The following is a 115,343-nucleotide window of genomic DNA, read 5'->3' as shown; positions in this document are numbered from 1 at the left end:
GAATGAAGGAGCTGTTCCTCCCCATATTTTAGCATCGTAGCCTAAATCTAAACCTGAGCTAGAATTCGTGTTGAAATAAAAATCAGTGTTATAACTTTGATTAGTCGTACTTGCTTTAAGTTTTAAATAGGTCAATTCATTAGTAGCATTACGACCCGCAATAAAATCATCTGAGCTACCCGTAGTTCTCATTTCTGTTGTAAAATACAAGTCCGCGCTAGCTGCATCAGAGGCTACAAAGAAGCCTTGACCAGGTGCAATTAATTCTCCAGTGGCATTCGAAAGCGTATAGGTTGTCCAACCACTAGTAGTGCCATCGTAGCCGTAAATACCTGTAGCATCACCAATAACATCAATATTTCGTTGCTCTGGAACATTTGCATACGCTAAAAAGGCTTCCATATCTAAATAGGATGGATAAGGATTCCCAATAAGATTCCATGATGCATAACTCGAACCTGAATTCTCAATAGTTATAGTTACGTTGGCGTCAGCTGCAGTACCAGTAAAGGTTAAGTTAGCTCCAGAATCAGTTGCAACTCTATAGCCTGTTCCTGTATTTAAGGTAGCAGATGTTGCATCGGTATAGTTAACGTACGCACTTGCTGTTTTATCAAAAGGTGCAAAAGCATAGGTTGTTGGTGAGGTTGCTCCATTATCCAATAAATCCGTACTATTAGTAGCTGTAGTTAAAAAGTCTGACCAAGATTGCCCTGAAAGTGGAGGCGCTATAAGGTCATTGCCTCCGCCAGCGCCATTGTTGTAGCCATTAGCAAAACGCTCATAAGTAGTTGTCCCCGTAATTGTACCATCTAAAATTAAACTAGAGAAACTAGAAGATGTCGATTCTAAGACTAAACCATTGCTAACAGTAAGTGTCGCAAGCTCATCTACTGTGATTGCGGCTCCTGGGTTAACCGTTACGGAATTTGCAGTTGTATTTGTTGAAATGATAGCATCTCCTGAGGCTATTATAATGTCATCATTAGCAGTTGCGGTACCGTTAGGATCGCTTGGAGACCATGTGCCGTTGTAGGTGTAGGTTATAGGGCGACCAAAGCCTGGTGTGCCACCAGCTACTTCTGAAGCTTCCCAGTTTGCTCCTAAAGAATTGTCACTAGTTAAATCTGGTAATTCTAAAGAAGGACCATTGCCATCTGGTGTGGTTGGCCATGGTGAACCATCATCATAAGTGACAGTATCTATAGTGATATCGGCACCGTTTGGATCATAGACTATTGATATTGTTTCGCTACTATTCCCAACGTTATTTGTGTTGTCAATATTTGCAATAGTAGCAGGTGTGGCAAATGTCGTTACATCTGGCGTAAAAGGGTTATCATTATTAAAGGTGCCATCACCATTACTACCAAAGGCAATAGTTAAGTAACTTCCAGCTGTAATAACAGTGCCATTAAAATCGTAGCTGTTAAAGTCATAATTAAATTCCCAATCAGAATCTAGTGTAATATCACTACCTGAGGCATTATAGATTTCAATCCACTCATCATCAGTTCCCGAACTGTTGTACATGATTTCAGAGATGACAATATCACCTTCAAGTGGTGTAACTGAATCACTAGCCAAAATAGTTAATTCAAATGAATCAACTAAGCCTACCGCAGCAGCATCTCCTCCAGCTACATTTTGAATTTCAAAGATTAAGGTTTCATCACCTTCATCTAATGCATCATCTGTTACAGTTATGGTAACCGTTTGGTTAGCCGTTGTGCCACCAACAAAGGTAACGGTTTGCGTAGTGTAACTATCTATATCTGCAGCACTTCCTGTACCACCTGTTAGCACAACATCAAATGTCGTGTCATTTACAGCATCTTCATTGGTGATAGCAAATTCTAAATCGTAAGTCCCAATAGCTTCTCCTACAGTAGCACTAGCACTAACAAACTCAACAGTAGTCGATGATGATACTTCATAAATATCAATATTTTGTATGTGCCAGTCTTCGGCACCTCCACCAAAATTCATGTCATATTTAAAAGCTAAATAAGCCGTACCTGTAATACTTGATGCATCTACAGAAGTGACAGAAACTGGAGATAGAGAGCCATAACTAGATGTGTTATTTGGGTCAAATGAAAGCGCTGTCCAAGTCGCTGTGGTTGGATCGCCACCTGTGTAATCTGTAGAATATAATAATTCAAACTCACCTGGTGTATTAGTTGTGTCTCCGTACTGTTCTTGAGTGGTGACATCAATATTTACTGTTGCATACGCATCAAAATCTATAGAGAAATCTGAGATTAACCAATCTGTATCATCTGTACCCGAATAACCGTTTATTGCATATTCACCTCCAGAACAAATCCATTCATCATTTCCTGCTTCGTCAAAAGCAGTCCACTCTGCAGTACCACAGTCAGAAAAATCTTCACTATAAGGTAATGTAATTGGAGGTGCTACATCATTATTTGTAATGGTAAGACTAAATGTAGTATTTATACCCACAATAGCATTATTACCTCCTGTTACATTTTGTATTTCGAAGGTTAGGGTTTCATCAACTTCTAAATCACTGTCATCCGTTATAGTAAGTGTAATGGTTTGATTAGCACTTGTCCCTCCTGGAAATATAACGGTTTGCGTGGTGTAACTATTTATATCTGATGCATCACCAGTACCACCAGTTAAAACAACATCAAAACTAGTGGCTGCAGCATCTTCATTAGCTATGGTCAATTCTAAATCATAAGTACCATCACCTTCAGAGGCAGTATCTGAACTTGATACGAATTCTACAGTTGTAGGGAAATCATTATTAGTTATCGTTAAATCGAAAGTGTTGTTTGTACCAACAGCAGCATTATTGCCTCCAGCGACATTTTGAATTTCAAATGTAAGCACTTCATCAGTTTCAATAATAGCATCATCAGTTATTGTAATAGTAACCGTTATATCTGTAGTGGAACTTCCTGGGAATGTTTCAGATTGTGTGGTATAAGAATCAATATCAGCAGCATCTCCAGAAGTTAAAACTACATCAAATGTGGTTGCTGCAACATCTTCATTAGCAATCTCTATAACTAAATCATAAGAGCCTGCACTTTCATCAACAGTAGCAGATGTTGCGCTAAATTGTATTTTAGTACTAGCAAGTGTATCGAAATCACCAGTTAAAGCTGTGCCCATATAACAAGTTTCTGTATCATTATATTCGTAAACAGCAACATGATACGTTTCGTTTTGAGTTAATCCTGTAACGTCTACTGAAGTTCCAGAACCATTATAAACCACATAGTTTCCTGTTTCTAATTCTGTGCTAGATCCAAACGCTGCTTCATCATTATAATCAGTTCCACTTATCGGGGTAAAATCAACAGCGGCACCTTCTTTCATAAGAACTATAACATTGTCTCCATCACCTCCTGTCCATGATAAAGTTGCTGAGTTTGTTGTAACACTAGATTCAGTAAAAGCTGTTGCAGCTGTTGTTGGTGCTGTGCAGCTAGGAGGTAATGTTGGCGAAATTCCAAAACCCTCACCTCCATTAGTTCCTGAAGGATTAGAATTTAATGTACTAAACCTTGTGCTTGGGTCTGTCCAACCATCAGTATCACCGGTTGTAATACCTGAATTTAATTCGATATTACTGTTCTTAGTATCTACTCCTCCTCCAGTCCAACTCGACCCAGGATCAGAACCAGCTACACCAAACATATCAGTTATAGATCCACCGTATTTTACTACTAGAGCATCATCTCCATTAAATGTAAAGCTTTTTTCATGAAAGACACCTCCGTTGGCTAAAGTAACCGTTTCCATATCAGATGTACCAATTACGATAACATCTCCAGAAGCTAATGTACCTGTAGATAAAGTGAAATCTGTACTTGGAGAACCTCCGTTGGTACCTTTTTCAATCACTAGACTATTTGATGAGAAGTCTAGAGTAGCTCCAGTATTATTCCAAATTTCAATTCCTTTTGGAGTGGTGCCAGAATTGGTTTCGACATACTGGCTAATAATTTGTGAGTATCCCAAACTTCCAATAAAAAGGGTAATAAATAATAAGTAAATGTGTTTCATGTGTTAATTTGTTTCTGATTTTTAGGGTGAAATGCAAGTTGTAAAGCGAAATTTTTAAGAAAAAACTTACAAATTATAACTATACAACTATATAAAACGCAATTAAAAGTTAAAATACCAAAACAAGCCATAAGTACTGTAGATGTGGGGGTTGCAAATATAAGGAAAGATTTTTTTAACGCTGCAAGTTTAAGTATTACGAAACGATTAACCTTACATTAAGGGTTGGGTGTATTTGCTTTAAATATTAGTAAATGAACAACGTATTTGGTTTTGCTTCGGGTAAGTCATTTTTTTATTATAAAGTTGAAGTGGCTATTCTGAAGATGATTGTTTAGGCGCTTAAATGTAAGTTGTTTACGTGTTGATAAGGGTGGTTGCTAAGAGGTTTGTTTTAAGGTTACGCCTTTTTAAAAGCAACTTAAATTTTGATGGTAGTACTGATTTTAAAAAATATAAATCGAAATAGAGAAGTTTATGGACTAAAACGAGGATAAAATGTTGAGTAGGTTGAATCTGACATAATTTTGGTGCGATTATAATTTAATTTTTTTTATTCTCATTTCCATTGACATAGTCTTAGATTTTATTTTAGATTTGCAAATTAAAATCATATACTCTATAAAGTCAGTAGAGTAATCGGTTTCAAGGACTGTCTATAAATTAATTGCAATCCAGACTAATGAAATTTAGTAAACGACATGTAGCCAAAACCATTACTTGGCGTATTTTAGGTACCTTAGATACCTTTTTGTTATCATGGTTAATCTCTAGTGATATGTCGGTTGGTCTTAAAATGGGAGCGTTTGAGTTGGTGACCAAAATGGTTTTGTATTATGTTCACGAAAGAGTTTGGTTTCGGTCCACAATAAAATCATCCAACAAGCGTCATATTTTAAAAACGTTTTCATGGCGTGGTGTTGGTACTTTAGATACTATTATTTTGGGCTGGATAATAACAGGAAGCCCGTTTGTAGGTCTGAAAATTGGAGGTGCTGAAGTCGTAACAAAAATGTTGTTGTACTTTGGTCACGAAAAACTTTGGTACCGCATTGATTATGGCTTAGATAGAAGACGAAAAAGAAAGCAATTAGAAAAATTAAATAATTCTAGAAAATCATGAGTCTAAATACTGTTAGGCACGACTATAAAATCACAAAAGCTAATCGTGAAGAACTCCGTGGTCACAAATCCTTGTTGTTGTGGTTTACGGGCTTGTCGGGATCTGGCAAATCTACATTAGCTAATTTGGTGGAAACGGCGCTTTATAAAGAGGGCATTTCAACATTTAGCTTAGATGGAGATAATATTAGAAAAGGCATCAATAAAGATCTTAGTTTTGCTCCAAACGACCGTACCGAAAATATAAGACGTATTGCCGAGATCGCTAATTTAATGGTGGACGCTGGCGTTGTTACTTTAGCAGCTTTTGTATCCCCTTATATTAAGGATAGAGAGGATATAAAAACAATTGTTGGTGCTGATAATTTTATCGAAATCTATGTCAATACATCACTAGAGGAATGCGAACGAAGAGATGTAAAAGGCTTGTATAAAAAAGCAAGAGCCGGAGAAATTAAAAATATGACAGGCATTTCAGCACCATATGAAGCGCCAATTAATCCGGATGTAGAAATTAAAACAGATGACCAGTCAATTGAAGTGTCTGTTCAAACTATTTTAGACTTTATTATTCAAAAATTAAAATAAAAAACATGAGTAATTACGTAATTAATCATTTAAAAGAATTAGAATCAGAAGCGATTTTTGTCATCCGAGAAATAGCAGCGCAATTTGAAAACCCTGTGTTGCTATTTTCAGGAGGTAAGGACTCTATATTGTTGACACATTTAGCAAAAAAAGCATTCTTTCCTGCAAAAATACCATTTCCACTAATCCATATTGATACAGGGCACAATTTCCCGGAAACCATAGCTTTTAGAGATGACTTGGTTGAAAAACTAGGTGTAAAGCTTATCGTAGGTTCCGTACAAGAAGCGATTGATAAAGGACGTGCTAAAGAAGAAACCGGTGCTGATGCGTCGCGTAATTCACTTCAAATTGTATCGTTATTAGATACTTTAGAAGACCATAAGGTTGATGCTGCTATGGGTGGGGCAAGACGCGACGAAGAAAAAGCAAGAGCTAAAGAGCGTTTCTTCTCACACCGAGATGAATTTGGACAATGGGATCCTAAAAATCAAAGACCAGAACTTTGGAATTTATTTAATGGTCGTAAAAATTATGGCGAGCACTTTAGAGTTTTTCCTATTTCTAACTGGACGGAAATGGATGTATGGGAATATATTAAATTAGAAAATATTGATTTACCATCGCTGTACTTTTCTCATAAGAGAGATTGTGTGGTGAGAGATGGGGTGATTTTGGCGAATTCAGAATTCATCAAACTAAAAGAAGGCGAAGAAGTGGTGAATATGACCATTCGATACCGTACTTGTGGTGATATGCCAATTACTGGAGCCGTAGAATCTGAAGCAGATAATTTAGATAAGATTATTGAGGAAATTGCAACAACTAGAACGACAGAGCGTGGTGGGCGTGCAGATGATAAACGTGCAGAGACAGCCATGGAAGATCGAAAAAAACAAGGGTACTTTTAATAGAAAATAGGTTTTAGTTGTGGGTATTGTCCTCTTGAGGATTACTGAGAAACAAAATGTGTTTTTGTTTTGAAAGTACCGAGCCTAGCTCTTAGGGGTGTTTTAAAAAAGAAAAAACGGACTATAAATATTCACAGCCAGCAGAAAATAATAAAGAGAACAAAAACATGGATTATCAAAATATAGAATTATTACGTTTTACAACAGCAGGAAGTGTAGATGACGGAAAAAGCACACTCATTGGGCGTTTATTGTACGATAGTAAATCAATTTTTCAAGATCAATTAGATGCTGTAGAAGAGTCAAGCAAATCAAAAGGATTTGATTATGTAGATTTGTCTTTACTTACAGATGGCTTAAAATCAGAACGCGAGCAAGGGATTACCATTGATGTGGCGTATCGTTATTTTGCCACTCCAAAACGTAAGTTTATCATTGCAGATACCCCTGGCCATATCCAATACACACGTAATATGGTAACAGGCGCATCTACTGCTAACTTAGCCATTATACTTATAGATGCCAGAAAAGGGATGCTAGAGCAAACGCATCGTCATGCTTTTATTGCGTCGTTGTTACGTATTCCACATGCCATTGTTTGTGTAAATAAAATGGATTTAGTCGATTACAGTGAAGAGGTTTATAACACTATTGTTTCAGATTTTAAAGCATTTTCATCTAAGTTGGGGATTAAGGATATTCAATTTATTCCTATTTCAGCATTAAACGGAGATAATGTGGTTAACCGATCTGAAAATATGGCTTGGTATCAAGGCAGTACTTTAATGTATCACCTAGAAACGGTACATATCTCTAGCGATCATAATTTGGTAGATTGTCGTTTTCCTATTCAATCTGTAATTCGTCCACATACCCTAGAAAATCAAGATTATAGAGGGTTTGCAGGAAGAATTGATGGTGGTGTGTTTAAGCCAGGTGACAAAGTAAAGTCTTTACCTTCAGGATTTGTATCAACTATAAAAACCATTGAATTAAATGGTGAGCAAATAGAAGAAGCTTTTGCACCGATGTCTGTAACCATGACCTTAGAAGACGAAATAGATAACAGTCGTGGAGATATGATTGTGCGCGAAAACAATGTACCTGAAATCAGTCAAGATTTAGAGGTGTTGGTGACATGGATGAGCACAAAACCAATTCAGGCGCGTACCAAAGTGGTGATTAAACACACCACTAATGAATCTATTGGTATGGTTAAGGAATTAAAATATAAAATAGATATTAATACATTACATAGAATAGAAGGTATTGATAAGGTTGAGATGAATGATATAGCAAGGATGTCTATTAGAACAGCGAAACCGATATTTTATGATGCCTATAAAAGAAATCGTCAAACCGGAAGTATTATTATTATAGATGAACAAACCAATGAAACCATTGGTGCTGGGATGATTATTTAACAATTACATTTTGTAGTGGAGTATTGTCCCCTTGAGGGGACTTTAGGGGTGTTTTTCAATCAAGAGAATCTTATACTTACGTTTTAATATATGAACAATAATCTAAAAATTGCAATCGAAGCAGCCCTAGAAGCCGGAAAAGCAATTCTAGACATCTACCATTCTGATGATTTTCAAGTAGAGCTTAAAGGAGATGATTCTCCATTAACCAAAGCAGATATCGCTTCACACAATGTGATTATGTCGCATCTTAGCGCTACAGACATTCCTGTGTTATCTGAAGAAGGGAAGTCAATACCTTACGAAGAACGAAAGGGCTGGAGTCAACTTTGGATTGTAGATCCTATAGATGGAACCAAAGAATTTATTAAGCGTAATGGTGAATTTACGGTGAATATTGCACTTATAGAAAATCAGAAAACCGTACTGGGTATTATTTATGTTCCTGTTTTAAATGATTTATATTTTTCAACTTCAGAAATGGGAGCTTTTAAAGTCAAAGTAAACCTTAAAGATTATAACGTAGAGACACTACTAGAACAAGGACGTAAATTACCTTTGGAGCGAAAAGATAAAAGCTTCACCATTGTAGCGAGTCGTTCGCACATGTCGCCAGAAACAGAAACTTATGTTAGCGATATGCGCCAAAAGCACGGAGACGTAAATCTAATTTCCAAAGGCAGTTCATTAAAATTGTGTATGGTCGCCGAAGGACAGGCCGATTGCTATCCAAGATTTGCACCTACGATGGAGTGGGATACGGCTGCAGGACAAGCCATTTGTGAGCATGCTGGATTTGAGGTTATGGATTGGAGTACAAAAGTACCCATGTTGTATAATAGAGAGGAATTGTTGAATGGGTGGTTTTTGGTAAAAAAACAATTCAACACATAATAAGTGTGCCTTCTTAATATTATTTGTAGCTTTGCAAACTTTAAAAACGCTTTTTTAGCGTTTTTTATATTTAGTGTAAATGATTGTTTTTTATTAAGTTAATCAATTTAATGTGCTTTGTAATGATAAAATCATAATCTAATGTAGGCTGATGCTTTGCATCCTGGATAAAGTGTGGGCTTTAAATAAAAAGTATAAAATATAATTATGAATACTATTGATTCAAATTCCAAAATTGCTGTCATAGGTCTTGGATATGTTGGCCTGCCTTTAGCGCGCTTATTTGCTACGAAATATCCAGTTGTTGGCTTCGATATTAATCAAGGAAGAATAGATGGTTTAAATTCTGGAACAGATGCCACATTAGAAGTGTCTGATGCGGTTTTACAAGGTGTATTAGTAGATAAAGCTTCAAGCCAGAAAGGGTTATATTGCTCTTCTAATTTAGAAGATATCAAAGATTGCAACATTTATATTGTTACTGTTCCTACACCTGTAGATAAAAACAACCGACCAGACTTAACACCGCTTTATAAATCTAGCGAAACCGTTGCCAAGGTATTAAAGAAAGAGGATATTGTCATTTATGAATCTACCGTGTACCCTGGAGTAACGGAAGATGAATGCGTGCCAGTTTTAGAACGCATATCAGGCTTGAAATTCAATGCAGACTTCTTTGCAGGCTACTCACCAGAACGTATCAATCCAGGTGATAAGGAACATACTGTTGAAAAAATTTTAAAAGTAACCGCAGGATCAACCCCTGAAATTGGTCAAAAAGTAGATCAATTATACAAATCAGTAATTACCGCAGGCACGCATTTAGCGCCAACCATTAAAGTAGCAGAAGCTGCTAAGGTGATTGAAAACTCACAAAGAGATATTAATATCGCTTTTGTCAATGAGCTAGCTAAGATTTTTAATATTTTAGATATTGATACACACGCGGTTTTAGAAGCCGCAGGCACCAAATGGAACTTCTTGCCGTTCAAACCAGGTTTGGTAGGTGGCCATTGTATTGGCGTTGATCCATATTACCTCGCTCAAAAAGCACAAGAGCATGGGTATCATCCTGAGATCATTTTAGCAGGACGTCGATTGAATGACTCTATGGGAAGTTACGTGGCATCGGAAGTAGTAAAGTGCATGATTAAAAAGAAGATCAATGTTAGTGAAGCTAAGTTGTTAATGCTTGGAATCACTTTCAAGGAAAACTGTCCGGATGTACGGAATACAAAAATTGTAGATGTTATTAGTGCATTAGAAGAATATGGTATAGAGGTAAGTATTTATGATCCTTGGGCAAATCCCAAAGAAGTAAAAAGAGAATACAACATACAAATGACTGACGTTTTACCAAATGATCGTTTTGATGGGGTGGTTTTAGGTGTAGCGCATAAAGAGTTTTTAGAATTAGATTTAGCCAACCTCAAAAAGGAAAAGGCAATTGTTTATGATGTTAAAAGAGTTTTGAGTGCTGAGAATTGTGATGGGAAACTATAGTGGTTGAACGTTAGCTGATCTCATAAATGGTTCATTAAAAATGCATTCATTAAAATGTTTTAAACACAATATAATTGGAGAAAACAAATAATACCCAACAAGCTTCTTGGATAGCTATAGGTAGCTTATTTTCTTTTGGTTTTGGAATTGTTAGTTCTATGATTCTCAGTCGGTATTTTCTTAAGGAAGATTACGGAACTTATAAGCAGGTTATCTATGTATATACCACTATGCTTACGGTGTTTACTCTAGGGTTACCTAAGGCATTCTCTTATTTTTTGCCTCGTGTCGATGAGAATCAAGCAAAAAGTCTGATTAAAAAAATAACAAATTTATTCTTTTTATTAGGGGGAATATTTTCTGTCATTCTGTTTTTTGGATCAGATTATATAGCTGTGTTTCTTAGAAACCCAGATTTAGCCTACGCGTTAAAGGTTTTTTCTCCTGTACCTTTTTTAATGTTGCCTACAATGGGTTTAGAAGGTGTATTAGCCACGTTTAGAAAGACCAAATTCATGGCGCTTTATACAGTAACTACTAGGGTTATGATGTTGTTTTGCGTGGCGATCCCTGTTATGCTTTTCGGAGGTGGGTATATTGAAGCGATTATTGGTTTTTCAATAGCTTCTTTTGTTTCTTTTTTATTGGCACTTTATTTAAAATATTACCCGGTAAAAGACAAAGGAAATGATCCTACAGAGACTTCATATAAAGAAATATTTAAGTTTTCATTGCCATTATTAACGGCTAGTGTTTGGGGTATTCTAATTAGTTCTGCTGATCAGTTTTTTATCAGTCGGTATTTTGGGAGTGAAGTCTTTGCTGAATTCTCAAATGGAGCATTAAAACTGCCTTTCGTCGCTATGATAATGGGAGCAACCTCCACAGTGCTTTCTCCTGTGTTTTCCAAAATGAGTCATGAAAAGCTAGACCCTCAGACAGAAGTACTACCCTTATGGAAAAGTGTTTTTGAGAAATCTGCGATGCTAATTTATCCCTTATTAATTTATACATGGGTGTTCGCAGATGTTATTATGATTCTTTTGTATGGTCAACAATATAAAATTTCATCCGTTTATTTTAGAATATTTAACACGATTAATTTTTTCGATATTATAGTATTTGCACCATTGTTAATTAATACAGGAAAGGTTAGATATTACGCGAATGTCCATATGTTAATTGCTGTAATAGTGATTATATTGGAATATCTAAGTGTACTGATTTTTAATTCACCTTTTGCAATAAGCGCAGTATCCTTATTTTGTCAACTTGTTAAGATTTATTTACTATTGAGAGTAGTAGCTAAATATTTTAATGTTACGATGATTCAATTATTCCCTTTAAAACTTATTTCAAAAATTTTACTCCCGTCTATTTTGTTGTTAGGTATAGAGTATCATATATTTACAAAACTATTAGAATTAAATCCATTTCTTACTCTAATATTGAGTTTCTTAATATATATAATTCTTTTTTATTTTTATTCCTTAAGAATAGAGCTTGATTATAAAAGTATAGTCAGACCTTTAACTTCAAAACTTAAAAATAAATAATAATATTGTTAGAGCATTGCGATGCGAGCCCATGAGTTAGACAAGTGCGAAGTTGTTAAATTGCATTTAAACAAGAGTTTATCCGTTATGAACTCTGAGGAGGTTGATTTGGAACACTAATGATACCTATATAAAAGTTGTGAAAAAAGAGTTAGATTGAAATATATAGTGTTACTAAGAAATAAAAGTCTTTTCTGTAAATTTAATAATAACTAAAACCAAGTAAGGACGAAGCCGAGTATTACTCAGGTATTCATAAAGTAGAATTTGAGAAGAAATATCCAGAAACAGTAATTAAATTAAATACCAATATTAATGACAATTTTAATTGTAGCAAAATCATATAATCAACAAAGCGCTCGAGCCATACAAATGAGGCGTGTGGTAGATGCGTTAAATACATATATCGATGCTAATATTATTCTAATCACACAAGGGGATAATTCCGAAGACTTTGAATCTAATAACTTTAAAAAAATAAATATAAACTCTGCTTTTAACCCAAAAACGAGCCGAATTAAACAAAGATTTTTTAGCGGATTATCAAATTTTGATCAAAACTTTATAGAAGAATCAGTTAAAGTTATTGACGGAATAGTAAAGAGTCAGCAAGTAGATGTGTTGTTAACGGTTTCCACACCCATAGAATGTCATAATATTGGGTTAATTATTAAAACACGTAACCCAAAAATTAAATGGATATCTTTCTTTAGTGATTTATGGCCGTCACATATAGTGCCTAAGCCATTGTATAGGAAAAAAATGGGAAGTAAAAAGGATATTGACTTTATGAGCCAGGTTGCTGAGTACAGTGATGTAATAGTAACTCCTAGTAAATATACTTTAGAGGTTTTAAAAGAAAACATATCTTCTATTAAAGCAAAATTAGAAACTATCAATCATTGTGGTAGGGATTTGCAGCACTATGAATCCAAAAATGAATTATCGGGCTATTTAGTTCATTCTGGTTTTCTTCAAAAAGAAAGAATTAGTGAAGATTTGATTTTAGCAATAAAGAAATTTGAGAATGACCCAACATTTAAAGGTTTTATTCATATCGGTAAATACCATTCTAATTTAACAAAGCTTATTAAAAAGCATAATTGTAAAAAAATATTGTTAATAGGTTCTGTCCCAGAAGAATTAGCTGGTTCACTTCAGGAAATGTGTCATGTCTCAATGGTAATTGAAGCTCCTATGAAAAAAAGAAGTCCTTTTTTACCAAGTAAAATAACTGATGCACTATTGTTCTCAGATAAAGTAGTTTGTATATCTCCAGAGCAAAGTGCACTTTCAGATATGTCTAGAAAATGGTCGGGAGTGTTTGCCGCTACATACGATAAGGATAAAATTTATAATGTTATTAAAACGGCATTGGCTTCAGACGAAACTATACCTATGGAGTTACTACGAGAGATTTCTCCAAAGACAATTGCAGCAAAATATCTTAAGATACTCCAAACTCAATGAAAAAAGGTCTTTTGTTTTTAGTCATCTTTATAAGTGCTGCCACGTCATTTTTTCCAGAGCAGTTCTATACATCGATTATTGGTGGGCTTTCACTTTCGCATTTATTTATTGGTGGTTTTTTATTATTTTTTTTTAATTATAATATAAGGAATTTTGCAAGTAGTGACTGGAAAATTATAAATTCACTTTTGTTTCTTTGCCTTTTTGGCTTACTCTCTGCGATTTGGAGTCCTTACCCATTAATAGCAGCAATTTTCGGAATAAAGCTCTTCTTTATTTCGAATGTTTTTATTACTGTTATTATCCTACTTAAAAAACAAAAATTAGAGCTTAAGGATATTATTAAGATGGCGAAAATTGTAATTGTTCTTACAATTGTGGGACAAATTGTAGGCCTTATTTTAGGCGTGAATGTATATGGTGAAGAAAACACAAGTGCCGGTTTATCTGATAATGTCTCCGCAATTGCTGGCCAATTATTATTTGTAACACCACTAATTTTACTTTCTAAAAATAATAAGTTCCAAAAACTTTTTCTTTTCCTTATTTTTATCGCAATACTATTGACGCTTCGAAGATCTTCTTTGATATCTTTCTTTCTAATAATTATCATTATATTTTTATACAATTTCTTTTCTAAAAAAACCAATATAAAAGCAAAATTTAAAAGTCTATTTAGTATTGTTGGTGCTGGGATACTTATCAGTGTCATTTTTATATCAACAAATATTGGGAGCTCTTTTTTGAACAGAGTTGATGAATTGGATCCATCACAAGAAGGAACAGCATCAGGGCGTTATAACTTTCAAGGAGGTGGGATTGATTACGTTTTAGACAGAGATTTTATTCCTAATATTATGGGTGAGGGTATGGGATATTCACTTATTGTAAATATTGAGAATGGTTTTATTCCCATAGGCATGCATAGTGACTTTTTGGATATTATAATTGGTTTAGGTTTTTTAGGATTAATTGGTTTTTTATTGTTTTATTATCGAGTTTTTAAAATTTCAAAAAGATACACTCCTGGTACACCAAACTTTAATTCTGGTATTGCCTTGTTGGTAGCTTTAGGAAGTATTTCTCTCTTTTCAGGAGGCTTCTTCAATATAAATACTATTCCAGGCTATATAGCACTTGCCTATATTTATGCCGATGCAAAATATAATTTAAAAAATTCAACCTTAAGAAAGATTAATGTTAGCAAATAAATCATTTATATTATTTACAGGAAACGATCCTTGGGCAGCACCGATTGGTGGTCAGTCTACGTTTGCAAAACATATGTTAAACTCATATGGTAACGAAATTGTAATTACTAGCTATTGTAATGATAATTCAATTGAAGTAGGTAAATGGATTAAAAGAAAATATGGTGCTAATGAAATTTGGTTTTTGAGTAGAGGTGCTAACGAGTATAGAAAAGATAAAAAACCAGTTATACCTAAGCGAATAAAAGCGTATTTTAATGCTAAATATTTTCTGAAAGTAATAAGGGGGTCAGGTATTCGAAATGTATTTATAGATTCTCCAGACGTTTTGTTTGCTGTATCTGGTACTAACTGGGAAAGTGTGTGTTATCGTTTTGCAGGAGTAAACAATCCTATTTCTTATTCAAGATATGCTTGGGCTAAAAAATTTGGAAAACTTTACGAAACTTTGTTGGTAAGGGCTTTGAAAAAAATAAATCCTGAAACTATTCTTGCTTCGGCTGACAAAGAGGCTATTGTAGAATTTCATAAAAGAACAAATAATGTGCTAAAGTCTGATAATTTTCATCAATTTCCAACTAGAGTAAATACAGATTTTTTTATTCCAGAAGATAAATTAATCGAAAGAGAAAAACTTAATTTGCCATTAAACTATAAAATATTCGTTGCCACAGGTAGGATTAGTTTTATTAAAGGTTGGAATTTGCTTATCGATGCATTTAATATTTATATGCAAATTCATGACTCAAATGCTTTACTTATTTTTGTTGGTGATGGAGAAGATAAGCTTAAATTATTAGAAAAGGCTAAAGATATTGGAATTGAAAAAAACATTATGTTAACAGGGTTTCTGAAACAGACTACAGTTTTATCTTATATGAATGCTGCAGATGTCTGTTTAGTAGGTTCACTAAAAGAAGGTTGGTCTTTAGCAATGTGCGAAATGATTTCTTGTGGTAAAGCAGTCGTTACAACAGACGTAAGCGGAGCCAAGGACATGATTAAAGATGGTAAAAATGGTTATGTTGTAAAAGAAAGAATAGCAGAGCGTTTTGCGGAGTATATGTTTTTAACAACTCAATTGAGAGATACTCAAAAATATTCACTAGAAATTTCAAAGCAATATGCAGTAAAATATTTAAGCGAAGATTTAGCAAGGTATTGGTCACCGGCTAAAATAAAATCAGTTTAACTCCTTTAATAAATGTGAACTAATTATCTTAATTTTAAAAAAAAGGCATTTTTATTGCTAACGGGATTTAGGTCAATTTTGAAGAGAGAAAGATGACAATAACTTTAGCTGGCAAAGACAGTGCTTTGTTAAAATTATCAGAAAAGCACCTAGTTTAAAATTAAAAAATTGATTAAAGAAAAGAATGGAAAAAAATAAAGCAAGATTAAAAATATTAATTATACATAATTATACAGAAGGTTTTGCAACAGGGGGAGAAGCTAATGTTTTTCAAGATGAATCAAATCTTTTAGAATCGAACGGCCACAAAGTAAGAAAACTATTTGTAACAAATTCAGAAGGAATTGATTCATCTTTTTTAGAAAAAATTAAGTTTTTCATTTCTTCTCCATGGTCAAACTATGGGTATTCGATAGTAAAAAAAGAACTTAAGCAATTTAAGCCCGACATTGTTCATGTCCATAATTTCTTTTTTATACTTTCTCCTAAAATATTTTTGGCAATTTGGAAAGAAAAAATTCCTGTTGTAGTAACATTACACAATTATAGACTGGTAGTTCCATGTTCACAAATGATATATAAAGGTAAACCATGTGACATTTGTTTGGGGAAAAACCCATGGAGAATTCTTATTAGGCGCTGTTATAGGAATAGTTTTTTTGCCTCTCTTTTTAGATATAGATTTTACTTTTTAAGCCAAAAAAAACATAATTGGTGGAAATATATTGATAGGTTTATCGCGTTAACGGAAAATGGAAAATCAATTTTGATAAAAGGAGGTCTTCCTTCCAGTAAAATTATTGTGAAACAAAACTTTATAGAAGATCCCAAGCCCCAAAATATAAAAATAGGTCATGGAGCTCTTTATATCGGTACTCTTACAGTTGAAAAAGGTATTAAAGAACTAATCCATGAATGGCAGTCAATTAATTATCCTTTAAAAGTAATAGGGGCAGGTGAATTAAGGAGGGAATTAACAGAATTAAATAAAAATGAAAACATTTCATTTTTGGGAGTTGTGCCGCGTGAACAAGTTATCAAGGAATTAGAAGACTGTGCTTTTATTGTTATGCCCTCAATCTGTCAGGAATCATTTGGTTTAGTTAATATTGAAGCTTTATCAATGGGGAAACCGGTTCTAGCCTCATGGAACGGTGGTATGAGAGATATTATTCAAGATGGAGAAAATGGATATTTTATTGATATAAATCAATTTGGCGATTTGAAAAAGAAAATAAATCATTTGATTAAAAATCCAACATTATTAAAAGAAATGGGCCAAAATGCAAGAAGTTCATATCTGTTGAAGTATACCTCACAAATAAACTATGAGTTGTTAATTAATATATATACGCAAACAATTGATACATATGAAAATAATTAAATTAAGTAAATACTTTTTTGCTGAAAGAATAAGAATTTTTCGATTATTCATTTTAAAATCACAAGGTGTAAAGGTTGGTGAAAATACTATGATTAGTTTAGGCGCTAAAATAGATGTTCATCGTGGGAGTGTAATAATAGGGGATAATTGCTTAATAACCTCTGGTGTAAAAATATTATCACATGATGGAGCAAGTAGAATGTTAAATATAGATGATTTTGGAAATGGTGGAGTTGTTATTGGAAATAACGTCTTTGTAGGTGTAAACGCAGTTATTTTAAAAGATGTACACATTGGTGATAACTCGGTTATAGGAGCTGGAGCTATAGTATCAAAAGATGTTCCTCCAAAATCATTGGTTGTTGGAAATCCGGGAAAAGTTATTAGAACATTAGAAGGTCCTTTTCCAATTTTAAATGATCATAAAAGATATTAATTTAAATATTAAGAAAAAGTAAATGCAACAACTCACACAAAAACTAGGTTCTGGAGATATGATTATTCAAGACGTGCCTTATCCACAATTAGGTAAAGGCATGGTTATCGTTAAAAATCACTATTCCATAATAAGCGCTGGTACAGAAGGTTCTACAGTGGTAGCAGCGCGTAAAAGCTTAATTGGTAAAGCAAAAGAGCGCCCACAGCAAGTAAAACAGGTCATTGATACCCTAAAAAAACAAGGGCCAATTCAGACCTATAGAGCGGTAATGAAAAAGCTAGATGCATACTCTCCTTTAGGATACAGTTGTGCAGGAGAAGTCATTGAAGTTGGTGAAGGTGTAACGGAATTTGAAGTGGGAGATAAAGTCGCTTGTGCTGGTGCAGGTTATGCCAATCATGCAGAGATTGTTTCAGTACCAATTAATCTTTGTGTAAAATTGGAAAACGAAGCTAACCTAAAAGACGCCGCATACAATACCTTAGGTGCTATATCAATGCAAGGCGTGCGTCAGGCAGATATGCGTTTAGGAGAATCTTGTGTGGTTATTGGTTTAGGTTTATTAGGTCAATTAGCCGCTTTAATATTAAAAGCTTCTGGTGTTACAGTGATCGGTATCGATGTCTCTGAAGCAGCAGTAAAAAAAGCAGTAAATAATAATGTGGTCGATTTAGGGTTAACCAGAAATGCAGCTGGAGTAGAAGAACAAATTCAAAACGCCACCAATGGTTATGGCGCAGATGCCGTAATTATTGCAGCAGCTACACCGAGTCTCGATCCAATCAATTTTGCAGGAGCTATTACACGTAAAAAAGGAAAAGTGATTGTTTTAGGTGCTGTACCAACTGGTTTTGAGCGAGATCCATTTTGGTATCGTAAGGAGTTGGAACTAAAAATGGCCTGTTCTTATGGTCCTGGGCGTTACGATTTAAATTACGAAGAAAAAGGAATCGACTATCCTTTGCCTTATGTACGTTGGACAGAAAAACGAAACATGGAAGCGTTTCAAAATTTAATCGTGACCAAAAAAATAGATATCGATTATTTAACAACGCACGAGTTTGCCTTTGATAATGCGAAGGATGCCTTCGATTTAGTAGTGTCTAAAGCAGAACCATTTACAGGTATCGCCTTAAAATACAATACTGAAAAAACAGCCAATAAAACTAAAATTCCTACTGGTGAAACAGAACAATTAGGAAAAATAAACATCTCATTTATTGGTGCCGGTAGTTACGCACAAGGAAATTTACTACCAAATATTCCAGAAACCAATGATGTGGCTAGAGTAGGCGTTTTGACTAATACAGGAACAACCTCGAAACGTGTGGCTGAAAAATTTAAGTTTCAATTCTGTGCAACAGAAGAAGCAGATGTGTTAGACGATAAAACCAATACGGTTTTTGTAGCGACACGTCACGATTCTCATGGTCCTTACGTTTTAAAAAGTCTAAAGGCAAAGAAAAATGTGTTTGTTGAAAAACCAATATGCTTATTAGAGTCTGAATTACAAGACATCATAGAAGCCCAATCAGAATCTAAAAAAGCGGTGATGATTGGTTTTAATAGACGTTTTTCGCCTTTAACACAAAAACTTAAAAAGGCGATTGGCAATAACCCTATGACTATGTTATATAGAATTAATGCGGGTGCCATTCCTGGTGACACATGGATTCAAGATTTAGAAATTGGAGGTGGCCGTGTTTTAGGTGAAGTATGTCATTTTATTGATTATTTAACCTATCTTAATGGAAGTTTGCCAACTAAAGTATCAGCATCAGCCTTACCAGATGCGAATAAATTAAATGATACCTTAAATATTTTAATTCAATTTGAAAATGGCTCTTCAGGAGTTGTAGCCTATTATGCTAATGGTTCTAAATCGATGACAAAGGAGTATGTTGAGGTGTTTTCTGCCGGACTTTCAGCAACCTTAAATGACTTTAAAGAACTAAAGATTTACGGTAAAGGCAAACCTAAAAAAGATAAGATTTTTAATCAAAATAAAGGTCAGAAAGAAATGGTTGAAGCCTTTGTTAATGGATTATTAACCGATGGCAAAGCTCCAATTTCTTTTGAAGACATCGTAGCGGTGACCAAAGCGTCATTTAAAGTTTTAGAATCTGTAAAACGTGGAGGTGAGCAAGTTGAAATCTAATATAGCATCCAGTTTTAAAAAGCTAAAAAGCTATTGTGAAGCCGAAGATTTCAAAGGTTGGGATCCTTATGATGGAATGAACTCTAAGGTTTTTCAGGCCTTACCATTAAAGCATTGGGATTTAGCACGATTAGCTTGGATACAAGGATTTAAACGAAGTCCTATTAATTTTAGAAAGCTGCTTTTGGTGCCTAAAGAGCATAATACAAAAGGTTTGGCTTTATTTCTTTTAGGGTATTGTCGCTTGTATAAGTTAGCTGAAACTGGTAACGAAGATTTCGGAACTAAAGACCAAATTTTAACGCGTATAAATGAACTTTCGGACTTATTATTAAGTCTGAGATCCAAAGGCTATTCAGGTTCGGCTTGGGGGTATAATTTCGATTGGCAAGCCAGACGATTGTTTTTGTTTAAAAAATATACACCAACCGTTGTAGCGACTTGTTTTTGTGTAGAAGCGTTGTTAGAAGCTTATGAAATTACTAAAAATGAAACCGTTTTAAAAGAAACGTTAACAGCTGCAGATTTTGTGGTTAACGATTTATCGAGAACAAAACACGGTAACGGAATTATTTTTTCTTACAGTGTACGCGATGGTAATAATACCGTGATTAACGCGTCCTTATTAGGGGCTAAGATTTTAAGCTATTCGTACAAATACACAAAAAATCAAGAACATGCAGATTTAGCTAAGAAAGCAGTTATTGCGGCTTGCGAATTACAAAGTGAAGATGGTTCCTGGATTTATGGCTTATTGCCTGTACAATCTTGGATCGATTCTTTTCACACAGGATTCAATTTAGATGCTATTAAAACCTATCAGCAAAATACTGGAGATAAAAGTTTCCAATCCAATTTGGATAAAGGTTTAAAATACTATTTAGAAAATTTCTTTGGAGACAATGGGATGCCAAAATATTACCACGATAAAACATTTCCAATAGATATCCATTGTCCAGCGCAAGTCATTGTCACCTTATCTAAGATGAAAGCGTTTCAACCTAATAAAGCTTTACTTTCTAAAGTGTTACATTGGACGATTGATAATATGCAACATAAAAAAGGCTACTTTTATTATCAATATAGGCAAGGCATGAGTTCTAAAATATCCTATATGCGGTGGTCTAATGCCTTTATGTTTAATGCTATGGCGCATTATTTACTAGAAACAAAACCTAAATAATATGGAGGCTAAGTCCTTAAACGGAGTCGTAACGTTTGCTCCAACATCCAGAAAAGAATTAATGCAATATGCCTTTGATAACCATAAAATTATGGTGGCTGTTAATGCTGAGAAAATTTTGCATGCTACAGACGAAAGTAGAGCACTAATCAATAGAAATATGGGCTATCCAGATGGTATTGGTGCAGTTTGGGCTTTACAGAAAAAAGGGGCAGGAAAAGTAGTCAAAATTCCAGGTTGTGAATTGTGGCTAGATGTTGTTCAGAATTATTACAAAACAAAATCGTTCTACTTAGTGGGTGGAAAACAAGCGGTTATTGAAGAGACGGTTTCTAAACTGAAATCCGAATATGAAGACATCAATATTTGCAATTATAGAAATGGCTATATTAAAACCGAAGCTGAGGAATTAGCCTTAATCGAAGATATTAAAAAGCACAATCCAGATGTGATCTTCGTGGCTATGGGTTCGCCAAAGCAAGAGTTATTAATGGAGCGCATCCAAAAAGAACATCAAGCCGTATATCAAGGCCTCGGTGGTAGTTTCGATGTGTTTACAGGCAATGTAAAACGCGCGCCAAAATGGTGGGTGAAAAACAATATGGAATGGACGTACAGATTAATTAGTCAACCATCAAGAATAAAAAGACAGATTCATTTGGTTCGTTTTTTTGTTAATTTGCATTTAAATCGTTATTAAAACAATGCATTTTGGTATATAAAATTCATAATATATATAATCGTCTAAAAAATAAAATTTTAATCGATTAAATTGTCCCCTTGAGGATTGGTGAGAAACGAAATATACTTTGTTTAGAAGCTACTGAGCGAAGCGCATTAGGGGTGTTTTTGGTTTCTTGATTGAAAGAGTCTTTTAAGGGGGAGTTTTGAGAAGTGAGTGATGGACAGTTAACAGTAATCACCTTTGCACCTTAGCATCTTTGCGTGAAAAAAAAGAGAAGTGGTATAAGTGATGAGTTATTAGAGAGGAGTCATAAAAGCCAAGCAGATAAATAATAACACCTATATAAGAAAACCTATAATGTTAGTTTTAATGTTAGCTTTGTGCTTAGCTAAGAAAAATAAATAAAAGACCTAAAATACGAGGCTATAGATACTCCGTGCTAACTCCGTAGGTAGTGTAGAGTTCATAAATCAATTTAAAATAAGAGCTTTTAATTGAAGTTAAGTCGAGATTCTAGACTCTAAAAGCAGATCAATCTAGCATTAAAATAAAAAAATAAAAACATAAAAACATGTACAACATCACAATAATAGCCGGTGCCAGACCAAATTTCATGAAGATTGCTCCAATCATTCATGCCATTCAAAAAGCAAAACAAGACCATGGAGATATGGATTATCGTTTAGTGCATACCGGTCAGCATTACGATAAAAATATGTCAGGCAGCTTTTTCGAGCAATTAGAAATTCCTGAGCCACATGTTAATCTAGAGTGCAGTGGTGGTACACAAGCAGAACAAACGGCGGCAATTATGATGAGTTTTGAAAAGGAATTAATGGCAAACCCTGCTGATTTGGTTTTGGTGGTTGGTGATGTAACCTCTACTATGGCGTGTGCGTTAGTCGCTCAAAAATTACACACTAAAGTGGCGCATGTCGAAGGAGGGATTCGTTCAGATGATTGGTCTATGCCTGAAGAAATAAACAGGCTAGTAACCGATAGCATTACGAACTACTTTTTTACAACTTCAGAAACAGCGAATACCAATTTAAAGCAAAGTGGAGTAAAAGACGATCAGATATTTTTCGTAGGAAACACCATGATTGATACCTTGTTAAAACAGCGCCCTAATTTTGCACAACCTAAAGTTTGGAATGAATTAGGATTAGACGAAGGGAATTATATCGTAATGACACTTCATAGGCCAGCTAATGTAGATGAGGAATCGCAGTTGAAAGATATGATTGATGAAATTATTGCGAATACCCAAGATTTGCCATTAGTTTTTCCTGTACATCCACGAACTGCTAAAATTTTAGAACGTCTTCATATTAGCCATTCAAGATTACATACGGTTGAGCCTTTAAGCTATTTAGAATTTAATTATTTAGTTGAAAGAGCCAAGGCAGTGATTACAGATTCAGGAGGTATTACAGAGGAAGCTTCCGTAATGCGCGTACCATGTTTAACCTTGCGAGATAACACGGAACGCCCAGAAACCATAACTCTAGGAACTAATGAATTAGTAGGTACAAATCCTGATAATTTAAAACCTTATTTAAACCGATTATTCTCGGGTGATTGGAAAAAAGGACAAGATATCCCGCTTTGGGATGGTAAAACTGCCGAGCGTATCATAGCTGTTCTAAATCAAATAAATCTTTAATGTTAACTTATAACCATTTTTTGTTTGCGCAAGCTGATATAATTATTTGCTCTTGATTATAAATTGTATCTTGCACCCACTTTAATCGATATAAATAGCTTTATATCTATAACCTATGATAAAAACATTAGTAGATAGTTTTAGTCCTGAAGATAATATTGTTCTTTGGTTAATAGCAGCCCTCGTATTGGCTTTTATTATTGCCTATAGAACATTTCCTACAATCTTATATGTTTCAAACGAAAAACATCTTATGGATGAGCCCGATAGTAGAAGTCTGCACGCTAACAGAACGCCGACCTTAGGAGGTATCGGAATTTTTTTAGGAGTTATTGTTGTGATGACAATTGTCGGTGCCTTTTTAAATACTAAAGTGTTGCTTTTGGTTATGGGCGGCTTAACGGTTTTATTTTTTTTAGGCTTAAAAGATGATCTTACTGTTTTGTCACCAGGCAAAAAATTAATCGGCCAATTATTTGTAGCAACCTTACTTATCGTGTTTACGGATACACGTATTATTGGTTTTTCAAGTATTTTAGATGTATACACACTTCCGTACTGGGTGTCTGCAGCGTTTACTCTATTTGTGTATATATTAATTATTAATGCCTATAATCTTATCGATGGTGTGGATGGATTAGCCGGAACCATTGCATTAACCGTTAGTGCTATTTTTGTATATCTTTTTGTCAGTGGGCAAAATTTGAGCTTAGCGACTATTGCTATCGCACTTTGCGGCTCGTTGTTGGCATTTCTACGGTTCAATTTTTCGAGAAGTAAGAAAATATTTATGGGAGATACAGGGTCTATGATAATCGGCTTTTTATTAGCGTTCTTTACAATTAGTTTTATCAATATGGCACAAATAGATGAAACATCAGAGTACTATAAGGCGTCGCCGGCATTAGCTTTTGCCTTATTGTTTTATCCACTTATAGATACCTTGCGTATTTTCTTTATTAGAATAGTAATTCATAAAACAAGCCCTTTTAAGGCCGATAAGAATCATATCCATCATTGGTTTATTAGAATTGGCTATAGTCATTTAATGACCACTATTATAATATCTAGCTTTAATTTTATCATTGTATGTATCGCTTTTAATTTGGTGCATTTAGACCTAAACACACAGATTATTTGTCTCTTATTTTATGGGATAGTCCTCTATCTTATGCCTTTTGGATTACATAAAATTAAAAATAGCACTAAGAATATTGAGGATGGTGCGGGTTAATTAGACTCAAGGTTTTGTTGGTACCTTAAATGCAGTTATATTTGCCGACTACTAAAATATATTTCAATGAAATTTAAAACATTAGGCCTATTATGTCTTTTCATATTAGCATCTTGTGCGTCTAAAAAAGAAGTCCTTTATTTACAAGATATAGACACGAAAGGAGTAGGTGAGGTTGTGTATCAATCACCAAATATTCAGCCCAATGATATTTTAAAAATAACAATTCAGAGTTTAGAACCAGAAGCAGCATTACCTTATAATAAAAGTATTGTTCAAGGGGTACAGGCTCAGAACTTAGATATTATGAAGTTAGACGGTTATGTCGTTAATTTAGACCGTACGATTGTATTGCCTGTCTTAGGACAAATATCGACTCAAAATAAGACAACTCAAGAGCTAGCATCATTTATTAGTAACAAATTAATAACAGAAGGCCATTTATCAGATGCTAGAGTTAATGTGCGTTTGATTAATGCTAAAGTTACAATATTAGGTGAAGTAAATCATCCTGGAACAATTAATTATACCGAGCCCAATATGACACTGTTACAAGCTTTGGGTTATGCTGGTGACTTAACTATTAATGGAAAACGAGATGATATATTGATAACTAGAGAGGTCGATGGAGTGCGTAAAATATCACATGTCGATTTAACATCTGCTGAGTTTATGAATAGTGAATTCTATTTTATTAAACCCAATGACCACATTATTGTTAATCCTAATAATCCTAAAGTGAAAAGTGCAGGTTTTGTAAAAGATATAGGAACGGTATTAACCATTGCCTCTTTAGCATTGAGTATAACTATTTTATTGACGAGATAACTGTATGGATAATTCTTTTAACACTATGAATGCGTTTGATACAGAAGACAACATAGACTTAAAACAAGAGCTTAGACGCTATTTACGTTATTGGCCATGGTTTGTATTTACTGTAATGTTGCTTTTAATAGGAGCTTATTTATACTTAAGATATGCTCCACGCATTTATGAAACCTATGCAAAAGTAAAAATATTAGATGAATCGGAGGGTTTAGAGCTGCCAACATCTGCCTTTATATTTAAAAGAAGTAATATAAATTTAGAGAATGAAAAAGAAATTTTAACGTCTTATCTCATCATGGATCGTGTCGTTAGGGAGCTTAATTTAAACACGAGTTTTTATGAGGAAGGAACTATACAAACCTCACAAATAGAAACTTTACCACTTACGTTTAAGCAAATAATAGAGCCCGATAGTATTTCAAAAACTATATCTTATAAAATCAATGTTAAAGCTAACGGACTTGAAATTATAGATGTTGATACAGAAGAAGTCTTTTCTTTTTCGGAGCACTCTACACTAAATAGTGATACCAATTTACCTTTTGAAATAAGTTTACGTTCCGAGGCTTCGGAAAAGGATATTATTGGAAAAACATTTCTTATAAATTTTAAATCCATTAAAAATGTGGCTCTAGGCTTAAAAGCTAAAATTGGGGTTGAAGCTATTGGAGAGCAGAGTGATTTACTTAAATTAGTCATTACAGGTGAGAGTAAGGAGTTGTCTGAAAAAATATTAAACACCCTAATGGATGAGTTTAATAGAGACGGAATTTATGACCGACAGTTAGTCTCTAAACGCACCTTAGATTTTATAGATGAACGATTTGTGTTTCTAGAACAAGAATTAGATTCTATTGAAGTGAATCGTCAAGACTTTAAGCAAAGCAATAATATTGTTGATATCATTGCTGATGCGCAGCTTGGACTTGAACAACGAGCGCAATCCGATGAGGAATTGTTCCGTATTGAACACCAGTTAACATTGTCTGACCTCTTAGAAAATTCATTAAAAAATAATACTGAATCCGATTTATTACCGGCAAATATTGGTATTGAGAATTCTAGTATTAATGTGCTTATAACGGATTACAATAGTGCCGTAATTAATAGAGATAGATATTTAAGTAGTGGTGGGGCAAATAACCCTATAGTGCAGAAAGCCGTAACCCAAGTAGAGAACTTAAAAGCTAATCTCAATAGATCCTTAGAAACCTATTCCAATCAGCTTGAAGCGTCACGACAACAACTGAGCTCAAGAAACCGAAGATTTAGTGGTACGGTATCGCAAATCCCTGAAAAGGAGAAACTGTTAAGAGCCATTAACAGGCAACAAAAAATTAAAGAAAGTCTCTATCTTTTATTACTACAGAAAAGAGAAGAGGCTGCTATCAATTTGGCAATTACGGAGCCTTCTATAAAAGTTGTAGAATATGCTTTGACAGGGGGGAATCCTATTTCGCCAAAATCCCATATCATTTACGCAGGAGCACTTTTAGGAGGACTATTGATTCCATTTGGAATTCTATATCTTATGTTTATGTTAGATACGAAATTGCATGGCAAAGATGATATCACGAAGGTCAGTTCTAAGATCCCTGTAATTGGTGAAATTCCATTTAAGAAAAATAAAGAAGATGTTGTGTTTGATGATCCTGATTCGCGTTCGGCATTAGCAGAGTCCTTTAGAATATTAAGTTCTAATGTAGATTATATTTTACCAGTGAAGGATGATCATAAGGCGAAAGTTATATATTGTACATCAACAATAAAAGGGGAAGGCAAAACCTATGTAAGTATTAATTTGTCTTTAGCTTTATCTAGTATCAATAAAAAAGTGCTTTTAATTGGTGCCGATTTAAGAAACCCACAAATTCATACACATATTAAGCAAGATAAACACAATCCTGGTTTGTCTAATTACCTCCATGATGGCAACTTTAATTGGAGAGACGGTTTAAGAAAAGGTTTCGATAAACATCCGAACCATGACATACTGTTGTCTGGCGACATTCCGCCTAATCCAGCACATTTATTAACGAATGGTCGTTTTACAAAACTCATAGAGGAGGCTAAAGATGAATACGACTATATAATTGTGGATACAGCACCTACAATACTTGTTACTGACACCTTATTGATCTCTCAGTTAGCGGATGCAACCATTTACCTAGTTCGTGCTGATTACACGGAAAAAAACCTGTTGAAATATTCGGTAGACTTGTCTGAAACCGGCAAGTTGAAAAATGTGGCTTATGTGGTTAACAGTGTGGGAGCAAGTAAATCTTACGGCTATGGGTATAACTATGGTTATAATTATGGCTACGGCAGTAACGTTTAATGCCAAATTAGGTTTTGTTCGTGTTATGTGATATTTATCATGTTCTTTTACAGCTTTATAAAGTACTTTTAATAGTGAATTATAAAACATAGAAGTCATGAGAAATACTGAACCAGTTTCTACAATAATGTCCACCAATATCATCGCTCTCAATAGAACAGATGAACTTGAGACCGCAGAACTTTTATTTAAAAGACATAACATTAGACATATTCCGGTAGTTAAGGAAGGTGTTGTTATCGGTATGTTAAGCTATACGGATTTACTAAGAATTAGCTTTGCAGATGCGGTAGACGAAACCGAAACCGAAATTGAAGCCTTGGTCTACAATATGTTTACTATCGATCAGGTGATGGCTAAAAATGTAGTCACCGTGAACTCTAATGCAACCATAAAAGAGGTAGCTCAAATATTAGCTCAAAAGGAATTTCACGCATTACCAGTAGTGGATAATGGTAGTATTGTGGGAATTGTAACAACAACAGATTTAATTAACTACTTATTAAAACAATTGTAAAATAAAGTTGTTAAAACCGTCCATTTGAGCGCAGTCTTATCAGTAGTCTAAAGATTTTGGTATAGTCCTACGTAATAGATAAGTTTTCTTACCACTGAGAGGTTGCGGTTATTTCTGCTCTTAAGAATTAGCTAAATCCTTTAATGTTTTAATGGTTGTAGTTGGGTTGTTACTCTTAAAAACGTGGCTACCAGCAACAAAAGTATCAGCTCCAGCATCAACTAATGCTTTGATATTTTTATCTGTAACACCACCGTCAATTTCGATACGTGTATCTAGACCTTGTTCGTTAATCATTTTGCGAAGATTTTTCACACGTTTATAAGTGATGTCTTCAAACTGTTGTCCACCAAACCCAGGATTTATAGACATTAATAATATCATATAACACTCCGGAAGAATGTCTTCTAAAACCGTAAGAGGAGTAGTAATATTAAGAACAATACCAGCTTTACAACCGGCATCTTTTATTTGTCTTAATGTTCTATGTAAATGAACCGTAGATTCGTAATGAACCGTAATTATATCTGCACCAACTTTAGCAAATTCTTCAATATACCGTTCAGGTTTTTCAATCATGAGGTGAACGTCTAATGGTTTCGTTGCATGCTTTTTTATCGCTGCAATAACTGGCATTCCATAAGATATATTAGGCACAAAATGTCCGTCCATAACATCAATATGAAACCAATCTGCATCACTGTTATTAACCATTTCGGTATCGCGTTGAAGATTGCCAAAATCGGCAGCTAACATGGAAGGAGCAATTAATTTTGTAGCCATTGTATAAGGTTTATTTAAGGTTTGTGCAAAGGTAATTAAAATGTGAGGTTATTTTGTCATTGAAGTAAAAAACAAAAAGAGATTGTGCTCTTAAGCCCAATTAGTTTAGCTGTTTGGTTTTTAACAAAACCAAAGTTGTACTAAAAAGTGAACCCACGGTAATCAGCCGTGGGTTCTTTCATCAATCAAAAAACGAACAGTTATGTTTGTAACTGTTGTTACTATTATTAGGTTGGTCGTTAAATATACGTTTTCCTAACCTAAATATGTTTTTAATATTTTACTCCTAGACGTATGTTTTAATCGTCTAATTGCTTTTTCTTTTATTTGTCTTACACGCTCACGTGTTAAATCGAATGTTTCTCCAATTTCTTCAAGAGTCATTGGATGTTGGCTTGCTAATCCAAAATACAAACGAATAACATCAGCTTCACGAGGTGTTAATGTTTCTAATGCACGTTCAATCTCAGTTCGTAAAGATTCGTGTAATAAATCTTTATCCGGATTTGGTGATTCACCACTTCGTAAGACGTCATATAAGTTTGAATCTTCACCTTCTACTAAAGGTGCATCCATACTAACGTGACGGCCAGAATTTTTCATAGACTCTTTAACATCGTTAATAGTCATGTCTAATTCTTTTGCAATTTCTTCCGCTGATGGCGGGCGCTCATGGCTTTGCTCTAAAAAAGCAAAGGTCTTATTGATTTTATTAATAGAACCAATTTTGTTTAATGGTAAACGTACAATACGAGACTGTTCAGCTAAGGCTTGAAGTATCGATTGACGAATCCACCAAACAGCATAAGATATAAATTTAAAACCACGTGTTTCATCAAAACGTTGTGCGGCCTTTATTAAACCTAAATTACCTTCATTAATTAAATCTGGTAATGTTAATCCTTGATTTTGATACTGTTTTGCAACAGATACCACAAAACGTAGGTTAGCTTTCGTTAACTTTTCTAAAGCAATTTGATCGCCAGCTTTTATACGTTGAGCTAATTCTACCTCTTCGTCTGCTGTAATAAGATCTACCTTACCAATTTCTTGTAAGTATTTGTCTAACGATGCAGTTTCCCTATTGGTAACCTGCTTGGTAATTTTAAGCTGTCTCATTTATTTTTAAGATTTGTGCAATGTCACAACACCATGTTGCTTTTATTATACGTAATAAAGCATCGAAATGTTACACAATACTAATAAAAAAAATTAAATCTTTAAGAGTTTAACGGTATCTAGGTTTATTGCGTCTACAGTTTCATTGGTAAACTTATAATGGCCTCGCATGGTTATTAACCTAAAGCGGTACGATTTAATTTGGCTTAAGGTGTTTAAAAATAACCATTTGGATTTTAATAATCTCGGTTTTTCAGATTTCAAGCTTAAATCAAATATGTGCTTGCGGCCTTCCTTTTCTGCAACTATATCTGGAGTAACGTCAATGTCACTCCCTTTTTTACGATATGATTTAGGTGACTCGTAGCCATCAAAATCGGCTTTAATATTAGAGTATCCTAATTTTTCAAGGTACGATATTGAGTTGCTTAATTCTTCCGCGTATTTAATTTTGTCTTGTGTGATCATAACCTTTATTATAAGGAATTTTCATCTAAAATCCTAATTTATTAATCTGAATTTTAGAATTCACAAGCATCTTGGTCATTTAGATGTCTAAACTCTAATCTGACCGTCACCGTAAACATAATATTTATTGGTTACCAATTGGTTTAAGCCTAAAGGCCCACGATGATGCAATTTGTCTGTACTAATAGCTAACTCTGCGCCAACTCCCATTTGACCTCCATCAGTGAATCTAGTAGATGCATTATGATACACGGCTGCGCTATCTACATTATGCATAAAGGTCATTGCCTCAGATTTATCTTCTGTTATAATTGAAGCCGAATGTTTTCCTGAGTGTGTATTGATCATATCAATGGCTTCGTCTAAATTCGCTACTTCTCCTATAAGCACTTTTAATGCTAAAAATTCTTCATCCCAAATCTCTTGATTAGAAATGACTTCTTTTTGAGATAAAATTTTAGAGACCTTATGGTCCACTACAATTTCAACCTTGTGTTGTTCTAATTTTTCTTGAAGCATTTTTAGTTTGGTATCGTACTGTGGTAAATTCTTATTGATAAGAACCTTGTCTAAAGCATTACAGCCCGAAATTTTATCTGTTTTAGCATTAATTATCACATTTACTGCTTTGCTCCAATCCGCATGTTCAGATACATATAAAAAGTTGTTTCCACGACCACTAATTAAGACAGCACATGTAGCATGAGTTTTTACAAAGTTAATTAAACGCTCACCTCCACGTGGTACAATTAAGTCTAAGGGTTCCGTAGGATTTCTAAGAAATTCTTGGGTTTCTTCGCGTTTTAAATGTAGAAGTCTAATCCAATCTTTAGATAATCCGTTTTCCTCTAAGGCTTCGTGCCAACATTTTTCTAAAATAAGATTACTGTTTAAAGCTTCTTTTCCTCCTTTTAATAAAATCTTATTATTGGCTTTAAAAGCTAAAACTGCCGCTTCAATTGTAACATCTGGTCGCGATTCGTATATGATTAAAATAGTACCAAACGGCGCTGTGGTATTAACGATGTTTAATTTATTCTTTAAAGTTTTGTTGGTTATTTCACGTCCAACAGGATCTTCTTGAAGCATTACATCGTTTACAGCAGCTATCATCTCATCAACCTTTTTGTCATTCACAATCAGGCGATCGTATAAGGCTTGATCTTCTTTTTGAAAGGCATTTAAATCCTTTTTGTTCGCTTCAATAATAGTCTGTCGTTCGCGATCTAAAATCTGAAGCATTGATTTTAAGACTTTATTTTTTATTTCTGTATTTAAAAGTTTCATGTTTTTTATTTTAATTAGAAGTTACTTAGGCACTAATAAATTTAGTTCCTACTTCTTTATTATTTAGAATATCTACAATGACATTTTCTCGTTTACCATTGGCGATATACGTTGGAATATCTTTATTAGCCGTTCCTTTCGCTATTTTTAATTTTGAAGCCATTCCTCCTCGGCCTTCGCCTTCTTTTTTATCTGACTTTTGAACGTATTTCTCTACATTTTCATTCGTCTTAACTTCATTTAATCGAACAGAATTGTCGTCGTCTGGATGACCTGTATAAAGACCATCGGTATCTGATAGGATAATTAGTCTATCTGCATCAATTAATTCGGCAATTAAACTGGCTAACTCATCATTATCTGAAAACATAGACATAGTAAGTGAAACAGCATCATCTTCATTTGCGATTGGAGTTACACCTTCAGCTAGTAAGCCTTCATAACAATTAATCATGTTTTCGCGGTGTTTCCCTATGTCAAAATCTCGCTTTGTCGCCAGTACTTGTGCACATCTCATACCATAATCGTGAAATATACTGTAGTAATGTCTCATCATTCTAGGCTGACCTACAGAAGAATAAACCTGTCGTCTTATAGACTTGTCTTTAATGTTTGTTTCTCCTAAGACTTCCATTCCTGCCATTGCAGAGCCAGATGATACTAGGATAACCATAATATCTTCTTCATACAGAACGGCAATTTGCCTTACCAATTCACGAAGAACTGGACCTAAAATTCTATTATCTTTATTTGTTAATACGTTGGTTCCTACTTTTACGACCACACGTTTTATTTCGTCACTCATAATTATTTGTCTTTACCCAATTCTACAGCACGATCAAAAGCAGCATAAGCGGCATCTTGAATAAGCTGTTTTACATTATTATCTTCCATAGAATCAATGGCGGCTTGGGTTGTGCCTCCTTTTGATGCTACTTTATCTATCCATGATTTTGGTGAAATATTATTTTGGTTGAATAGCTCAATTGCACCTTCAAAAGTGCTACTCACTAATACCTTGGAATCGTAATCTGAAAATCCCATTTCTTGTGCAGCTTCTAGCATAGACTGCATAAAATAGAATACGTACGCTGGACCACTACCAGAAATTCCGGTGGAAGCATCAATAAACTTTTCTGTGTTTACATGTATTGATGTACCTGTGGTATCTAAAAGGTTTCTAATCATTAGAAGCTCTACTCTAGAGACTGCTTTAGATTCTGTATAAGAGGTAACACCTTTACCTACTTGTGCAGGTAAGTTGGGCATCGTCCTAATGACTTTGTTGGCGTCTAATTTTTGTTTTATTGTGTCTATTGTTACACCTGCCATTAAAGATACAAAAACTTGATTGGTGTTTAGCATTGGTTTCATTTCTTCAAATAAACCATCGCTATGATATGGTTTTACCGCAATAAATACGATATCTGCCTTTGGTAGACAATCGTTTAAATCATCATAAACAATAAAGCGAGCATCTTTGCTCAGGCTTTCTATTTTTTTTGGATCGGTATCATAGATTTTTAATTTATGTTTGCTAAGTAGTGGCGATTCTGCCATACCTTCAGCATAAGTTAAGCCCATATTTCCGGCTCCAATTACTAATACTTTCATAATTTTATTTAGTTAATAAGTTAACTGTCAGTTGCCTTTATTACCACAACATCTATGCGACAGTGCCAAAAAGAAATTATGATTTAGAGAATTTTGATATCCTAAAGATTTTGTTATTAAAGTTGAGATATTAGAATTTTATTGCGGAATTAAGTTGAAATATGATAATTTCATAAAATACGATCTTGCCTAATTGTGACAGTTTGTCGGTGACAAAATGGTAAATATGTAAGAAAAAGCCTATAAAAATAGAATTTTATAGGCTTATAAGTTTTTGTCTGAAGTTGTTATGCGGTTTCAACCAACTCACGAGTCAGCCATCCTCTTCTACTTGCCGTTGCAATCGCATAAGGTGTAATCCAAAATAAAGCGAATGTAAACAAGATACTATACGAGTAGGCCCAAAATCCTTGAGTGTTCTTATATTGACTAGTGAAAAATATCACCGAAAAAGTTGAAGCGATCAAAATACTAACCAATGTAGAGCCTAAAAATAATAATGGGTGTACTAAGACAAAGAACAACATTGAAAATAATAAAGGATAACTCATCAATATTTTTAAGAACTGGCTTATAAATAAGATTCTAGTTCCAGATTTGCCTTTGGCTCTAAAATTAGTGAATACATATTTTGCCATTTCTAAATTCTCTCTCACATTGCTTCTTCCCCAACGAATAAACATTTTGTATAATCCCATATATTGTTCTGGTACATTGGTAAAAGCCACAGCATTCTTTTGAAATAATACGTGCTTACCTTGTTTTAAGATCATGTTCGTCATGGCTCTGTCTTCACCTATATCAGACGGTTTTCCCATAAAGGTTTGGTTAATCCATTCTGGTAAGCAATCATGAACTGCAGTACTTCTATATGCAGCCAAGGCTCCTGGTGTACACAATACAGAATTCAAATTACTTTCGGCAGAACGTACAAACTCAAAACTCAACACAAAGCTTACATCGAGCATTTTCGGAAGCATTTCTTTTTTGTTATTTAAAACTCTAATGTTTCCGGCAACAGCACCACAATTTTCGTCTTTAATAAATGGACTTACTAAGTTTCTAAGGGTATCTTCAGTGACGATAGAATCACTATCTACTGTAACATAAATATCTCCTGTTCCTAAATTAAACCCACGGTAAAGGGCATGACGTTTTCCTTGGTTTTCTGGCTGTTGATAGATTTCTAATCGATCGCCAAGTATCTTTTTGGCGTCAAGCATCCAGTCCCAAGTATCATCCTTACTACCATCATCTATGGATATAATTTGTAATTTTTGTTTTGGATAGTTGCTATTGTCTAAACTTACTAAGGTATCATAAACTTGTTTGCCCTCGTTATAAGCAGGAACAATAACTGTAACTGTTGGTAATTCTTTATCTGAAACAGAAGCTATTGGCTTATATTTAAAATAATTGTAAGCTTTATAAAAAAAGAATAACACCTTAAAAGCAAAAAGGGTTGTTGCTAAAACTATAAAGGCATATCCAATAGACGAGCTCGTTTTATAGGCGTTGAATTGTTCAAAATCACCATAAAAAACATACAGGAAATAAATACCCATGCTAAGAAGTAAAAATGTACTTAAAAGTACAATTTTATTGTTTGGGTTTTCCGTTTTAGATTTACTATTGAGAAATAAATTGAAGGAGTTTGATAGTTTTTTTGTTTTAGAAATAAGTGTCTTTGATTGTGTTTTTTTTGAGGCCATAGAAGTTGTTTGTGGTTTTTTGTGGTTTAATTAAGTTTAATATATCTACGTGCGATTTTTCTGTTTAGACTGTTTTTAGATTTTATTTAACATTATGAAATTTGAACAAAAAAAAGGAACCCTAAATAGAAGTTTGTATTTAGGGTTCCTTTTTTTTTGTAATAAATTCAACTATTGTGTCTGTTAAATAAAAATTTTTAAAGATTAATTAAATATGAATTCTTGTGAAAATCTAGTAAATACATTACCAGAAATAACGGTCTTAAAATCACTTAAAATTATGTTATTGACATCATCTGTAGTGTTTAAAATTTCAAAATCTGCAAAAGAATTTCCAAAACTACTCTCAAAAGTCATCAATGCATTTTTAGAAATATTTTTTGCATTAATGTTATTTACAGCATTAGGTTGAAGATGATACAATAGCATTAAATTTCTCCTAGTAAAAGTAGCTTCATTAATTCGGTTAAAAAGATTTTCTGAAGAGGTGCTTGTATAATTATTTTCAAAACTAAGGACATCATTGCCATTATCTAAACGCATATATTTTGATTCATTAATAATGCTAGAGTTAGCATTGTAAGTGCTGATTTCAAATTTTATTTCATCATTAAAATAATCGTATGCTTCAAAATAAGTTCTATTATCATTGCCATCTATCACAATTTTAAAATCTGAAACATTGATGTCAAAATTTACACCATCATCACTTTGCGTCCAACTAGAAAAAATGGTGTCAGTGGTATGCGTGAATACATGTTTTTGAAAACTAGAAGATTGTCCTTGAGAATTAATTGATTCTGATAGATATTCAACAAGATCTCCATCATTATAAGTAAATGATTGAATACGAGTTAACAAACCATTGCTAAAGGATTGAATCTCATTAATTCTGTTATTTGCATAATTGTAGTTTGAAGTTAGTTGTGTTAGAGTCTCTAAATTTAAACCAGAACTACTTGTGATTCTATCGTTGTCAATTTGATAATTCGTTGAATCTATAACCGTATTTGGTGTATTTGAAACATTATATGTTTTGTAAATATAATTTGTTAATTCATTTTCAGGCATTTCAGGTTCATTGATACTTTCATTAGAACAAGAAAAACTGATTAAGGCAAAAAGGATGATGATAAGTACTGATTTTTTCATAATAATTTGTTTTTTGAGAGAATAAATTTAATTAACAACTAATAGCAGAAAGCGATATAGGGACATAATACTGAAGATTATTCTCAATATCATTGATTCTCAGGTATAGGGTTTGATTAGCTTCAGTAATTGTGTATGTCTCCTCAGGAACTATTGGGTTAACTATTGAGATGGCATCTTCTTCAGTTTCGTGATAAGATATTTCGTAATTCTCATTGTCGTTATCAAACTCTAGGGTGTCAAATATGCAGTAAGTATAATCATCTAAAATAAATTCGGCAATGCCACTTTCTAATTCAGTTTCACAAGCTTCGAAGTTGAAATTTCCGCAGTCAGTAAAATTGGCATCGCAACGTTGATTTAATATAATTTCTTGATCTTGATGTCTTAATTGTAGTGAATTAGCATCTAAATATTTTACTTTCCAATCAAAATTAAAATGGTCACCAATAGCTGTATCATCAATAATATTAATATTGATGTGTAATTCATTTTCTATAACAAATGGTGTCCATGAACCAACAACAACAACATCATCAGTAGTGCTTAAAACTAAAAACCCATCAGATTCTTGCATAAAGCTCCCTAAATAAGGATTGTCATCTACAAAACTAAAACCTAGTTTAAAGATGCACGCTTTCATTAGATCTCCAGATTCTCTAACCATTTCAATATCTAAGCAATTGTCAATAGATGTCTTAAGTTCTTCTTTGTCTTCTATGATGAGTTCTTCTCCAGAATCTAACATAGTTGTTATGGGAAAGCTTATACTAATATAATACGTTTCATCAATAGTGTTTAAAAAGTTACTAAATTCATCGTCATCGTATAATCTAGATAGGTAGAGATACTCATTATTATCATCGAACACAAAAAGCGTAATAGGGTATATAAAGTTTATACACGCTATACTTTTGTCTGGTCGCTCATTATCTGTGGTAATATCTTTTAAATTATCAAATAAATCTGAATCTGCAGCAATAGCTTCTTGTGCTCCAAAAACAGGAATTGCTGTTAAGTTATCATCTAAATCTTTTGAGCAAGATGAAAGAATAATTAAAATAAATAATACTAAAAATTTTGAGAGTTTCATAAAGGTTGGTTTCCCTATAGACTCAAAATCTGTAAAAAGGTTGCGTTAAAATTCTATTTATTTTAAATAAAAAAAACCCTCGTTATAAAATAACAAGGGTCTAATACTGTGGTTTAAAAGAAATTAATCTTCTTTCTTCTCTTGTCTAGGTTTACGATCATCACGTCTGTTATCACGTCCGCGATTATCTCTTCCTCTGTTGTTATCACGTCCACCACGACTATTGTTGTCTCTTGGTGGTCTTTCCTTAAAACCTTCTGGTTTTGGTAATAACGCTTTACGAGACACTTTTTCTTTACGTGTTCTAGAATCTATTCCGAAATATTTTACATCAAAAACATCTCCCATGTTTACCACATCAGATACATTTTCTGTACGTTCCCAAGCTAATTCAGATACGTGTAATAACACTTCGTTTCCTGGTGCATCCATATACTCAACAACAGCACCAAAATCTAACATTTTGATTACTTTTACTTCGTAAACGCTACCAACTTCTGGCTTAAATAAAATAGCATCAATTTTTGCCAATACAGCATTGATTCCTGTTTTACCAACACCCATAATTTCAACAATACCTTCTTCAGTCACTGGATCTTCGTTAATAACGATAGTGGTCTCAGTTTCTTTTTGCATTTCTTGAATCACTTTTCCACCAGGTCCAATTAAGGCTCCGATGAATTCGTTTGGTACACGTCTTGTTACCATTGTAGGCGCATGATCTTTAACATCTACATTTGGCTCAGCAATAGTAGACGTTAATTTTTCTAAGATATGTAAACGACCAGCACGTGCTTGTTGTAAAGCATTCACAAGGATTTCGTATGATAATCCTTTTACTTTAATATCCATCTGGCAAGCGGTGATACCATCTGCAGTACCTGTAACTTTAAAATCCATATCACCTAAGTGATCTTCATCACCTAAAATATCAGATAATACAGCGTATTTTCCAGAATCTGCATCAGAAATTAATCCCATTGCAATACCAGAAACTGGTTTTTTCATTTGAACACCAGCATCCATAAGCGCCATTGTACCAGAACAAACTGTTGCCATAGAAGACGAACCGTTAGATTCTAATACTTCAGATACAACTCTTACGGTGTAAGGACAATCTTCCGGAATCATACCTTTTAAAGCACGTTGTGCTAAGTTACCATGACCAACTTCTCTACGAGATGTTCCACGGATTGGTCTTGCTTCACCTGTACAAAACGGTGGGAAGTTATAGTGTAAATAGAAACGCTCTTCTCCTTCTTGAGATGGCATATCTATTTGGTTAGCATCTCTAGATGTTCCTAAAGTTACTGTTGCTAAAGCTTGCGTTTCTCCACGTGTAAAGATTGAAGAGCCATGTGTTGATGGTAAGTAATCTACTTCACACCAGATTGGTCTAATTTCGTCAGTCTTACGACCATCTAAACGTAAACCTTCATCTAAGGTTAAATCTCTAATCGCAGCTTTTTCAGCTTTACGGTAATAGTCAGAAACTAAACCTCCGTAATCTGCTAATTCTTCTTCAGAAAACGTCGCTTTAATATCTTCTTTTATTTGTTGAAAAGCAGCACTTCTTTCATGCTTAGAAGATCCAGCTTTTGCAATAGCATACACTTTATCGTAAGCCATGTCATGTACTTTCTTCTCTAAGTCTTCGTCTTTTCTTTCTGGTTGGTATTCACGAGTCGGTTTTTTACCAAATGCTTCTGCTAATCTAAGTTGCGCAGCACATTGTATTTTAATATGCTCGTGAGCAAACTTGATAGCTTCTGCCATTTCTTCTTCAGAAATCTCATCCATTTCACCTTCTACCATCATCACAGAATCCGCAGAAGCACCAATCATCATATCAATGTCAGACGTTTCTAATTGCGCTAATGTTGGGTTGATAATGAATTCACCATTAACACGTCCAACTCTAGCTTCAGAAATTGCACATTCAAAAGGGAAATCTGATAATTGAATCGCTGCTGAAGCGGCTAATCCTGCCATTGCATCTGGCATAACTTCTGGGTCATGAGACATTAACTGAATCATTACCTGAGTTTCAGAATGGTAATCTTTTGGGAATAGTGGACGTAAAACACGGTCTACTAAACGCATTGTTAATACTTCACCATCACTTGGTCTTGCTTCTCTTTTGAAGAAACCACCTGGATAACGACCTGCAGCTGCAAATTTTTCTCTGTAGTCTACAGTTAGTGGAAGGAAGTCCACATCTTTTTGTTCGTAGTTAGAAACAACGGTACATAATAACATACATTTTCCTGACTGAACAACAACAGAACCATGAGCCTGTTTTGCTAATTTTCCGGTTTCGATAGAAATTTCTCTACCATCACCTAGGTCTATGACCTCTTTGAAAGTTTTTGGAATCATAAATTTTTAATTCTAGTAATGCTGAACATTAAGTTTACCTGTACTGAGCGCAGTAAAAGCATAGAAATGTGCAGCATAAATGTTAAACAATGGTCTCCGCCTAAACTGGACGGACAGAGTTGTGTTGTTGTGTGTAGTTGTTATATGACCAATGAAAAACCGCGAATCCTAATATCACTTTAGGATTTTTATGCTATTTTTTTTTACGATTGTTTTACTCTTACGTTTGAGCTATATAAAAACAAAAAGCCACGCTAAATGCGTGGCCTTAATATTGAGATTATTTTCTTAATCCTAATTCTTTAACTATCGCACGATATCTTAAGATATCTTTCTTAGTTAAGTAATCTAGTAAAGCACGACGCTTACCTACTAATTTCACTAATGAACGCTCAGTGTTAAAATCTTTACGATTGTTTTTTAAGTGTTCTGTTAAGTGATTAATTCTTACTGTAAATAATGCAATCTGTCCTTCTGCAGAACCAGTGTCTTTTGCGTCTTTACCGTGTTTTTTGAAAAGTTCTTCTTTTCCTTTTTGATCTAAATACATGCTAATATTATTGTAAATGATTTTTATGTACACGAAAGCCTATCTTTCGAGCGGCAAATATACTACTTTTTTGTGATTTGGGATTTTTTTCGTAACTTTTTGATATCCTAAAGAGTATAATTATGTCCTAACTAAGATTTTCCCTAATAGTAAAGTAGCTTTCAGTTGATTAATCCTTATTAAACGATATGTATGAAAGTTTCAAATCATTTGCGGAATTTCTCTAACGCATACGATGTTTTAGAGCGCACATTTAACAATACCTATAATGGTATTGCTATTGTAAATTTAGATGGAAATTGGTTAAAAGTTAACGAGAGTGTCTGCGATATTTTTGGATATACCAGATGGGAACTTTTTAACATGGACATAAATAACATTGTTTATGCTCAAGATCTTGGTATTCACGAAGAAAAATTTGAAAATCTTATTAATGGTAATATTGATAAATACCGTGTAAAGCAGCGATATTTTCATAAAAATGGTTCCATTATTTGGGTGTTAGTTTCTGTATCATTAGTTTATTTTAAAGGGGGAAGGCCTCATATGATTTGGCAGTTTACAGATGTTACCAACCGTAAGAAAAGTGAAGACAAATTAAAAACGATGCTTAGAGTTGCTAAGGAGCAAAATGAAAGACTAACATCGTTTGCTAATATTGTGACGCATAACTTAAGATCACACTCTGGTAATTTATCATCTTTAACTGGTTTTTTAGAGGAAGATTATACTTATTTGACAGCAAATGAGAATTATCAATTACTAAAAAAAGCAATTGATAACCTTCAAGAAACCGTATCGCATTTAACTGAGGTCGCAAAAATTAGAGAGATTGAAGACTCTAAAATGGAAGCCCTTAACTTATATGATTATTCTCAAAAAGCCACATATAATATTATTGCTTTAGCGCAAAATGCAGAAGCTATAATCTATAATCACATAGATGAAGACGTTTGTGTAAAAGGAATACCAGCCTATTTAGATAGTATAATATTGAATTTTATTACCAATGCCATTAAATATAAATCCCCAAAAAGAAAGCCTATTATTGAATTGAGTTCGCGAGTAGACGACGATTATGTGATACTTAAAATTAAGGATAATGGATTGGGAATTGATTTAGAAAAGTTTGGAGATCAACTATTTCAGATGTACAATACCTTTCATTGTAATGAAGATGCCATTGGTATTGGGTTATTTATCACTAAAAATCACATTGAATCGTTAGGTGGAAAAGTAGAGGTGATTAGTAAAGTGGATGAAGGTTCTGAATTTTCAGTGTTTTTTAAGAAAGCAGAACTATAAGGTATTGTAATTTTTTAGGTTGAAGCAAAAAAAAAAAGAGGCTTTTTAAACCTCTTTTGTTCTGTTATTATGCTCGTACGGGTTGATTTTTAATTAAATCGATATACAAGTTAACTTTTGATTTTAAGTCTTTACGGTGTGTAATAAAATCTAAGAAGCCGTGCTCTAATAAAAACTCTGAAGTTTGAAAACCTTCAGGCAGTTCTTTACCAGTCGTGTCTCTTACAATTCTAGGACCAGCAAAACCGATTAATGCACCTGGTTCTGCGATATTAATATCTCCAAGCATTGCAAAAGATGCCGTTGTACCTCCGGTTGTAGGATCGGTACATAAAGAAATATACGGAATACCAGCATCTGCCATTTGCGCTAACTTAACAGAAGTTTTAGCTAATTGCATTAATGATAATGCCGCTTCCATCATTCGTGCACCACCAGATTTACTAATGATCATTAATGGTGTTTTCTTTTTAATGGCATAATCTGCTGCTCGTGCTATTTTTTCACCTACAACAGATCCCATTGAGCCTCCAATAAAACTGAAATCCATACAGGCAATAACCAAATCTTGACCGTTAGATTTGCCAACTGCAGTACGAACTGCATCTTTGAGTTTTGTTTTTGCTTGTGCCGCTTTTAAACGGTCTGGGTATTTTTTAGTGTCTTCAAATTTAAGAGGGTCTTTAGACGTTAAATTAGGGTCTAATTCGGTATATTTATTATCATCAAATAGAATTTGAAAATACTCGTTACTTCCTATTCTTACGTGGTAACCATCTTCTGGACTTACATAAAAATTTTGTTCAAGTTCTTTAGTATCTATAATCTTACCTGTTGGAGATTTGTACCAAAGTCCTTTAGGTGTGTCTTTTTTTTCTTCTGTTGAGGTATGAATACCTTTCTCTTTTCTTTTAAACCAAGCCATGTCGATATACGATTTTATGATTTGCGATTTTGGGTTTTTACAGACCTCAAAACCGTTTTTTTAGTTAGTTGTAGTTTGTAGTTATACTGGGTACAAACTTACTGTTTTATTAAATATAACTCAAAAATAGAGAAAAGTATCTCAATAATTGCGTTTTATTAATCAAATAAAAACCCATTAAAACTCTGATATTTAGTTCTAATGGGTTCAAAAATATTTAAAGAAATAAACTTATAATGTATCTACATTGTTTAAATCTTCGAATGCTTTTTTAAGTCTTTCTACAAATGCATCTTCACCTTTACGCAACCAAACACGAGGATCGTAGTATTTTTTGTTAGGTACATCGTCTCCTTCTGGATTACCTATTTGAGTTTGTAGGTAATCTTTATTGTCTTGTACATAATCTCTAACACCACTTAAAAATGCATACTGCATATCTGTATCGATGTTCATTTTAATAACTCCGTAGCTAATGCCTTCTCTGATTTCTTCAACAGTTGAACCAGATCCACCATGGAAAACAAAATCGATATGATTGTGTTCAACACCGTATTTCTCCGAAATATGATCTTGAGAGTTTTTCAAGATTTTTGGGGTTAACTTTACGTTTCCTGGTCTGTAAACACCATGAACATTACCAAATGCCGCAGCAATTGTGAATTGATCACTTACTTTGCTTAACTCTTCATAAGCGTAAGCAACTTCTTCTGGTTGTGTGTATAATTTAGAATCATCGACATCTGTATTGTCTACACCATCTTCTTCACCACCAGTAATACCTAATTCAATCTCTAATGTCATACCAATTTTGCTCATACGCTCAAGGTAGTTTTTACAGATTTCAATGTTTTCTTCTATTGGTTCTTCAGATAAATCAATCATGTGAGAACTGTAAAGTGATTTTCCAGTTTCTTTATAATGTTGCTCACTCGCATCTAATAAACCATCGATCCAAGGCAATAATTTTTTTGCACAGTGGTCTGTATGTAAAATTACGGGTACACCATAGGCTTCTGCCATTAAGTGAACATGTTTAGCGCCTGCAATTGAACCTGCTATGGCTGCTTTCTGATTCTCATTACTTAAACCTTTACCTGCATTAAATTGTGCGCCACCATTAGAAAATTGAATAATAACTGGGGCATTTAATGATTTTGCGGTTTCTAAAACAGCATTAATAGAGTTAGAGCCAATGACATTTACTGCTGGTAATGCATAGCCTTTTTCTTTAGCATGTTTAAAAATATTCTGAACTTCTTTTCCTGTGGCAACGCCAGGTTTAATATTATGACTCATAATTTTTTAGATTGAAAATTTAGTTATCAAAAATACGTAATTTTTGAGTATTTATAACCTCTAATCTGTTATAAAATGCCGAAAACGTTGTAGTTTTTGAAGTGAAATAATATGAACAACTGCAGTTTAGAAGCGTACCAATCGAAAATTTAAAATGGATAGTTGATTCCTATATTATAAACGGCATTTCTAAAATTGTAATCTCTAAACCATCTGTTATTTTCATTCTGCGACGGATCGTAGGTCTTAAATCCAATGTCGAAACGCAGTACAAAGAAATCAAAATCATAACGAAGTCCAAAGCCAGAACCAACAGCAATATCCTTTAAAGAATTAAAGCTGGTTAGTGTTGCTGCGTCTTCGGTGACGTTATCTAGGACATTCCAGATATTACCAGCGTCGACAAATACAGCGCCTTGAAGAGCTCCAAACAAACTAAAACGTTGTTCTGCACTTAGGTGAATTTTAAAGTTAGCTTCATTAAATTCGTTGGTTGTTTTAGAGCTGCCTGGTCCAAGGTTAAACGCAGTCCAAGCTCTATTGTCGTTAGGTCCACCTGCAAAGAAACTTTCTGCAAAAGGAATACTGTTAGAATTGCCGTACGGAATTGCGATACCAGCATAGCTACGAAAGGCAAATACGTTTTTTCTACCTAGATCAACATATTTTACATAATCAATTTCAGTTTTAAAATATTGCGAGAAAGTCACACCAAAAACGTCATAGTTGCCTGCGTCATTTTTAGGAACACCTGCAATGCTAGAGATACTTGTAAGTAAATTTCCGGCTAGTTCAATTCTCCACTTAAAAACAGAGAAGTCGTTGTCAAATATGTTTTTTCTTTTATCCTTTTTGTAATCAAAGCTTGTTGAAAATATAAGGTTATTTTCGGTTAGTCGTTCTTTTCGTTCTTCAATAGTATTAACGGTTGAAAAATCGTTGTCACTAGACGTTAAAGGTGTGTTGCCGGCTAAAACGTCATTGATAAAAACATCGGCAGGAGCATAGGCGTTTGATAAACTAGAATCAAATAAACTCTCATCATTCCCTATATAATTTATATCTCTTGCAATAGAATTTAAGCTAGAAAAAGAGTTGGTATAAACACCAAAGTAGTTGCTAGTGTTTAAGTTTTTTACAAAATTAATATTAAACAACTCTAAGGTGTTGGTCACTGTATTTGACGGGTACCAATTGTAACTATAGACACCAGAGATAGCTTGTTTGTCTAGCCCTATATTTTGTTGGCTAGTTGCAGACAAGTTCATTATTGTACTAGGTGACATGTATTTGGGAATAATTTTATCGGTATTAAAAGGACTAAATAACCGAGGAATAGTTAAGCGAATATTACCTCCAAACTCGTTGATGTCGAAAAAAGCAGCATCAGGATCATTGCGGTTTTCAGAGGCACCAATAGCTGCAATTCCAGATATTTCTAAAGTTTCTGCACCTCTAAATACATTTCTTATTTTAAGTCCTGTACCAAATGAAAATCCAATAGTTTGTATATTACTTGTGTTAATTTCAGGATCAAAACTTAAGCTGTATTTCTTTTTGGGCTCTAAGAATATATTCGCCGTAAGCGTGGTGTCTTCTTCATTTTCAACAAAGTCGATGTTTGGATAACGAAACATTTGTAAATCATTAAGATAGCGCGATGTTCTGCTTCGTGCTAAGTCGCTATAATTATCACCTTTAGCAATAAACACGGCATCTGTAAGTGCTTTTGGTCTATACTTTAGCTTTTCTTTACTGTAAAGATTAATATCCTTATAAGTGGCAGTGTCGGTAATAGCCTTAAATCGATTTTCAAAATTATCGTCCGTATAAATATTAACGTCCTTAATTTTATAGATTTTAAAAGGTGTTGTTGTCGTAGAATCGTCACCTCTAATAGTTCTATTGGCAATAATTAAATCTGTATGTACTTTGTAATTTGTGTCAATTGTATCCATTTCAAAACGGATATAATCTTGTCCAAAATGATAAAAACCAGTATTCCTTAGATAGGTGTTAATGCGTTCGCGTTCGTTTTCATAATTCTGTTCATCAAACTGTTCTCCTTTTTTAAGTAAGGTAGCGCTGATAAATTTCGGATAAAGAGTATCTATGGCTTTACTACTAATTATAGGTCTTAAGGAGTCTAGAGTATAAGGTTTCTTTTTGGTGACATGGTAGGTTACTTTAGCAAGTTTACTACTATCTTTTTCTACATGGTATGAGACTTCATTGTTAAACCAACCTTTGCTATAGTAATACTTTCTAAGGTTTTTTGCTGTTTTTATAGATTGGTCTTCATCGAAAATTACAGGTGCTTCTCCAGTACGTTTTAACCATGCGTTAAAATTCCGTCGCGATTCTATTTGCCTATCAAATTGCTTTTTAGATAGTAATGCTATGCGTCGTTTTACTTTGGTAGAGTCGCTTAAAACGTTAGCATATATAATTGAATCTATATTTGGTCTGGCAAGATTATATATATGGAGTTTTAAAGGTGTGCTAAAATACCTTCGGATACCAGAATTCACCTTTTGCGAGATTATATTATTGATACGCTCATCTGATACATGTACGCTATCTGCAATAATTGAGTTACTAATTATAAGGTGGTCGCCATTTTTAACACGTTTTGCTACATTACAAGAACTTAACATCACCATGCAAAAGAGTAGCAATATATAGCGATACAAAAGCTTGTAATTAATAAAAGATGTTAAAGTGGTCTGTTGCAAAGTTAAATTTGGTAAATTATTTTATTACGATTAAGAAACAAAAATAATACCATTTCTCCTATAGAAATAGTATAGTCACTTTAATTTCGAAACGTTATTAAATGAAAAAAGGTTTACTTTGTGTCCTTAAGGGTTTCGTCAAACAAATGTAAAGACATTTTAATGTTATCAAAGAATCAAATAAAGTTAATTAAAAGTTTAAGTCAAAAAAAAGCACGGCAACAAAATGGCTGGTTTATAGTTGAAGGTATAAAAGGGATTTCAGAATTTCTTAAGTCAGACTATATCTTAAAAAACCTCTATACAACAAAACCGATATTTGATGCTCCGCAAGATTTAATTTCAGAAATTTCGGAATTAGAATTAAAAAAAATATCAGGATTAAAAAACCCAAATACAGCATTAGCAATTTTTGAAATTCCGCAGCAAACAGCAGTTCAAAACACAGGTTTAATTGTCGCTTTAGATGATGTAAGAGATCCTGGGAATTTAGGAACTATTATTAGACTTTGCGATTGGTATGGTATTAAAAGCTTAGTCTGCAGTTTAAATACAGTAGATTGCTACAACCCTAAAGTAGTACAAGCAACAATGGGGTCTTTAACACGTGTCAATATTCAATATGTAGATTTAAAACACTATTTAGAGTCTAGTAATACCGAAACATTTGGCACATTGTTAGAAGGCGAAAATATCTATACAGCAACGTTGCCAGAGCAAGGTATTATAATTCTTGGGAATGAAGCAAATGGGATTTCAGACGCCATCGAAGAAATGGTGAATAGAAAAATAACAATCCCTCAATTTGGTACAATTAAAGCAACAGAAAGCTTGAATGTTGCAAATGCAACAGCCATTCTTTTAAGTGAATTTAGCCGTAGAACTATTGAAACGTAAAGTTAATAAAGACACCTCTAGTTTGCATCTTTGAGATGTTACCTGTCCATGGACTATTAGGATCAACATCTTTTATAATTTCGTCACCCATAGCAAAGACGCCACGAATCGATGGTGAAAATTTAAAGTATAGCAAATAGAGATCTATTCCAAAACCAATCTCATAGAAATACGTGTTTTTGGTCATTCTAAACTCACCAGAGCTATTATCATCTGGATTATCTTGATTACTCGATAGGTTTAACGCGGTAGAAACACCTCCAATAATAAATGGTTTAAAATTATTAATTCGCTTCGTTGAAATTTTTAGTAAAAGCGGAATATGTACATAGGTAGATTTTACCTCTCTAAGCAAGTCGGAATCATTGTGCTCAATGCCTTGAAAATAGCTTTCGTCATATTGAAGATTTCTTGTGGTAAAGAATACGCCAGGCTCAAGTCTTAAATTCATGTAATCATTAATACGCATATCTCCTATAAGACCTAAATGAAACCCAGCCGTTTTATCAACAAGGATATCTTCTAAGTTTTCGTTGTAATCAAAATTAAAGTCATATTGATTAAAACCCAGAAAATAACCCCAAGTCAAAAACTTTTGATCAATATTATCTACAGAGTTGGCTACTCTTTCTTTCGTAAAAAGTTGCGCAGACGAACTTTGAAATGCTATTAAAAATACGAAAAGGATAAAAAATTGCTTCATATTATGCTTTAGATGCTGTATAAATCGTTGCCACTCCCATGGTTTGTGGTAGGTCTTTGACATTAATAAACCCAATTTTTCTTAAAATATTGTTTAAAGCTTCTCCAAAAGGAAAAACCGAAGCTGATTCACTTAAATAACTATAAGCTACTTTATCTTTAGAAAAAAGCTTTCCAATGGTAGGCATAATTAATTTACAATGCACATTGTACCCTGCTTTATAAAACGGATTGGTAGGAACAGAAGTTTCAAGAATAACAAAAATACCGTTTGGTTTAAGTACTCTTAAAATTTCAGCAAGTCCTTTTTCTAAATGTTCAAAATTACGAACACCAAAAGCCACTGTTATAGCATCAAAGGTATTGTCTTCAAAAGGTAAATCTTCAGAATCTCCAATAACCATAGAGATCGTAGAATCTAAATTTTTTGCTTTAATTTTTTGACGTCCAACCTCTAGCATACCATCACTGATATCTAAACCAACGATTTCTTTAGCATTTGTAGACGCTAAATTAATGGCCAAGTCTCCTGTGCCTGTTGCAATGTCTAGGATGTTGTTAGGATGACTTTCAGAAACAAGTTTTACAACCTTTCGTCTCCATTTAACATCTATTCCAAAGGAAATTACCCGGTTTAATCCATCATATTCTTTAGAAATAGTATCGAACATTTTAGTAACCTGATCCTTTTTAGATTGGTCACTATCCTTATATGGGTTTACTTTTTCGGCCATAACAATTTTTAGCAAATATATGGATAAGTTATAAGTACTTAAAGTTCAAAATAGAAATTCACGGTTTTATAAGAAATAAAATAGATGACTCTTAGTGCAAAGCATCTTAAGGCTTTATTTTTCTTAAAAGAACTTTAATGTGATACGCGCTTAATTACTTGTAACTAATAAGTATATTTGTATTTGTATTTCAAAGAATAATAATGAAAATAATTATCGCAGGTGCAGGTGAAGTAGGATTTCATTTGGCGAAACTTTTATCTTACGAATCACAAGAAATCACTTTAATAGATACTAAAAAAGATAGTTTAGGATATGCTGGTGAACACTTGGATATTAGAACTATAAAAGGGGATGCAACCTCAATTTCTATTTTAAGAGATGCGCGCATAGAAACAGCTGCGTTATTTATTGCGGTAACTTCATCTGAAACTACCAATATTACGGCATGTGTTTTAGCAAAACAATTAGGTGCAAAACGTACTATTGCACGTATCTCAAATACCGAATTTATTGATAATAAGGAAACCGTTGGGTTTTCAAAATTTGGGATTGACGAACTGATTTCACCAGAATCTTTAGCGGCTTCTGAAATTGGATTGCTTTTAAATCAGTACGGTTTTAATGATACCTATGAGTTTGAAGGTGGAGCTTTAACCATGTTAGGCTTGCGTTTGTCTAGAACAGCAACCTTTGTAGATAAGACGGTAAAGGAAGCAGCAGAGATATATCCTGAATTAAATTTTATCCCAATTGCAATTCAACGATTAGGAACCCAATATACTATTATTCCTAGGGGTGATACTATTTTTAAAGAAGGAGATAAGGTTGTTTTTATGACTTCTAAACATGGTGATGAAGAATTATTTAAATTATCAGGAAAGGTCAAGGTTGCGATTAAGAATGTAATGGTTCTTGGTGGAAGTCAAATAGGTTTTCAAACGGCTAAAGAGTTGTGTTCAAGTAAATTTAATGTAAAACTTGTAGAAAGTAAAAGAGGTAAAGCTGAAGAATTAGCAGAAGATATTCCAAATGCATTAGTTATTTGTGGAGATGGTAGAAATGTGGATATTTTAGACGAAGAAAATATATCTGATATGGATGCTTTTATTGCCGTAACAGGTAATTCTGAAACCAATATTATGTCTTGTCTTTTGGCGAAATCTAAAGGAGTAAAGAAAACCATAGCCTTGGTTGAAAATATGGATTATTATCAACTGTCACAATCGATTGGAATTGATACGTTAATCAATAAAAAATTATTAGCAGCAAACAATATTTTTAGATACATCAGAAAAGGTGAGGTGGTTGCTATGACCAAATTAACCAACATGAATGCTGAGCTGTTAGAGTTTGTGGTAAAACCAAATTCTAAAATAACGAATAAATTCATCAAGGATTTAAAATTTCCAAAATCTGCTATAATTGGTGGTGCTATAAGAGACGGAAACGGGTCTATTCCACTTGGTAGTTTTAAAATTGAAGCTGGAGATCGTGTTGTGGTTTGTTGTTTGCCACGATCTATTTCTGAAGTAGAACGGTTTTTTGCTTAATAATTATGTCTCGAATAAAACTTAATTATAAAATCATCTTCCATTTTTTGGGATTGCTATTATTGTTTAATAGTGGTTTTATGCTCATAGCGACCTTAATCAGTTTTATTTATAAGGATGGTGTAACGCTTGAATTGTTTTTAGCAGGATTAGTAACCTTATTAATAGGAGCTATAGCAATGCTTAGAACAAGAAACCATCGCAAGGAGATGAATAAGCGTGAAGGTTATATTGTAGTTGCTTTTGGTTGGATTGTTATGTCATTAACAGGAACATTGCCTTATATTGCTACAGAAGCTATTCCATCGTTTACCAATGCATTTTTCGAAACCATTTCTGGTTATACAACAACAGGTGCTAGTATTTTAAATGATATTGAAGTGATTCCTGAAGGAGTGTTGTTCTGGCGAAGTACAACACATTGGATTGGTGGTATGGGAATAATAGTTTTGGCTATTGCTATTTTACCCTTATTAGGTGTAGGTGGTATGCAGCTATTTGCTGCTGAAGCTCCAGGACCCAGCGGTGATAAATTGCATCCTAGAATTACAGATACAGCAAAGCGTTTATGGCTAATTTATGTAGGTTATACAGTTGCTGAAACTATTTTGTTACAGGCGGCAGGTATGTCTTTTTTCGATGCCATAAACCACGCATTAAGTACGGTATCTACTGGTGGATTTTCTACAAAAAATGCGAGCGTTGCAGAATGGAATGATAATCCTGCAATACAATACATTATTATATTTTTTATGTTTATGGCTGGTACTAATTTTGTACTTAGTTACTATTTGTTCAAGGGAAAGGTGTCTAAAATATTAAAAGATGAAGAGTTTAAATTATACTCTAAATTTATCATCACTTTTACATTAATAGCTGCTGTTTTAATCTATTTTAGAGCAGATATATCTCAGTCTACTATTGCGCATCCTATGGTTTTAGGTGAAGCCGAAAGTGCACTACGACACGGTTTGTTTCAGGTCATTTCGGTAATCACAACAACTGGTTTTATTACTGCAGATTATACCATGTGGACTCCCTTTTTAACGGTTTTCTTTTTTGGTTTAATGTTTTTAGGTGGTTCTGCTGGTAGTACTTCTGGAGGTGTAAAAGTAATGCGTCAATTGATTTTAATAAAAAATAGCTTTTTAGAATTTAAACGTGCATTGCATCCTAATGCTATTATTCCTGTGCGTTATAATGGGAAATCAGTTTCTAAGGATATTGTATTTAATGTTTTAGGATTCTTTATTCTTTATATGTTATCGTTTATTGTTGGTGCATTAGTGTTTTCTATGTTTCAAATGGATTTTACGTCTGCCATAGGTTTGTCAGCATCTAGCTTAGGGAATGTTGGACCTGCTTTAGGTGATTTTGGACCTGTTAATAATTATGCAGCATTACCACCTTTAGGAAAATGGTGGGCTTCTTTTTTAATGCTGATTGGTCGATTGGAATTGTTTACGGTTCTGATATTATTGACTCCTTTCTTTTGGAGAAATAGATAAAAATTCAACTTTTTTTAAAGATTTTTTAAAATGTAGCTAGCCTATATTCTCATTAGTAATTCCTGTGATTTTGAAGGTTTATTTTTGTTATGCCTTGATAATCATGTTGTAACATTTCTAATAATTGTACGTCATATCTATGTAGCTAATTGTATTATTAATCATCTAAATAATCAATTTTCAAAGGCTATTCAAATCAAAGTAACTATTTCTGAACTTTCAACTGACACCCTAATTGTGTCTTTTATAGCTAAAATCACAAATTACTAATTGTAAAGATGTGATTTAATTCAACCTAAAACCATAGAAATTATGCCTTCCAACTCCATGAATGTAATTAACTTTAATAGAAATCAGCTTTCAAAGCGCGATAGGTTAAAGCATGTGTTAGGTGGTTATAATCCAAATCGTAAAACGGAATACAATTTGCCTAAGGCAACGACTAAGCAGTTAAAGACTATTGCTAAACGCTTAAAAGAAGAGCGGAAGTATAGGATGCTAAAAGTTATATTAGTTACTATTATTTTATCTCTAATACTTTTGGCTGTGTTGTTATATTCACTAGACGGAATTGTTGGTTTGTTGCCATTATAATTAATAGTCGTTTATAAGTATAAGTTATGCCATTAGGAGAATCCATGCTAAGTACGTTAAGAAGTAATAAGAGCATTATGCTCGATAAATCGAAACGATTTAGAAAATCACTTGGTGGTTATGATAGGAAGCGAAAATTTAAGAATAATTTTCCAAAAGCCACTCCTGCACAACTAGAAACGATTCGGCAAAAATTAAGAAAAGAAAATCAAATGCTCTGGTTGAAAGTAATAGGGTTGTCTGTGTTCGTAATAGGTGGCTTGCTTTGGTTGCTATTCTACTTATTTTAGGCAGTAATAAGATGGCGCTTGAGCGGTAAAAATTGAATTTTTAACGTTAAAATCAGAAGTTTTATCTTATTTATTTACTTTTTAACTGAATATGTTGTATTTTAAGTAAGTATTAATAGTGTTAACATGAAAAGTAAAATAACTGAGAAAATAGCGGCTAAGGCTAAACGTGTGAATAAGAAGGTTCATTTTACAACACGTGGCTTATTGAATTCAGCCTATAAACGAACGGTAAAACGTAATTTTAAAAAGAGAAGTAAGAAGACTTTATTTGGAATAAGGCAACGTGTAAGATCACCTAAACTGAGTAAAGCGAGCCTTACGGTTTCTATGGTTTTAAAATTATTAGTATTTGCGAGTATTGCGGTTGTAGCTTGTATTTAGTGTAAATCGATTCCGTACGTAACCATTACAATCACATATAAAAAAAAGAGGCTATCTATAACATATTAGATAGCCTCTTTTTTTTATATACGACCTTGGTATTTAACTTAATGCCGTCTTAATTCGTTTTATGGCTTCCTTAATCTCGTTTTGAGAAGCTGCGTAAGAAATTCTTATACAATCTTTATTTCCAAAAGCCTCACCAGTTACTGTAGCAACTAGCGCTTCTTCAAGTAAAAACAGAGAAAAATCTGAAGCATTATTTATAGTTTTTCCTTTTATCGTTTTGCCGAAGTATGACGATATATTTGGAAACACATAAAAAGCTCCTTCTGGTTCGTTCGTTTTAAACCCGTCAATGTCACCTAGTAAATTTAAGATGAGTTGACGTCTTTCTTTAAATTCGTCAACCATATATTTTATACTCGAAGGATCTGCTTCTAAAGCCGTAATTACCGCACGTTGTGCAATACAATTAGCGCCACTTGTAATTTGACCTTGCATTTTGTTACAAGCTCTAGCAATCCAATCAGGTGCTCCTATATAACCAATTCTCCAACCTGTCATAGCAAACGCTTTAGATACACCGTTTACTGTAATAGTTCTATCGTACATATCTTCAAATTCAGCCATACTAAAGTGGCCTCCTTTAAAGTTAATATGTTCGTAAATTTCATCTGAAACAACATAAATATTTGGATGCTTCTTAAGCACATCAGCCAAAGCTCTTAATTCTGCTTTGCTATACACAGATCCACTTGGGTTACAAGGAGAACTATACCAAATCATTTTTGTTTTAGGAGTAATGGCAGCTTCAAGTTGTTCGGCTGTCATTTTAAAATCGTTATCTATAGAGGTTTGAACTTCTACAGGAACTCCATCACTCAACTTTACAATATCACTATAACTTACCCAATACGGACATGGTAAAATAACTTCATCTCCTGCATTAAGCATAACAGACGCTATATTAGCTAATGCTTGTTTTGCTCCTGTAGAAACTACAATTTGCGGAAGTGCATAGTTGAGGTTGTTATCGCGTTTGAATTTATGAATAATTGCGTTTTTCAATTCTACATAACCATCTACTGGAGTATAACTATTGTAGTTTTGATTAATGGCTTCAATTGCAGCGTCTTTAATAAAATCTGGAGTGTTAAAATCTGGCTCTCCCAAACTTAATCCGATAATGTCTTTTCCTTCTGCTCTTAGTTCTCTCGCTTTTGCAGCCATAGCAAGCGTAGCTGATGTGGCTAGGTTATTAATTCTATCCGAAAGTTGATTCATTTGATATAAAAATATAGAGTTAGGCTTGCAATGCTGGTCGCGCTCCCATTTGTTTTAAAAATTTGAAATGAGCGATAATTGCTTTTCTGGTAGTTTTGTATTCTTTGTATGGTAAATTAAATTCTTTTGCTGTAGCTTTTACAATTTCTGCAATTCTATCATAATGAATATGAGAGATATGTGGAAATATATGGTGCTCTACTTGGTGGTTTAAACCTCCTGTGTACCAGTTTATAATCCTACTTTTAGCTCCAAAATTAACAGTAGTTTTTAATTGGTGAATAGCCCAAGTGTTTTTCATAGTGCCATCTTTTTCTGGTAACGGCATTTCTGCTTCGTCCATAACATGCGCTAATTGAAATACCACACTTAAAATTAAACCAGCGACATAATGCATTATTAAAAATCCGATTAATATTTTGTACCAAGCGATGTCTGTAAGTAGAAGCGGTAACAAAATCCACATAGAAATATAAATCAGTTTAGAGATTACTAATTTACTCCAGTTTACTACTGGATTTGGGAATTTTCCATAAGATAACTTACGCTTCATATAGCGACTCATTTGTTGAAAATCTGTGGTAATTGCCCAGTTAATGGTTAATAAGCCATACAATAAAATGGAATAATAATGCTGAAACCTATGGTGTTTACGCCATTTTGTATGTTCTGAAAAACGTAAAATTCGTCCTGCTTCTAAATCTTCATCATGACCGTGAATATTAGTGTAGGTATGATGTAAAACATTGTGTTGCACTTTCCAGTTATAAACATTTCCGGCTAGGATATAAATACTACTTCCCATGAGCCTATTTACCCATTCTTTATTAGAGAATGCACCATGATTACCATCGTGCATCACATTCATACCAACGCCAGCCATGCCAATTCCCATAACTATGGTTAATAATAATTGTGCCCAAGTTGGGATGTTTAATGTAAGTAAGAGAAAGTACGGAGTTAAAAACAGTGTGAACATCACTATGGTTTTTACCCATATTTGCCAGTTTCCTGTACGTTTTATATCGTTTTCTTTGAAATAATTATTTACACGTTTGTTGAGGGTTCTAAAGAACTTGGCTGAGTCTGTTCTCGAGAAAGATAAGGTTTGTTGTGCCATGTATACTATTAATTTTATATTATAACGCTAGGGATTTAAAATCATTATAACAATGCAAAGATAGTTAATAAATAAAAGCGAGCTTAATCGATTAAGGTTAATTTATGAAGATTAAATTTAAGTATTTTTGTAAAAATTTAAAAAATGGAACTCATTCTAAAATATTTCCCGGATTTAACTGAAACTCAAATCCAACAATTTAAAGCCTTAGAAACGTTATATAAAGATTGGAACAGTAAAATTAATGTCATTTCTCGAAAGGATATTGATGAGTTGTATTTAAGACATGTCTTACATTCTTTGGGTATTGCAAAAGTGATCAACTTTGCACCAGAATCTTCGATTTTAGATGTTGGTACAGGAGGTGGATTTCCTGGTGTGCCTTTGGCTATTTTATTTCCAGAATGTCAATTTCATTTGGTAGACAGTATTAATAAAAAGTTGAAAGTAATTAATGCTGTTTGTGAAGCCATAGAACTTCCTAATGTGAAAACAACACATAGTAGAGTAGAAGCTATTGACGATACCTACGATTTTATTGTGAGTAGAGCTGTAACGACGATGCCAGAATTTACCACTTGGGTGAAAGGGAAGATTGCTAAAACTCAAAAAAACGAACTCAAAAACGGTATCCTCTATTTAAAAGGTGGTGATTTAACCGAAGAATTGAAACAGTATAAAACAGTTAAAGCATTCTTACTTTCTGATTATTTTGAAGAATCATTTTTTGAAACTAAAAAAGTCATTCATTTACCATTGAAATTCAAAGTTTAACCTGTGGTTAGATTTCAGTTAGTTTAAAACATTTTCTCAATAGAAAAAATGATGCAATGTTTAGTCTGAGACATCGCATTAGAAATAGTTTAATGTTTTATGACGTTAATCAGGCAAACATTTCTATTCTACACTATTTTAAATATACTTTAGTAATGATATTATTAAATTCTACGAAAACTATTCTACTTTTATTTATAGTAAGTACGGTCTTTATGCCTTTAACTTTGGAAGCGCAACAAGACACAATTTATTATGATATGTCTTGGAATGGCACCACAAAAGATAATGCTGCTTTTTATAGACCACCAGTTAAAAAAGAGGGTGATTTTTACAGAATTGAAGATTATTACATTTCTGGTCAAAAACAGATGAGTGGTTTGTCTAAGTATGAAGATAAAGATTACTGGGTAGAAAAAGTAAGTTGGTATAATGAAGATGGTCAGCTCTATCAACAAGGTAATTACACAAAAAATAGATTAGACGGTGCATTTATTACCTTTTTAGACGGTAAGAAATTAACTGCTATTTATAAAAAGGGGTTTATTAAATCTGGGGCTCAGAATACCATCCAATCGTCTAATCGTATTTACACAGAAGTTAAAAATGATACCGTAAAAGAGGTGGTATATGATTCTGATATAAACGGCATTCGTTACGAAAGTTTTAGAACGCTTAAGAAAGGTCATTTTCGTACCAAATATTATGGTAAAAAAGGTGATAGTATTGGTGAAATTATCACCTTGAAAAATGGATTTCGTAAAGGGGTTGAAGTGTTTTATTATTTCTCTCCTATGCGAGTGAAGCAAATTAACTATTATCCGTTTACAGGGTTGTTGGGGCATGAGGATTATTACCCTAATGGTCAGGTTCGGACAAAATTTCAAACTGAACCAGAGTATAAAAACACCTACTTCACTGAGGATGGAACCGAAATAGGGAGTGTAACTTACAAGCTTCAGAATGATTATTTAAAACCTATAAAAGGTACAAGAATTGTGTTTTCGTACAGTTATAAGGAAGACGTCATGGGGCGAATTTTGTCTTCTAAGACCTACAACTATGGTCTACTTGAAAAAGAAGAGCTATACTATGATAGTGGTAAGATAAAATCACTAACAACATATACAGATAATATTAAAGAGCTTCAAGTCAGTTATGATGAAACAGGCAACGAGCTGTCTAGAATGGTTTATAAAAACTATTATCCATATACTGGTGTAGAAATTAGTGGAAACAAAAGATCAACTTACAAAGAAGGAGAACTTATAGAGGAATTAAAATATTATTCAGATACCAATGTTCTTTTTAGTAAAAAGAATAAAGAAGAAGAGGTTTATTATAGTAAGGACGGAGATGTCTTGGGAATCTTAAAAGTGCAGTATAAAAATAGATATGCGAAACCTTTAAATGGTACACGTTACGAAATTGGTTACGATTCTGAAATTTCAAATATTGAAACTTACAAAGATGGTAACGTTATTGAACGGACTAAATTTATAACGAAATTAGTAGGTAAGGATAATTTGGTCGATTTTAAGGTCACCGAATATTATAATGCTAATCAATATAGTAAAAGTAGAGAGGTTAATTATTATAGTAATGGCTCTAAACAAAGCGATATTACATATACGGATTATGATAAAACATTAGGGAAGTTTTACAATGACAAAAATGAGTTAATAGGCACTTACGATTACGATAAAAAACATGGTAAATTGTATGAGTTTTTCGACCTCTCAGATGAAATAAAGCTCATTAAAGGGGAAGAAAATGGTGATTTAATAGCGTTAAAACGGTTTGATTATGGTGTCGCGAGAGGTTACGGAGTTATTGATCCTGTATTAATTGAAGACGTTGATGTTAACTGCTGTGCTACGTTTTATGATACGTATGGTGAAGTCTTAGCTGAAATTAATTTTAAAAACAAATTACCTTGGGAGGGTGAAATGTACGATAAAACCACAAGAGTTAAGTACACCATAAAAGATGGAAAACGTAACGGCACTTATAAGAAGTTTAATTATAATTATGAAGTTGTTTTAGAAGAAGGCCATTATGTGAATGATAAAAAGGAAGGGACCTTTAATAGTTACAATCAGTCTGGTGTATTACAATTAACGAGTACGTTTAAGAATGATGTTTTAGAGGGGAAATCCATTAATTATAACGAAGACGGAAAAGAAGTATCTAGCATCATTTATAAAGACGGAAAGCCTTTTGAAGGCACTAAAGTTCTAACAGTAGGTTACAATAGTAAGTCGACTCAAGAAATTTATAAAAATGGTCTCATTACGAAACGTATTTCTTATGATCTTCATGGTAAAAATGTGTCAACCTTTAAAAATGGTGAGGTTGTTGAAACGGTAGCATATCATATAGATTCTAATCATAAGCGATTGCAATATTCCTTAAATAAAAATTATATTGATGGGGAAGTCATTCGTTATGATAAAAACGGAAAAGAACAACATCGTGGCGTAGTAAAAAACCATAAGTTAGAATCGGGTGTTATTTATTTATCTGCCCATGGTTTATATGATAATAGGATGGCCTATATTATCCTAAAACGAAATGCGGATATTGTACAATTGACTTTAGTGGGCGAAAATAAGGAAACGCTCTTTTACGCCGAAGAAAAAGTGGAAGAAGGTTACGGCATGAAATACATTGATAAGTTAAATATTCACCTCGATTATTTACATCCAGAATCATTATACTAAAACTAAAAACAATAATTTGTAATTAAAAAAAAAGACCGTGTAAATAAGTTTAAACGGTCTTTTTTTTAGAAGGCTATGTAAGCTTTATTTTCGAACTATAAATCGGGTTGTAAATGTGCTAAGGTCATTAGTTATATGTAATAGGTATAGTCCATTGGTTAGGTTTATAGAGATAACGTCTCTGCCTGTTAATTCTTGAGTTGATTGTAGAACAATTTTTCCAGTTAAGTCACTGATTAAAATAGTGGCTCTACTATTTAAATCAGATCGCAATATTAATTCGTTTTTAACAGGGTTCTGCTCTAGTTTTACGGTCTGTAATTCTGTTTCTGAAACGCTTAGTGTCGTATTTAATATTTCGTCTAAAGCAAATGCGACATTAGCTTCCGTAAGTTGAACGTGGGGCTCGTTAGTATCAGGACTATAGATGTTTGCAAATGGTGAGACGCTTGTGAAGTCACCATTATAATGCCAATTAATTTCATTTCCTGTAGCAGGTTCAGTAATATCTAAGGCAAGTGCACTTACTGTTGGGATATAGCTAAATTTGTCAATCTCTAAAGCGTCAATAAAAGTGTCGCCGATACCACCCTCGGTTCCGAGAGACTCTGTTAATTCTGAGAGATCAAATAATCCACCTGGTGCTGCGTCTACACCATCAAAATTTACAGTGCTTGAATTAGCTGTGCTTTCTATATTTGGTATAAATGGCGGGAGAAGTGGGGCGAAAAATCGACTTACTTCTTGCGATGAACCGGCTGCTGGTGTCATATTTATGTCAATTTCAACATCAATTATTCCTAGTGGAGAATCTATTGGTAGTATAGCTTCTACAATCGTAAACCCATTAGTTACAGGTGTAACTCCATCGGCTGCTAAATATGGGCTTCCGTTACCACTTCCGTTGACAATAGCGACGTTACGAACGTCCTCAGGGAATCCACTTGCTGTTAAACTATTTAGATCTGCTTCAAACGTTGTTCTAAATGGATGTGGTTCAGGTAATGTAAGGTTATCATCAAAAGTAAATAGATCCTCACCAGATAAATGCGATTCAAAATGATCTATTAACAATTGCCTTCCTGCGGGAGATTTTAATAAACTATCAATAAAGGGTTGTAATTCTGTAACTGGACTCAAGGGATTATTAGCTAAATAATTTAATTGGTGCTGTAAACCTATAGGCACATTGGCGCCAAGGTGAGGAGCATCAAAAGAGATAAAGAGTCTTGTGTCCGCGTCCATGGAGTTGGCCTCCATGTAATTCAGGGCGTAACGAGAAATTAAACCTCCCATACTTGGGCCAATAATTACATTTTGATCAGGGCTATTCAATGCTTTATCAGTATTAATAATTGTAATTAATTCTACGAGAAGCATGGCGTTACGTTCAATAAAATCAGTGCCACCATCTATAGTTTCAGAATCTGCAGCACGTGTATACACAGGGAAATTAAGAATAATAACATCAAAATCTAGCGCTCGTAATTGATCGGCTAAATTTTCAGTGCCAGAACTGTCGGCAAAGTCTAAAAGGCTATAAATCCCATTAATGTCCCTTAAGTCGCCGGTATCAAAACCGTCAACAACAATTATGGGCTTGTCTAAAATACCATCGGGACTTAAAAATATTTGATATTCTCCTTCACCAGGATAGTTTGTAGTTTCTCCATAAGCAGATAGATCTGGAGTAACTCCAGAAGTTATCCAAGTTTGAGCAAAACTTAGAAAAGGTAAGCATAGTAAAATAGTAAAGTAATATTTTTTCATAAGTGCAGAATTTGAATTATTATCTTGAAAAGATACAAAGTTTACCAAAGTAATTGCTCAATTTTAATGTCATTTCTATTAAAAGCAAAAAAAAATCCTTAAAAGTATATAACTTCTAAGGATTTAAATTTCAATTTGTTATCGGTGTTATCCTAAAAAAGGATATCTATAATCTGTAGGAGTTACAAACGTTTCCTTAATTAATCTTGGAGATACCCAACGCATTAAGTTTTGAGCACTACCAGCTTTATCATTTGTTCCAGAAGCTCTTGCGCCACCAAAAGGTTGTTGACCTACAACAGCACCTGTTGGTTTGTCGTTTATATAGAAGTTTCCAGCAGCATTCTGAAGCACTTTTGTAGCTTCTTCAACAGCATATCTGTCTCTAGAAAGAATAGCACCAGTTAATGCGTATTCGCTTGTTTCGTCTACGAGTTTTAAAGTTTCAGAGTAGGCTTCATCGTCATACACGTATATTGTAATTACAGGGCCAAATAACTCTGTACACATTGTTGTGTATTTAGGATCTGTAGTTACGATGACTGTAGGCTCAATAAAATAACCTTTAGATTTGTCATAGTTACCACCAGCAATGATTTCTGCGTCGCTATCTGCTTTAGCAGCATCTATATATTTAGCTAATTTATCAAAAGAACCTTCATGGATGACTGCAGTAATAAAGTTGTTCATATCTTCTGGAGACCCTATTTTGAAAGATTCCATATCTTCAATTAAATACGCCTTTACATCGGCCCAAATACCTTTAGGAATATAAGCTCTAGATGCCGCGCTACATTTCTGACCCTGAAATTCAAAAGCGCCACGTGCAATAGCTGTTGCAACTTGTTTTGCATCTGCCGTTTTATGTGCGACGATAAAATCTTTTCCACCTGTTTCTCCAACAATTCTTGGGTACGTTTTATAGTTATGAATGTTGTTTCCAATCTGCTTCCATAACTCTTTAAATACGTGTGTTGACCCTGTAAAGTGTAGTCCAGAAAAATCAGGACTCGCTAATACTGTATTTGTAATCATTACAGGATCTCCGAAGACCACATTGATAACACCATCAGGGACACCAGCTTCTTTAAAAATATCCATAATTACTTTTGCAGAATAGACTTGGCTATCACTTGGTTTCCAAACAACAACATTACCCATTAAAGCCATACATGCAGGTAAATTACCGGCTATTGCTGTAAAGTTAAATGGAGTTACAGCGTATGTAAAACCTTCAAGAGGTCTATATTCTACTCGGTTCCATGCGGCACTTGTGCTTTCTGGTTGTTCCATGTAAATGTCTGACATAAACTGAACATTAAAGCGTAAGAAATCTATAAGTTCACAAGCCGCATCAATTTCAGCTTGATATATATTCTTCGATTGCGCTATCATCGTGGCTGCGTTGATTTTTGCTCTGTATGGACCCGCAATTAATTCTGCAGCTTTTAAGAAAATACCTGCGCGTTGTTCCCATGGCATTTGTGACCAAGACTTACGTGCTTCTAATGCCGTAGAAATTGCCTCTTCTACATGTTCTTTTTCTGCTAAATGATATTCGCCTACTATATGTTTATGATCGTGTGGAGGAGACATTGTTCTGGTATTTCCAGTTTTTACGTCCTTTCCATTTATGTACATAGGAACTTCAACCTTTGAATTAAATAATGATTTGTACGCTTCTAAAACAGCTTTTCGTTCTGCGGAACCAGGTGCGTAAGACATAACAGGTTCGTTAACTGCGATAGGTACATTAAAGAATCCTTTTCCCATAATATATTTGTTTTTTTAGAGTGAGTTTTTAAAGTGTAAATGTACAATTTTTTAAAAGTAAATATGGATTTCAAACGTTATAGTTGTGTGAAGATTGTAAATACTGTTTTATAGATTATTCTTAGAAATTTTGCTATTGTTTTTGTAAAAATATTCTTAGCATATAATGCTTCTTATAGGTTGTACGCTAAGTAAATAACGATGTATTAATCAAGTATAATTTGATGACAATTGTTTTTGAAAAACAATAAATTGCGTAAGAGAAATAGAAGGCTTAATTAAGTGCAAAAGGCGCACTTAATTTAAACGATGGAATGTAAACTTTAAATTGATTAGTTTTAGATAGGTTAACCATATTATAATGACCACGCATAGCTCCAAAAGGTGAGGATAAAAGACATCCTGAATTGTATGTGTGCGATTCGCCAGGTTTTAAAACTGGTTTTTTGCCAATAACACCTTCTCCTTCAATAATCTCTTCATTATTTAATGCGTCAAGTATTTTCCAGTGTCTAGAATTTAGTTGAACTGAATCTTTACTCTGGTTTTCGATAGTTACTTTATAACCAAAAGCAAAATGTACTTTATAGTTTTTATAAAATGTACCTTCAAAATTAGTTTCTACAGTAATTTTTATGCCGCTTGTAACTTGTTGAACCATTGTAATAATATAATTAATCTATGCTAAAATAACATAATTTTTGAATGAAGCGCTATAATTCGGTTAAGAGGTTAGGTTTTTTAACAAAAACATTATAAAATTAGTAATGTGAGAGGTGTGTGTTATTTTTTAGTGTCTTTTTTTATTAATATGGAAATATGGATTTAGATTTTCTAGTTGGTAATATTCTCTGAAGTGGCTTCACCAAAACCAATAAGTCTATCGTAACGCGCCCCTAAATCCTTATAATAAACTAAGACTTTATAGTTATTTTCCGTTTCCCAGAAATTTCCACTGATGGCACCTTCGTCTAGCTCTCCGGTTTCTCTATCTACCGTTACATATTTGTAGTTATAAAACCCTTGTTTAAGCAACATGGTAATTTCGTAACGGTTGCTTTCAGGATTATAAATCATTTGCGTTAACGGTTCAATCGTAAAATAATTGAAATTGCCATATACATGAATATCCTTAGTTTTTAATTCGTCTTGTAATAATGAAAAATGAACCATTACATAATCTGCTTCAATATCTGGGTTATCTCTATCGATTATAGTCACTAAAAAATTCCCATTAATATCTGGATTGTACGTGTACGGTCTATCTTTTCGGTTAATGTTAGTGTATAAGTAGTTGTGGTAAAGGTCTCCTAGTTCAATATATTGAACACCTACATTCGCAGCTCTAACATCTTTATTTTCAAAATATAAATATTCGTTTCCTCCCCAAAACGCAGATTCCGTATCATAGCGATAGATGAGCTCATTACCTAATGTGTATTGTGGTTTTAAACCGGTAATTGCAGTGTTTAAGTTGTTATTCTGAATTATAACTGTTTTTATGGTTTCTAATGGGTTGTTTAGATTGGTGCCATTTGTGGTAATCACCAAATCTACGGATTGTTTTTCTGCAATAACTTTTACATCTCTAGAGCGTTTTACGCTTACACCAACGTTAGCAATGTCTTCATAGACCATAAATTTTCTACTAAACATTAGTTCGTCATAGTCATCATAAATAGAAATCATGTAATTTCCACTTTTTAGGAAACCATGCGTTTGTTGGTTTGGGATTCTTAAATTGTAATGCGAATAAATTTGATAGGTGTTAAATGAATTTTCATAATCTAAAATACGTTGGTTGTCTAAGCCTTTAAGGTATTCAGACTTCACTAAGTTGGATGGGGTCCAATCATAATTAAAATGTTCAATAACGTAGTAAAAGTCTTCTTCGTTTCCTGTTAAAGCATCAAACTCTAACATTAAAGGTTCGCCAAGTTTAAGAACCGGTAATTGTCCTTGTGTGGTATTGCTCTTAAACGTAACGGTTTTTATAAAATCTGGTGGATTTAGTTCGTAGGCGACTTGAGAAAATGATGATATTGAAAATAGAAAAAGTGTTAAAAAGTTGAAAAAGGTCTTATTCATTGTTTAAAATATGTGTTGCGTAAAGATAATCAAAATCTATGCCTTAAAACAAGTAGCTTATTTATAATGAATACAAATAAAAAAGTTGCTGTAAATTGAGATATAATTAAGCATTAATTTGTAGATTTGCACCGATTTTTAGATAACTAATCTTTAAAAGATATGTCAAAAGACATCAAAATTAAAAAGGGCTTAGATATAAAGTTGATCGGTGAAGCCGAACAAACTTTAGAGAATGCTGTCATTAGTAATTTCTATTCTATTAGACCCGAAGACTTCCATAGTATTATTCCAAAACTTATAGCAAAAGAAGGGGCACGTGTTAAAGCAGGTGAGACTTTGTTTTACAATAAGGATAATGAAGCAATGAAGTTTGTTTCGCCAGTTTCTGGTGAGGTAACCGAAGTGCAACGTGGACCAAGACGTCGTATAGACGCTATTAAAATAACAGCAGACAAGGAACAAACCTATGTAGATCATGGTAAGTTTGACTTAAATGCAGATGCAGAAAAAACTAGAGCACACTTGTTAGCTTCAGGTTGTTGGGCTTTTATAAAACAACGTCCTTATGATGTTGTTGCAAAAGCAGACAGTACGCCAAAAGCTATTTTTGTGTCTGGTTATGCAAGTGCACCTTTAGCCGCAGATTTAGATTATACGCTAGCTGGTAAAGAAGCAGAGTTACAAGCTGCTGTAGATGCGCTATCTAAATTTACGGATGGTGGTTTCCATATATCAGTAGGCAAAAATTCTAATTCGCCTTTAGCTGGTTTGCAAAATGCAACAATTCATAAGGTTTCTGGGCCACATCCTTCAGGGAATGTTGGAACTTTAATTAGTCAAGTAGATCCTATCAATAAAGGTGAAACGGTTTGGACCATAAATGCTCAAGATCTTGTAATAATAGGTGAGTTGCTTTTAACAGGAAGATTTAATGCAGAGCGCGTTATAGCTTTAGCCGGATCATCAGTTAAAAAGCCACGTTATTTCAAAACTAAAATTGGTTCTGAAATCGCAACTATGGTTTACGATAACGGAGTTGAAAGAGATGGGAACGATCGTTTTATTTCAGGTAACGTATTGTCTGGAAAACGCGTGCAACCAGATGGATATTTAGATTATTATAGTAATATTATTTCGGTAATTCCAGAAGGTAATGATTACGAATTATTTGGATGGAATAAACCAGTATTTGATAAAGTCTCTAACACAAGAGCTTTAACGTTTTCATGGTTAACACCGAATAAGAAATACGATTTAAGTTCTAATATGAATGGTGAGCATAGAAATTTTGTGCTTACAGGTAATTACGAACAAGTGTTTCCATTAGATATATATCCAATGCAAATTCTAAAATCTTGCTTATATAAAGATCTAGATGAAATGGAAGCTTTAGGTATGTATGAAGTAGCACCAGAAGATTTTGCCTTAACAGAATTTGTATGTGTGTCAAAACAGCCGCATCAGCAAATTATTAGAGCAGGCTTAGATTTAATGTTAGAAGAAATCGGTTAAAAAATAGATAATGGGTTTAAAACAAAACTTACATAATATAAGAGAAAAATATAGAGGTACTAAGATGGCACCAGCCTTCAACGCCTTACATACGTTTCTTTATACGCCTAATGATACTGCACATGGTGGTACTCATATAAAGGCAGCAGACGATTTAAAGCGTACCATGAACACGGTTATAATGGCATTAGTTCCGTGTTTGATTTTTGGTATGTTCAATGCAGGTTATCAGCATTACTTAGCTGTAGGAGAAATTGAAGCTGTAACTAGCGGTTTCTTTAGTAGTGAATTTTGGACCTTACAAAACTTTAGTTTAGGGTTTTGGAAGATACTTCCTATACTACTTATTTCTTATGGTGTTGGACTAGGAATTGAATTCCTATTCGCTGTAATTAAAGGCCACGAAGTAGAAGAAGGTTATTTAGTAACAGGGATGTTAGTGCCGTTAATTGTACCAATCGATATTCCATTATGGATGTTAGTGGTGGCTGTTGCTTTCGGTGTTGTTATCGGAAAAGAAGTCTTTGGAGGAACTGGGATGAATATTCTAAACCCTGCCTTAACCATTAGAGCATTCTTATTCTTTGCTTATCCTACTTGGATGAGTGGTGATAAAGTTTGGGTTGAAGGTGCTACAGAACGCGCTAAAGAAATAATTGCAGGATCTAATGCAGATGCCATTTCGGGTGAAACCATACTAGGTGGATTAGCACAATCACATCCTATTGACTATTCAGTAGCGGATATGTTTTTTGGATTTATTCCTGGGTCTATAGGTGAAACATCAACACTATTAATATTATTAGGTGGTTTATTCCTAATCTTTACTAAGATAGGTAGCTGGAGAATCATGTTGAGTTCTGTAATAGGTGCATTAGTTATGGGGTATATTTTTAACCTTGTAGTTGCAGCAGGATGGATTACAGAAACAAGTAATTTTTACGGCTTAATGAATACGGAATTCTGGCATCATTTATTAATTGGTGGTATGGCATTTGGTATTGTTTATATGGCTACAGATCCAGTAACAGCATCACAAACAAATAAAGGGAAATGGATTTACGGTTTCTTAATCGGGTTTATATCGATTATGATTCGTGTATTTAATCCAGCCTACCCAGAAGGTGTGATGTTAGCAATATTGTTAATGAATGTGTTTGCACCTACTATTGATCATTATGTGGTTCAAGGTAATGTGAAAAGAAGATTAAAAAGAGGAAAATTAAAAACAGCTTAAGTTATGGCAATCGATACAGATAAAAATAGTTACACCGTTATTTTTTCTATCGTGATGGTAGTGGTTGTAGGCTCGATACTTGCAGGACTTGCTTCAGGATTAAAACCTTTAGTGGATGCTAATAAACGTTTTGAAAAACAACAAAATATATTGTACGCCATGGGTATTAATGCCAATGAAGGTACAAGTGATGTTGCTTTTATTTCTACCGATGAAGTAGAAGATAAATTTGAGAGTACTATTACAAAGCAATATGTAATTGAAGGTACAGAAGCTTCAGAAAATTCAGAAGCCTATTTAATAGATATTAAAAAAGAAGAGGCTAAAGCTAAAGACCCTAACTACAAACGAAAATTACCATTGTTTGAAGGTGAAAAAGACGGAGAACCAATCTATGTTATTCCAATTAGAGGAAAAGGATTATGGGATGCCATTTGGGGATTTGTTGCAGTAGATAAATCTATGACTGTTCAAGGCGTGTTTTTTGATCATGCAGGTGAAACACCTGGTTTGGGAGCAGAAATTAAACAACGTTATTTTATGGACGATTTTGAAGGAGAAAGCTTATTTGATGAGTCAGGTGCTTTTAAAGGTATTACTGTAGCTAAAGGTAATGCTGATCCTAAAAACGAAAGAAAAACGGATAATGCCGTTGATGCAATTGCTGGTGCAACGATTACTGGTGATGGTATAACCGCGATGATTAAGAAAGATTTAAAAATGTACGTGCCTTATTTCAAGACATTAAAATAAAAATGTATGGGACTTTTATCAAAAAAAGATAGTAAACTTATAATGGACCCCTTAGCGGACAACAATCCTATTACCATTCAGGTATTAGGTATCTGTTCTGCTTTAGCTATTACAGCGCAGTTAAAGCCATCAATAGTAATGGCCATTTCTGTAATGTTTGTTATGGGCGTTGGAAACGTGGTTATTTCGTTAATGCGAAATATCATTCCTTCAAAGATTAGAATTATTGTACAACTTGTTGTTGTTGCAACTTTAGTTATTATAGTGGATCAAGTGCTAAAAGCTTATGCGTATAGCTTAAGTAAAGAACTATCGGTATTTATTGGCTTAATTATTACCAACTGTATCATCATGGGACGTTTTGAAGCTTTTGCTTTAGCTAACGGTACATGGAGATCCTTTTTAGATGGTATTGGTAACGCTTTAGGTTATGGTGTTATTCTTATTATAGTTGGGTTCTTTAGAGAGTTATTAGGATCAGGAACATTGTTCGGTTTCAAAGTCCTTGGAGATTCAGTTGAGAAAACAGGATTATACGCTATAGGCTACGAAAACAATGGATTTATGGTATTACCTCCAATGGCATTAATAGTGGTAGGTATTATTATTTGGGTACAACGTAGTAGAAATAAAGAATTAATAGAAGACTAAACGAGTTGGCAGTAAAACAGTAATCAGTAGGCGGTTTATGCTTGTACTGAAAACTGCGAACTGTGAACTGAAGACTTATAGAAAATGGAACATATAGAATTATTTTTTAAATCGATATTTGTAGATAACATGGTATTTGCATACTTCTTAGGTATGTGTTCATACTTAGCAGTATCTAAAAAAGTATCTACGGCTGTAGGATTAGGAGCCGCTGTTATATTTGTACTCGCAATAACAGTACCTTTAAACTGGTTGTTAGATCAGTATTTATTACAAGAAGGTGCCTTAACCTGGTTAGGTCCAGAATTTGCCGATTACGATTTAAGTTTCTTGTCTTTTATTATGTTTATTGCAACCATTGCTACGATGGTACAATTAGTAGAAATTATTGTTGAGAAATTTTCACCATCATTATACAATTCATTAGGTATATTTTTACCGTTAATTGCTGTGAACTGTGCGATTTTAGGGGGCTCATTATTTATGCAGTCAAGAGAGATTGAAACTTTAGGTTTAGCACTTAATTATGGTATAGGATCAGGAATTGGATGGTTTTTAGCGATTGTAGCTATTGCAGCAATTAGAGAGAAAATTAGATATAGCAATGTGCCACCAGCTTTAAGAGGTTTAGGAATTACCTTTATCATCACAGGTTTAATGGCTATTGGTTTTATGAGTTTTGGAGGTATGCTTACTGGAGGCGAAGAAGAAGCTACAGAGGAAACTGAAGAAAACACTGTTGGCATGGTGACTGCTATTGCTGATGAAAAAGACGAGGCATCTAGTCTTGTTATTAAAACAATTAACGATACGGATAAAAATTAATAAGGAATATGGTATTAGCAGCAAGCACAATAGGAACGGTCATCGCTACAGTTGTCGCGTTTTTAGTAGTTACTTTATTATTGGTATCGCTTTTACTTGTAGTGAAGCAAAAATTGTCTCCATCAGGACCAGTTAAAATCACTATTAATGGTGAACGTGAAATAGAAGTTGGATCTGGAGGAACGTTATTAAATACCTTAGGAGCTGAAAAAATATTCTTACCATCTGCATGTGGTGGTGGTGGTACATGTATTCAGTGTGAGTGTCATGTATTAGAAGGTGGAGGTGAAGCTTTACCAACAGAAACACCACATTTTAGTAGAAAAGAATTAGCTGAAGGTGCACGTTTATCTTGCCAAGTAAAAGTAAAGCAGGATATGGAAATTACCATTCCTGAAGAAGTTTTCGGAATTAAGAAATGGGAAGCAACGGTTGTACGTAACTATAATGTAGCGTCATTTATTAAGGAATTTGTAGTTGAAATTCCTGAAGATATGGGCTATAAAGCTGGTGGTTATATTCAGATAGAAATTCCAGAATGTGAAGTGAAGTTTGAAGACATGGATATTACAGCACATCCTGAAGAGCACGAAACACCAGATAAGTTTCAAGCTGAATGGGACAAGTTTAATCTGTGGCCATTAGTAATGAAAAATACAGAAACTGTAGAAAGAGCTTACTCTATGGCATCTTACCCTGCAGAAGGACGTGAGATTATGTTAAATGTACGTATTGCGACGCCACCATGGGATCGAAATAAAAATGGATGGATGGATGTTAATCCTGGTATTGCATCGTCTTATATATTTAACCAAAAACCAGGTGATAAAGTAATTATTTCTGGCCCTTATGGTGAATTCTTTATCAACGAGTCAGAATCTGAAATGCTTTACGTTGGTGGTGGTGCAGGTATGGCACCAATGCGTTCGCACTTATATCACTTATTCAAAACCTTGAAAACGGGTCGTAAAGTAACGTATTGGTATGGTGGTCGTTCTAAACGTGAGTTGTTCTATTTAGAGCATTTTGAAGCGTTAGAAAGAGATTTCCCTAACTTTAAATTTTACTTAGCATTATCTGAACCAATGGAAGAAGATAACTGGAAAGTAAAAGAAAATATCGATGCACCAGGAGATGGTTTCGTAGGATTTATTCACAACTGTGTTATAGATAACTATTTAAATCATCATGAAGCACCAGAAGATATTGAATTGTATTTCTGTGGACCACCATTAATGAACCAAGCGGTTCAGAAAATGGGTGAAGATTTCGGAATCCCAGATGAGCATATTAGATTTGATGACTTTGGAGGATAATATCCGATAAGTCTAGAATTAATTCATATTAAAAAAGCCAATACTTTATTAGAGTATTGGCTTTTTTTATTAGAGTAAAGGCGTTTAGAAATACGATGTAGTAAACACTATGAATTAGAACAGTACTTGTGGGATGCTAATGCTGTCATACTTACTTTTTTATTCCATCCTCTTGATTAATTGAATGCTTATAAAAAGTATTTAAGTAAGTTAGAAGATATCTGTTTTAAACTATTAGTAGTTAGCAGCCGATTTTTTAAAAGCAAGAAATGAATTATAACACTAGGATTATCATTAATACTGCAGGCGACATCAATCTGAGATGTGTTTTTTTAAATGGATATAAAATGTAGTGCCTTCATTAACTTGACTTTTTACTTCAATTTTTCCACCAATAGCTTCAATTTGATTTTTTGTTATAAACAATCCTATACCGCGTGCATCTTTGTGCTTATGAAAAGTTTTATACATTCCAAAAAGACTCTCACCATATTTATTTAAATCGATACCTTGGCCGTAATCTTTTATTTTTAGAATAACAAAATCATTCTCCATGTCGAAGTTGATGTCAATCTTCGCTGGTTCGTTTGGCTTTTTATATTTAATAGCATTCGTTAAAAAGTTTAAAACAATACTATCTACATATGCCGGAACACCTTCTATATAAAGTTGTGGATCTATATGAATACTTATTTTGGTTTTAGATTGAAGAATAAGTGCGGATATATTTGAGAGCGCTTTATTTAAACTATCTAATACATTAATCGGTTCTGTTTTTAAATCCTTTTGAATGTTAATGGTTGCGACTTCATTTAAATGATCTACAGTTTCGCCTAGTTGGTCTACAGCAAGTTCTATGAGTGGGAAAATTTCATTCTCAGTAGTTTCAGGCAAATCCATTTTTACGATATCTAGTAACATATCTAAATTACCATAATGTGACCTTAGATTATGTGATACGATATGCGCAAAATTTAACAAGCGTTTATTTTGGTTTTCAGTTGTAGCCAATAATTTAGATACCTTTTTGCTCTTTTTCTCAACTTCAGATAAGTCACTAATTTGAGCTACAAAATGAGACGGTTTCTCATTTCTATGTCTTATAATTGTCGTCGATAAAAGCGCTGGAATAACCTTGCCTTTTTTGTGAATATAGCTTTTTTCGGTCTGAAAATTATCGATGTCTCCGTTAAGCAATTCTTTCATAGCCTGACGTCCTTGTTCCACATCTTTGGGATGGGTAATATCTTGAAATGTTAATTGTTTTAGTTCTTTTTTACTATAACCAAGCATATCACAAAGACTTTGATTAATGTCTATCCAGGTGCCATTTAAATCTAAAATAGCCATACCAACTAATGCTGTTTCAAACGTTTTACGGAGAAGTTGTTCTTTATAAGCTAATGCTCTAGCAGTCCTTGTCTTTTCATCAATATCTTGAAAAAGCCCTTGTACTTTTATGTACTCATTATTTTCAACTATAGGTGTTCCAATAACTCTAACCCATTTATCTTGTCCTGTTGCGGTAACAATTTGGACTTCGACATCATACGCTTTGTGCTTTTCAATACAATCAGTAAATGCTTTAGAAATTAGATTTAAACTATCTCCAGTTTTGTAAAAATTAAGTCCCTGTTCAACAGTGGGTTCATAATTTTGTGAAACTCCATGAAGTTTTTTTGTTTGAGAACTCCACTTAACCGTATGTAGATTTGGGTCATATTCCCACGTGCCTATAGAAGCATGTTCTTGAATGAAATCGAACAGGTAAGATTCCTTTTTATTATGCGATATGTTAGTTTTATTAGTATTCAAAACATTTAGTTGTATTGATTACGGCTTAATAAATATAAGATTTAATCTTTAAATTATAGGTGATTTATATCAGGTAATGCGCTAAAGTTGATTGTACTCAGTAATTTTTTTCACTATTTATACTCCATAATCAAATATACGCTTGTAGTCTTGCCAATATTTAATACGTCATGTGAAGTTACGGAATCTTTGCTAAAAACATAACCCGTTGGCACATCTACATCGCGCGTACCTGCCTGATCTGTAATTCTAAATTTACCTCCAACTAAGGTATAGCCCACATGTGGATTGTGGTAGTGTTTCTCATGGCCAACACCAGGCTCAAAAGTGCATTTAAGAACACGTAGTTCGTCGTTGTCTTCTAAAACCTCGCAGACTGCATCACCTTTCCAACCCGCTTCTAATGGGTCTGGTAAAGGCTTGTTTTTTTTGCAACCAATAAGCAATATGATGATTCCTAAACATAGATTGAAATGAGCGAGTTTTAGTTTCATATTTGATATAAATTTATAAAGTTAATTTTGTTGTATAACAAATCTAATAAGTATAACGTTCTATGTAGTATGAAAAAGGTTTTACTTATCGGTTTAATATTAGTATCAGTGGGAGTGCTGGCATTTCAATTTCAGCCTATAAAAAAAGCAGTTACTATTGTTACATCTAGTATTGAAACACCAAGTCTTGTTAATAAAGATAGCTTATCTATTTTAACTCGAGTGAATGTTCCTGAAGGTTATAAACGTGTGGTTTATCCTGAAGGAAGCTTTCAAGAGTATCTTAGACATTATAAATTAAAACCTTATGGGAGTAAAGTCATAAATTACGATGATTCAGAATATTTCTGGCAAGGAGGCCATATTGGTATTTTAGAAATTCCGGTGCCTAAAAACGGACTACAACAATGTGCAGACGCGTTGATTAGAATAAGAAGTGAATACCTTTGGGACAACAACAGAAAAGACGAAATAGGATTTAACTTTACTTCAGGTCATTACTGCTCTTGGACCAAATACGCCGAAGGTTTTAGACCAAAAATTAATGGTAATAAAGTAACGTTTCATAAAACGGCAAGCGCAAATACTTCAAAAGAAAATTTCTATAAATACTTGAATTTAATCTACATGTATTCGGGAACTTTATCACTTTATAATGAACTTGAATCTGTAAAATCTAAAGATTTGAAATTGGGTGATATGTTGATTAAAGGAGGAAGTCCTGGACATATTGTTATGATTTGTGATGAAATCATAAACGAAAATGGAGATAAGTTATACCTCTTATTTCAAGGTAATACACCTGCGCAATCAGTTCATTTAGTGAAGAATCTTGAAGATGCTACTATTTCTCCTTGGTATCAACTTAAAGATGATGCTGTAATTTCGGTGTCTAATTATACGTTTAGTAGTGCAAAGTTTGTTCGGTTTAAGTAACAAGTTTGTATTTTTGTAGTATGAGTAAGCCATTAACACCACAAGAAGTACATAATCTCGCCATGAACCATGTTGGTAAAGACCTTGAAGCTCGTGGTTTTGAGTTCGTAGCTATCAATTCTAAGCTAAAACGTCATCCTCAATTTGTGTGTATTGATAAAAATAGTCAGTATTATTTTGTTGTGGTAAGAGCTGTAATTTTACCAGATAACCCTAATAATTATGATGTGGTTTGGATGGAAACCTTCAAAAAGCACGCTTTTGAAAAAGATGCTAAAGTCCTTTATGCTGGTGTTGGATTAGGAAATCCAGATGGTGAAGATTTGCCTATTTATTTAAATGAAGAATACCTTATTGAATATAACGGCATTCAAGTCATAGAAATGAATTTGAATTAACCAATTCCTGCAAAAGCAGGACTCTTATTAATAAAACACCAAGATTTTAGTTTTTAATATGAATAAAATTTTACTTTCATTTAGCCTTTTATTACTGGTTTTTTCTTGTCAACAAGAACCAAAAAACATCAAATTATCAGGTCCAGTTTTTGGAACCTCGTATAGCGCTCAGTACCATTCTGAAGATGACATAAACTATAAAGAACAATTTGATAGCCTTTTTAATGTCGTTAACGAATCCATGTCAACTTATATTCCTGAGTCAACGATTTCAAAACTAAATAAAGGAGAAGAGGTGATGGTGGACAAGCATTTTACACGTGTTTTTGAAAATGCAAAACTCATTTATAGAAAGACAGAAGGTGCTTTTGATCCCACAATAGGAGCTGTCGTTAACGCTTGGGATTTTGGTCCGGAAGGGAAAATTACTAACGTTGATAGTACAGCCATTGATAGTTTAATGAAGTCTGTTGGTTTTAATAGAATGGGGCTTAAAAATGGGAAGCTTATAAAGAGCAGTCCTTCGTTTTTAGATTTTAATGCCATTGCCAAAGGCTATGGTGTTGATGTCCTTGGTGAGTTTCTTGAATCTAAAGGTGTTACCGATTATTTAGTTGAAATAGGAGGAGAGATTCGCGCTAGAGGTATTAATCTTGAAAAACAATCGACATGGAAAGTGGGCATCGATGATCCAAATTTTGAAGGAGAACAATCCTATTCTAAAGTGATTCCTCTTCAAGATGAAGCGATGGCAACGTCTGGAACCTATCGTAAATTTAAAATAGACGAAAACGGAAATCGCTACGCGCATATCATAGATACAAAAACAGGGTATCCTAGTAAAACCAATATACTAAGTGTTTCAGTTATCGCAGAAGATTGTATGACGGCAGATGCGTATGCCACGGCATTTCAAGCTATGGGTATTGAAAACGTAACAGAATTTTTATACAGACATTCAGAATTAAAAGCGTTTATCATTTTTGAGAATGATAAGAATGCGCTCGAAACGGTGTCGTTAAATGACTTTCCGGACTAGAAAACCGCCATTCAGCAGTTAAAAACCCACTTTTAAAAGCTAATAGGCTTTCAGTTTGTATTTTATTGTAGTTTTAACTACAATATTATGATGCTGAAGAAAATTCTCTTTTTTGTATTATTTCAATTGTGCTTAGGTTATACGCAAGCACAAGAGCCCGTGTCTGTGCAACTCACTGAAAAAGATGGCTTACCAGACAAAGAGTTCTATAATATTATCGAAGATCGTAATGGGTTTATTTGGTTAGCTGCAGATAAAGGACTTTTTAGATATGATGGAAAAGTATTTAAAAACTACAGCAATCGAGAAAAAAGAGGCTTATCTGTTTTTGAACCTGTAGAAGACCAATTAGGGCGTATTTGGTGTAATAATATTTCCGGACAATTCTTCTATGTAGAGAATGACCAACTTATTACGTTTATTGATCTTGGAAAAGAACTCAATGGAGAGCTTTCAAATTTTGTAATTACAGCAGAAAATCTAATTGTTTTCACCAAATACAAGATTTATTATGTCAATTTATTGAATAAGAAAGTTAACACAGCATATGAAACGGATCTCGCTTTTGGTTTGCCTTTCGAGTATAATAATGACATTCTTTTTGGGTCGTTTGATAATTTATGTAAACTAAGCAAAGGTTATAAAAAAGAACATCTTTTTAAGTTCGAATTACCAAAGCCTAAAAAGAACGGCAAATATAATGTTAATCAAAAATCAAAGCTCTTTAAGTTAGGATCTACGTTATTCTTTAGTAGGGAACATAACGAAAAAAATCGTTTTTTTAAGCTCGATTTAAATAAGCATCAATATACTGAAATCCATGATTTCGAGGTGCTTGCCAATCAGCGATATCTCTCGTATTTTGAAAATAATGGACAGTTATGGGTCGCTACACAAAATGGTGTTTTAGTGTATTCGTATAACAATGACATATTCAAATTAGAAAAGCAATTTTTAGAACCTTATCACATTACCAAAATTATAAAAGATAAAGATGATAATTTTTGGTTTACGACGCTCAACAATGGTGTGTTTGTTATTCCTAATATCCATATAGAACGTTTAAACATTTCTGCAGAAAATAGTAATATAAGTAGTCTAGAAAAGATAGATGATAACACCTTGTTTTTTGGGACTAAGAGTGGAAATGTTGGTTTTTATGATGTTATAAATCATACAGAAGATATAATAGATTTGCCATCAACAGCACGAGTTTCAGCCATAAAATACCATGCAAAAGAACAGTGGATTTTTATTAGTAAAGATGATGGTGGTTTTTTGTTAGATAACAAGACAAAACAAGTAGCAGCCTTTAATAATTTTCATGCAGCAAAGAGTTTGTCTATTATAAATAATGAAAACTTATTATTTGTAAACTATGCCAATGTACGTTTATTAGATAGTGAGAATTTTAATAAAAGAGGTCAGGATATTTCTTCAAATAAAAGGACGTTTACCTCATTTTATGATTCAGAATACCAAAGTACTTATATTGGTTTTGTAGACGATTTAGTAATTTATGATAGCGATTGGAAGCCAAATCATATTAGGAATAATGATCAATCTATTTTTGCAACAACGCTAACCAAAACGGCTAATGGAATGATTTGGGCTGCCACATTTAAGGATGGGATTTATGGTATAGCACATGATAAGGTGGTGTCTCATATTACAACCGATAATGGCTTAGTGTCTAATCGTATTGAAACCATTAAGGCAGATGGCAATACATTATGGATAGCTTCAGTTAATGGGATTCAGTTAATAGATATCGAAACCAATAAAATAAAAACCTTAACGAAAAGAGATGGTATCGTCTCGTATGATATTTCTGGTATAGAAATTTTAGATAATACGGTTGTGTTTTCTTCTAATTTAGGATTATTTAGAATTAACAAAGAGGCAGTATTTAAAGCACCAATACAACATAACGTCTATTTTAGTCAAATAGAAATTAATGAAGAAGCCATAGAAGTAAAGTCAAATTATGAATTGGATTACGATCAAAATACAATTAACATTGAGTTTAATGTTAATGGATTTCAATTTAATCAGAAGGGAACATATACCTATCGTTTATTAGGTTTAAATACCGATTGGGTTTCAACAGAAACAGGGATTAATTCCGTTAAATACAATAGCTTGCCTGCCGGAAATTATACCTTTCAAGTAAAACCTGTACTTGATTTTGAAAGTAGCGATACCACGATAAAAGCACTTAAATTTTCAATTGAAAGACCATTTTGGAAAACATGGTGGTTTATTTCAGGCTTGTCAATTTTTGTATTAGGATCAACTGTTGTGTATTATCGAAGAAAAATAAAACAGAAGGAACAACAACGACAATTTGAAATAAAGCAACTATCCTTAGACAATGAGTTGATTAATTTGAAATTAGAAAATTTACGGTCTCAAATGAATCCGCATTTCATATTTAATGCGCTCAATTCCATTCAAGAATATATTGTGTTGAATCAAAAAATATTAGCAAGTATATACTTGGGTAAATTTGCAGATTTAATAAGAACATACTTAAACCATAGCACCAAAGGACGCATTACCCTTCAAGAAGAAATTGATTGTTTAGAAATGTATCTTGAATTAGAAAAATTACGTTTCGAAGATAAATTAGAGTATGCCATTAATAGTTCTGGTAGTTTAACCACTGGCGAAATTTATATTCCAACAATGCTCATTCAACCATATGTAGAAAATGCATTAAAGCATGGTTTATTACATCGTAAAACAGACCGTATTTTGAAGATTGATTTTTTTATTAATGACAGAACAAAAACAGTTAAATGCGTCATTGTAGATAATGGTGTTGGTAGAGATAAGGCAGAAGAATTTAAAGCTCGAAAAAACAAAAAACATAAATCCTTCGCTACAAAAGCCACACAAGACCGATTGGCATTATTAAATTATGGTAAACAAAAGCAAGTCGGAGTCACGATAATAGATTTGTTTGAAGATGACCAACCATCTGGAACACAAGTAGAAATTATTATTCCTTTTACAACCTAAACCTAGAATTATGAACGTAGTAATTATAGACGATGAGCCAAAGGCTAGAAAATTACTGGAAATTTTAATAAAAGAAAACTGCTCTAAAATTACATCTATTTTTACGGCTGAAGATTTAATAAGTGGTGTAGACATTATTAAAAAAGAGCAACCAAAAATTGTGTTTTTGGATATTGAAATGCCAGAGCATTCGGGTTTAGAAATCTTTGATTTTATTGATAGTGCAAGCTCTAATTTTGAAATCATTTTCACAACGGCTTATAGCGAATATGCCATAAAAGCCTTTGAGCTTTCAGCTGTAGATTATCTATTAAAACCATTGCGAGCAGATAAATTAGTCGATGCTATTGAAAAAGCGATAGCTAATATTGGAAAATCTCATATCAATTTAAAGTTAGAAGAACTTCAGAAAAGTCTAAAATCATCAAATTTTAAAAAAATAGGACTTCCTGTTGCAGATGGCATAAAGTTTATCAATTTTGAAGATATTATTCTATTAAAAGCCGACGGCATGTACACTAAAGTTAGTGTTCATAAGGCTTCAGAATTATTAATAAGTAAACCGCTTAAACATTTTGAAACCTTACTAGAGTCCATTCCTACTTTTTATAGACCACACCGTTCTTATCTCATTAATCTAAAGTACATTCAAGAATACTGCAAAAAAGATGGTGGTTATATTATTATGGACAACAATGAAAGTGTGTCTATATCCAAAGATAAGAAAGATGAGTTTTTAACTATCGTTCAGAATATAGGTTAGAATTTTTTAGAAGTCGAAACCTGCATTTCAGAAATTAACTGATATTTTTTAAAGCTTCATAGTAGATATTTGGGTCATTAACAACTATTAAAACCAAATTTATTATGAAAAAAATTACATTTTTTCACGGACACCTAATCAAACAAGGTCTCGTGAGTCAAACAAAATTACTTGTAATGCTACTTTTTGTAAGTAGTTTATCCTTTGCTCAAGTTCCTACAGATGCTGTTGCAAAATATACGTTTAATGGTGGAAGTTTAATAAACGTAGCAGATGCAGGAAATGGCGATTTATCTGGAGCAGCACCGACATTAAGACCAGATCGCTTTGGTGGAGTAGATAATGCTATTAGAGTAAATGCAGTGCCTAGAAATGGGTATACACTTACAGGAACTAATGATGAAATTAGTATAAGTTTTTGGATTTCAGGTTCTGCACCTTCAGGAGCGACTCAAGAAATTTTTGATATTCGCGAATCAAATGGGGCTGGTGATGGCATTTCTATGAGGACTTCATCAAGTAATACTTTGGTTGCTAGGTTTATAAATGGAAATACAACACATCAAGCGGCTCAATCAAACCTCTCATCTATTTTTGATGGTGGTTGGCATCATATTGTTTTTACTACAAAAAAAACAGCTTCGGGAATAGCTTTCGATAATAGTGTTTATGTTGATGGAGTATTGAATGAAACTCTTTCTAGCGGTGTAGATTCAGGTATTAATCAATCATTTTTATCTAGTAACGCTGTATTTAGAATTTCAACAAATGATTATTATGGAAATATAGATGATATAGAAATTTTTGACAGAGCGTTAACGGCTACTGAAGTTCAAGATATTTATGCACATATACCAGTAGATGAAATAGTTTATGTAGATGCCAGTGCAACAGGTAATAATGATGGTACATCATGGATAAATGCTTTTACCGATTTACATAGTGCTTTAGCCGTTACAGATGGTGCAGACCAAGTTTGGGTTGCTAAAGGAACTTATAAGCCACACGCTTCTGATAGAAATGAAAGCTTTGTAGTAAACACAAATCTATATGGTGGTTTTGCAGGTACAGAAGCTACTTTATCTGAAAGAGATATGAGCCTAATCCATACCACAAACGAAACGATATTAAGTGGCGATTTATTAGGTGATGATAATGCAGCTGTAGATTTTAACGACCCTTCAAGAGATGATAATAGTACACACGTTGTAGAAATTACGACCAATAATTTAACCGTAGATGGTGTTACTATAAGTGATGGTAATGCAGATGCTACATCTGGCGACGACCGTTTTGGTGGCGGACTTTTTAAAGCAGTTGCTATAGCTAATTTTACAATAAAAAATAGTGTCATTAAAAATAATGTTGCTTTCACAGGAGCTGGTTTAAACCTTACCACAACTGCATCAGAATCTAATATGATTGTAGATGCTTGTATAATAGAAAATAATTTAGCTAATGCAGCGGCAGGTATAGACTATCATCGTTCGGGCTCTGTTGCTACAATGAATATTACGGTAACAAATACCTTGTTTAAATCTAATATCACAGATAATGATGCCGTAAAAAACAGAAATGGTGTTGGTGCAGCTGCCTTGCGTTTAAGAGCTTATTTTACTAGCGTTACGCTTAATGCAGATGTAGTAAATAATACATTTGTTAATAATATTAGTGCAGGAAGTGGTGGTGGAGATTATCCTGTAGTAGATATATCAAGAAATGATGGAGAGTGGGGAACTATTACCGTTGCTAATAATATATTTTGGGCTAACACAGATAATTTAGCTACACTAGCAAAAGCTATTGGTAGAACAGCTACAAATTCTACGAGATTTGGCAATACAAGTGCTAGTAGAATTGTAAAGAATAACACAGATGAAGATGGTCTTTCTTTAATAACAGGGACTACAGCAACAAGTTCTACAGATCCTAATTTAGATGTAGATTTTAAATTAACCGCTGGTTCTACGTCTATTGATACTGGAGATAATAGTTTAATTCCAGCAGATATTACTACAGATTTATTATTCAATCAACGTATTTTTAATACTACAGTAGATCGTGGAGCTTATGAATACGATCCGTCTTTAGGGATTAATGATTTAATAGTTAGTGAAAGCGACATCAAGTTATACCCTAACCCAACCACTTCAATTTTAAATATAGACATGACTCAAAACTTAAAACAAGTATCAATTTATTCTGTTTTAGGGTCTGAGGTATTAAGAACTCAAAATGAAACTATTGATGTTTCAGGATTATCTAATGGAATATTCTTAATTAAAATCGAAGATGAAAACGGAAACGTTTCAACTAAACGATTTGTGAAGAAATAAATGTGCTATTAATCAATTGTAGAAAGTTGGACTAATTAATTTTAGTTCAACTTTTCTTTTTATATGAAGTGTTTTAATCAAAACAAACTAGAACTATTTCTTGTGGTATTCTATCTCGTTATCGGGATTATAGTTATGTGGATCTTTTGAAACTATTTGGCATTAATCAATACCAAGAGCCAACCCGTAACTAACAGTAAGCCACCAATCGGTGTAATAGGACCTAAAAACCGAAGTTTCTTTCCTTTAGCATCAGATAAAACCAAACCGTAAATACTAAAAGAAAATAGTAGAATTCCAATAGTAAAACACCAATACGTTGCTGGGGTTACGTTAGCTGCACTTAAACCCAGTGCTAATAATACAATGGCATGATACATTTGGTATTTCACACCAACTTCAAAACTATGCAATTGATCTGTAGATAGAGTTTTCTTTAAAGCATGGGCGCCAAAAGCACCAAAGATTACGGCAAGCATTCCAAAAAGTGCACCTGTGGCAATTATAATGTGTTGTGTCATTTTAATAAATTATTTTATTTATAAACTCTAAGGCCTGCGTTATCATTTCGACAGAGCGAGGAACGCGTGACGAGAAATCTCATAATAATGCAATTCCTCTTCGTTAGGTGCGTTAAATATATACTTTTAATCTACAGTAGATTATTTAAAAACTACAGGAATAATTTCACCTTTAGCCAAACAGTATTTCGTTATCTCGTCTTCTGAAAGTTGAGACGTATAGTCTACTTCTTCAACCCTAAAACCAATAGAACGTAGCTTGTCAAAATAATCACGACCATACACACGAACGTGATCATATTGTCCAAAGATTTTAGCGCGTTCATCTCTGTCTGTTATAGAATCATCTTCAAAAGTCACCTCACGATTTAAATCTTGTGGAATCTGAAAAATACCATAACCACCTGGTTTCATAACGCGATATAATTCTTGCATCGCTTTAGTGTCATCAGGTATGTGTTCTAATACGTGATTACAAAGAATGACATCATAACTGTTATCCTCAAAAGGCAAATCGCAAATATCGGCTTTCACATCTGCAATAGGTGAAAGTAAATCTGTAGTAGTGTAATTTATGTTATTTAGAGTTCTAAACCGTTTTAAAAAGCATTGTTCTGGAGCAAAGTGGAGGACGCTTAATGCTGAATTTGATTCAGTATCTCGTGAAAAGAAATCCGTTTCATTATTAAGATACAACCATAATAAGCGGTGACGTTCTAAGCTTAATGTTGAAGGAGATAACACATTGTTTCTTTGGTTGCCATAACCATAAGGTAAAAAGGTTTTGAAACTTTTACCATCAATTGGGTCTGTGTAGGTGTTTCCCTTTAAGAAAAATGCTAAAATTGGGCGTGCTACGTAGCTTAACCTTATGAGTAAAGGTCTTGGGATGGTGTTTAATATTATTTTGAAGAGTTTTTTCATTGTTACGCAGAGATTCACGGAGAGACACAGAGGTTCACGGAGTGCTTACTCAGATGTGTTTATGAATCGTTTTATACTGTTTTTTAAAAGTTTAGTATTGAAATTGAATAATAGTCCAATAGGATAATCTCCTAATTTCATGTAAGTCAGTATTTGAGCAGTATGTACATCTGTGAATTTTTCAACTGTTTTGAGCTCAATAACTATTTTGTTTTCTACTAATATATCAATTCTGTAACCGTGATCTAAAGTGATATCTTTATAAATAATAGGTCTTGAAACTTCTTTTTGAACTGAATAGCCTAGTGCTTTTAATTCATAAAATAAACAGTCCTGATAAGCGGATTCTAAAAGGCCTGGGCCAAGTTCTTTATGCACTTCTATAGCTGCTCCTATAATATTTTCCGTAATTTTATCGTATACCATAATATCAAAATTATACTCAAAACGCTCCGTGAATCTCCGTGAAAACTCTAAGTATCTCTGAGAAATAACTATTTGGTGATAGTAAGAAACAATACCGTTACTTATTTCAGAAAATAAAAATAATATTTACGCTTCTATCTGACTAGAAATTAAATCATAAATACCATCCCAAAGTGCAATTCTATGTTGTAAAGCTTCTTTTGCAACTTCTAAAACTTCATTCCATTTTTGTTCATCAGTACCACATAACTCTTCAATCATTTGTAATGATAAAGGCCCATGTTCATCACCATCTAATTCAATATGACGTTTTAAATAGTAAGTTAATTTGCTATAAGTGTTGTCACTGGTTTTAGATTGATTGATAATTTGAAAAAACATATCAGGAATAACATCTTCACGACCAAAAGTAAATGCCGAAGCTATTTTATGAGGTTCGTCTGTTGCAATCACTTGGAACGTATAGTCAATGAAATTTGAAGTTTCTGTATGTAATTCAACTTTATTAACGGTGTTTTTTATAGAAAAACCATTTTGAATATGACATACAAAATTCTCGATTTGTGCGGTGCTTGCATTAATTTGGTGCATCGCATCTAGATACATTTCATAATGACTTTTAGGTTCACCTAATTCGTTGATATCGCTTTCTTCTCCAAGTACTATTTCATTTATAAAACGTGCAGTCGATGGATTTTGAACAGGGCTCCAAGGTACCGATGTGTTTGTTAGATGATTTTGAAGCGCTTTTAGTAAAGACATAAAATCCCAAACGGCAAACACGTGTTGCTCCATAAATGTTTTTACATCTTCAATAGAAGTTAAAGCACTATACAGTTTATGATTATTGAGATCTGCTCTTAAGTCGATTAATTCTTTTTCTATGTGTTCAATGCTCATAAAAATTATTATTTAAAGCTCTAATGCCTTCTGTCTAAAAGCATCCTCTTCATCAGAAACAATCCCTAAAGCCTCATGTACATACTTAAAAGTCGATAAAATCTCAGGTTTTCCATCTACAATAGCCACATCATGTTCAAAATGTACACTTGGTTTGCCGTCTTGCGTTACAATCGTCCAACCGTCTTTTAATTGCTTTACTTTATGAGTTCCTAAATTTATCATAGGCTCAATGGCAACCACCATTCCTTCTATAAACTTTTTACCACGACCACGTCTTCCGTAGTTTGGCATTTCAGGATCTTCGTGCATTTTTCTGCCTAGACCATGACCTACCAATTCTCTTACAACACCATAACCTTGCGCTTCCGTATATTGCTGTATGGCATAACCAACATCTCCTACACGATTGCCTAGTTTTAACTGCTCAATACCTTTGTAAAGCGACTCTTTGGTAATCTTTATTAATTTTTTGGTCTCTTCAGCAACGTTACCAATTTCAAATGTATAGGCATGATCTCCATAAAACCCATTCATAAATGAACCACAGTCAATAGAAACAATATCTCCATCTTTTAATGGAACATCTGTTGGTAAACCATGAACAACAGCTTCATTAACACTACAAAGTAAGGAAGAAGGGCAGTCGTAAAGCCCTTTGAAACCAGGTAAAGCACCATGATCTCTAATAAATTCTTCGGCTATTTTGTCTAAGTGATTTGTGGTAACTCCTTCTTTTGTTTCTTTCGCCAACATACCTAAAGTTTTAGATACGATAAGCGCACTTTGACGCATTAATTCAATTTCCTCTGCTGTTTTTACTATAATCATGTTTCAAAATATTGAGCGGCAAAGATAGGCAATCCCATTTCCTGATTAAAATTACTGCTAAAGAAAATGAGGAATATTTAGTTGATATTATATTGAATAGTCATGTGTGATGCTGTTATAATAAAACCGAAAGATCTAAGTGATGGATTATGATCATTTCAAAACATGATAAATAACAGTTTTTAAATGACGACTTTACTATAAGTTTGTAGTCCAAAAATGTGTAGTCCATGTATAGAACTGTTACCGCAGAAGAAGCTTTAAAAGTAGTAAAGTCTAATGATCGTGTATATATTCAAGCAGCAGCGGCAGCACCTCAAACGCTGGTGAAGGCATTGTCGGCAAGACATGAAGAACTTCGGAATGTTGAGGTTTGTCAGTTACATACGGAAGGGGTCGCTCCTTATGCAAATCCTGATTTGAAAGATAGTTTCCATGTCAATTCTTTTTTTCTTGGAAAAAATGTAAGACATACTATTAAAGCAGGTAATGGTTCATATACTCCAATTTTTTTAAGTGAATTACCGCGTCTTTTTAAGGAACGTGTTTTAGAGTTGGATGTAGTTTTAATTCATGTATCAGTTCCCGATCGTCATGGTTATTGTTCATTGGGTGTTTCGGTTGAAGCTATTTTGGCAGCAATTGATAACGCAAAGACGGTTATTGCTCAAGTAAATCCGCAAATGCCAAGAACCCATGGCGCAGGCATTATACATATTTCTGAAATTGATTATTTTGTTGAGGTAGATGAAGAAATACCTACTCATATAATGGCTGAACCTAATGCAATTGAACTTAAATTAGGCGAATACGTAGCCAGTTTAATAGAGGATAGAAGCACCTTACAAATGGGAATTGGCTCGATTCCAAATGCCGTTTTAACACAGTTAAAAAATCACAAAGATTTAGGGTTGCATACGGAGATGTTCTCAGATGGAGTAATAGATTTGATACTCAATGATGTTATAAACGGGAATTACAAAAAGATTAATCGAGGACGAGCGCTTTCAACATTTTTAATGGGGTCTAAGCGTTTGTATGATTATGTAGACGATAATCCGTTTGTAGAAATGCGCGCTTCAAATTATACAAATAATGCGGCTTACATTAAGCAAAACCCTAAGATGGTGGCTATCAACTCTGCTATTGAAGTTGACTTAACAGGGCAGGTTTGCGCAGATTCTATCGGTTCTGATATGTATTCGGGTGTCGGTGGACAAATGGATTTTATTAGAGGAGCGTCATTAAGTGATGGAGGTAAAGCAATTATTGCCTTACCATCTGTAACTAAAAAGGGCATTAGTAGAATTGTTCCTAGTTTAAAACAAGGAGCAGGAGTTGTTACCACGAGAGCACATGTACAATATGTGGTAACAGAATATGGTATTGCTAACTTGTATGGTAAAACGATTAAAAATAGGGTGAAAGCCTTGGTAGATATAGCGCATCCAGACCACAGGGAATCTATTGATAGAACGTATTTTGATTTAATAAAATAATAGTAGGCTTAAAACTGCCACCACTTTTTTGGTGCTGGAGGAAGTTTTGGTTCCTCGTTGGTGATGATTTGATAAACTTCTCCCCAACCAAGAATACCACCTATATTTCTATCGTCTATAAATAAGTCTGCATGAATTTTTCTACTGCGACTATAATCGTATTTTTCCTCTGGAAAACTAGCATTTACGGCATAAAATTCTATACCATTTTCTTTACAGAAATCAACAGCTTCTTGTAATTTGGCGCCACATCTATAGGTCCAAAGAATTAATCGGTGACCATCCTCTTGAAGCCGTTTTAAAGTTTCAAAAGCGAAGATGCGTGTTTTACCGATCTTTGGATAAGCATCATCTACTATGGTGCCATCAAAATCTACAGCTATTATTAATCTATTTTGAAAATTCATGCTATTTAAAGTATCTGGGTCTGGCGTAAAGTTACAACAATAAGAAAACTAAACAAGGCTTTCTCTAGTCATTGCCTTTGGTTGCGGTATGCCAATTAACTTTAAAATAGTAGGTGCAATATCCCCTAAAATACCATCTTTAATAGTTTTTAAATCGTTGTCTATTAAAATAACAGGAACAGGGTTTGTGGTATGGGCTGTATTTGGTGTACCATCTGGATTTATCATCGTTTCACAGTTACCATGATCTGCAATTAAAATGGTGGTGTAATCATTTTCTAAAGCTGTAGTCACAACTTCTTTAACGCATTTATCTACATGTTCGCAGGCTTCAATAGCGGCTTGCATTACACCTGTATGGCCAACCATATCACCATTGGCAAAATTTAAACACACAAAATCAACGTCTCCTTTTTTAAGTTCAGGAACTAATGCATCTGTTAGTTCGTAAACACTCATTTCTGGTTTTAAATCGTAGGTGGCTACCTTTGGAGAGTTTCTTAGAATTCTAGTTTCTCCTTCAAATGGTTTTTCTTGTCCACCCGAAAAGAAAAACGTAACATGAGGATATTTCTCAGTTTCAGCAATACGAATTTGTTTTTTATCATGACTTTCTAAAACTTCACCTAACGTTTCAGTAAGATTATCTTTATTAAAAACAACGTTTATACCTTCAAAAGTGCTATCGTAATTGGTGATAGTCACATAATTAAGATTCATTTTGTGCATATTGTACTCATGAAAATCTTTTTGTGTTAATGCTTCTGTCAGTTGTCTTCCACGATCGGTTCTAAAATTGAAAAAGATAACAACATCATCCTCTTTAATGGTGGTTACAGGTTGGTTATCACTATCTGTAACAATTAACGGTTTAATAAATTCGTCAGTGATGTCGTTTTCGTAATTAGTCTCTATGGATTTTAAAACATTTTGAGTTTTTTCACCTTCACCATTGACTAAAGCATCATAAACAGTTTTTACGCGTTCCCAACGTTTATCTCTATCCATAGCATAATAACGTCCTGAGACTGAGGCTAGTTTTCCAGAAGTCTTTTTGAGGTGATCTTCTAAATTAGAAATAAAACCAGCTCCAGATTTTGGGTCTACATCTCTTCCGTCTGTAAAGGCATGAACAAAGACATTTTCTAATCCATAATCATGTGTTGCATTGAGCAAGCCATAAAGGTGATTGATGTGCGAATGCACGCCACCATCACTAACCAAACCTAAAAGGTGAACATTTTTATTGTTGGCTTTAGCATATTCAAAAGCTGTCTTTAAAACAGGTTCTTCACGGAGTGTATTATTTTCAACAGCGAGGTTAATCTTAACTAAATCTTGATAAACAATACGACCAGCTCCTAAATTCATGTGACCAACTTCACTGTTTCCCATTTGTCCTTCTGGTAATCCTACATGGAGTCCATCAGTTCTTAGGCTGGCATTAGGGTATTTAGTGTACAGAGAATCTATAAATGGAGTTTGTGCATTGTCTATAGCTGAAACTTTAGGATCGGGTGATTTTCCCCAACCATCTAAAATCATTAAAATAACCTTTTTGTTCATGTGAAATTGTTTTGGGTATCAAAGATAATACATACATCACAACAACAAATCTGTAAGTTGAAAAAATTTAAAAATGTTAACGCTAATTTAAGGTTTACTAAATGATTTGGAATGTATTGTTTATAAATATACATGGTGTTAACAGGGTTGCTTTCAGAGTGTTAAATAAATGTTATAAAATATTTATTGTGTAACACTTCTGGTTATCGGTCGTCTATTTAGTATAATCAAAAAACAATCAATTAAATTTAAAATCTTTCATCATGAAAAAAACAGTAATCGTATTAGCCTTAGCATTAGGCTTTTCAATGTCCAATGTTAATGCATCTAATGACCTTTTAACTTCAGATTTAAATGAAGTCATTGTAAAAACTATTGAAGTAAGTCCTTTATGTAAGGCTGTTGCAACCGGTAATTTAGAAGAAGTGAATAAGCTTATAAAAGCGGGTGCAAATGTCAATGCCAAATCTAATGGTATGATGCCCATTCACTATGCCGCAAAATATAATCGTGTAGAAATTATTAAAGTATTAATCACGGCTGGTTCTAAAATTCACCAATCTTGTGATAAAGGCTATACAGCAGTAAGACACGCACAAAAATCAAATGCTAAAGATGCAGAAATGTTTCTTAAGCGTTTTAAAAACAAAGATGTCTAGGAGTAGACAATTATTTGAGTTAGTTAGTTGAAAAAAGCGTCCTAAGGGCGCTTTTTTGTTTGTGTAAATGAACTACTTTTATAATTTAATTATTCAATATGACATACGAATTTAAAATAATTCCTAATAGTAATCTCGATCAAATTATCCCTTTAGTTTATGAATTAAACGAAGAGAAAGTAGATAAAGAATTACTAAAGTCGCGTTTTGATGATATGAAGCAGCAAAACTATAAGTGTGCAGGTGTATTTAAAGCTAATGAGCTGGTTGGTATTTCTGGATTATGGTTTTCTACACGACATTATATTGGGAAATCCATAGAGTTAGATCATGTATACCTATTACCAGAACACAGAGGGAACGGTTTAGGAAAACAGTTTATGGCTTGGATATACAATTATGCTAAGGAGCATGGTTGTAGTTCAGTAGAATTAAATACCTATGTTCAAAATCATCCGTCCCATAAATTTTATTTTAATGAGGGCTTTAAAATTTTAGGCTATCACTTTTTAAAAAAGCTATAGTTTATTTTAAAAATTCCAAATCAGAATTCGTTTCAATTTCATACGGAGCTTTATTGTATTCAAAAATTCGAGCTTGCAAAGTTCCTTTTAAAGTACGTTTGTTTCCAGTAACTGTAATCCAACTGCCTTCACGCAAACCAATTACGGGTTGATTATTGTATGCATGAAATTCCTTAATCCGTGTTTCTCTGGTTTCGCCCATATGCGTACTGCCTTCTATTGGATCTAGGTAATGCGGATTAATATTAAATGGCACCAGTCCTAAAGTTTTAAAACTTGGAGGATACATAATTGGCATATCGTTAGTGGTATTCATAGTTAAGCCACAGATGTTGCTACCTGCACTTGTCCCTAAATAAGGCGTGCCATTAGTAACTGCCGTTTTTATAGGTAACAGTACGTTGTTTTTATACAGTTGAGACACTAAAACAAAGGTGTTGCCACCACCAACAAAAATGCCTTGAGCGTTTTCTATAGCATCTTCAGGACTACTACATTCGTGTATACCTTTTATTGTTTTGCCAATTTTAGCAAATGCTTTTGCTGCAGTATTTGTATAGTCGTCATGCGAAATACCACCTGGTCTAGCATAGGGAATAAATAAAATTTCTTTAGCAGATTTAAAATGAACAGCGAGTTCATCCAATAAATACTCTAAATAACCACTACCATGTATCGTAGAGGTACTTGCAATAATAATTGATTTCAAAATTTAATGTTTTAATTGTATATTTTACAAAGTAAGATAATCTTTCTTTAAAGTACTATTTTCTCATTTAACAAACATTTACCAGTATTTTCCTATGAGAACTGAAGAATAAATCCGAAATTTAGTACAAGAATTTAAATTCTCAAACAGCATGTTTAAATTATTTTCAATTTAGAGCCTATTAAATAACGAACAGCATGTGATAAGTCAACATCCTAAATACAACCACATGAAAAAAGTATTACTTTTATTATTCGCCATATCAACGTTAACCGCCTTTAGTCAAGATGTTGATAGAATAACCGTAAACGGAAGAATTGTGGTGGCTTCTGATGACAAAGAAGGTGTCGCTGTTTTTAACTCATCATCTAATAAAGGAACTTATACAGATAAGGAAGGTAATTTTGAAATCAAAGTTGCACTAAATGATGTGGTAGAGTTTGGCGCACTTCAGTTTAAAGATTTTAATGTTACCATTTCAGAAAAGGTATTAGCGTCTAAACGATTAACGGTTATCCTTGTAGAAGAAGTTAACAAGTTAGATAAAGTTGTTTTACTGCCATTTGACCTCACTGGAAACTTAGCAGCAGATTTAGAAAATGTAAGAACCTACAACGTAAGTTTAGATGATGTCTATTTTGGATTAGATAATATTGAAGATTTTGAGTTTTCTACAGATTACAAAACCGAAACCGATAATTTGGCTTTTAAGGAGTATAATCCTGGAATGGAGCATATGATTGACTTAGTGAATGTGGCAGGGTTTTTAATTAAACAAGTGGTTAATACAGATAAAGAAAGCGCTAAAAATAACAGAGCCTTACAATTAGAAAAAACACCCTTTAAGAAAGCACTAGATACTTACAGTGTTAATTATATTCATAATAATTTTGAAATTCCATTAGATAAAGTCGATGCATTTATTGATTACGTTGAGCAAAAAGGAGTAGAAGCAAGCTTGTTTGAGGACAATAATGAGATGCAACTTTTAGAGCGTATTTCTCAGTTAAGTAAAGCATTTTTAAAAGGAACTCGTGAAAAAGAGTAAAATTCTTTGTGTTGTCACAGCCTTATTATGCGTGTTTTATGCAAACGCACAGCGAAGTGAGTTAAATGGAAAATTAATTGCTAATGATGAGGTAGAAGGACTTCATATTCAAAATAAAACAGCAGCAAAATATACGATTTCTAATGAAGACGGTAGTTTCGTAATTCCGGCTAAGGCACAAGATACTTTAGTTATTTCGGGAGTTAAATATCAAACCCAAGACGTTATTATTTCAAAATCCATGGTCGATGCTGAAGCAGTATTTGTTCAGTTAATTGAGAATGTTAGTGAGTTAAATGAAGTCATTGTTGGTAAGATTTTAACAGGAAGCTTAGAATCTGATATTGAAAATTCTGATGCAAAACCCGAAATTAATTTTTACGACTTAGGAATTCCTGGATATAAAGGAAAACCACTCACTCAAAACGAACGAAAATTACATGATGCAGAATCAGGAGGTCCAATTTATACCGGATTAGGTGTCAATGTTCATAAATTACTCAATAGAATTAGTGGTAGAACAAAAAAGCTAAAAGCTACTGTTGAATTAGACAGTAGAAGTGCTTGCATTCAACATTTAAAAAACAATTTCGAATCCTATATTTTTGAAAACGATTCTTTAGCAGAAAACCTACGGACAGAGTATTTTTTGTTTTGTCAAGAAGACGACGAATTTTTAAAACTATGTCAACAAAATAACGATATTGCACTATTAGAATTTTTGCAAGCAAAGCTTAAAGTTTATCAAGAAAATAGAAAATCAAAAACTATAGATTAACTTTGGAGTGCGTTTTGTAAATCTATAATTCACCTTTAAAATTCAACATGAAGTTAGTACCTATCCTAATCGTTTTTTTATGTCTTCCATTTTTAATTTCTAATAGCGATACTCACGAGTATTATGTTAGTGTAACAGAAATAGAATACGTAAAAGAGCAACAATCTCTTCAAATAATAAGTCAAATATTTATCGATGATTTTGAAACTTTATTGCGTAAGCGATACGATGAACAAATAACGCTCGCCATTAAAGATGAAGCAGAAATGGTAGATACCTATATGAATCGGTATTTGTCTGATAAATTAAAAATTACTGTAAATGGTGAGGCTTTAAATTTCAAATTTATAGGAAAAGAATATAAAGACGATATTACATATTGTTATTTAGAAATAGAAAACGTTTCTAATATTGAATCTATTGCTCTAACTAATCAAATCTTATTCGATGTATTTTTGGACCAACAAAATATAGTGCGGTTAAAAATTCAAGATAGAAATAAGAGCTTTTTACTAGTTCCAGAGAATGATTCTTGCGTGTTAAATTTAAATTAAAAAACTGTTAAAGCCATCTTAAATTCATATTTTAGTCACCATTATAATAACAAAAACTTTTATGAAAATTTTTAAATTCTTTTTATGCGCTTTGTTGTTTGCGTCGTATAGTGCTTATGCTCAGGATGATGTAAAAACAGAACGTCAGCAAGGGCACACCAATGAAAACAAATTCAAACAACTATACGATGAGTTTTCTACTCCAAACGTATATAGAACAGGTTCTGGAGCGCCTGGGCCAGGTTATTATCAGCAGCAAGCAGATTATAAAATGGATATTGAAATTGATGACGAAAATGCAAAGTTATATGGAGATGAAATTATTACATATACCAATAATTCTCCAGACGAATTAAAGTATTTATGGGTGCAATTAGATCAGAATATGCGTGCAGAAGATTCTAAGACACCTCTGATTAGTGGTTCTGGAATTCAACCAGCAACAACATCTTCAAGAGCTGTAAGTTCTTATTTAAAAGCACCACTTGATAGAGGTTTTAATATTGAGCACGTAAAAGATGTTAATGGTAAAGATTTACCACACATGATTAACAGAACAATGATGCGTGTTGAGTTACCTAAAGTAATGAAAACAGGAGATAAGTTTTCTTTCAACATAAAATGGAATTACAATATTAATAATCACGTTACTGAAGGAGGTCGCTCAGGATACGAGTATTTTGAAGAAAACGATAACCGAATTTATGTTATTGCTCAGTTTTATCCACGTATGGCAGTTTATAATGATGTCGAAGGATGGCAGAATTCTCAATTTTGGGGACGTGATGAGTTTGCGTTACCATTCGGTGATTTTGATGTGAATATTACAGTGCCAGCAGATCATATTTTAGATGGAACAGGTCATTTAGTAAATCGTGAAGAAGTATTTACTAAAGAGATGATGAAGCGTTACAAAAAAGCTAAAAAATCTTATGATGAACCTGTGATGATTGTAACACAGGAAGAAGCAGAAAAAACTGAAAAATCTAAAAGTAAAGACAAAAAGACTTGGAAGCTTTCTGCACAAATGGTTCGTGATTTTGGTTTCGCAACCTCACGTAAATTCTTATGGGATATGATGGCTGTTAAATTAGAAACTAAGGAGGTTATGGCAGTGTCTTTGTATTCTAAAGAAGGAAACCCACTTTGGGGTAAATGGTCTACTAAAACGGTTGCCAGTACTTTTAAATCATTTTCTCGTATGACTTTTGATTATCCTTATCACAAATCAATTTCGGTACATGCACCAATGGGAATGGAGTATCCTATGATCTCTTTTAATTTTGGACGTCCAGATGAGGAAGGTAACTATTCAGACAGAACAAAATACGGAATGATTAGTGTAATTATTCATGAAGTAGGTCATAACTGGTTCCCTATGATTGTTAATAGTGATGAGCGTCAATGGACATGGATGGACGAAGGTTTAAACACATTTACCCAATACGTGGCAGAGCAAGACTTTGCGGAATGGTATCCGGAAGCATTGTCACCAGGCGATAAAACTTATCCTTCTAGACGTGGACCTGCTAAAAATATTGTGAGATATATGGGAGGTAATCAAGACTATATTGCACCAATTATGACTAAAGGTTTAAATACCTACCAATTTGGAAATAATGCCTATGGTAAACCAGCTACTGCATTAAATATTTTAAGAGAAACGGTAATGGGACGTGAACTTTTTGATTATGCCTTTAAAGAGTATGCTAACCGATGGAAGTTTAAACACCCAACACCAGAAGATTTTTTCCGTACCATGGAAGATGCCTCTGCATTTGATTTAGATTGGTTTTGGAGAGGTTGGTTTTATACAACAGATTATACTGATATTGGTATAAAAGAAGTTAAGAAATTTGCAGTAACTACAACGCCTAATGATAATGGGAAAAGACTAGCAGAACGCTACAATAGAGATCCTAATAGTTTAGTATATTTTATTGAAGAAGGAGCAGAAGGTTTTGATGATGCGATGAAAGCAAACACATCTATTAACGATTTACCGACAGTAAAAGAATACGTAATGGATAATTTTACACCAGAAGAGCAGAAGACTATGAAAACGGCTCCAAAGTACTTTTATCAAATTACATTCGATAAACCTGGTGGATTAGTTATGCCATTAATTGTAGAATTTACTTATGCTGATGGCACTACAACTAGAGAAACTTATCCTGCTCAAATATGGAGACTGAATGATAAGGAAGTACAGAAAGCTATTGCTAGCGACAAAGAAATTGTAGCTATCCAAGTAGATCCAGATTTAGAAACTGCAGATGTTGATACTACTAATAATTCTTGGCCTAGAGAAGTAGGAGAAAGCGATTTTGATAAGTTTAAAAATCAGGTAAGAGATTAATAATACAAGAGATTTAAATTTAAGTCAACCTTTTTTAGGTTGGCTTTTTTTTTATTTTTAATTTCAAGTGGGTTAATTCACAAACTCATTCTATATTTGCAACGTGATACATCAACAAACAATATTATTCATTGGAGGTGCCGAAATAATGGTAATACTATTAATAGTGGTATTAGTATTTGGTGCAGATAAACTTCCGGAGATAGCACGAGGCTTGGGTAAAGGTATGCGTCAAATAAGAGATGCGTCTAATGATATTAAGCAAGAAGTGACTAAAAGTGCAAAGGAGAATAACATCATAGATAAGGATGTTACAAAGAATGTGAAGGAAGAGATCGATAAAATTAAGGATGATCTTGAAGACTTTACAGGTTCCTTAAAACGAAACAAATAATTGTATTTTTCATAAAATAGTATTCTGATTTTTGTTATTAGTGCAATTTAACCTATCAATTAGTGTGGTTTATTTAATATATTTAGAGAAATAATTAAATCTCTAAATTTTATTATATGAAAAAAATGTACACATTGGTAGTGCTTGTAATGGCAATTACCATAGCGTCTTGTTCTAAAGATGCTATTATTGAATCTGAAACTGAAGCAGTTCAATTCTCAAAAGACCCTTTAACCGTTGAGCAAATAAACCAACGTATTAGCGAAAGCATTAGAACCACAGGTGATTTTGATTGGAATAAAGAAGATGCTCATTTTTTATGGAGCGCATTAACTCATGGCCAAAATGTACTTACTGTTGGTTATGGAGAAGAAGGTCAGAGTTTTAGTGAAGAAGGAGATACTGATCTTGAAAGTAAAAAAAACAGTTTAATCGCTACGATTCTTAATGAAGAACAAGTTGCTAAAGAAGATTTTAAACTGAAGGAAGATGATATTCTAACCGTGTTTGATGCAGAAGTTACAAAGCTCGAAACGATTATTGCTTTAAGAGAAAGTGAGTATGTTAGGTATTTAGAGCCAAACGGCTATAATCAATATACTGATGTGCAACAAAAATCGAGTTCTGGCTGTGATACAAGTGGAGATTCAATTAATTCAGCACACTATTCTACCATTGCACCTAATAATGCTCAAGTATCATGGCATTTTGATGAGCATAACATTCGTGATGCATGGAATATTTCAACAGGTTCTGGTGTTACCATTGGATTAATTGATACTGGTGTTTCAAAGTCACAAGCACTATTAAATTCAGTAGGGATTAATGATGGCTATTCATCAGGACGATTTGTTCAAAAATATGGCACCTTTATAGATTCCAATTGGTGGTGGTCTAGTAATTACGACGGTCCACATGATAAATGTGGTCATGGAACAGCAATGGGTTCTACTATGGCAGCACCTAGAAATGATAACGGAATGCCAGTAGGTGTAGCTTATAATTCCAATTTAGTGGCTTATAGAGCTACGGAAGATGTACTTTTAAATGATTATCATGAGCGAAAAGGTGTTTCTCAAGCCTTGAAAGATTTAGGTAATAGAAGTGATGTAAAAATAATTTCTATGTCAATAGGATATGTGTGGTCTATTGGTAATGTTAAAGATGCTGTGAGATACGCTTACAGTAAAGGTAAATTAATTTTTGCCGCAGGAGGAACTTCTACAAGTTTCACCAATGGTTATGGTGTTATTTTTCCAGCTACGATGAGTGAAACTGTAGCAGTCACTGGTGTTAATGATGGAAGTAATTATGAGCGTTGTGATACGTGTCATAGCGGAAGTAAAATAGATTTTACAATTATCATGGAAGGAGATAATAACACAAGTAAAGCTCCACCAGTATTGGGCTTTTATGATGGACAGCGTCGCTACACAGGCGGATCTTCAGTAGCAACAGCAACTACAGCAGGTATAGCCGCTTTAATATGGTCTAAATATCCTAGTTGGAGTAGAACACAAGTATTGAATAGATTAAAGCAGTCTTCTGAGTTTTATCCTAACAAAAATAGCAGCTTCGGTTATGGAAATATTGATGCTTTAGAAGCTGTACAGTAATAGTTGTTAAATTTATTTAAACAAAAAACCTCTTCAATTTGAAGAGGTTTTTTGTTAGGATACCGAAGATTTAAATATGTTAAGGTAGTAATTTACAATAGGTTGTTCTATAAGTTCTTTTTATTCATATTCATAATGGAATATTATGGCTTCTGCATTGGCGATGTCTTTTTCGGTAATTAATGCTTTACAACATTGAGCTAAATCAAGATCACTTTTAAAAACAGATCCTATTCTTAGTCTAAAAATATTTAAAGGTGTCTTGTCACTTAATAAATAGCCAATTAATACAGTCGGTTCTATTTCCAATGAATGACAATTTTCTAAAATACTCCTTTCAATAGCATTTATTTGTATTCTATTTTTAAAGTAGTGTTGAAGGATGAATCGTTTTTCAAACGTAATCATTGAGTTAGTGAAAAAATCTTCGTTGTCTTATATTGACAAAGCGAAATCCAATGGTTAAGGTTAGTGTTAATTATTAGCATCTTCGCACAAAACCTGTTTTTGAAATATACTGTCCAATTCTTTTTTTGGATTATCGGTTAAACCAGAATGGGTTTTGGAACTTTGTATTACAGTACTTCGCGAAGCGGCTAACCATCTAAAGCGGTCTGAGATTTCAAACTGGCCAATTTTTCCAGCCGAAGTATCGCCTTTAGAAATTAAAACCCAAGATTTTAAGTAGTTGTTAATAGTCTCTAAATCTAATTCACATGAAAATGCATTCAATTTTTGTTGATCGACTTTAAATTTAACTCCCAAGAATTTTTTTCGTTTTGAAAATAAAATCACACCAACGTTAAAAAACTCTTCACGTTCTACTTTAGGTACAAGCCTAATAATCGCATATTCAAAAGTCACTTTATCTTGCATCTTCAGCTTCTTTTACTAAGGTTTCAATATTTGAGAGTCTAGAATTTAGATATTCAATATAAGCCTTTCTCATGTCATCTGGCGTAAAGGAATCAGATTCATTTATCAGCCAATCTTCAGGTATTTTGTAAATAATATCTTTAATTGTTTCTTGATCTAATGCGTTTTGAACCCCTTGAGATGCTTCATTTAATAACGATGCACGTTCTAAAAGGACATGGTCTTTAATAAGTGGAAACGTTCTTGTAAGGTGATTTTTCCATGTATTCCAATTATGATGAAAATAGAAACTGGCGCCATTATCTATAATCCATAATTCGTTATTCCAATTTAACAAATTGGTGTTTTTTACGGTTCGGTCTATATTACTAATAATACTATCTAACAATACGATTTTGGAAGATGTTAAGGCATCTGCGACAGACACTAAAGGATCAAAAGTTATAGAGCCACTTAAGTAATGTAAGCCCAAATTTAAACCCACACTAAATTTCAATAAATCTTGGATTTCTTCATCAGGTTCGGTTTTACTAAAGGAGTCATCTAAATTCAAAAAGACTAATTCAGGAACTTTTAATCCAATGGCTCGTGCCAATTCACCTCCTATAAATTCTGCAATGAGTGCTTTTGTCCCTTGGCCAGCGCCTCTGAATTTTAAGACATAAAGAAAACCATCACTCGCTTCTACAATGGCAGGTAAAGAACCACCTTCTCTTAGAGGTGTGATGTATTTAATAACATCTACTGTTCTTATGTCAATTTTACTCATAACTGCGCGGTTATATTTTTCGACTTATTGTTAAGCCATCTCTTATCGGAAGAAGAACGGTTTCAATACGCTCATCATTTTTAAGAAGCGTATTGTAATCTAAAACAGCTTTGGTCGATTTATCTTTCTTATCTAAAGGTTCTACAACTTTTCCATGCCATAAAACATTATCAGAAAGAATAACACCACCTGTATTTAGTTTATCTATTATTAAATGATAATAATTTGAATAGTTAGGTTTATCAGCGTCAATGAATATTAAATCAAAAGTTTCGTCTAATTGTGGAATAATATCTAGTGCACTGCCTGTGTGCTGAATTATCTGATGTCCATAGTCAGATTTATCAAAATAGTTTCTCTGAAAATCAACCAATTCTTCATTAATATCTATGGTGTGAAGCGTTCCGTTTTCTTGAAGCCCTTCAGCTAAACATAATGTAGCGTAACCCGTAAATGTGCCTAATTCTAAAATGGTTTTTGGTCTAATTAGCTTAGAAATCATACTCAAAATACGACCTTGATATGGACCACTAAGCATAATAGGTTGTAACACTTTCTGGTAGGTTTCTCTTGTGAGTTGTTGTAGTAGTTTGGGTTCTTGTTCAGAATGATCAACTACATATTTATCTAAGTTTTCGGGTAAGAAATGCATAGCGTATAAATTAAAAGTATAAGACTAAAGAAAGCGTTAAGATAAAATTCTATCTACTAATTTCTTTTTAGCAGCGTCATCATCTCCACATAACCATTGTATAACATTATCTTCCCAAATAGCATCACTTTCTGTTTCAGTTATAATTTTTCTATCTATCGCTAAATCTAAAATTTTTCCAGGATATGAGGACTGCTTTTCACTTTCCATTTCACCTAATGGATAAGGATCATCTAATCCCATTAAGACTTGTTTAGAGCCTTGGTTTCTAATTAAGAGCTCTAAGCCACCAGTATCATGTACTAAGGTATCAAAGAATATATTTTTATGACCAACGGCTTTTCTTGGGTGACTCTTACCTTCAAATAAATCTGGTCGTCCATCAAAGCCTTGGATGCGTCTTCCTAAATTAATTTGTGCCAATTGTCCACCATGAGCAAAACAAGTTCTCATATTTGGATATTTATCTTGGTAACCATTTAAAGTTAAAAAGTGATACGCATCTCCACATTGTGCTAACATCCAAATTAAGTGAAAACGCCAAGACGTGTTTTCTAATTTTATAAACTTCTCGCCATCATAAGGATGGATTTCTACAGCCAAATTATATTTGTTGGCCATCTCAAAAATGGGTTCATTTTCTTCATCAAAAATGCAACGCCAAGTACCTATAGAATCCATGTAATGCGTTGGTAAACACAATAATTGCATGCCTAAAACTTCTACGCAACGCTCAATTTCCCAACAAGCACTTCTTACAAATCCTGGATGAACTACAAAACCACAGGTAAATTTACTCGGATGATTATGTTGCACTTTGGCATTAAAATCATTCTGAAAGCGCAAGGCTTGCTTCATTTCTTCAACCCTTAAACCATTGCCATAAAGTTGAGATAAATTTAGAACAACAGCATGGTCTAGCTTGTTGCGTTCCATCCATTCTAACTTTTCATCTAAGAAAAAACTAGAATCTGTAATAGGACGATTCCAATCCTTTTGAAGCATAAATTTTCGGTCTTTATCTACCCAAAAAATACCTTTATCTTGCATAAACTGAGGGATTTCTTCAGGATAGGGAAGAAGGTGTGAGTGACCGTTGATTCTTAATTTACGTTTTGTCATATTTTATATGTCAAGCTGAGCGCAGTCAAAGCATCTCAGAATTTTTATTCATTTAACTTATTTACAAAGATAAAGTGTCTTCTTATTAATTCAGAATTGTATTATTCTTCCAATTGCACCTTCTTAGGTGGCTCCATTACAGTGCCACAATTAGGACATTCTCGTTTGGCTTTATCTCCATAATATTTATCGAATATTACAGGCATATCAGTTTCAATGTTTTCTACTGTAAAGTCTTCTTCGTAAAGTTTTGTGGTACAATTTTCACAAAACCAAAGTAACGCATCTTGTACACCTTTGTCTCTAGGGTATTCAATAACTAAGCCGACAGTATTAGCTCCACGCTGTGGTGAATGCGGCACTTTTGGAGGTAATAGAAAAATTTCACCTTCTTTAATTTGAATATCTTTAGGTTCACCATTGTCTATGATTTTAAGTACCATATCACCTTCAATTTGATGAAAAAACTCTGGTGTTTCGTTATAGTGATAATCTTTTCTATTGTTTGGGCCACCGACGACCATTACAATAAAATCACCATCTTTCCATACCACTTTATTACCAACAGGTGGTTTTAGTAAATGACGATTGTCTTCGATCCAGGCTTTAAAATTTATGGGAGGATATATTTTGCTCATGGTTATATTATTGCTTTTTGTCATAAAGTTACAAAGATTTTGTCCGTCCACCATCAACAGGCAAATTAATACCATTAATATAAGCAGCGCGCTCACTTGCCAAAAAGGTTATAGCGTCTGCTAATTCTTCTGGCTTCGCAAAGCGTTTTGCAGGAACAGTACTTTTCATAGCATCCGCAGATTCTTCCTCTGTTTTACCTGATTTAGCCGATTTGTTTTTTATGATTTCAGACAGTCGGTCTGTTCCTGTAGCTCCAGGTAAAACATTGTTTACTGTAATACCAAATTGACCAAGCTCATTAGCCAAAGTTTTACTCCAATTGGCAACGGCTCCTCTAATGGTGTTACTCACACCAAGACCATCTAAAGGTTGCTTTACAGACGTTGAAATCACATTCACAAGTCGTCCATAACCTTCTTCCTTCATAAAAGGAACAACCGTTTGTGCTAATACATGATTACATTTTAAATGTTGTGTAAAAGCTGATTCAAATTCTTCAACTTCAGCTGAAAAAATAGGACCACCTTTTGGACCACCTGTATTATTCACTAAGATGTGAAAACCATGATGTTTAGAAATATAGTCTGAAACCTTTGACTTCAATTCCATTGGATTCGAAAAATCAGCCACAATATAATCATGTGGTCGTTGCTGAGGTAATTCTGAAAGTGTCGCTTTTAGCTTGTCTTCGTTTCTTGCAATTAGTGTGATTTGTACACCTTCGGCAGCTAATGCCATTGCAGTTGCTTTTCCTATGCCTGCTGTGCTACCACAAACTAGTGCGTATTTGTTGTTTAGTTCTAGATTCATAATATTTGTTTTGTCTGGTCGAGCGCAGTCGAGACCTACTTAGTTTTCAGGATTATAATTTGAATGTGTTGCATTTCTACATTCTGATAAAATTTGTAACAAATCAAATTCTCCATTGGCTAAGGCATATTTCTTTTTTGCACTCCACTTTTTTATCTTCTTTTCAAAGTATATTGCTTGTTCAATATCGTTAAATTCTTGGTGAAATATTAGTTTTAAAGGTCTTCTTTTAAAAGTGAAACAATTTTTGTTTAGACCTTTTTGATGCTCTTCAAATCGTCTAGAAATATTATTTGTAACACCTGTATAAGTTAAATTGTCTGAACACTGAAGTATATAAACATAATAGAGTTTCATAATAAAATTTGAATTTCATAAATAGGTCTCGACTGCGCTCGACCAGACAATATTCAACTATTTATCTGTCAGTATTTTATACAAACATTCTTAGCCTCCGTAAAAAATCGTAAGGCTTCAAATCCACCTTCTCTACCAACACCTGACGCTTTTACACCTCCAAAAGGGGTTCGTAAATCGCGCATCATCCACGTATTTACCCAAATAATGCCTGCTTGTAATTGGTTGCTTAACTTCATGGTGCGTTTTAAATTGTTGGTCCATAAGGTAGCTGATAAACCGTATTTCACTTTGTTTGCCATTTCTAAAACCTCGTCTTCTGTGTTGAACGGCATAATCGTAACCACAGGTCCAAAAATTTCTTCTTGGTTGACTCTACAGTCGTCAGACTCTACTTCGATAACCGTTGGTTCTAAATAATAACCGTTTTCAAATCCTGCAACAGTAACATCATTGCCTCCACAAAGTACAATTCCATTTTCTGCTTTTGCAATGTTGATATAATTTTTTACTTTTTCAAGATGTGGTTTTGAAACTAAAGCTCCAATATTAGTATCAGCTTCAGATGGATGACCAACTTTTAAAGCTTGTACTTTTTGAACAAAGTCTTTTTTGAATTTTTCATAAATAGAAGCTTCCACAAAAATTCGACTTCCACATAAACAAATCTGTCCTTGATTGGCAAACGATGAACGAACCGTTGTAGTTAACATATCATCATAATCGCAATCGGCGAAAATTATGTTTGGGTTTTTTCCACCTAATTCTAATGATAATTTTTTAAATAGTGGCGCAGCGACTTTGGCAATGTGTGCTCCTGTGGCAGTACCGCCTGTAAAACTTATGGCTTTAATATCTTGATGTTCAATAATAGCTTGTCCTGTGGTGGTTCCTAATCCATGAACAATATTTAAAACACCTTTTGGTAATCCAGCTTCGTTACAAATTTCGCCAAGTAAATAAGCCGTCATTGGCGTGACTTCACTCGGTTTGGCTACCACACAATTTCCTGCAGCAATAGCTGGTGCAATTTTCCATGTAAATAAATAGAGTGGAAGATTCCAAGGACTGATACAGCCAACAACACCAATGGGTTGACGTAAGGTATAATTAATGGCTTGTTGTCCAATAGACTCGTGACTTTCACTTGCAAATTGGGTAATCGCATTTCCGAAAAAACGGAAGTTACTTGCGGCTCTAGGAATATCAACAGCTTTTGCTAATGAAATAGGTTTGCCGTTGTCTTTACTTTCGGTTTTTGCAAAACGGTCTAAATTAGCTTCTAGTAATTCTGAAATTTTAATTAGAATCCTACTACGTTCTTCGAGCGTTGTTTTGCTCCATGTTGGAAATGCAGTTTTTCCAGCATTGTATGCATTTTCAACATCTTCTTTTGATGAGTTTGGAATTTGTCCGTAGATTTCTCCGTCTGATGGGTTGTAGTTATCTATCCAATTGTCTTGAATTGGGTTATGGAAGTTTCCGTTTATGTAGTTTTTGATAGTTATCATGAATTCACGATTATTTATCTTGTTTTGTCATTTCGAAATGAGGAACGATTGAGAAATCTAAGTTTGGTGTAGCCAAATCTCATGATGTGATTCCTCGTCGCTGCGCTTTGTCGGAATGACAATGGTGATTCTTTATTTTGCTTTATAAGCCACAACCTTTATCTCAACAACCAAATCTGGATGCGGTAATTGATGCACAGCAACGGTTGTTCGGGTTGGACCTGTTTCTTTTTCAAAGAATTCTGCGTAAGCTTTGTTGTAATCTGCAAAGTCATTCATGTTCACTAAAAAAGAGGTGACATCAACGACATCTTTTAAGGTAGCTCCAACTTTGGCTAAATTCTTTTCTATGTTTTTTAAGACTTCTTGCGTTTGGGTATATGCGTTTAAACGTTTTGTTCCCATCTCATCAATAATATCTACACCTGCAATTGTGTTATCTGGTCGTCGAGAACTTGTTCCTGAAACGAAAATAAAATCGCCGACTTGTTTTACGTGTGGATATGCTCCTCTTGGTGTTACTCCTGTTCCGTTATTGTTTTCGTTACTCATAAATTTATTTTTTTTGTTCATTTTGTCTTGAAACAAAACGAACCAAAAATTCAAAACGATTTATTAGGAAATTGCTAAAGCACCTTTCGCTTTCGTAGCTGTATGCCTTGAAGTTTCGCTTCGCTCATTATTTCTGAAAATCGTTATTTCCGACTGCGTCGAAACTTGGGACATTAATTTTTGTTAAATGTAGTTTTTATCCCATTTTATTTAATTTTTCTCATCTCTCATCTCTCATCTCTCATCTCTAATGTAATCCCGCAATCCTATCATCTTCTAAAATCGCCTCAGTTTCTCTGATTACTTTTTCTAAAATCTCTTTTAAATCATCTTCGGATGAGATTATTTTATCGGTCAGCATGTTTAAAATAGCTTTGTCTTGTGCTCTACCCTTTAACATGGCATGTCTGTAGCCTATGTTTTCATTAAAGGTAACTAAACTATATTTTGAGGAATAGTTATCTGGGAATTCTTTTTCTAAAGCCATTTCAATTTTTCGTTTTTCTTGAAAAATCGGATTCGCCACATGACCTTTCATTTCATGGAAATTATCAATTGCTAAATCGGCAATAGCATCTGTATCTTTTTTCCTGTTTTTCTCATAGGCTTTAAATGTTTCTTCCCAACTGTCCAGATTTTGGTCAAGAACCTTATCAAATTCTACAACATCTTCAAAAGAGGCATTCATACCTTGACCATAAAACGGTACAATGGCGTGTGCAGAATCTCCCATTAATAAGGTGTTTCCTTTGTAATGCCATGGCGAACACTTTACGGTTCCTAAGGCAGCGGTTGGGTTAGCGAAAAAGTCATCCACTAAATTGGGCATAATTGCTAAAGCATCTGGGAATTCTTTTTGGAAAAATTCAGTTACCACTTCAGGTGTGGTTAAATTATTGAAATTGTATTCTCCTTCATCATAACTTAAAAATAAAGTGACTGTAAAACTACCATCTAAATTTGGTAAGGCAATCAACATAAAACTACTTCTTGGCCAAATATGCAAAGCATTCTTGTAGGTTTTGTAATCGCCAGTTTCAGTGGGTAAAAAGGACAATTCCTTATAACCATGACTTAAATAATCTTGTGAAAAACTGAATAGGAATTTTTGACCTAAATAATAACTCTTTCGTAACGCTGAACCTGCTCCATCAGTTGCGATAATGACGTCTGCATCTTCTACAAATTCAGCTTTTGTGTTGTAATCTTTGAATAGAGCTGTGGTTTTTTCAAAATCAACGGATTGACATTTTTTGTTGAAATGAATGGTAACATTGTCGTGTTTTTCAGCTTCGTTTAATAGTAAACTGTTGAGCTCGCCTCTCGATATAGAATTGATGTATTCGTAATCTCTTCCGCTGTAATTAGACAGAATGGTGTTACCTTCTTTGTCATGCAACATCCTACCCTTCATTGGAATGCAGAGTGCCTTTACTTTGTCTTCTATGCCAACGAGTTTCATGGCTTTGTTGCCGCGATCTGAAAAGGCTAAATTTATAGATCGACCAGCTGATATGTCTGTGGTTCTTAGATCTGGACGCATTTCGTAAACGGTTACGTTGTAGCCTCTTTGTCCTAGTCGCAGTGCTAAAAGGCTTCCGCAAAGTCCTGCTCCTATGATTAGTATGTTTTGTTGTTTGTTACTCATATTCATTTGTCTGGTCGAGCGCAGTCGAGACCTAAATAAAACCTCTCGACTGCGCTCGAGGTGACATTTAGTTTTTATTTAAAATAGTTTTCATCTTTTCAACCATCAAATACACATCTTCAAATGAATTATACAAAGGAACTGGTGCGCATCTAATGACATCTGGTTCTCGCCAATCGCTAATGACTCCGGCTTCGGTTAATTTATCATGTAAGGATTTGTCAGCATTCAAAACCTGAATTGATAGCTGACAACCACGCTCATCAGGACTTTCTGGTGTGATGATTCTAATGGTATCTTCTCCTAACTGTTTTAATAAAAATTCGAAATAACCAGTAAGCTTTTTCGATTTGTTAGTTAGCTTTTCAATACCTACTTCATTGAACATATCTAATGAGGCTTTAATTGCAGCCATGGATAAAATTGGTGGGTTACTGAGTTGCCAACCTTCGGCACCAGGTAATACATCAAATTCATGCCGCATATTAAAACGTGTAGATTTATTATGACTCCACCAACCTGTAAATCGGTTGAGGTTTTTATCGTAAGCATGTTTTTCGTGAACAAAACAACCCGATAAACTTCCTGGTCCTGAATTCATATACTTATACGTACACCAAACTGCAAAATCGGCTCCCGAATTGTGTAAATCTAAATTCACGTTTCCTGCTCCATGTGCACAATCAAATCCTACTTTACAACCATAATTATGACCTAAATCAGTAATGCGTTTAAAATCGAAAAACTGGCCAGTATAGTAATTCACGCCTCCAACCATTATAAGCGCAATCTCATTTCCGTGTGCTTCTAGGATTTTTTCTAAATCTTCGTAACGTAATAACTCTTCGTCTTCTCTAGGTTTCCAAAGGATTAAACCTTCTTTATCATCATAACCGTGATGTCTTAATTGCGATTCTACAGCATACTTATCAGAAGGAAAGGCATCACTTTCAATTAAAATTTTATAACGTTCCTTGGTCGGTTTATAAAACGAGGCCATCATAAAATGAAGATTGGCCGTTAAGGAATTCATTGTTACAACTTCAATCGGTTTTGCACCAACTAATTTCGCGGTTGCTTCTGTAAGAAATTCATGATAAGGCAACCAAGGATTTTTGGCATTCGTATGACCTTCAACACCAAGGTTTGCCCAATCTTCTAATTCTTGATTGATGTATGCTTTGGTTGATTTTGGTTGCAATCCAAGTGAATTTCCACAGAGGTAAATAAGGTCGTTTCCATCGGTGTCTTTTGGAATGTGAAACTGATTTCTGTACTGAGATAATTCGTCTATTTCGTCTTGTTGTTTTGCGTAATCAAGACCATGTTTGTAGTTGGACAAAGTAAGATGTTTTTCGGATTGTAACAAAAATAGCATAATTAAATGATATTTTAATTATGTATCTAAGCTGTCATTTTAATATAATTAATTCAGAAGAAATAATTGGTATAATTGATTTTTTCTGAGTAGATTTATTGTAATCAATCAACCGAACAAATTATATATGCTGAAGAACCTTTGGTATTCATATCATCACTGGTATATTAAATACAGTCACTTCTCTAAAGAAGAAGGACAAGATGAATTATCATATTTCAGAAATAAACTATTTGTTTCTATATTGATCATCTTGTTGCCGATAGGTGTTTTTTCCTATATTTCTACTGCGATAACTGTTATAATTTTAGAAAAATGGTTTGTGTTTTATTTAGATACAGCTGCTATCGCTGTAATTTGTTTTCTGTTTTTTAATAATAAACTCAGTATTAACACTAAGAAAACCCTGTTTTCTATAAACTTATTTATACTAGCATTTGCATTAACTGCTTCTATTGGATTAAAAAGTAGTAGTGGACTCCTGTTATTTATGGTTTGTGTTTTAGTTACGCTGTACAGTGGTAAGAAAGCGGGTATGTTTACGGTGTTGGTTTCGAGTATTTGCTATGCGTTAATTCTTGTCTTCCATTATTTTAAAATTTTTGAATTTCCCATATTTAAAGATGAACTATTTAATGTATTATTAATTGTATTTATAAATAATATCCTATTTATTTTAGGGACTGTTTTTTCGGTTTCATTTTTAATAGACCATTTGCATAACGCACTTTTAAAAGAACACCAATTACAGGAAGAACTTTTGGAAAAGCATAAAAATGTAGTTCTTGCTAAAGAGCGAGCAGAGGAATCCGATCAATTAAAATCTGCTTTTTTAACCAATATGAGCCATGAAATTAGAACACCAATGTATGGTATTTTGGGTAGTGCGGAACTTTTAAAAGAATATCATAAACAAGATGAGGAATACCAAGAGTATGTTAAAGTAATTGAAGGTAGTGGTAATGAGTTACTCGATGTTATTACAGACATTTTAAACATATCTAAAATTGAAACGGGTCTAATGACCGTTAAAAACACCGTGTTTAATGTTAATGATATTATTGAAGGTTTGTATAAAGTGTTTTTACATGAAGCAGAATTAAAGAACGTTCAATTTACTTTGAATAATCAGATTCCGAAAAAAGAACAACTCATAAAGTCAGATAGAGAAAAACTTACAGCTGTACTTAAGCATTTAATAGAAAATGCCATAAAATATACTTCAAAAGGCGATAGTATTTTACTTCACTGCAATGTGAATTCTAATGCGTCTCAAATAGAGTTTTTAATAAAAGACACGGGTGTAGGAATTCCGGAAGATAAAAAAGAAACTATTTTTAATCCTTTTTATCAAGTAGATGTTGGTAACAGAGAAGCACTTCATGGATCTGGTATTGGATTGTCTATTTCAAAAGCGTATGTTGAAATGTTAGGTGGACGTTTAGTTTTAGAAAGTGAAATAGGTGTTGGGACCTCTTTTAGGTTTTACATTTCAAATACCTCTGAAAATAATTAAACTAAAAAAACACTTTAACAGAATAGCTAAAGTGTTTTGTATATATAGACGCCCTAAGGCGGAAAATGTAAGCTATACGTATCAAAGTGAAACTCTGTACGTGAATCTTACATTATAGGTTACGAAAATACGGTCTTATTTCTGGTCGTCCAAAGTAATCTTAACAGCTGTAAAATTTAGATTCCAATTACCACCTTCCATTTTATGGTCTGTAGCTATTTTAATACCGTTGTAATCGTTGTAGTTTTCAAACGTTGTGCTTAGTGATGGTTCTTCAGAGTTTCCTTTTCTATAAGCCCATTCTCGGATTATATAATCGTCGTCGTAATATATGTCATAAGCATCGCCAGGAGTATAACCGCCTTTCTGAGGATATGTTAACGTTATTAATTTTAGGGTTTTATTATAAATTGGGGATGTTACAAATTTTGGTTCTGATATCGTTGCTGTTGAATCCCATACCAGTTGAAAGGGTACAAGTAGCCAGAATTTATCATTAATAAATGCCTTATCAGTACTGATGTAACTGCTGTCTATTTTATGTCTAACATATGCAATGGGTGTTTCACTAGTTGACATTTTTACTTTATTTTCTTTAGGATTCCATGTCCATGAACGACCTTTTCCTTGAACAGAATCTCTATTTACTTGAAAGGTAAATTTTACTTCTGAGACATTTTGCCATTGTTCAAAACCATGTGCGTTGGCAATTTTTTCTGCGATAGATAATTCTTTAAACTCTTCTTTATGGTTTTCTTTTGACGTTTTTTGTTGGTCAGATTTACAATTTGAAACAAGAAGTAAACAAATGAGACTAAGATATATTGATTTCATATTAAAAAAGTTATAGTAATTTGCAGGCTAAATTAACCAACCATGAAAGACAAGCCTAACTATTTTGAAGTTAATAGAGCTACTTGGAACAAAAAAGTAGCCATACATGCACATAGTGATATGTATAATTTAGAGGCTTTTAAAAAGGGGAAAACATCATTGATGCCTTATGAATTGAAGGCTTTAGGTGATGTAAAAGGTAAATCGTTACTGCATTTACAATGTCATTTTGGTCAAGATACCCTGAGTTGGAGTAGAATGGGCGCAAAGTGTGTAGGTGTAGATTTAAGTGATGAAGGTGTAAAATTAGCCCAACAATTAAATAAAGAATTACAGCTTGATGCTGAGTTTGTGTGTTGTAATGTTTTAGATACTTCAGAACATATTAAGGAAACGTTCGATATTGTATTTACAAGTTACGGAACCATTGGTTGGTTACCTGATTTAAAACCTTGGGCAAAAATGATTGCTGAACGTTTAAAAGTTGGTGGGATGTTTTATATTGTAGAATTTCACCCTATCGCTTGGATGTTTGATTATACAAATGGCAAAGCCGAAATGAAATATCATTACAGTCAAGATGAGGTGATTTATGAGGAGTATGAAGGGACTTATGCTAATCAAACTTCAAAAATGGTGAGTAAGGAATATGGTTGGAATCATGGATTAAGCGACGTTGTTAATGCTCTAATTGAAGCCGGATTACAAATCGATTACCTCAATGAATATGATGAAAGTCCATATGATGTGTTTCCAGATTTAATAAGAACGGAAGCAGGAATGTATACCATTAAGAATCAATTGTTTCCAATAATTTTTGAGTTGAAGGCAACAAAATTATAAAAACAAACCTGTCAAGTTTTAAAAACCTGATAGGGCTATTACGGTTATATTAATGCTTCTCATCATCCTTTAACAATTCAGGAAATTTAGCTTTAAATCGGTTTAGCCTTGGAATAGATACATTTCTAATGTAACCATTATTGGGGTTTCTACGCTCATAATTTTGATGGTAATCTTCACCAACCCAAAACTTTTGAAATGGATATACTTCAGCAGCAATAGTTGCATCTAAGCTTTTAGATAGTGCTGCTTTTTTTTCTTCAATGATTTTCTTTTGTTCCTCGTTTTGATAAAAGATAATAGAACGATATTGTGAGCCATGATCTGGACCTTGACCGTTTACTTGAGTTGGGTTTTGAGATCCAAAATACACATCGACTAAGGTCGAAAAACTAACCACTTCAGGGTCGTAAATAATTTCGACAGCTTCGGCATGTCCTGTTCGTCCTGTGTTGCTTTGTTCGTAGGTTGGGTTTTCTGTAAATCCACCTGCATATCCTGAAATAGATTCTTCAACACCTTTCACGCTTTCGTAAATGGCTTCAACACACCAAAAACAACCACTTGCAAAATATGCTCTGGCTTTGCCATCTTTTAATGGAACTACAACAGGTTCTGCATCAATAACAGCTTGTTGTTTAGGATTTGTTTGTGCTTGGTTATGGCAATTGAATAATACAGTAAGTGCAATTATGCTGAGCAATTTTTTCATTTATGTTGAGTTTGTTTCAGGGTCTTATTCATTACAACCCTGAGTTTGATTTTTTTTTTTTTTAATAGTCGTAATAAGATACAAATCCTTAAAGCCAACTATTCTAAAATTAACATAAATAAAAAAAGCCCTTGCAAATGCAAAGGCTTAGATATATTATGTATTGAATGCTTACTTACTAAGTTTAGTAAATAATTTATTCATTTTTACTTTTTCTTCTTCTGCTAAATCAGCATCTACAAGAATACGACCACTATGTTCGTCAGTAATTACTTTTTTACGAGAAGCAATTTCTACTTGTATTTGAGGTGGAATCGTAAAGAAAGAACCACCAGAAGCACCACGCTCAATAGCAACAACAGCTAAACCATTTTTAACGTTGTTTCTAATTCTGAGGTATGCTTTAACTAAACGGTCATCAATTTTCTTTTGATACTTTTCAGATTCGTTGTTAAGAGCTTCTTCTTCTTTTTCAGTTTCCTTTAAGATTTCGTTAAGCTCACCTTTTTTGTGCTTTAAGTGTGCAGTACGATCTTTTAAACGCTCTTTAGTTTCAGAAATAACTTCTTTTTTCTGCTCTATCTGAACTTTAAATTCTTTAATGTGCTTTTCTGCCAATTGAATTTCTAACTCTTGAAATTCAACTTCTTTAGTTAGTGAGTTGTATTCTCTGTTATTTCTAACATTTTTCTGCTGCTCACTATATTTTTTGATTAAAGTCTTAGCTTCTTCGATTAAGTTTTTCTTAGCCTTAATCTCTTCATCAATAATAGTTAGGCTATCATTTAGCTTATCCATTCTTAAGTTAAGCCCTTCAACTTCGTCTTCTAAATCTCTAACTTCTAATGGAAGTTCTCCTCTGACATTTCTTATTTCGTCTACTCTAGAGTCAATTAATTGTAAATCATATAGTGTTCTTAATCGCTCTTCAACAGAAACTTCAGCTTTTTTTGCCATAATTATAAATACTTTATCGGATTTGTATTTGTCTTTGATAAAATGATTGCAAAATTAGTGATTTTTTTTGAGAGATAGTCTACTAAAAACGATTTTGTGAACTGTTCGCTTTCATAATGTCCAATATCTGCCAAAATAAGGTCGTTTTCGGCTCTAAAAAAATCATGATATTTTAAGTCGGCTGTGACTAAAATATCAGCATTGGCCGCTTTTGCAGCCGAAATAGCAAAACTACCTGAGCCACCTAAAACCGCAATGCGTTTAATCGGTTTATTTAATGATTTTGAATACCTAATACAATCTGTATTCATTTTGTTTTTTATAAAATTAAGACAATCCTCTGTATTCATAGCGTCATTTAGCTCGCCAATCATACCTATACCGATATGTTGATTGGTGTTTTCTAAGGTCGAAATTTCATAAGCAACTTCTTCATAAGGATGTGCATCAAAAAGCGCTTGTAATAGGTTTGGTTCTAAATGTTTTTTGAAAGTTACAGAAATGGCGACTTCTTTTTCAGTATGTAACTCACCTTTTGTACCAATAACAGGATTAGAATTTTCATTTCCTAAGTAAGTACCTTCTCCTTCAACATTAAAACTACACGATTCGTAATTGCCAATATTTCCTGCTCCAGCATTAAACAAGGCCGTTCTTAAGGCTTCTGCATTTACTTTTGGAACATAGGTTTGTAATTTTTTAATGGTACCAGATTGTGGTATGAGAATCTTTTTATTCGTTAATCCTAATTGATCACATATAATAGAATTAACCCCTTGAAACGCATTGTCTAAAGCCGTATGAATAGAAAATATAGCAATATTATGTTGAATCGCTTTTATAACCACACGCTCTACATATGTTTTTCCGGTTAATTTTTTTAAGCCTGAAAAGATAATAGGGTGGAAGCTTACAATAAGATTGCAATTAGTCTCAATAGCTTCATCAACAACAGTTTCGAGTGTATCTAATGTCACAAGAATACCTGAAACCTCTTGATTTTTATCTCCAACTAAAAGTCCTACGTTGTCAAAATCTTCAGCATAAGCTAAAGGTGCTAAGTTGTGCAAGTGATTAATTACGTCTTGTATAATCATAAGTGTATATTTGTTTCAAAAATAATATAATTTAGTAACCGTGAAGATTATCCGCATCATATTGTTTCCTATTGTGCCAATTTATTACCTAATCACTAGGTTACGTAATTGGTTGTACGATGTTGGAGTAAAACCGTCTCAGTCATATGATTTTCCTGTGATTTGCGTTGGAAACCTTAGTACAGGTGGAACGGGAAAAACACCAATGATAGAGTATTTAATTCGCTTGTTAAAAGACGAGAAATCACTGGCCACATTAAGCAGAGGTTATAAGCGTAAAACGAATGGTTTTATTTTAGCAGACGACAAGGCAAATGCAGATACTATTGGCGACGAACCTTTTCAGTTTCATAGAAAATTTAATGACCTTACTGTTGCAGTTGATGCTGATAGGCAAAATGGAATTGCAGAACTTATGACCTTAGATGATCAGCCCGATGTTATTTTATTGGATGATGCTTTTCAACACAGAAAAGTAAAGGCAGGATTCAATATTCTGTTAACCGCATATAACAACCTTTATTATAAAGATATTGTGTTGCCATCGGGTAATTTAAGAGAGCCAAGGTCTGGTGCAAACCGCGCAGATTTAATTGTGGTCACAAAGTGTCATAAAGATATTTCGGCTGCAGAAAAGATTAAAATTGCTTCTAAGTTACGTATTAAAGATAATCAGGCAGTATTTTTTAGTTATGTTGATTATGCTAAAAATGTAGTATCAGAATCAGCTGCTTTAGAGCTAAGTACACTACCAAAATTTACTTTAGTTACAGGAATAGCTAATGCACAACCATTGGTTCGTTTTTTAGTAGAAAAAGGCTTAAAGTTTGATCATTTGGAATTTGGTGATCATTATAATTTTAGAGCGTCTGATATTGAAAAATTGAATTCAAAATCATTGATAATTACAACTGAAAAAGATTATGTAAGATTAAGCAGTTATGGAAGTTTAAAAGATAAGTTGTTCTTTTTACCTATTGAATTAAAAATAGATAATGCGGCACAATTTAATGCAGCCGTTAAAGCGTTTGTTAACTAAAGAAACTAGAGACTATCTTTTCTCCAGAAAGTGCTGCGTGTAATTTGTCTTCAAAATCTTCTTGCTTGAATGGTTTAGAAATAATATCGTCAAAACCAGCGTCACCAAACTCATGCATTTTATCTTCTAACGTTACAGCTGTTAGGGCAAATATGGTGAGTTCTTTATCGAAAGTTCTAATGATTTTTGTGGCTTCTAATCCACTTATACCTGGCATATGAATATCCATTAAAACGACATCGT

Annotated in this window: 103 protein-coding genes (2 of these 103 only partly in view); 53 read left to right on the top strand and 50 right to left on the bottom strand. The window is 33.7% G+C overall.

The window, feature by feature from the left end:
- A protein-coding gene (locus ITJ86_RS01330; protein WP_195869800.1) for a lamin tail domain-containing protein crosses the window boundary here: on the bottom strand, positions 1–4,047 show its 5' portion. It extends 555 nt beyond the left edge of the window; the window shows 4,047 of its 4,602 coding nt (coding positions 1–4,047); it begins with the start codon at positions 4,045–4,047; its stop codon lies beyond the left edge, outside the window.
- A 682-nt stretch (positions 4,048–4,729) separates the two neighbouring features.
- On the opposite strand from ITJ86_RS01330, the gene ITJ86_RS01325 reads away from it, so the two are divergent.
- From ITJ86_RS01325 to ITJ86_RS01230, 20 genes are all read left to right on the top strand, one after another.
- Complete coding sequence (locus tag ITJ86_RS01325; protein ID WP_195869799.1) at positions 4,730–5,170, top strand: DUF2061 domain-containing protein; 441 nt, start codon at positions 4,730–4,732, stop codon at positions 5,168–5,170.
- Positions 5,167–5,757: an adenylyl-sulfate kinase gene (gene cysC, locus ITJ86_RS01320; RefSeq protein ID WP_195869798.1), complete on the top strand. Its 591-nt coding sequence runs from the start codon at positions 5,167–5,169 to the stop codon at positions 5,755–5,757. Before ITJ86_RS01325 ends, cysC begins: the two co-directional genes overlap by 4 nt.
- Before the next feature lie 5 nt (positions 5,758–5,762).
- Positions 5,763–6,668, top strand: coding sequence for a sulfate adenylyltransferase subunit CysD (gene cysD / locus ITJ86_RS01315; protein WP_195869797.1), 906 nt, complete (start codon positions 5,763–5,765; stop codon positions 6,666–6,668).
- Positions 6,669–6,835: 167 nt separating this feature from the next.
- Entirely contained in the window at positions 6,836–8,092 is a 1,257-nt protein-coding gene (locus ITJ86_RS01310) for a sulfate adenylyltransferase subunit 1 (RefSeq protein WP_195869796.1), read from the top strand.
- Between the two features lie 90 nt (positions 8,093–8,182).
- Positions 8,183–8,986, top strand: coding sequence for a 3'(2'),5'-bisphosphate nucleotidase CysQ (gene cysQ, locus ITJ86_RS01305; RefSeq protein WP_195869795.1), 804 nt, complete (start codon positions 8,183–8,185; stop codon positions 8,984–8,986).
- Positions 8,987–9,193: 207 nt separating this feature from the next.
- On the top strand, positions 9,194–10,489 hold the full coding sequence (locus tag ITJ86_RS01300; RefSeq protein ID WP_195869794.1) for a nucleotide sugar dehydrogenase: 1,296 nt from the start codon (positions 9,194–9,196) through the stop codon (positions 10,487–10,489).
- Positions 10,490–10,563: 74 nt separating this feature from the next.
- Positions 10,564–12,045 (top strand): oligosaccharide flippase family protein, encoded by a 1,482-nt coding sequence (locus ITJ86_RS01295; RefSeq protein WP_195869793.1) that lies wholly within the window; start codon positions 10,564–10,566, stop codon positions 12,043–12,045.
- A gap of 315 nt (positions 12,046–12,360) precedes the next feature.
- Positions 12,361–13,515, top strand: a complete 1,155-nt coding sequence (locus tag ITJ86_RS01290) for a glycosyltransferase family protein (protein WP_195869792.1) — start codon at positions 12,361–12,363, stop codon at positions 13,513–13,515.
- A complete protein-coding gene (locus tag ITJ86_RS01285; protein WP_195869791.1) occupies positions 13,512–14,726 on the top strand; it encodes an O-antigen ligase family protein in 1,215 nt (404 codons plus the stop codon). Before ITJ86_RS01290 ends, ITJ86_RS01285 begins: the two co-directional genes overlap by 4 nt.
- On the top strand, positions 14,713–15,918 hold the full coding sequence (locus tag ITJ86_RS01280) for a glycosyltransferase family 4 protein (RefSeq protein ID WP_195869790.1): 1,206 nt from the start codon (positions 14,713–14,715) through the stop codon (positions 15,916–15,918). The genes ITJ86_RS01285 and ITJ86_RS01280 overlap by 14 nt, the downstream gene beginning before the upstream one ends.
- A gap of 184 nt (positions 15,919–16,102) precedes the next feature.
- Positions 16,103–17,302, top strand: coding sequence for a glycosyltransferase family 4 protein (locus tag ITJ86_RS01275; RefSeq protein WP_195869789.1), 1,200 nt, complete (start codon positions 16,103–16,105; stop codon positions 17,300–17,302).
- A complete protein-coding gene (locus ITJ86_RS17505; protein WP_317190606.1) occupies positions 17,289–17,738 on the top strand; it encodes an acyltransferase in 450 nt (149 codons plus the stop codon). The genes ITJ86_RS01275 and ITJ86_RS17505 overlap by 14 nt, the downstream gene beginning before the upstream one ends.
- Positions 17,739–17,760: 22 nt before the next feature.
- Positions 17,761–19,899 carry a Gfo/Idh/MocA family oxidoreductase gene (locus ITJ86_RS01265; protein WP_195869788.1) on the top strand — a complete coding sequence of 713 codons (2,139 nt, stop codon included), beginning with the start codon at positions 17,761–17,763 and terminating at the stop codon, positions 19,897–19,899.
- Positions 19,880–21,082, top strand: a complete 1,203-nt coding sequence (locus ITJ86_RS01260; protein WP_195869787.1) for a delta-aminolevulinic acid dehydratase — start codon at positions 19,880–19,882, stop codon at positions 21,080–21,082. Before ITJ86_RS01265 ends, ITJ86_RS01260 begins: the two co-directional genes overlap by 20 nt.
- Position 21,083: 1 nt before the next feature.
- A complete protein-coding gene (locus ITJ86_RS01255) occupies positions 21,084–21,782 on the top strand; it encodes a WecB/TagA/CpsF family glycosyltransferase (RefSeq protein ID WP_195869786.1) in 699 nt (232 codons plus the stop codon).
- A 556-nt stretch (positions 21,783–22,338) separates the two neighbouring features.
- Positions 22,339–23,433 carry a non-hydrolyzing UDP-N-acetylglucosamine 2-epimerase gene (gene wecB, locus ITJ86_RS01250; protein WP_195869785.1) on the top strand — a complete coding sequence of 365 codons (1,095 nt, stop codon included), beginning with the start codon at positions 22,339–22,341 and terminating at the stop codon, positions 23,431–23,433.
- 115 nt (positions 23,434–23,548) lie between these two features.
- On the top strand, positions 23,549–24,667 hold the full coding sequence (locus ITJ86_RS01245) for an MraY family glycosyltransferase (RefSeq protein WP_195869784.1): 1,119 nt from the start codon (positions 23,549–23,551) through the stop codon (positions 24,665–24,667).
- A gap of 66 nt (positions 24,668–24,733) precedes the next feature.
- A complete protein-coding gene (locus ITJ86_RS01240) occupies positions 24,734–25,495 on the top strand; it encodes a polysaccharide biosynthesis/export family protein (protein ID WP_195869783.1) in 762 nt (253 codons plus the stop codon).
- A 4-nt stretch (positions 25,496–25,499) separates the two neighbouring features.
- The gene (locus tag ITJ86_RS01235) at positions 25,500–27,836 is read left to right on the top strand and encodes a GumC family protein (RefSeq protein ID WP_195869782.1); all 2,337 of its coding nucleotides are present in this window, start codon (positions 25,500–25,502) and stop codon (positions 27,834–27,836) included.
- 97 nt (positions 27,837–27,933) lie between these two features.
- The gene (locus ITJ86_RS01230) at positions 27,934–28,353 is read left to right on the top strand and encodes a CBS domain-containing protein (RefSeq protein WP_195869781.1); all 420 of its coding nucleotides are present in this window, start codon (positions 27,934–27,936) and stop codon (positions 28,351–28,353) included.
- A gap of 120 nt (positions 28,354–28,473) precedes the next feature.
- On the opposite strand, the gene rpe is transcribed toward ITJ86_RS01230, so the two are convergent.
- The 11 genes from rpe to rpsO all read right to left on the bottom strand — a co-directional run bounded on the left by rpe (position 28,474) and on the right by rpsO (position 40,510).
- Positions 28,474–29,136, bottom strand: a complete 663-nt coding sequence (gene rpe / locus ITJ86_RS01225; RefSeq protein ID WP_195869780.1) for a ribulose-phosphate 3-epimerase — start codon at positions 29,134–29,136, stop codon at positions 28,474–28,476.
- Positions 29,137–29,391: 255 nt separating this feature from the next.
- Positions 29,392–30,255 carry a sigma-70 family RNA polymerase sigma factor gene (locus ITJ86_RS01220; protein ID WP_173300852.1) on the bottom strand — a complete coding sequence of 288 codons (864 nt, stop codon included), beginning with the start codon at positions 30,253–30,255 and terminating at the stop codon, positions 29,392–29,394.
- Positions 30,256–30,348: 93 nt separating this feature from the next.
- A complete protein-coding gene (locus ITJ86_RS01215) occupies positions 30,349–30,723 on the bottom strand; it encodes a hypothetical protein (RefSeq protein WP_195869779.1) in 375 nt (124 codons plus the stop codon).
- Positions 30,724–30,810: 87 nt separating this feature from the next.
- Positions 30,811–32,010, bottom strand: coding sequence for a glutamate-5-semialdehyde dehydrogenase (locus ITJ86_RS01210; RefSeq protein ID WP_195869778.1), 1,200 nt, complete (start codon positions 32,008–32,010; stop codon positions 30,811–30,813).
- 25 nt (positions 32,011–32,035) lie between these two features.
- A complete protein-coding gene (gene proB / locus ITJ86_RS01205) occupies positions 32,036–32,815 on the bottom strand; it encodes a glutamate 5-kinase (RefSeq protein WP_195869777.1) in 780 nt (259 codons plus the stop codon).
- 2 nt (positions 32,816–32,817) lie between these two features.
- Positions 32,818–33,624, bottom strand: a complete 807-nt coding sequence (proC, locus tag ITJ86_RS01200) for a pyrroline-5-carboxylate reductase (RefSeq protein ID WP_195869776.1) — start codon at positions 33,622–33,624, stop codon at positions 32,818–32,820.
- 287 nt (positions 33,625–33,911) lie between these two features.
- Positions 33,912–35,336 (bottom strand): glycosyltransferase, encoded by a 1,425-nt coding sequence (locus ITJ86_RS01195; protein WP_195869775.1) that lies wholly within the window; start codon positions 35,334–35,336, stop codon positions 33,912–33,914.
- Positions 35,337–35,540: 204 nt separating this feature from the next.
- Positions 35,541–36,488 (bottom strand): hypothetical protein, encoded by a 948-nt coding sequence (locus ITJ86_RS01190; protein WP_195869774.1) that lies wholly within the window; start codon positions 36,486–36,488, stop codon positions 35,541–35,543.
- A 31-nt stretch (positions 36,489–36,519) separates the two neighbouring features.
- Positions 36,520–37,581, bottom strand: coding sequence for a hypothetical protein (locus tag ITJ86_RS01185; protein ID WP_195869773.1), 1,062 nt, complete (start codon positions 37,579–37,581; stop codon positions 36,520–36,522).
- 123 nt (positions 37,582–37,704) lie between these two features.
- A complete protein-coding gene (locus ITJ86_RS01180; protein ID WP_195869772.1) occupies positions 37,705–39,960 on the bottom strand; it encodes a polyribonucleotide nucleotidyltransferase in 2,256 nt (751 codons plus the stop codon).
- A 280-nt stretch (positions 39,961–40,240) separates the two neighbouring features.
- Positions 40,241–40,510, bottom strand: coding sequence for a 30S ribosomal protein S15 (rpsO, locus tag ITJ86_RS01175; RefSeq protein WP_195869771.1), 270 nt, complete (start codon positions 40,508–40,510; stop codon positions 40,241–40,243).
- Positions 40,511–40,702: 192 nt separating this feature from the next.
- On the opposite strand from rpsO, the gene ITJ86_RS01170 reads away from it, so the two are divergent.
- The gene (locus tag ITJ86_RS01170; protein WP_195869770.1) at positions 40,703–41,815 is read left to right on the top strand and encodes a sensor histidine kinase; all 1,113 of its coding nucleotides are present in this window, start codon (positions 40,703–40,705) and stop codon (positions 41,813–41,815) included.
- A gap of 67 nt (positions 41,816–41,882) precedes the next feature.
- Here ITJ86_RS01170 and accD read toward each other — a convergent pair whose 3' ends face one another.
- The 3 genes from accD to tamL all read right to left on the bottom strand — a co-directional run bounded on the left by accD (position 41,883) and on the right by tamL (position 46,774).
- The gene (gene accD / locus ITJ86_RS01165) at positions 41,883–42,740 is read right to left on the bottom strand and encodes an acetyl-CoA carboxylase, carboxyltransferase subunit beta (protein ID WP_195869769.1); all 858 of its coding nucleotides are present in this window, start codon (positions 42,738–42,740) and stop codon (positions 41,883–41,885) included.
- A gap of 231 nt (positions 42,741–42,971) precedes the next feature.
- The gene (gene fbaA / locus ITJ86_RS01160) at positions 42,972–44,039 is read right to left on the bottom strand and encodes a class II fructose-bisphosphate aldolase (protein WP_195869768.1); all 1,068 of its coding nucleotides are present in this window, start codon (positions 44,037–44,039) and stop codon (positions 42,972–42,974) included.
- 149 nt (positions 44,040–44,188) lie between these two features.
- Positions 44,189–46,774, bottom strand: a complete 2,586-nt coding sequence (gene tamL / locus ITJ86_RS01155; protein ID WP_230080178.1) for a translocation and assembly module lipoprotein TamL — start codon at positions 46,772–46,774, stop codon at positions 44,189–44,191.
- A 162-nt stretch (positions 46,775–46,936) separates the two neighbouring features.
- Between tamL and ITJ86_RS01150 the strand changes: the two genes are divergently transcribed.
- Positions 46,937–47,671 carry a TrmH family RNA methyltransferase gene (locus ITJ86_RS01150; RefSeq protein WP_195869767.1) on the top strand — a complete coding sequence of 245 codons (735 nt, stop codon included), beginning with the start codon at positions 46,937–46,939 and terminating at the stop codon, positions 47,669–47,671.
- Here the strand turns inward: ITJ86_RS01150 and porT are convergent.
- Together porT and ubiE are read right to left on the bottom strand one after the other, a co-directional pair.
- The gene (gene porT / locus ITJ86_RS01145; protein WP_195870157.1) at positions 47,658–48,374 is read right to left on the bottom strand and encodes a type IX secretion/gliding motility protein PorT/SprT; all 717 of its coding nucleotides are present in this window, start codon (positions 48,372–48,374) and stop codon (positions 47,658–47,660) included. The two genes, ITJ86_RS01150 and porT, sit on opposite strands and share 14 nt — an antisense overlap.
- 1 nt (position 48,375) lies before the next feature.
- A complete protein-coding gene (gene ubiE, locus ITJ86_RS01140; protein WP_195869766.1) occupies positions 48,376–49,107 on the bottom strand; it encodes a bifunctional demethylmenaquinone methyltransferase/2-methoxy-6-polyprenyl-1,4-benzoquinol methylase UbiE in 732 nt (243 codons plus the stop codon).
- 203 nt (positions 49,108–49,310) lie between these two features.
- Between ubiE and trkA the strand changes: the two genes are divergently transcribed.
- From trkA to ITJ86_RS01115, 5 genes are all read left to right on the top strand, one after another.
- Entirely contained in the window at positions 49,311–50,660 is a 1,350-nt protein-coding gene (trkA, locus tag ITJ86_RS01135; protein WP_195869765.1) for a Trk system potassium transporter TrkA, read from the top strand.
- A gap of 5 nt (positions 50,661–50,665) precedes the next feature.
- Positions 50,666–52,168, top strand: coding sequence for a TrkH family potassium uptake protein (locus ITJ86_RS01130; protein ID WP_195869764.1), 1,503 nt, complete (start codon positions 50,666–50,668; stop codon positions 52,166–52,168).
- 312 nt (positions 52,169–52,480) lie between these two features.
- Entirely contained in the window at positions 52,481–52,762 is a 282-nt protein-coding gene (locus tag ITJ86_RS01125) for a hypothetical protein (protein WP_195869763.1), read from the top strand.
- A gap of 26 nt (positions 52,763–52,788) precedes the next feature.
- A complete protein-coding gene (locus ITJ86_RS01120) occupies positions 52,789–53,052 on the top strand; it encodes a hypothetical protein (RefSeq protein ID WP_195869762.1) in 264 nt (87 codons plus the stop codon).
- A gap of 126 nt (positions 53,053–53,178) precedes the next feature.
- Entirely contained in the window at positions 53,179–53,436 is a 258-nt protein-coding gene (locus ITJ86_RS01115; RefSeq protein ID WP_195869761.1) for a hypothetical protein, read from the top strand.
- Between the two features lie 102 nt (positions 53,437–53,538).
- Here the strand turns inward: ITJ86_RS01115 and ITJ86_RS01110 are convergent, their stop codons facing one another.
- Positions 53,539–54,723, bottom strand: a complete 1,185-nt coding sequence (locus ITJ86_RS01110; protein WP_195869760.1) for a pyridoxal phosphate-dependent aminotransferase — start codon at positions 54,721–54,723, stop codon at positions 53,539–53,541.
- A gap of 19 nt (positions 54,724–54,742) precedes the next feature.
- Positions 54,743–55,843, bottom strand: coding sequence for a fatty acid desaturase family protein (locus tag ITJ86_RS01105; RefSeq protein ID WP_195869759.1), 1,101 nt, complete (start codon positions 55,841–55,843; stop codon positions 54,743–54,745).
- Positions 55,844–55,987: 144 nt separating this feature from the next.
- Between ITJ86_RS01105 and rsmG the strand changes: the two genes are divergently transcribed.
- Both rsmG and ITJ86_RS01095 read left to right on the top strand, forming a co-directional pair.
- Complete coding sequence (gene rsmG, locus ITJ86_RS01100) at positions 55,988–56,617, top strand: 16S rRNA (guanine(527)-N(7))-methyltransferase RsmG (RefSeq protein ID WP_195869758.1); 630 nt, start codon at positions 55,988–55,990, stop codon at positions 56,615–56,617.
- Positions 56,618–56,772: 155 nt separating this feature from the next.
- Positions 56,773–59,340 (top strand): toxin-antitoxin system YwqK family antitoxin, encoded by a 2,568-nt coding sequence (locus ITJ86_RS01095; RefSeq protein WP_195869757.1) that lies wholly within the window; start codon positions 56,773–56,775, stop codon positions 59,338–59,340.
- An 84-nt stretch (positions 59,341–59,424) separates the two neighbouring features.
- Here the strand turns inward: ITJ86_RS01095 and ITJ86_RS01090 are convergent, their stop codons facing one another.
- The 4 genes from ITJ86_RS01090 to ITJ86_RS01075 all read right to left on the bottom strand — a co-directional run bounded on the left by ITJ86_RS01090 (position 59,425) and on the right by ITJ86_RS01075 (position 64,971).
- On the bottom strand, positions 59,425–61,110 hold the full coding sequence (locus tag ITJ86_RS01090) for a T9SS type A sorting domain-containing protein (RefSeq protein WP_195869756.1): 1,686 nt from the start codon (positions 61,108–61,110) through the stop codon (positions 59,425–59,427).
- Positions 61,111–61,257: 147 nt separating this feature from the next.
- Positions 61,258–62,883, bottom strand: coding sequence for an L-glutamate gamma-semialdehyde dehydrogenase (gene pruA / locus ITJ86_RS01085; protein ID WP_195869755.1), 1,626 nt, complete (start codon positions 62,881–62,883; stop codon positions 61,258–61,260).
- Positions 62,884–63,157: 274 nt separating this feature from the next.
- Positions 63,158–63,544 carry a Co2+/Mg2+ efflux protein ApaG gene (apaG, locus tag ITJ86_RS01080; RefSeq protein WP_195869754.1) on the bottom strand — a complete coding sequence of 129 codons (387 nt, stop codon included), beginning with the start codon at positions 63,542–63,544 and terminating at the stop codon, positions 63,158–63,160.
- Between the two features lie 173 nt (positions 63,545–63,717).
- Entirely contained in the window at positions 63,718–64,971 is a 1,254-nt protein-coding gene (locus ITJ86_RS01075; protein WP_195869753.1) for a type IX secretion system plug protein, read from the bottom strand.
- 162 nt (positions 64,972–65,133) lie between these two features.
- Between ITJ86_RS01075 and ITJ86_RS01070 the strand changes: the two genes are divergently transcribed.
- The 6 genes from ITJ86_RS01070 to nqrF all read left to right on the top strand — a co-directional run bounded on the left by ITJ86_RS01070 (position 65,134) and on the right by nqrF (position 71,268).
- Complete coding sequence (locus ITJ86_RS01070; protein WP_195869752.1) at positions 65,134–66,486, top strand: Na(+)-translocating NADH-quinone reductase subunit A; 1,353 nt, start codon at positions 65,134–65,136, stop codon at positions 66,484–66,486.
- Positions 66,487–66,496: 10 nt separating this feature from the next.
- Positions 66,497–67,723, top strand: a complete 1,227-nt coding sequence (locus ITJ86_RS01065; RefSeq protein WP_195869751.1) for an NADH:ubiquinone reductase (Na(+)-transporting) subunit B — start codon at positions 66,497–66,499, stop codon at positions 67,721–67,723.
- Between the two features lie 3 nt (positions 67,724–67,726).
- On the top strand, positions 67,727–68,476 hold the full coding sequence (locus ITJ86_RS01060) for a Na(+)-translocating NADH-quinone reductase subunit C (RefSeq protein WP_195869750.1): 750 nt from the start codon (positions 67,727–67,729) through the stop codon (positions 68,474–68,476).
- Positions 68,477–68,482: 6 nt separating this feature from the next.
- Positions 68,483–69,127 (top strand): NADH:ubiquinone reductase (Na(+)-transporting) subunit D, encoded by a 645-nt coding sequence (locus tag ITJ86_RS01055; protein WP_179351539.1) that lies wholly within the window; start codon positions 68,483–68,485, stop codon positions 69,125–69,127.
- Positions 69,128–69,211: 84 nt separating this feature from the next.
- Complete coding sequence (gene nqrE / locus ITJ86_RS01050) at positions 69,212–69,952, top strand: NADH:ubiquinone reductase (Na(+)-transporting) subunit E (RefSeq protein ID WP_195869749.1); 741 nt, start codon at positions 69,212–69,214, stop codon at positions 69,950–69,952.
- An 8-nt stretch (positions 69,953–69,960) separates the two neighbouring features.
- Positions 69,961–71,268, top strand: coding sequence for an NADH:ubiquinone reductase (Na(+)-transporting) subunit F (nqrF, locus tag ITJ86_RS01045; RefSeq protein ID WP_195869748.1), 1,308 nt, complete (start codon positions 69,961–69,963; stop codon positions 71,266–71,268).
- 312 nt (positions 71,269–71,580) lie between these two features.
- Here nqrF and ITJ86_RS01040 read toward each other — a convergent pair whose 3' ends face one another.
- Both ITJ86_RS01040 and ITJ86_RS01035 read right to left on the bottom strand, forming a co-directional pair.
- Entirely contained in the window at positions 71,581–73,083 is a 1,503-nt protein-coding gene (locus ITJ86_RS01040; protein ID WP_195869747.1) for a PAS domain-containing sensor histidine kinase, read from the bottom strand.
- 113 nt (positions 73,084–73,196) lie between these two features.
- Positions 73,197–73,577: a cupin domain-containing protein gene (locus ITJ86_RS01035; protein ID WP_195869746.1), complete on the bottom strand. Its 381-nt coding sequence runs from the start codon at positions 73,575–73,577 to the stop codon at positions 73,197–73,199.
- Positions 73,578–73,646: 69 nt separating this feature from the next.
- Here ITJ86_RS01035 and ITJ86_RS01030 point away from each other — a divergent pair, with 69 nt between their 5' ends.
- From ITJ86_RS01030 to ITJ86_RS01005, 6 genes are all read left to right on the top strand, one after another.
- The gene (locus ITJ86_RS01030; RefSeq protein WP_195869745.1) at positions 73,647–74,513 is read left to right on the top strand and encodes a DUF4846 domain-containing protein; all 867 of its coding nucleotides are present in this window, start codon (positions 73,647–73,649) and stop codon (positions 74,511–74,513) included.
- Positions 74,514–74,533: 20 nt separating this feature from the next.
- Positions 74,534–74,911 (top strand): Na(+)-translocating NADH-quinone reductase subunit F, encoded by a 378-nt coding sequence (locus ITJ86_RS01025; RefSeq protein WP_195869744.1) that lies wholly within the window; start codon positions 74,534–74,536, stop codon positions 74,909–74,911.
- Positions 74,912–74,969: 58 nt separating this feature from the next.
- Complete coding sequence (locus tag ITJ86_RS01020; RefSeq protein WP_195869743.1) at positions 74,970–75,950, top strand: FAD:protein FMN transferase; 981 nt, start codon at positions 74,970–74,972, stop codon at positions 75,948–75,950.
- Positions 75,951–76,037: 87 nt separating this feature from the next.
- On the top strand, positions 76,038–78,974 hold the full coding sequence (locus ITJ86_RS01015; RefSeq protein WP_195869742.1) for a sensor histidine kinase: 2,937 nt from the start codon (positions 76,038–76,040) through the stop codon (positions 78,972–78,974).
- Between the two features lie 10 nt (positions 78,975–78,984).
- Positions 78,985–79,737: a LytR/AlgR family response regulator transcription factor gene (locus ITJ86_RS01010; RefSeq protein ID WP_195869741.1), complete on the top strand. Its 753-nt coding sequence runs from the start codon at positions 78,985–78,987 to the stop codon at positions 79,735–79,737.
- A 104-nt stretch (positions 79,738–79,841) separates the two neighbouring features.
- Positions 79,842–82,073, top strand: a complete 2,232-nt coding sequence (locus tag ITJ86_RS01005; protein WP_195869740.1) for a LamG-like jellyroll fold domain-containing protein — start codon at positions 79,842–79,844, stop codon at positions 82,071–82,073.
- 152 nt (positions 82,074–82,225) lie between these two features.
- Here ITJ86_RS01005 and ITJ86_RS01000 read toward each other — a convergent pair whose 3' ends face one another.
- The 5 genes from ITJ86_RS01000 to map form a co-directional block, all read right to left on the bottom strand.
- Entirely contained in the window at positions 82,226–82,594 is a 369-nt protein-coding gene (locus ITJ86_RS01000; RefSeq protein WP_195869739.1) for a DUF423 domain-containing protein, read from the bottom strand.
- A gap of 141 nt (positions 82,595–82,735) precedes the next feature.
- The gene (locus ITJ86_RS00995) at positions 82,736–83,518 is read right to left on the bottom strand and encodes a class I SAM-dependent methyltransferase (protein ID WP_195869738.1); all 783 of its coding nucleotides are present in this window, start codon (positions 83,516–83,518) and stop codon (positions 82,736–82,738) included.
- Between the two features lie 45 nt (positions 83,519–83,563).
- Positions 83,564–83,944 carry a GxxExxY protein gene (locus ITJ86_RS00990; protein WP_195869737.1) on the bottom strand — a complete coding sequence of 127 codons (381 nt, stop codon included), beginning with the start codon at positions 83,942–83,944 and terminating at the stop codon, positions 83,564–83,566.
- Positions 83,945–84,070: 126 nt separating this feature from the next.
- Entirely contained in the window at positions 84,071–84,844 is a 774-nt protein-coding gene (locus ITJ86_RS00985) for a DUF3050 domain-containing protein (RefSeq protein ID WP_195869736.1), read from the bottom strand.
- A 12-nt stretch (positions 84,845–84,856) separates the two neighbouring features.
- Positions 84,857–85,675 carry a type I methionyl aminopeptidase gene (map, locus tag ITJ86_RS00980; RefSeq protein WP_195869735.1) on the bottom strand — a complete coding sequence of 273 codons (819 nt, stop codon included), beginning with the start codon at positions 85,673–85,675 and terminating at the stop codon, positions 84,857–84,859.
- Positions 85,676–85,905: 230 nt separating this feature from the next.
- Between map and ITJ86_RS00975 the strand changes: the two genes are divergently transcribed.
- Positions 85,906–87,174: an acetyl-CoA hydrolase/transferase family protein gene (locus tag ITJ86_RS00975; RefSeq protein ID WP_195869734.1), complete on the top strand. Its 1,269-nt coding sequence runs from the start codon at positions 85,906–85,908 to the stop codon at positions 87,172–87,174.
- An 8-nt stretch (positions 87,175–87,182) separates the two neighbouring features.
- Here ITJ86_RS00975 and ITJ86_RS00970 read toward each other — a convergent pair whose 3' ends face one another.
- Both ITJ86_RS00970 and gpmI read right to left on the bottom strand, forming a co-directional pair.
- Positions 87,183–87,581, bottom strand: coding sequence for a BT0820 family HAD-type phosphatase (locus tag ITJ86_RS00970; protein WP_195869733.1), 399 nt, complete (start codon positions 87,579–87,581; stop codon positions 87,183–87,185).
- 48 nt (positions 87,582–87,629) lie between these two features.
- Complete coding sequence (gene gpmI, locus ITJ86_RS00965; protein WP_195869732.1) at positions 87,630–89,147, bottom strand: 2,3-bisphosphoglycerate-independent phosphoglycerate mutase; 1,518 nt, start codon at positions 89,145–89,147, stop codon at positions 87,630–87,632.
- Between the two features lie 263 nt (positions 89,148–89,410).
- Between gpmI and ITJ86_RS00960 the strand changes: the two genes are divergently transcribed.
- Both ITJ86_RS00960 and ITJ86_RS00955 read left to right on the top strand, forming a co-directional pair.
- Positions 89,411–89,806, top strand: a complete 396-nt coding sequence (locus ITJ86_RS00960) for an ankyrin repeat domain-containing protein (RefSeq protein WP_195869731.1) — start codon at positions 89,411–89,413, stop codon at positions 89,804–89,806.
- Between the two features lie 98 nt (positions 89,807–89,904).
- Complete coding sequence (locus ITJ86_RS00955) at positions 89,905–90,330, top strand: GNAT family N-acetyltransferase (protein ID WP_195869730.1); 426 nt, start codon at positions 89,905–89,907, stop codon at positions 90,328–90,330.
- Between the two features lies 1 nt (position 90,331).
- Here ITJ86_RS00955 and pepE read toward each other — a convergent pair whose 3' ends face one another.
- The gene (pepE, locus tag ITJ86_RS00950) at positions 90,332–91,039 is read right to left on the bottom strand and encodes a dipeptidase PepE (protein WP_195869729.1); all 708 of its coding nucleotides are present in this window, start codon (positions 91,037–91,039) and stop codon (positions 90,332–90,334) included.
- A 229-nt stretch (positions 91,040–91,268) separates the two neighbouring features.
- On the opposite strand from pepE, the gene ITJ86_RS00945 reads away from it, so the two are divergent.
- From ITJ86_RS00945 to ITJ86_RS00920, 6 genes are all read left to right on the top strand, one after another.
- Positions 91,269–92,087: a peptidase associated/transthyretin-like domain-containing protein gene (locus ITJ86_RS00945; RefSeq protein ID WP_195869728.1), complete on the top strand. Its 819-nt coding sequence runs from the start codon at positions 91,269–91,271 to the stop codon at positions 92,085–92,087.
- Complete coding sequence (locus tag ITJ86_RS00940) at positions 92,074–92,865, top strand: peptidase associated/transthyretin-like domain-containing protein (protein WP_195869727.1); 792 nt, start codon at positions 92,074–92,076, stop codon at positions 92,863–92,865. The genes ITJ86_RS00945 and ITJ86_RS00940 overlap by 14 nt, the downstream gene beginning before the upstream one ends.
- A gap of 47 nt (positions 92,866–92,912) precedes the next feature.
- The gene (locus tag ITJ86_RS00935) at positions 92,913–93,419 is read left to right on the top strand and encodes a DUF6702 family protein (RefSeq protein WP_195869726.1); all 507 of its coding nucleotides are present in this window, start codon (positions 92,913–92,915) and stop codon (positions 93,417–93,419) included.
- A 61-nt stretch (positions 93,420–93,480) separates the two neighbouring features.
- Positions 93,481–95,778: a M1 family metallopeptidase gene (locus ITJ86_RS00930; protein WP_195869725.1), complete on the top strand. Its 2,298-nt coding sequence runs from the start codon at positions 93,481–93,483 to the stop codon at positions 95,776–95,778.
- A gap of 103 nt (positions 95,779–95,881) precedes the next feature.
- Positions 95,882–96,172 carry a Sec-independent protein translocase subunit TatA/TatB gene (locus tag ITJ86_RS00925; protein ID WP_195869724.1) on the top strand — a complete coding sequence of 97 codons (291 nt, stop codon included), beginning with the start codon at positions 95,882–95,884 and terminating at the stop codon, positions 96,170–96,172.
- Positions 96,173–96,288: 116 nt separating this feature from the next.
- Positions 96,289–97,788 carry a S8 family peptidase gene (locus ITJ86_RS00920; RefSeq protein ID WP_195869723.1) on the top strand — a complete coding sequence of 500 codons (1,500 nt, stop codon included), beginning with the start codon at positions 96,289–96,291 and terminating at the stop codon, positions 97,786–97,788.
- A gap of 120 nt (positions 97,789–97,908) precedes the next feature.
- Here ITJ86_RS00920 and ITJ86_RS00915 read toward each other — a convergent pair whose 3' ends face one another.
- The 12 genes from ITJ86_RS00915 to kynU all read right to left on the bottom strand — a co-directional run bounded on the left by ITJ86_RS00915 (position 97,909) and on the right by kynU (position 108,066).
- A complete protein-coding gene (locus tag ITJ86_RS00915; RefSeq protein WP_195869722.1) occupies positions 97,909–98,097 on the bottom strand; it encodes a hypothetical protein in 189 nt (62 codons plus the stop codon).
- Positions 98,098–98,262: 165 nt separating this feature from the next.
- Entirely contained in the window at positions 98,263–98,664 is a 402-nt protein-coding gene (locus tag ITJ86_RS00910; protein WP_195869721.1) for a DUF3037 domain-containing protein, read from the bottom strand.
- A complete protein-coding gene (locus tag ITJ86_RS00905) occupies positions 98,654–99,433 on the bottom strand; it encodes a HipA family kinase (protein ID WP_195869720.1) in 780 nt (259 codons plus the stop codon). The genes ITJ86_RS00910 and ITJ86_RS00905 overlap by 11 nt, the downstream gene beginning before the upstream one ends.
- Before the next feature lie 10 nt (positions 99,434–99,443).
- Positions 99,444–100,085, bottom strand: coding sequence for an O-methyltransferase (locus tag ITJ86_RS00900; protein ID WP_195869719.1), 642 nt, complete (start codon positions 100,083–100,085; stop codon positions 99,444–99,446).
- Positions 100,086–100,121: 36 nt separating this feature from the next.
- A complete protein-coding gene (locus ITJ86_RS00895) occupies positions 100,122–101,207 on the bottom strand; it encodes an amidohydrolase family protein (protein ID WP_195869718.1) in 1,086 nt (361 codons plus the stop codon).
- A gap of 101 nt (positions 101,208–101,308) precedes the next feature.
- A complete protein-coding gene (locus tag ITJ86_RS00890) occupies positions 101,309–101,845 on the bottom strand; it encodes a 3-hydroxyanthranilate 3,4-dioxygenase (protein WP_195869717.1) in 537 nt (178 codons plus the stop codon).
- Positions 101,846–101,873: 28 nt separating this feature from the next.
- A complete protein-coding gene (locus ITJ86_RS00885) occupies positions 101,874–102,656 on the bottom strand; it encodes an SDR family oxidoreductase (RefSeq protein ID WP_195869716.1) in 783 nt (260 codons plus the stop codon).
- 39 nt (positions 102,657–102,695) lie between these two features.
- Complete coding sequence (locus ITJ86_RS00880; protein ID WP_195869715.1) at positions 102,696–103,013, bottom strand: GIY-YIG nuclease family protein; 318 nt, start codon at positions 103,011–103,013, stop codon at positions 102,696–102,698.
- 68 nt (positions 103,014–103,081) lie between these two features.
- Positions 103,082–104,524 (bottom strand): aldehyde dehydrogenase, encoded by a 1,443-nt coding sequence (locus tag ITJ86_RS00875; RefSeq protein ID WP_195869714.1) that lies wholly within the window; start codon positions 104,522–104,524, stop codon positions 103,082–103,084.
- 132 nt (positions 104,525–104,656) lie between these two features.
- Entirely contained in the window at positions 104,657–105,076 is a 420-nt protein-coding gene (locus tag ITJ86_RS00870; protein ID WP_195869713.1) for a RidA family protein, read from the bottom strand.
- A 247-nt stretch (positions 105,077–105,323) separates the two neighbouring features.
- Positions 105,324–106,724, bottom strand: coding sequence for an FAD-dependent oxidoreductase (locus tag ITJ86_RS00865; RefSeq protein WP_195869712.1), 1,401 nt, complete (start codon positions 106,722–106,724; stop codon positions 105,324–105,326).
- 67 nt (positions 106,725–106,791) lie between these two features.
- Positions 106,792–108,066, bottom strand: a complete 1,275-nt coding sequence (gene kynU / locus ITJ86_RS00860; RefSeq protein ID WP_195869711.1) for a kynureninase — start codon at positions 108,064–108,066, stop codon at positions 106,792–106,794.
- A 163-nt stretch (positions 108,067–108,229) separates the two neighbouring features.
- On the opposite strand from kynU, the gene ITJ86_RS00855 reads away from it, so the two are divergent.
- Positions 108,230–109,618, top strand: coding sequence for a sensor histidine kinase (locus tag ITJ86_RS00855; protein WP_195869710.1), 1,389 nt, complete (start codon positions 108,230–108,232; stop codon positions 109,616–109,618).
- Positions 109,619–109,753: 135 nt separating this feature from the next.
- Here ITJ86_RS00855 and ITJ86_RS00850 read toward each other — a convergent pair whose 3' ends face one another.
- Entirely contained in the window at positions 109,754–110,452 is a 699-nt protein-coding gene (locus tag ITJ86_RS00850) for a hypothetical protein (protein WP_195869709.1), read from the bottom strand.
- Between the two features lie 42 nt (positions 110,453–110,494).
- Between ITJ86_RS00850 and ITJ86_RS00845 the strand changes: the two genes are divergently transcribed.
- The gene (locus ITJ86_RS00845; protein ID WP_195869708.1) at positions 110,495–111,295 is read left to right on the top strand and encodes a class I SAM-dependent methyltransferase; all 801 of its coding nucleotides are present in this window, start codon (positions 110,495–110,497) and stop codon (positions 111,293–111,295) included.
- Positions 111,296–111,344: 49 nt separating this feature from the next.
- On the opposite strand, the gene msrA is transcribed toward ITJ86_RS00845, so the two are convergent.
- From msrA to ITJ86_RS00830, 3 genes are all read right to left on the bottom strand, one after another.
- Positions 111,345–112,007, bottom strand: a complete 663-nt coding sequence (msrA, locus tag ITJ86_RS00840; protein ID WP_195869707.1) for a peptide-methionine (S)-S-oxide reductase MsrA — start codon at positions 112,005–112,007, stop codon at positions 111,345–111,347.
- A gap of 171 nt (positions 112,008–112,178) precedes the next feature.
- Entirely contained in the window at positions 112,179–112,964 is a 786-nt protein-coding gene (locus tag ITJ86_RS00835; protein ID WP_195869706.1) for a zinc ribbon domain-containing protein, read from the bottom strand.
- A 2-nt stretch (positions 112,965–112,966) separates the two neighbouring features.
- The gene (locus ITJ86_RS00830) at positions 112,967–114,061 is read right to left on the bottom strand and encodes a Nif3-like dinuclear metal center hexameric protein (RefSeq protein WP_195869705.1); all 1,095 of its coding nucleotides are present in this window, start codon (positions 114,059–114,061) and stop codon (positions 112,967–112,969) included.
- A 40-nt stretch (positions 114,062–114,101) separates the two neighbouring features.
- Between ITJ86_RS00830 and lpxK the strand changes: the two genes are divergently transcribed.
- Complete coding sequence (gene lpxK, locus ITJ86_RS00825; protein ID WP_195869704.1) at positions 114,102–115,100, top strand: tetraacyldisaccharide 4'-kinase; 999 nt, start codon at positions 114,102–114,104, stop codon at positions 115,098–115,100.
- On the opposite strand, the gene ITJ86_RS00820 is transcribed toward lpxK, so the two are convergent.
- Positions 115,093–115,343, bottom strand: partial view of an ATP-binding protein gene (locus ITJ86_RS00820; RefSeq protein WP_195869703.1) — the final stretch only. It continues 1,990 nt past the right edge of the window; only the last 251 of its 2,241 coding nucleotides appear in the window; its start codon lies beyond the right edge, outside the window; it ends in the stop codon at positions 115,093–115,095. The two genes, lpxK and ITJ86_RS00820, sit on opposite strands and share 8 nt — an antisense overlap.

Origin of the sequence: Winogradskyella marina (assembly GCF_015645385.1) — a bacterium.
GTDB lineage: Bacteria > Bacteroidota > Bacteroidia > Flavobacteriales > Flavobacteriaceae > Winogradskyella > Winogradskyella marina.
The sequence above is the reverse complement of the archived record's forward strand: the minus strand, read 5'-3'. Positions and strand labels throughout refer to the sequence as shown.

Excerpts from the sequence above, each read along its gene's own strand:
- ITJ86_RS01325 (WP_195869799.1), top strand. The coding sequence starts at position 4,730 with ATGAAATTTAGTAAACGACATGTAGCCAAAACCATTACTTGGCGTATT.
- cysC (WP_195869798.1), top strand. The coding sequence starts at position 5,167 with ATGAGTCTAAATACTGTTAGGCACGACTATAAAATCACAAAAGCTAAT.
- cysD (WP_195869797.1), top strand. The coding sequence starts at position 5,763 with ATGAGTAATTACGTAATTAATCATTTAAAAGAATTAGAATCAGAAGCG.
- ITJ86_RS01310 (WP_195869796.1), top strand. The coding sequence starts at position 6,836 with ATGGATTATCAAAATATAGAATTATTACGTTTTACAACAGCAGGAAGT.
- cysQ (WP_195869795.1), top strand. The coding sequence starts at position 8,183 with ATGAACAATAATCTAAAAATTGCAATCGAAGCAGCCCTAGAAGCCGGA.
- ITJ86_RS01300 (WP_195869794.1), top strand. The coding sequence starts at position 9,194 with ATGAATACTATTGATTCAAATTCCAAAATTGCTGTCATAGGTCTTGGA.
- ITJ86_RS01290 (WP_195869792.1), top strand. The coding sequence starts at position 12,361 with ATGACAATTTTAATTGTAGCAAAATCATATAATCAACAAAGCGCTCGA.
- ITJ86_RS01285 (WP_195869791.1), top strand. The coding sequence starts at position 13,512 with ATGAAAAAAGGTCTTTTGTTTTTAGTCATCTTTATAAGTGCTGCCACG.
- ITJ86_RS01280 (WP_195869790.1), top strand. The coding sequence starts at position 14,713 with ATGTTAGCAAATAAATCATTTATATTATTTACAGGAAACGATCCTTGG.
- ITJ86_RS01275 (WP_195869789.1), top strand. The coding sequence starts at position 16,103 with ATGGAAAAAAATAAAGCAAGATTAAAAATATTAATTATACATAATTAT.
- ITJ86_RS17505 (WP_317190606.1), top strand. The coding sequence starts at position 17,289 with ATGAAAATAATTAAATTAAGTAAATACTTTTTTGCTGAAAGAATAAGA.
- ITJ86_RS01265 (WP_195869788.1), top strand. The coding sequence starts at position 17,761 with ATGCAACAACTCACACAAAAACTAGGTTCTGGAGATATGATTATTCAA.
- ITJ86_RS01255 (WP_195869786.1), top strand. The coding sequence starts at position 21,084 with ATGGAGGCTAAGTCCTTAAACGGAGTCGTAACGTTTGCTCCAACATCC.
- wecB (WP_195869785.1), top strand. The coding sequence starts at position 22,339 with ATGTACAACATCACAATAATAGCCGGTGCCAGACCAAATTTCATGAAG.
- ITJ86_RS01245 (WP_195869784.1), top strand. The coding sequence starts at position 23,549 with ATGATAAAAACATTAGTAGATAGTTTTAGTCCTGAAGATAATATTGTT.
- ITJ86_RS01240 (WP_195869783.1), top strand. The coding sequence starts at position 24,734 with ATGAAATTTAAAACATTAGGCCTATTATGTCTTTTCATATTAGCATCT.
- ITJ86_RS01235 (WP_195869782.1), top strand. The coding sequence starts at position 25,500 with ATGGATAATTCTTTTAACACTATGAATGCGTTTGATACAGAAGACAAC.
- ITJ86_RS01230 (WP_195869781.1), top strand. The coding sequence starts at position 27,934 with ATGAGAAATACTGAACCAGTTTCTACAATAATGTCCACCAATATCATC.
- rpe (WP_195869780.1), bottom strand. The coding sequence starts at position 29,136 with ATGGCTACAAAATTAATTGCTCCTTCCATGTTAGCTGCCGATTTTGGC.
- ITJ86_RS01220 (WP_173300852.1), bottom strand. The coding sequence starts at position 30,255 with ATGAGACAGCTTAAAATTACCAAGCAGGTTACCAATAGGGAAACTGCA.
- ITJ86_RS01215 (WP_195869779.1), bottom strand. The coding sequence starts at position 30,723 with ATGATCACACAAGACAAAATTAAATACGCGGAAGAATTAAGCAACTCA.
- ITJ86_RS01210 (WP_195869778.1), bottom strand. The coding sequence starts at position 32,010 with ATGAAACTTTTAAATACAGAAATAAAAAATAAAGTCTTAAAATCAATG.
- proB (WP_195869777.1), bottom strand. The coding sequence starts at position 32,815 with ATGAGTGACGAAATAAAACGTGTGGTCGTAAAAGTAGGAACCAACGTA.
- proC (WP_195869776.1), bottom strand. The coding sequence starts at position 33,624 with ATGAAAGTATTAGTAATTGGAGCCGGAAATATGGGCTTAACTTATGCT.
- ITJ86_RS01195 (WP_195869775.1), bottom strand. The coding sequence starts at position 35,336 with ATGGCCTCAAAAAAAACACAATCAAAGACACTTATTTCTAAAACAAAA.
- ITJ86_RS01190 (WP_195869774.1), bottom strand. The coding sequence starts at position 36,488 with ATGAAAAAATCAGTACTTATCATCATCCTTTTTGCCTTAATCAGTTTT.
- ITJ86_RS01185 (WP_195869773.1), bottom strand. The coding sequence starts at position 37,581 with ATGAAACTCTCAAAATTTTTAGTATTATTTATTTTAATTATTCTTTCA.
- ITJ86_RS01180 (WP_195869772.1), bottom strand. The coding sequence starts at position 39,960 with ATGATTCCAAAAACTTTCAAAGAGGTCATAGACCTAGGTGATGGTAGA.
- rpsO (WP_195869771.1), bottom strand. The coding sequence starts at position 40,510 with ATGTATTTAGATCAAAAAGGAAAAGAAGAACTTTTCAAAAAACACGGT.
- ITJ86_RS01170 (WP_195869770.1), top strand. The coding sequence starts at position 40,703 with ATGAAAGTTTCAAATCATTTGCGGAATTTCTCTAACGCATACGATGTT.
- accD (WP_195869769.1), bottom strand. The coding sequence starts at position 42,740 with ATGGCTTGGTTTAAAAGAAAAGAGAAAGGTATTCATACCTCAACAGAA.
- fbaA (WP_195869768.1), bottom strand. The coding sequence starts at position 44,039 with ATGAGTCATAATATTAAACCTGGCGTTGCCACAGGAAAAGAAGTTCAG.
- ITJ86_RS01150 (WP_195869767.1), top strand. The coding sequence starts at position 46,937 with ATGTTATCAAAGAATCAAATAAAGTTAATTAAAAGTTTAAGTCAAAAA.
- porT (WP_195870157.1), bottom strand. The coding sequence starts at position 48,374 with ATGAAGCAATTTTTTATCCTTTTCGTATTTTTAATAGCATTTCAAAGT.
- ubiE (WP_195869766.1), bottom strand. The coding sequence starts at position 49,107 with ATGGCCGAAAAAGTAAACCCATATAAGGATAGTGACCAATCTAAAAAG.
- trkA (WP_195869765.1), top strand. The coding sequence starts at position 49,311 with ATGAAAATAATTATCGCAGGTGCAGGTGAAGTAGGATTTCATTTGGCG.
- ITJ86_RS01130 (WP_195869764.1), top strand. The coding sequence starts at position 50,666 with ATGTCTCGAATAAAACTTAATTATAAAATCATCTTCCATTTTTTGGGA.
- ITJ86_RS01125 (WP_195869763.1), top strand. The coding sequence starts at position 52,481 with ATGCCTTCCAACTCCATGAATGTAATTAACTTTAATAGAAATCAGCTT.
- ITJ86_RS01120 (WP_195869762.1), top strand. The coding sequence starts at position 52,789 with ATGCCATTAGGAGAATCCATGCTAAGTACGTTAAGAAGTAATAAGAGC.
- ITJ86_RS01115 (WP_195869761.1), top strand. The coding sequence starts at position 53,179 with ATGAAAAGTAAAATAACTGAGAAAATAGCGGCTAAGGCTAAACGTGTG.
- ITJ86_RS01110 (WP_195869760.1), bottom strand. The coding sequence starts at position 54,723 with ATGAATCAACTTTCGGATAGAATTAATAACCTAGCCACATCAGCTACG.
- ITJ86_RS01105 (WP_195869759.1), bottom strand. The coding sequence starts at position 55,843 with ATGGCACAACAAACCTTATCTTTCTCGAGAACAGACTCAGCCAAGTTC.
- rsmG (WP_195869758.1), top strand. The coding sequence starts at position 55,988 with ATGGAACTCATTCTAAAATATTTCCCGGATTTAACTGAAACTCAAATC.
- ITJ86_RS01095 (WP_195869757.1), top strand. The coding sequence starts at position 56,773 with ATGATATTATTAAATTCTACGAAAACTATTCTACTTTTATTTATAGTA.
- ITJ86_RS01090 (WP_195869756.1), bottom strand. The coding sequence starts at position 61,110 with ATGAAAAAATATTACTTTACTATTTTACTATGCTTACCTTTTCTAAGT.
- pruA (WP_195869755.1), bottom strand. The coding sequence starts at position 62,883 with ATGGGAAAAGGATTCTTTAATGTACCTATCGCAGTTAACGAACCTGTT.
- apaG (WP_195869754.1), bottom strand. The coding sequence starts at position 63,544 with ATGGTTCAACAAGTTACAAGCGGCATAAAAATTACTGTAGAAACTAAT.
- ITJ86_RS01075 (WP_195869753.1), bottom strand. The coding sequence starts at position 64,971 with ATGAATAAGACCTTTTTCAACTTTTTAACACTTTTTCTATTTTCAATA.
- ITJ86_RS01070 (WP_195869752.1), top strand. The coding sequence starts at position 65,134 with ATGTCAAAAGACATCAAAATTAAAAAGGGCTTAGATATAAAGTTGATC.
- ITJ86_RS01065 (WP_195869751.1), top strand. The coding sequence starts at position 66,497 with ATGGGTTTAAAACAAAACTTACATAATATAAGAGAAAAATATAGAGGT.
- ITJ86_RS01060 (WP_195869750.1), top strand. The coding sequence starts at position 67,727 with ATGGCAATCGATACAGATAAAAATAGTTACACCGTTATTTTTTCTATC.
- ITJ86_RS01055 (WP_179351539.1), top strand. The coding sequence starts at position 68,483 with ATGGGACTTTTATCAAAAAAAGATAGTAAACTTATAATGGACCCCTTA.
- nqrE (WP_195869749.1), top strand. The coding sequence starts at position 69,212 with ATGGAACATATAGAATTATTTTTTAAATCGATATTTGTAGATAACATG.
- nqrF (WP_195869748.1), top strand. The coding sequence starts at position 69,961 with ATGGTATTAGCAGCAAGCACAATAGGAACGGTCATCGCTACAGTTGTC.
- ITJ86_RS01035 (WP_195869746.1), bottom strand. The coding sequence starts at position 73,577 with ATGAAACTAAAACTCGCTCATTTCAATCTATGTTTAGGAATCATCATA.
- ITJ86_RS01030 (WP_195869745.1), top strand. The coding sequence starts at position 73,647 with ATGAAAAAGGTTTTACTTATCGGTTTAATATTAGTATCAGTGGGAGTG.
- ITJ86_RS01025 (WP_195869744.1), top strand. The coding sequence starts at position 74,534 with ATGAGTAAGCCATTAACACCACAAGAAGTACATAATCTCGCCATGAAC.
- ITJ86_RS01020 (WP_195869743.1), top strand. The coding sequence starts at position 74,970 with ATGAATAAAATTTTACTTTCATTTAGCCTTTTATTACTGGTTTTTTCT.
- ITJ86_RS01015 (WP_195869742.1), top strand. The coding sequence starts at position 76,038 with ATGATGCTGAAGAAAATTCTCTTTTTTGTATTATTTCAATTGTGCTTA.
- ITJ86_RS01010 (WP_195869741.1), top strand. The coding sequence starts at position 78,985 with ATGAACGTAGTAATTATAGACGATGAGCCAAAGGCTAGAAAATTACTG.
- ITJ86_RS01005 (WP_195869740.1), top strand. The coding sequence starts at position 79,842 with ATGAAAAAAATTACATTTTTTCACGGACACCTAATCAAACAAGGTCTC.
- ITJ86_RS01000 (WP_195869739.1), bottom strand. The coding sequence starts at position 82,594 with ATGACACAACACATTATAATTGCCACAGGTGCACTTTTTGGAATGCTT.
- ITJ86_RS00995 (WP_195869738.1), bottom strand. The coding sequence starts at position 83,518 with ATGAAAAAACTCTTCAAAATAATATTAAACACCATCCCAAGACCTTTA.
- ITJ86_RS00990 (WP_195869737.1), bottom strand. The coding sequence starts at position 83,944 with ATGGTATACGATAAAATTACGGAAAATATTATAGGAGCAGCTATAGAA.
- ITJ86_RS00985 (WP_195869736.1), bottom strand. The coding sequence starts at position 84,844 with ATGAGCATTGAACACATAGAAAAAGAATTAATCGACTTAAGAGCAGAT.
- map (WP_195869735.1), bottom strand. The coding sequence starts at position 85,675 with ATGATTATAGTAAAAACAGCAGAGGAAATTGAATTAATGCGTCAAAGT.
- ITJ86_RS00975 (WP_195869734.1), top strand. The coding sequence starts at position 85,906 with ATGTATAGAACTGTTACCGCAGAAGAAGCTTTAAAAGTAGTAAAGTCT.
- ITJ86_RS00970 (WP_195869733.1), bottom strand. The coding sequence starts at position 87,581 with ATGAATTTTCAAAATAGATTAATAATAGCTGTAGATTTTGATGGCACC.
- gpmI (WP_195869732.1), bottom strand. The coding sequence starts at position 89,147 with ATGAACAAAAAGGTTATTTTAATGATTTTAGATGGTTGGGGAAAATCA.
- ITJ86_RS00960 (WP_195869731.1), top strand. The coding sequence starts at position 89,411 with ATGAAAAAAACAGTAATCGTATTAGCCTTAGCATTAGGCTTTTCAATG.
- ITJ86_RS00955 (WP_195869730.1), top strand. The coding sequence starts at position 89,905 with ATGACATACGAATTTAAAATAATTCCTAATAGTAATCTCGATCAAATT.
- ITJ86_RS00945 (WP_195869728.1), top strand. The coding sequence starts at position 91,269 with ATGAAAAAAGTATTACTTTTATTATTCGCCATATCAACGTTAACCGCC.
- ITJ86_RS00935 (WP_195869726.1), top strand. The coding sequence starts at position 92,913 with ATGAAGTTAGTACCTATCCTAATCGTTTTTTTATGTCTTCCATTTTTA.
- ITJ86_RS00930 (WP_195869725.1), top strand. The coding sequence starts at position 93,481 with ATGAAAATTTTTAAATTCTTTTTATGCGCTTTGTTGTTTGCGTCGTAT.
- ITJ86_RS00920 (WP_195869723.1), top strand. The coding sequence starts at position 96,289 with ATGAAAAAAATGTACACATTGGTAGTGCTTGTAATGGCAATTACCATA.
- ITJ86_RS00910 (WP_195869721.1), bottom strand. The coding sequence starts at position 98,664 with ATGCAAGATAAAGTGACTTTTGAATATGCGATTATTAGGCTTGTACCT.
- ITJ86_RS00905 (WP_195869720.1), bottom strand. The coding sequence starts at position 99,433 with ATGAGTAAAATTGACATAAGAACAGTAGATGTTATTAAATACATCACA.
- ITJ86_RS00900 (WP_195869719.1), bottom strand. The coding sequence starts at position 100,085 with ATGCATTTCTTACCCGAAAACTTAGATAAATATGTAGTTGATCATTCT.
- ITJ86_RS00895 (WP_195869718.1), bottom strand. The coding sequence starts at position 101,207 with ATGACAAAACGTAAATTAAGAATCAACGGTCACTCACACCTTCTTCCC.
- ITJ86_RS00890 (WP_195869717.1), bottom strand. The coding sequence starts at position 101,845 with ATGAGCAAAATATATCCTCCCATAAATTTTAAAGCCTGGATCGAAGAC.
- ITJ86_RS00885 (WP_195869716.1), bottom strand. The coding sequence starts at position 102,656 with ATGAATCTAGAACTAAACAACAAATACGCACTAGTTTGTGGTAGCACA.
- ITJ86_RS00880 (WP_195869715.1), bottom strand. The coding sequence starts at position 103,013 with ATGAAACTCTATTATGTTTATATACTTCAGTGTTCAGACAATTTAACT.
- ITJ86_RS00875 (WP_195869714.1), bottom strand. The coding sequence starts at position 104,524 with ATGATAACTATCAAAAACTACATAAACGGAAACTTCCATAACCCAATT.
- ITJ86_RS00870 (WP_195869713.1), bottom strand. The coding sequence starts at position 105,076 with ATGAGTAACGAAAACAATAACGGAACAGGAGTAACACCAAGAGGAGCA.
- ITJ86_RS00865 (WP_195869712.1), bottom strand. The coding sequence starts at position 106,724 with ATGAGTAACAAACAACAAAACATACTAATCATAGGAGCAGGACTTTGC.
- ITJ86_RS00855 (WP_195869710.1), top strand. The coding sequence starts at position 108,230 with ATGCTGAAGAACCTTTGGTATTCATATCATCACTGGTATATTAAATAC.
- ITJ86_RS00850 (WP_195869709.1), bottom strand. The coding sequence starts at position 110,452 with ATGAAATCAATATATCTTAGTCTCATTTGTTTACTTCTTGTTTCAAAT.
- ITJ86_RS00845 (WP_195869708.1), top strand. The coding sequence starts at position 110,495 with ATGAAAGACAAGCCTAACTATTTTGAAGTTAATAGAGCTACTTGGAAC.
- msrA (WP_195869707.1), bottom strand. The coding sequence starts at position 112,007 with ATGAAAAAATTGCTCAGCATAATTGCACTTACTGTATTATTCAATTGC.
- ITJ86_RS00835 (WP_195869706.1), bottom strand. The coding sequence starts at position 112,964 with ATGGCAAAAAAAGCTGAAGTTTCTGTTGAAGAGCGATTAAGAACACTA.
- ITJ86_RS00830 (WP_195869705.1), bottom strand. The coding sequence starts at position 114,061 with ATGATTATACAAGACGTAATTAATCACTTGCACAACTTAGCACCTTTA.